We start from the raw sequence: 115,343 nt of genomic DNA on the forward strand, positions 1-115,343 counted from the left end.
CCGGCCTGCTGGGCTTCTTCCTGCTGGAAAAGATCTCGCTGCTGCGCCATTCGCACCATCACGAGGGCGACGGCCATCATCACCATCACGGGCATGACCGGGAGGAGGCCGGCCGCAGCGGCCTGACCATCCTGGTCGGCGATACCTTCCACAATTTCGCCGACGGCATCGTGATCGCCGCGGCCTTCCTGGCCGACCCGAAGATCGGCATCGTCACCGCGCTGGCGATCGCCGCGCACGAGATCCCGCAGGAAGTCGGCGACTTCATCGTGCTGCTCAATGCCGGATTCTCGAAGGCGCGCGCGTTCGCCTTCAATCTGCTGTCGAGCCTGGCCGCGGTGGCCGGCGGCCTGGTGGGGTACTTCCTGCTCGACGAGATGAGCAGCTGGGTGCCGTATGTGCTGGTGATCGCCGCCAGCAGCTTCCTCTATATCGCGGTCAGCGATCTGATGCCGCAGATGCAGCGCAAGCCGCGCTGGCGCGAATCGATCGTGCAGGTCGTGCTGGTGGCCGCCGGCATCGCGGCGATCGTCTGGGTCACCGACGGCGTCCACGATCACCACGGCCACGGGGGAGGCGGGCCATGGCGGAGCCGGCCATGCGCACGCGCACGCCGACCATTGAGTTGGTCCGGCCGCTCCTCCACACGGGCGGCCGGCTCTTGCCGGTGCGGGCCTAGCGGTCCCCGGTCGCGACCGGCCGCGCCGGATCCGCGCACCACTCGCTCCACGAGCCGGGGTAGAGCGCCGCGCCCGACAGTCCCGCCACTTCCAGCGCCAGCAGATTGTGGCAGGCGGTGACACCGGAGCCGCACTGCATCACCGCGCGCTCGGCCGGGGTCGCCCCCAGCACGCCGCCGAATTCGCCGCGCAGCGCCTCGGCAGGCTTGAAGCGGCCGTCGGGCTGCAGATTGTCCTTGAAGCACCGGTTGACCGCGCCGGGAATATGGCCGCCGACCGGGTCCAGCGTCTCGTTCTCGCCGCGGAAGCGATCGGGCGCGCGGGCATCGACCACCAGCCGCGTCGGCGACTGCAGATTGGCCATCAGCGTATCGGCGTCGACCGTGCCGACCAGCGAGGGGCGGCGCGTCAGGTTGCCGCCCGCCAGGGCCTCGGGCTCCGGCGTGGTGCCGCTCTCCAGCGGCAGGCCGGCGGCGACCCAGGCCTGCTTGCCGCCGTCGAGCACGGCCACCGCCTGATGGCCGATCCAGCGCAGCAGCCACCAGGCCCGCGCGGCGTACATGCCGCCCTGGGCGTCGTAGACCACCACCTGGGTGTCGTCGTTGACGCCGAGCGCGCGCAGGCGCGCCGTCAGTGCATCGGGATCGGGCAGCGGATGGCGGCCGTTGCTGCCGGTCTTCTCGCCCGACAGCTCGTTGTCCAGATGCAGGTAGAAGGCGCCGGGCAGGTGGCTCTGGTGGTAGGCCGCGCGGCCGGCCGCGGGATCGGTCAGGTCGAAGGAGCAATCGATCAGCACGCTGTGCCGGCCCGGATCCTGGCGCAGCGCATGCAGGTCGGCGCAGGGGATCAGCGTGGTCCAAACGGCTTGGGGCATCGTAAAACCTGTCTAGTGGCGACGGATCGTCGAGGAATCCCGATGATCGCCGAAAGTGGCGCCTGCCGCTATCGGGCCGAGGCTGACGCGGGGCGGGTCCCGCTTGCGCGTACGCCATGCCGGCTTCCGCGGCGCGTTCTCCCTCTCGCGCTGGCGGGAGAGGGCCGGGGAGAGGGAGGCGGCGTTCGCCGTCCCGGAACGACCGCGACTTGCCTCTCCCCAACCCTTCTCCCACACGTGGGAGAGGGAATGCCACGATGGGGGCTACACCTCGGGATGCACCTCCGCCTCGGCCGACTTGACCGGCGTCGCCGCCGTCGGCTGGCTGGTGCTCTCGCGGGCGCGGGTCAGCGTGGTGGCGATGCCGCTGGCGATGATCAGGCCCATGCCGAGCCACGACAGCCAGTTCAGCGCGTCGTTCCAGATCATCATGCCCCACAGGCTGGAGAACACGATGCCGGCGTACTGCAGGTTGGCGGTCAGCAGCGTGTTGCCGCGCTTGTAGGCGCGCGTCATCGCGGTCTGGCCCAGCGTGGCCAGGATGCCGATGCCCAGCAGCAGGCCGGCGCCGTGCCAGGTGTGGCTGCTGACGCCCGAGAACATCATCCAGACCACGCCGGCCAGCGTGCCGACCAGCGAGAAATAGAACACGATGCGGCCTTCGGGCTCGCCCAGCTGGCCGAGCTGGCGCACCTCGACATAGGCCAGCGCCGTGAACATGCCCGAGATCAGCCCGACCAGGCCGCCGGTCAGCTGGTCCTTGCCGACCGAAGGCTGCAGCAGGCAGATGACGCCGGCGAACGACATCACGATGGCGCCGATCAGCTTGCGGTCCGCGCCGCCCGCGGTGCCGGCCAGCGCCGCGCCGGCGCCGACGATCAGCGCGATCCAGACCGGCGACATGTAGTTCAGCGTCATCGCCGTGGCCAGCGGCAGCAGGCTGATCGAGGTGAACCACAGCATCAGCGCCGTCACGCCGAACAGGCTGCGCTTGATATGCGTGGTCATATGCGGCGTGCGCACCGAGATGCCGCTGGAGGCGAGGATCGCCCAGATGATCAGCATGCTGATCATGCTGCGGTAGAACACGATCTCGCCGGTGGTGTACATCTCGGAAGCCAGCTTGACGCCCACCCCCATCAACGAGAACGAGAAGGCGGCGAACAGCATCCAGAGCGATTGCATGGCGAGGAAAGGCGAGGACAGCGGGGAAAGTCGGGAACCGCGGCGCGGCGCCAATCGGCGCGGCAGCGTGCCGGGCGGCAAGTGAGGTGACAGCCGCTTGGGCGAGCCGATTGTAGCAGTGCTGATGCAATGCACCAAAGCGCGTGGGCGGTCATCGCCCAACACCGTGCAAAGCAGCAGGTCCGGGCCGCCGCAAAGAAAAACGGACCGCCGTGGCGGTCCGTCTCATGCAGGGCAGGGGGACTGGCGCTCAGGCGGCCGGTCCCATCGCGCGCCGATACCACTCGTGGAAGTGCTGCATGCCGTCTTCCATCGGCGACTGGTACGGGCCGACTTCGTTGTCGCCGCGCTTCATCAGCGCCAGCCGGCCGGCATCCATGCGCTCGGCGATCTCGTCGTCCTCGACGCAGGTCTCCATGTAGGCGGCCCGCTCGGCCTCGACGAACTCGCGCTCGAACAGCACGATTTCCTCGGGGTAGTAGAACTCGACCACGTTGCGGGTCTTGCGCGGGCCCATCGGATGCAGCGTCGAGATGACCAGCACGTTGGGGTACCACTCGACCATCACGTTCGGGTAGTAGGTCAGCCAGATCGCGCCATGCTTGGGCAGCTCGCCGTTGTTGAAGCGCAGCACGGCGTCGTGCCACTTCTGGTAGGTCGCGCTGCCGGGGCGCTTCAGGCCGGCGTGCAGGCCCACGGTCTGCACGCTGTACCACTCGCCGAACTCCCACTTCAGGTCGTCGCAGGACACGAAGCTGCCCAGGCCCGGGTGGAAGGGCACGACGTGGTAGTCCTCGAGATAGACCTCGATGAAGGTCTTCCAGTTGTAGTCGCAGTCGTGGACCTCGACGTGGTCGAGCATGTAGCCGTCGAAGTTCAGGTCCTGCGAGACGCCCAGGCGGGCCAGATCGGTGCGCACGTCGCGCTCGCCCTCGAACAGCAGGCCGTTCCAGTTCTGCAGCGGCGAACGTTTCCAGGTGCAGGCACGGCTGCTGGGCGAAATGCGGCGCGCCGAGCAGCTCGCCCTTCAGATCGTAGGTCCAGCGGTGCAGCGGGCAGACGATATTGGAAGCGTTGCCGCGGCCGTTCAGCATGATGGCCTGGCGATGGCGGCAGACGTTGGACATCAGCTCGATGCCCTCCGGATTGCGCACCAGCATGCGGCCCTCTTCCTCGGCGGCCAGCGTATGGTAGTCGCCGACTTCGGGCACCATCAGCGCGTGGCCGACATAACCGGGGCCCTTCTTGAACAGCAGATCCAGTTCCTGTTGATGCAAGGCCTCGTCGAAGTACGCACGGACGGGCAGCTGCGTATCAGCCGGCGCAAGCTTCAGCGCGGTGCTGAGATTGGACATTATCCCCACTCCCTAATAAACAGGCGAAAGCAGTGAACAACCCAACCATCGAAATTGAAATCGATATGGGAAAGACAGTCAGACCGGGAGCCCGAGGCATGGTGCCGCGGTTTTCGCTGACGAACCGGGGATTGTACCCCACCCCGGGGATAAGGGCCTGATTTTTTTGCCTTTTTGGCGCGACCGCGAACATTGGATAGCCATAATGTGGCGATTTGGGCTCATGACAGCATGCGGGCGAACGGTGTGCCGGCCCGGCCGCGCCGCCCCCCTCCATCGGATCGGGCTTGGCCGAGGCGATTTGCCGTAAAATCGCGGTTTCTGGATCGAATCCCCTTATGCCAAAGACAACCACCGTGCCGGCCGGCGACGGCGACCAGGTCCCCACCAGCGCGCCGCCGGCCTCGTACGAGGCCGCCATGGCCGAGCTCGAAGCGCTGGTCACCAGCATGGAAAGCGGGGCCCTGCCGCTGGAGGAATCGCTGGCGGCCTACCGGCGCGGTGCCGAACTGGTCAAGTATTGCCAGCAGATGCTCGAGCGCATCGAGCAGCAGGTGAAGGTGCTCGAGGGCGACACCCTCAAGCCCCTGGCCGAGCCGGGCAGCCAGGCAGAGACCGAATGACCGCCTTCGCGCAATGGATGCAGGACCGCGCCGCCCGTACCGAAGCGGCGCTGGCGGCCGCGTTGCCGGCGGCGGACCGCCTGCCGGCGCGGCTGCACGAAGCGATGCGCTACGCGGCGATGGGCGGCGGCAAGCGGGTGCGCCCGCTGCTGGTCCATGCGGCGGGCGAGGTCGGCGGCGCCGACCCGCGGGCCTGCGATGCGGCGGCCTGCGCCGTCGAGATGATCCACGCGTATTCCCTGGTGCACGACGACATGCCCTGCATGGACGACGACGACCTGCGCCGTGGCCGTCCGACCGTGCACAAGGCCTATGACGAGGCCACCGCGCTGCTGGTCGGCGATGCGCTGCAGACCCAGGCCTTCATCGTGCTGGCCGAGACCGACGCGCTGGAACCCGCCGCGCGGCTGCGGCTGGTCGGCGAACTGGCGCGCGCCTCCGGCTCGGTCGGCATGGCCGGCGGCCAGGCGATCGACCTGCAGCATGTCGGCCAGGCGATGTCGCTGGACCAGCTCGAAACGATGCACCGGATGAAGACCGGCGCGTTGCTGCGCGCGAGCATCCGCATGGGTGCGCTGTGCGGCAGCGTCGACGAGGCCGGACTGGCGGCGCTGGACCGCTACGCCGCCGCGATCGGTTTGGCGTTCCAGGTGGTAGACGATATTCTGGACGTTACCGCCGATACCGCCACACTGGGCAAGACCGCCGGCAAGGATGCCGAGCAGCACAAGCCCACCTATGTGTCGCTGCTGGGCCTGGATGCGGCCCGCGAACTGGCCGCCCGGCTGCGCGACGACGCGCGCAAGGCGCTGGGCGATTTCGGCGCCCCCGCGGCAAGACTGGCGGACCTGGCCGACCTGATCGTGCTGCGCACGCATTGACTGCGCGCCGCGCGACCGATCGCCGTAAAACGACGAGCCGGACGGGAGAATCCGGCGGCAGGACGGATACCATGACTTACGCATTGCTCAATACCATCGACGACCCCGCGGACCTGCGCAAGCTCGACCGCCGCCAGCTGACCACGCTGGCCGACGAACTGCGCGCCTTCGTGCTGGAGTCGGTCTCGCAGACCGGCGGCCACTTGTCGTCCAATCTCGGCACGGTCGAGCTGACGATCGCGCTGCACTATGTGTTCGACACCCCGGTGGACCGGCTGGTGTGGGACGTCGGCCATCAGAGCTATCCGCACAAGATCCTGACCGGGCGGCGCGAGCGCATGAACACGCTGCGCCAGTGGAACGGCATCTCGGGCTTTCCCCGCCGCAGCGAAAGCGAGTACGACACCTTCGGCACCGCGCACTCGTCGACCTCGATCTCGGCCGCGCTCGGCATGGCGCTGGGCGCCCGCACGCTCGGCGAGCAGCGCGTGTCGATCGCGGTGATCGGCGACGGCGCGATGACCGCCGGCATGGCCTTCGAGGCGATGAACAACGCCGGCGTCTACAAGGACCTGCCGCTGGTGGTGGTGCTCAACGACAACGACATGTCGATCTCGCCGCCGGTCGGCGCGCTGAACCGGCACCTGGCGCGGCTGCTGAGCGGGCAGTTCTATGCCGCGACCAAGAAGGGCATCGAGCGCGTGCTGTCGGTCGCGCCGCCGGTGCTCGAATTCGCCAAGCGCTTCGAGGAACATGCCAAGGGCATGGTGGTGCCGGCCACGCTGTTCGAGGAATTCGGCTTCAACTACATCGGGCCGATCGACGGCCACGATCTCGATTCGCTGGTGCCGACGCTGCAGAACATCCGCCGCCGCGCGCTCGAGGGCGCCGGCCCGCAGTTCCTGCATGTCGTCACCAAGAAGGGCCAGGGCTACAAGCTGGCCGAGGCGGACCCGATCCTGTATCACGGCCCCGGCAAGTTCAATCCGGCCGAGGGCATCCGGCCGGCCGCCAAGCCGGCGCGCAAGACCTATACGCAGGTGTTCGGCGAATGGCTGTGCGACCAGGCCGCGGCCGATCCGCGCCTGATCGGCATCACGCCGGCGATGCGCGAAGGCTCGGGGCTGGTCGAGTTCGAACAGCGTTTCCCGGACCGCTACTACGACGTGGGCATCGCCGAGCAGCATGCGGTGACCTTCGCCGGCGGCATGGCCTGCGAGGGCCTGAAGCCGGTGGTCGCGATCTACTCGACCTTCCTGCAGCGCGGCTACGACCAGCTGATCCACGACGTCGCGCTGCAGAACCTGCCGGTGGTGTTCGCGCTGGACCGCGCCGGCCTGGTCGGCGCCGATGGCGCGACCCACGCGGGCGCCTACGATATCGCCTACCTGCGCTGCATCCCCAACATGATGGTGATGACGCCGGCGGACGAGAACGAATGCCGCCAACTGCTGAGCACCGCCTTCGCGCAGGACTGCCCGACGGCGGTGCGCTATCCGCGCGGCGCCGGTCCCGGCGTGGCGACCGCGGCCACGCTGGAGACGCTGCCGGTCGGCAAGGGCGAGATGCGGCGCAGTTGCGGCGCGCGCGCCGGCCAGCGGGTCGCCCTGCTGGCGTTCGGCTCGATGCTGCATCCCGCGCTGGGCGCGGCAGAGAAGCTCGACGCCGCGGTGGCCAACATGCGCTTCGTCAAGCCGCTCGACGTGGAGCTGGTCAAGACGCTGGCGCGCGAGCACGACTACCTCGTCACGGTGGAAGAGGGCGTGGTGATGGGCGGCGCCGGCAGCGCGGTGCTCGAGGCGCTGGCCGCGGCCGGCATCGAGATCCCGGTGCTGCAGCTTGGCCTGCCGGACCACTTCATCGACCACGGCGATCCCGCCTTCCTGCTGTCGCAATGCGGCCTGGACGCGGGCGGCATCGAACGCTCGGTGCGCGAGCGTTTCGGCCTGGCGACGCCCGCCGCCACGGCTGCCTCCGCTGCGGCAACCAAGGCCGCCTGAGCGGCCGTCCCCACGCACCCGCACCGGCCGCTGTCGGCCCGGTGCGGGCGGCATCACCCGAATTCCCTTAGAATCGCGGGTTTCGTGTTCGCAGCTGCAGGCTGGCGCCGCCGTGTTTTCCGGCGCGCCCGTGGTTTCACACTCGTTGCGCGGCAAGGTGGACTGCGAAGATGCCGCGACCGTAAAGGAAACCGAGGGAAATCCGTCATGAATGACATGAATCCGGCCTTCGTGATGCCCGATGTGCAATCGAGCCTGGACACGCGCCAGATCCCGATCCAGCGCGTGGGTGTGCGCGGCGTGCGCTATCCGCTCACGATGCGTACCGCGCAGGGCGTGCATCCGACCGTCGGCACCTTCAACCTCGACGTGCATCTGCCCGCCGACCAGAAGGGCACGCACATGTCGCGCTTCGTCGCGCTGCTCGAGGACGAGCGCGAGCCGCTGGACCTGGCCTCGTTCCGCGCGCTGCTCGACAAGATGCTGCAGCGGCTCGAAGCGCAGGCCGGCCGTATCGAAGTCAGCTTCCCGTATTTCATCAACAAGATCGCGCCGGTGTCGGGCGTCGCTTCGCTGATGGACTATGAGGTCACGCTGATCGGCGAAGCGCGCGATGGCGTCACCAGGGTGTGGCTGAAGGCGCTGGTGCCGGTCACCAGCCTGTGCCCGTGCTCGAAGAAGATCTCGCAGTACGGCGCGCACAACCAGCGCTCGCACATCACGATGAACGTCGAGCTGGCCGCCGATCTGCCGATCGAGGCGCTGGTGCGGATGGCCGAGGAAGAGGCCTCGTGCGAGCTGTGGGGCCTGCTCAAGCGTCCGGACGAGAAGTACGTGACCGAGCGCGCCTACGAGAACCCGAAGTTCGTCGAGGACCTGGTGCGGGACATCGCGATGCGGCTCAATGCCGACGAGCGCATCGTCGCCTATGTGCTGGAAGCCGAGAACTTCGAGTCGATTCACAACCACAGCGCGTATGCGGTGATCGAGCGCGACAAGCGGGTAAGCCAGCTGGCCGCCTGAGCGAATCGTTGGTCGTCCCCACAAAGAAAAACGCCACCCGACCGGGTGGCGTTTTTTTCGCGATGCGGCGTGCGGTTCAGGCGTGGCTCATGGCGTGGCTCATGGCGTGGCTCATGACGTGGCTCCCGACGTGGCTCCCGACGTGGCTCCGGGCGCGGCTCGGGGGCGGCTCATGGCGCGGCTCATTGCGCCGCCGGCAGCCGCAGATCGGCCAGATCCCAGCGCGGCGTGACGCCGTAGCCGTACTCGCGCTGCGCCAGTTGCGGCGCGGCCTGCAGCCGCATCGCGCCGGCGAAGGCGATCATCGCGCCGTTGTCGGTGCAGAAGGCCAGGTCGGGATAGAACACCTGCGCGCGGCGCCTGGCCGCCAGTTCGTCGAGCCGCTCGCGCAACTGGCGGTTGGCGCCGACGCCGCCGGCGACCACCAGCCGCTTGTGGCCGGTCGTCTTCAGGGCCGCCATCGACTTGGCGGCGAGCACGTCGACGATCGCGTCGACGAAGGCGCGCGCCAGGTTGGCGCGGTCCTGCTCGCAGATATTGCCGAGCTTGCGCGCCTGCGTCAGCACGGCGGTCTTCAGGCCGGCGAACGAGAAATCCAGATTGCCCGAATGCAGCATCGGCCGCGGCAGTTCGTAGGCGCCCGGCAGGCCGAACTCGGCCAGCCGCGACACTTCGGGGCCGCCGGGGTAGCCCAGGCCGAGCAGCTTGGCGGTCTTGTCGAAGGCCTCGCCCGCAGCGTCGTCCAGCGTCTCGCCGAGCAGCGCGTAGTCGCCGATGCCGCGCACTTCCATCAGCTGCGTATGGCCGCCCGATACCAGCAGCGCGACGAAGGGGAAGGCGGGTGGGTTCGGCGTCAGCAGCGGCGACAGCAGATGGCCTTCCAGATGATGGACGCCGAGCATCGGCACATCGAGCGCGAATCCCAGCGCGTTGGCCACCGAGGCGCCGACCAGCAGCGCGCCGGCGAGGCCCGGCCCCTGCGTGAAGGCGATCGCGTCGATATCGCCGCGCTTGCGGCCGGCCTCGTCCAGCACCTGCTGCAGCAGCGGCAGCACGCGGCGGATATGGTCGCGCGAGGCCAGTTCCGGCACCACGCCGCCGTAGTCGCGATGCATCGCGATCTGCGAATGCAGCGCGTGCGCGAGCAGGCCGGCCTCGGTGTCGTAGAGGGCCAGGCCGGTTTCGTCACAGGAGGATTCGATGCCGAGAACGAGCATGGTGTTATGGCGGGAGCCAAGGGGTCCCGGGGGCTGCGGGGCAAAGCCTGTGAGGGTAGCACAGCGAGCCGGCGGCCGCTTTTCGCTACAATCGCCGATTCTCCAGCGGGACAGTCATGCCACAGTCGCACCCAGCAGTGCCCCCCATCGGCGCGCCCATTATCGCGCCAGCCGTCGTCATCGTCCCGGGCCGGACGCTACGACGTCGCCGTGCTCGGCGCCGGGGCGGCCGGCATGATGTGCGCCGCGGTGGCGGGCCAGCAGGGCGCCCGCGTGGTGCTGATCGACCATGCCACGCGGCTCGCCGAGAAGATCCGCATCTCCGGCGGCGGGCGCTGCAATTTCACCAATCTGCACGCCGGTCCGGCCAACTACCTGTCCGACAACCCGCATTTCTGCCGCTCGGCGCTGGCGCGCTATACGCCGCAGGACTTTCTCGCGCTAATGCGGCGCCATCAGATCGACTGGCACGAGAAGCACCGCGGCCAGCTGTTCTGCAACGACAGCGCGGAGCAGGTCATCGAGATGCTGCGCGCCGAGTGCGGCGCGGGGCAGGTGCACTGGCGCACCGGTTGCACGGTCGCCGAAGTGCGGCGCGAAGGCGACGACTTCCTGCTGCTGACGCACGATGGCCCGGTGCGGGCGGGCGCGCTGGTCGTCGCGACCGGCGGGCTGTCGATCCCGAAGATCGGCGCCACCGACTTCGGCTACCGGATCGCTCGCCAGTTCGGCCTGCCGATCGTGGAAACCCGGCCGGCACTGGTGCCGCTGACCTTCGACGGCGCCGCCTGGCAGCCCTTCGCGCCGCTGGCCGGGCTCTCCAAGGAGGTCGATATCGCCACCGGCAAGGGCAAGGAGGCCGGCGCCTTCCGCGAGGATCTGCTGTGGACCCACCGCGGGCTGTCCGGTCCGGCGGTGCTGCAGATTTCCAGCTATTGGCGCCCCGGCACGCCGATCACCATCGACCTGTTCGAGGGCGAGGACGCCGCGGCCTGGCTGCTGGAGGCCAAGAACGGCACCCGCAAGCATCTCGGCAATCTGTTGGCGGCCCGCATGCCGGCGCGGCTGGCCGACGCCTGGTGCCAGGCGGCGGGGCTCGACGCCGCCAGGCTGCCGCACGATCTGCCCGACAAGGCGCTGCGCAAGCTGGGCGAGGCGCTGAACCGCTGGCAGCTGGTGCCGTCCGGCACCGAAGGCTACCGCAAGGCCGAGGTCACGCGCGGCGGCGTGGACACGCGCGCGCTGTCGTCCAGCACGATGATGGCGCGCTCGGTGCCGAACCTGTACTTCATCGGCGAGGTCGTCGACGTCACCGGGTGGCTCGGTGGCTACAATTTCCAGTGGGCCTGGGCGTCCGGCGTCGCGGCCGGCAAGGCGGTGGCCGAGAACGTACGGGCCGTGGCCCAGGCGTCCGGCGATGGGGTCGCGTCTTCGACGTGAATTGCGCACCAGACCCGCCGCGAACTGAGCCGGCCGCCAACTGAACCCGCCGCCAACTGAACCCGCCGAAAAGCAACCCGGCCGCGAAGTAAACTGGCACGCTTGACGAATTTCGTGCTAGACTCCAAGTCTTCGTAAAACCGCTAACTCCTTTTTTGGCACATGACCACGATTCGCCTCAAAGAAAACGAGCCGTTTGAAGTTGCAATGCGTCGTTTCAAGCGCACCATTGAAAAGAACGGTTTGATTACTGAACTGCGGGCGCGCGAGTTTTATGAAAAGCCGACGGCAGAGCGGAAGCGCAAGAAGGCAGCGGCGGTGAAGCGCCACTACAAGCGCATTCGCAGCCAGATGCTGCCGAAGAAGTTGTACTGATCGACCAGTCGATCGGCTGATCGCCTTTCCGCGTCAGCATCCCGACCCGCTGTGGGCCTTGCTCCGGCGGGTTTTTGTGTTGGTGCTGCGCTTCCCTGTCCGCCCTCGCTCGTCGCGGTTCTGTGCTGACGAGTTCACCTGGAAAGATTGCCATGTCCCTCAAGCAACGAATCAGCGATGACATGAAGGCCGCCATGCGGGCGCGCGAGTCCGAGCGGCTCGGCACGATCCGGCTGCTGCTGGCGGCGATCAAGCAGCGCGAGGTCGACGAGCGGACGGAACTGGACGATGCCGCCGTGCTGGCGGTCGTCGAGAAGCTGATCAAGCAGCGCAAGGATTCGATTTCGCAGTTCCAGCAGGCCGGCCGCACCGATCTGGTCGACAAGGAAAGCGCCGAGGTCGAGGTGCTGCAGGTCTGCCATGCCGGCGGCGCTGTCCGAGGGCGAGGTGGCGGCCGAAGTCGCCAAGGCGGTCGCCGAGAGCGGCGCCGCGGGTCCGCAGGACATGGGCAAGGTCATGGCCCTGCTCAAGGGCCGGCTGGCGGGGCGCGCCGATATGAGCGCCGTGTCGGCCCAGGTCAAGGCCGCGTTGACCGGCAAGTAACGCTGACAAGTAACGCCGGCAAATAGCGCCGGCATGTAGTGCGGCAAAAGTCGGGCGCGGCGCCGGTGCGATCGCATGCCGCGGCACAGCATAGTGGCAATATAGTCACAAATTTCTGGCAAGCTGCGATCGACGCACTACAATAATTTCACACTTCGCCGGGTGGAACACCGCCCGGCTTGCATTTCTACAAGGGCTGCCCGACGTTTGCGGCGGCCCCGTCGTCAGGACGGCCAACCGGGTGATTCCGCAATCCTTCATTCAGGACCTGCTGAACCGCGTCGATATCGTCGATGTGGTGGGCAAGTATGTCCAGTTGAAGAAGGGGAGGCGCGAACTTCATGGGGCTGTGCCCCTTCCATAACGAGAAGTCACCATCGTTCACAGTGTCGCCGGCCAAGCAGTTCTACCATTGCTTCGGCTGCGGCGCGCATGGGTCGGCCATCGGCTTCCTGATGGAGTATTCCGGGCAGAGCTATCCCGACGCGGTGCGCGAGCTGGCGCAGTCGGTCGGCCTGAGCGTGCCCGAGGAGCGCGACCGCTTGCCGCCGGCCCAGCGCGCCGAGCAGCAGGCGAAGTCGCTGGCGCTGTCCGAGGCCATGACGCGGGCCAGCGAGTTCTATCGCCGCCAGTTGCGCGGGGCGCCGACGGCGATCCAGTACCTGAAGGGCCGCGGCCTGACGGGCGAGGTCGCCGCGCAGTTCGGCCTGGGCTATGCCCCCGGACGACTGGCAGGGGCTGGAGTCGGTGTTCGGCAGCTATCGCGACGACGCCATTGCCGGCCCGCTGATCGAGGCCGGCCTGCTGATCGAGAGCGAGAAGCGCGACGCCGACGGCAAGCCGCGCCGCTACGACCGCTTCCGCGATCGCATCATGTTCCCGATCCGCAATACCAAGGGGCAGGTGATCGGCTTCGGCGGCCGGGTGATGGGGCAGGGCGAGCCCAAGTACCTGAATTCGCCCGAAACGCCGCTGTTCAGCAAGGGCACCGAGCTGTACGGGCTGTTCGAGGCGCGGCATGCGATCCGGGAAACCGGCTATGTGCTGGTGGTCGAAGGCTATATGGATGTGGTGGCGCTGGCTCAACTGGGTTTCGCCAATGCGGTGGCCACGCTGGGCACCGCCTGCACCCCCGTGCATGTGCAGAAGCTGCTGCGCCAGACCGACGCGGTGGTGTTCTCGTTCGACGGCGATGCCGCCGGGCGCCGCGCCGCGCGCCGTGCGCTGGAGGCGTGCCTGCCCTACGTCGCCGACAACAAGACCATCCGCTTCCTGTTCCTGCCCGCCGAGCACGATCCCGACAGCTATGTCCGCGAGGAAGGCACCGAGGCCTTCGCCGCCCAGGTGCGCGATGCGATGCCGCTGTCGCGCTTCCTGCTGCAATGCGTGACCGAGGAGCAGGACTTGCGGCAGCCGGAAGGCCGTGCGCGTGCGCAGTACGAGGCCAAGCCGCTGCTCAAGGCGATGCCGCCTGGCGGCCTGCGCCTGCAGATTGTGCGGGAGCTCGCGGAGGCCACCGGCACCACCCCGGCCGAGATCGAGGCGGTGTGCGGCCTGGGCAGCGATGCCGCGCGGGTCGGCCGTTTCGCCCAGCCGCGCGCGCGGGCGCGCCGGCAGGCGCCGGCGGGGCTGGAGCAGCGCGTGCTGCAGCTGCTGATGCGCTATCCGGCGCTGTCGGCGCGGCTCGACGACGACGCGCGAGCGTTGCTGCTCGATGCCGATACCGGCGGCTCCGAAGTGCTGGCCCATCTGGTGGCGAGCTGCGACGCCTTGCAGGGCGAGGTCAACTTCGCCGCCTTCAGCGAGCAGTTGGCGCAGTCGCCGTTTGCCGACGTCTATGCCAATGTGCGCGCCGGGGTGCTGCGCGAGGACATCGACGAGGAGCCGGCGACGCTCGAGTTCGACGCGGCGATCGCCAAGCTGCTGGTCGAGCCGCTGCAGCGGGAGTTGGCGCAGTTGCAGTCGGCGATCGAGAACGGCACGGCGGACGAGGCGGGCAAGACGCGCATGCGCTGGCTGATCGCGGAGATCCACCGGCGCAAGCGCCTTGGTTGAAAAACGGAATTCGGCCGCCATACCGGAGACAGGTACGCGGCCAACTGGCAACAAACAGGGCAAAAGTCCTTCGGTTTTGGGCTTAAGCCTTGATTTTTCAGGTGAAAACCTCACCTGCCGGGAAGGCCGGCTAGTAGCGACGTGCTACAATAGCCGGTTTGGATTGCGAAATCTTTCTCTCCAGTTCTGGTGAAAGTGAGCGTGCCAATGGCAAAGGCCAAAGCAACCGAAAAGGTTTCCACTAAGGCTCCCCGAGCGGGGAGCGGCAAAGGCGTCGGTACAAGCGACCGCGGCGGAAAAGCCCGCCACGCGATCTGCGACGCAAGCCAGGTCTGCGCCAGCCAAGTCCGCGCGTCCCGCCAAGGCGGCCGCAACGACGACACCCACCAGAACCCGCGCATCCGAGAAACAGCCCTCGACTTCGGCACGCGAGAGCGGCAAGAACGCCAATGCAAGCGCGAGCGCAAGCGCGCATACGGCAACAGCGGGCGGCAAACGTGCCGCGTCCGAACCTGTTAAAGGCAAGAGTATCCCCGTGGCGAAACAGCAGAACACCGAAGTCGAGAGCAAGCGAACGGCAGCCGCCGGCGCCAAGACCGCCAGCGCCAAGTCCGGCGCGACCGCGGCGGCGTCCAAGGCGCGCGCCGCCACCTCCGCACCCGTAGCATCCCAGCGGCCCGCTGCGGCCGCCGCGCCGGAGCCCAAGAAGCGCGGCCGCAAGCCCAAGGCCGAGATGCTGCAAGACGAAAGCCATACTGACGACGTGAACGACGAGCTTTACGAAGACGACACGCGTGCCGCCGCGCCGGCGGCCGCTCCGAAGACCGAGAAGCAGAAGGCCAAGGACCGCAAGGCCAAGGAAAAGGCGCTGCTCAAGGAGTTCGCCTCGGCCCAGCAGGGCACCGAGGAAGAGCTCGAGGCGCGCCGCCAGAAGCTCAAGGCGCTGATCAAGCTGGGCAAGTCGCGCGGCTACCTGACCTACGCCGAGATCAACGATCACCTGCCGGACGACATGGTCGATTCGGAAACGATCGACACCCTGGTCGCGACGCTGAACGACATCGGCATCGCCGTCTACGAGCAGGCGCCCGACGCCGAGACGCTGCTGCTCAACGACAATGCTCCGTCCGCCACCAGCGAGGAAGAAGCCGAGGAAGAGGCCGAAGCCGCGCTGTCGACGGTCGACTCCGAATTCGGCCGCACCACCGACCCGGTCCGCATGTACATGCGCGAGATGGGTACCGTCGAGCTGCTGACCCGCGAAGGCGAAATCGAGATCGCCAAGCGGATCGAGGCCGGCCTGAAGGACATGGTGATGGCCATCTCGGCCTGCCCGGTCACGATCTCGGAAATCCTGGCGCACGCCGAGCGCGTCGCCAATGACGAGATCAAGATCGACGAGTTCGTCGACGGCCTGATCGATCCGAACGCCGACGAAGCGGTCGAAGAGGTCGGCACCACGCCGGCCACCGCCGCCGCCTCGGACGACGAGGAACTGGAATCGGACGACGAGGAAGCGGACGAGGAAGAGGACGACGACGCCGCCGGCGCCGGTGCCTCGGCACGCCAGCTCGAAGAGCTGAAGGTGGCCGCGCTGGAAAAATTCCGCGTGATCGCCGACCAGTTCGACAAGATGCGCCGCGCCTTCGAGAAGGAGGGCTACAAGTCCAAGCCTTACATCAAGGCGCAGGAAGCCATCCAGAACGAACTGATGGGCATCCGCTTCACCGCCCGCAACGTCGAGCGCCTGTGCGACACGCTGCGCGGCCAGGTCGACGAAGTGCGCAAGCTCGAACGCGCGATCCTGAACATCGTGGTCGACAAGTGCGGCATGCCGCGCGCCGACTTCGTGGCCCGCTTCCCGGGCAACGAGACCAACCTGGACTGGATCCACACGGTCGTCGCCGACAACAAGCCGTACAGCACGATCGTCGAGCGCAACGTGCCGGCCGTGCACGAGCTGCAGCAGAAGCTGATCGACCTGCAGGCGCGCGTGGTGCTGCCCCTGAAGGAGCTCAAGGAAGTCAACCGCAAGATGTCCGAGGGCGAGAAGCGCGCCCGCGAGGCCAAGCGCGAGATGACCGAGGCCAACCTGCGTCTGGTGATCTCGATCGCCAAGAAGTACACCAACCGCGGCCTGCAGTTCCTCGACCTGATCCAGGAAGGCAACATCGGCCTGATGAAGGCGGTGGACAAGTTCGAATATCGCCGCGGCTACAAGTTCTCGACCTACGCGACCTGGTGGATCCGTCAGGCCATCACGCGTTCGATCGCCGATCAGGCGCGCACCATCCGTATCCCGGTGCACATGATCGAAACGATCAACAAGATGAACCGCATCTCGCGCCAGATCCTGCAGGAAACCGGCAACGAGCCGGATCCGGCGACGCTGGCCGAGAAGATGGAGATGCCCGAGGACAAGATCCGCAAGATCATGAAGATCGCCAAGGAGCCGATCTCCATGGAAACGCCGATCGGCGACGACGACGATTCCCATCTGGGCGACTTCATCGAGGACACCAACACGCTGGCGCCCGCCGAGGCCGCGCTGCACGGCTCGATGCGCGACGTGGTCAAGGACGTGCTCGACTCGCTGACGCCGCGCGAAGCCAAGGTGCTGCGCATGCGCTTCGGCATCGAAATGAGCACCGACCACACGCTGGAAGAGGTCGGCAAGCAGTTCGACGTCACCCGTGAACGGATCCGTCAGATCGAGGCCAAGGCGCTGCGCAAGCTGCGCCACCCGAGCCGCTCCGACAAGCTGAAGAGCTTCCTGGAAGGCAGCTGAACGCTTCCGGGCCTCTAGCTCATGCCTGGTTAGAGCAGCGGACTCATAATCCGTTGGTGCCGTGTTCGACTCACGGGAGGCCCACCACTGTAGTAAAAGGGGTTACGTGCGAACGTAACCCCTTTTTGTTGGTGCTCCAGCATCGGCTTCAGCACCGGCTCCAGCACCGGATGAGGACGACCGCCATGCACCTCGACCCCGTCGAATCGTCCGTCGTGGCCGCCATCGGCTACGACTACCGCAAGCGCGTGCTCGGCATCGAGTTCGTCAGCGGCAAGCTCTACCACTATCTCGACGTCCCGGCCAGCGTGTACCGCGATTTCATGGACGCCGACTCCAAGGGCGGATACTTCAACGACTACATCCTCGGCGCCTACGAATACGAGCCCATCCACGAACCATGATGCAGACGCAAGCGATCGACACGAAGCGACCCCCCGAGCGGACCGCTCAGCGAACCCTGAACCGCCGCCTGTTTCTCCTCACCTGGTGTGCCGGCCTTCCCGGCGTGATCACCATGGCATGGCTGGGGGGTGCCGGTGCTGCTGCAGCACCAGAGCCTTCCCGTGCCGACGTGGATCGTCGGCCTGGCCAGCGGCGTGCAGAGCGCGCTGTTGCTCGCGCTGGCGGCCTTCGCCGGGGCGAAGCTCGCCGGCAAGGTCGGGCTGCGGGCGCCCGCCTTGGCCGAGCTCGCGTCCGGCCGGGCGCCGTGGGCTGCGTTGCGCCCGCAGTGCCTGCCGGGCCTGGTCGGCGGCGTGTTTGCCGGCGTGTTGCTGTGGGGTTTGATCGCGACCGCGCCGCAAGCGGCGGCGCCGATTCACGGCGCGACGATGCCGCTGGCCGTGCGGCTGCTGTACGGCGGCGTGACCGAGGAAGTCCTGGTCCGCTGGGGACTGATGAGCCTGCTGGTGTGGGCGCTGTGGCGCGTACTCCGACGCGATGCCCGAGGCGATACCGGCACCCCCGGCGCAGGGCTGGTCTGGATCGCGATCGCGCTCAGCGCCGTGGTGTTCGGGCTCGCGCATCTGCCCGCCGCGGCGGGCTTGGCCGGACCGCTGGCATGGCCGGTGGTGCTGCATCTGACCGCGGCCAACGCCGCCTTCGGCGTGATCGCGGGCTTCCTGTTCTGGCGCTACGGCCTCGAGGCGGCCATCATCGCCCATCTGGTGGCGCACCTGACGCTGGCCGCGATCGTCGGCAGGTGAGCGTCAGGTAAGCGGCCGGTGAGCGGCAGGTGATCGGGAAGTGGGGGGCAGGTAAGCGTCAGGTCAGCGTCCCTCGGTCCACGAGGCCCCATGTTAGACTCGCCGCCGATCCCCGGCCGCATGCGCCGCGGACGTCCAGTTTCCGACCCTTCCCCGACACCCCACCGTGGCCCCGCCGCAGCACGGCTTCATCCTGACCCGCCATTGGCACGACACGCCGGCCGGCACCGAGATCGAAATCTGGTTGGCCACCGATGACGGTCCGCGGCGCCTGCGCCTGCCGCCGCAGCCGTGCGTCGCCTTCATTCCCGAGGAGCAGCAGCCGCGCGCCGATGCCTTGCTGCGCGGCGAGCCCCAGGTCGAGCTCAAGCCGCTGGCGCTGAAGGACTTCCGGCTGCGTGCCGTCACCGGCGTCTATTGCCGCCACTACCGGCAACTGCTGCGCATCGAGAAGACGCTGCGGCAGGCCGGCATCGATGTCTACGAGGCCGATATCCGGCCGCCGGAGCGCTATCTGATGGAGCGCTTCATCACCGCGCCGATCCAGTTCTCCGGGCGGCAGGACGCGGACGGCGCGCTGGTCGACGTGCAGATCCGGCCCGCCGCCAGCTATCGCCCCCAGCTGCGCTGCGTGTCGCTGGATATCGAGACCAGCATGCAGGGCGATCTCTATTCGATCGCGCTGGAGGGTTGCGGCGACCGCACTGTGCTGATGCTCGGTCCACGGACCGGCAGCGATGCCGGCACGCAAGATCCCCCCGTCGATCCCCGCCTCGATCCCGGCGTCGATCCCGGCGTCGATTTCCACCTCGAATACTGCGACAGCCCGGCCGACATGCTGCATCGGCTGATCGCCTGGTTCGACCGGCACGACCCGGACGCGATCATCGGCTGGAACCTGGTGCAGTTCGACCTGCGCGTGCTGCGCCAGCATGCCGAGCAGTTGAAGGTGCCGCTGCGCCTGGGCCGCGGCGGCGCGCCGCTCGAATGGCGGCAGCACGGCACGCGCGAGCACCACTACTTCGCCGCGCTGCCCGGGCGCCTGATCATCGACGGCATCGAGGCGATGCGCTCGGCGACCTGGAGCTTCGCCTCGTTCAGCCTGGAGTTCGTCGCGCGCTCGCTGCTGGGCGAGGGCAAGGACATCGACGATCCGTACGACCGGATGGATGCGATCGACCGCATGTTCGCCACCGACAAGGCGGCGCTGGCGCGCTACAACCTGAAGGACTGCGAGCTGGTCACGCGCATCTTCCAGAAGGCGGAACTGCTGCAGTTCCTGCTGGACCGCGCCACGGTCACGGGCCTGGAGGCCGATCGCAGCGGCGGTTCGGTGGCGGCCTTCACGCATCTGTACCTGCCGCGCATGCATCGGCTCGGCTATGTCGCGCCGAACCTGGGCGACCAGCCGGAGGAGGCCAGCCCCGGCGGCTTCGTGATGGACTCGCGCCCGGGGCTGTACGACTCGGTGCTGGTGCTCGACTACAAGAGCCTGTATCCGTCGATCATCCGCACCTTCCTGATCGATCCGGTCGGGCTGGTGGAGGGCATGCACCGCGCCGATCCGGCGCAGACCGTGCCGGGCTTTCGCGGCGCGCGCTTCTCGCGCGACAGCCACGCGCTGCCGGCCATCGTCGCCGAGATCTGGCAGGGCCGCGACGCCGCCAAGCGCGACGGCAACAAGCCGCTGTCGCAGGCGCTGAAGATCATCATGAATGCGTTCTACGGCGTGCTCGGCTCGACCGGCTGCCGTTTCTTCGATGCCCGGCTGGCCTCGTCGATCACGATGCGCGGCCACGAGATCATGCGCAGGACGCGCGAGCTGGTCGAAGGGCGCGGCTACACGGTGATCTACGGCGATACCGATTCGACTTTCGTGGCCCTCGGCCGCCGCCACGGCGACGAGGACGCGGACCGCATCGGGCGCGAGCTGGTCGCGCACATCAACGACTGGTGGCGCGCGCACCTGCGCGAGGCCTACGGGCTGGCCAGCGCGCTGGAGATCCAGTACGAGACCCACTACCGGCGCTTCCTGATGCCGACCGTGCGCGGCGCCGAGGACGGCAGCAAGAAGCGCTATGCGGGCCTGGTGCGCGGCGCGGACGGCAGCGAGCAGATGGTGTTCAAGGGGCTGGAGGCGGTGCGCACCGACTGGTCGCCGCTGGCGCAGGCGTTCCAGCAGGAGCTGTATCGGCGCGTCTTCCAGGGCGAGCCGTATGCGGACTATGTGCGCGAATACGTCGCCAGGCTGCTGCGCGGCGAGCTCGATGCGCTGCTGGTCTATCGCAAGCGGCTGCGCCGGCAGCTGGACGACTACCAGCGCAATGTGCCGCCGCATGTGCGGGCGGCGCGCGTCGCCGACGACTTCAACAGAGACCGGGGCCGGCCGCTGCAATACCGGCAGGGCGCGTGGATCCAGTACGTGATGACCGTCGCGGGCCCGGAGCCCCTGGAGGTCCGCCGGGCGCCGATCGACTACGACCACTACCTGACCCGGCAGCTGCAGCCGGTCGCCGACGCGATCCTGCCCTTCGTCGGCGACGCCTTCGACAACGTGGTCAGCCGGCAGCTGGGGCTGTTCTAGCTGCCGGCGCGTCGTGGGTCGGCTTCAGTTCGCCGCCACCGGGGCGATCGACTCGTGCGGCGTCGCGGTGCGCTGCGCGGCCTTGTGGACCATCGTGTAGGCGTAGTCGATGCCCATGCCGTAGGCGCCCGAGTGTTCCTGCGCCAGGCCGATCACGGCGTCGTAGGTGCCGCGGCGCGCCCAGTCGCGTTGCCATTCCAGCGCGACCTGCTGCCAGGTCACCGGCACCACGCCGGCCTGGATCATGCGCTGCATCGCGTAGTCGTGCGCTTCCTTGGTGGTGCCGCCCGAGGCGTCGGCCACCATGTAGATCTCGTAGTCGCCTTCGAGCATCGCGCTCAGCGCGAAGGTGGTGTTGCAGACCTCGGTCCACAGGCCGGCCACGACCACCTTCCTGCGGCCGTTGGCCTTCAGCGCGTCGCGCACCTTCTGGTCGTCCCACGAGTTCATCGAGGTGCGTTCGAGCGTCTTCTGGTTCGGGAACACATCGAGCAGCTCGGGATAGGTGTAGCCCGAAAACGATTCGCTCTCGACCGTGGTGATGATGGTCGGAATCTCGAAGATCTTCGCGGCCTTGGCCAGGCCCACCACATTGTTCTTCATCAGCTGGCGGTCCATCGACTGCACGCCGAAGGCCATCTGCGGCTGGTGGTCGATGATGATCAGCTGGCTGTTTTGCGGGGTCAGGACTTCGAGCTTCGGGTTCGACATGGCGGTTCCTTTGGTCAAATTGATTGAATCAATCGCAGCGCGCTGTGTTGCCGTTTGTTTATCGGCGTATTGCTGCGATGGAGTGAACTATACGGACCAATGGAGTCGCCGAATGGGGCTATTTGCGAAACAGTTATTCAATAATTTTGAATTATAGGGGGGTGGCCGTTTTTCAGCCCGCTGCGGCCTCGGCATCGTGTGCCGTGCCGACGCGCAGCGTGGCTCCGGGCCATTTCCCCTCGCGCACCAGCGTGCGGGCCACATCGGTCAGCACCACGCGCGCGGCCAGCGCGGCCGGCGACAGCTCGTCGTCGTTCAGGCTGACCAGCAGGTTCGGCCGGCTCGCGCGTTCGTCCAGCAGCGGCACGCTGGCGAGCTGGTCGCTGTGGGTGCGGGCCAGCGCCGCGCCGGGCTGGATCGTCGCGCCGAGACCGCCTTGCACCGCGTCCATCAGCACCGCCAGTCCATCGACCTCGGCGACGATGCGCGGCTGCGCCTTGGCATCGTGAAAGCAGCTCGTCACCAGCGCGCGCAAGCCATGCGTGCCGCTGGGCAGCACCAGCGGCAGGCCCGCCAGCGACGCCATGGCGACGCCTTCGCCGTCGGGCATGCCGGCGAGCGAGCGCACGCCGATCACGAACAGGCGCTCGTCGAGCAGCGGCTGCACGGTCCAGCGTTGCGCCGGCTCGTCATTGAACAGCATCGCCAGATCGATCTGGCGTGCGTTCAGCATCGAGGCGAGATAGCCCGACAGGCTTTCGACCATGCGCAGCCGCACGTCGGGGTAGCGCTCGGCCATCGCGCGCATGAAGGGCAGGCCGAGCACGCTGGCGGTGGTCGGCGCCAGGCCGACGCTGACATGGCCGGACAGGCGCGCGTGTTTGGCCGCCTCGGCGGCATCGTCGATATGCCGCAGCGCCAGTTGCGCCTGCCGCCAGAAGGCGAGGCCGGCATCGGTGGGGACCACGCCGCTGGAGGTCCGCTGCAGCAGCCGCGTCGACAGCTCGCTCTCGAGGCGGCTGATCTGCTGGCTCAGGGCCGAGGTGACGACGCCGAGTTCGAGCGCCGCCTTGCCCATGCTGCCGTGCTGCACCACGGTGACGAAGTAGCGCAGTTGTCTGAGTTCCATGGCGCCGTCCCTTGCCTGTTCTTGTCGTGTGCGAAGGCTGCATGGTAGCGAAGATGGCTTTGCGCTCCTCCGCTGTGTCGCGCGCCCGGTGTCTGGCTGGTGTGCGTTTTTTCGGCCAGGCACGCGCCGGATGCCGCCTCTCGTGAGCGGCAACGACATCGCGCCCTACGTTCGGGTGATGTGCTTCGGACAAACCTTGAGCAAGATAGCGCCCGTGGGCTCGAATGCATTTCGGCCCCGCTACCACTGATGCCCCGCAGCTCCCCGGCTTGCGGGGCTTTTTTTGCTTGGCGCGCAGGGCGTGCCCGAACGGGCGTGGGGCGCTCAGCGCGAGCGCAGTACCGCCTCGATCGCCGCGGCCGCCTCGCGCAGCGGCGACAGATAGCGCTCGGCCAGCGTGCCGGCACTGCGGCTGCCGAGCACCATGCTGAAGCCCAGTCCAGCCACTACCTTGCCGGTCTGGTCGTGCAGCGGCACCGAGATGCCGGCGAAGCCGTCGACCAGCTCGCTGACCAGCACGCAATGGCCGTCCTCGCGCACCTGCGCCAGCGTGGCGCGCAGCGCCTCGCGCGAATCGACGGTGAACGGCGTCAGCTTGCGCAGCTCGGCGTGCGCGAGGTAGCGCTCCAGCGCCTCGTCATCGAGGCCCGCCAGCAGCACGCGTCCCAGCGAATGCGCGTAGGCCGGCATGCGCCGCCCGATCGCCATGTCCACGCGCAGGATCTGGCGCGGCTCTTCGCGGGCGACCAGCACCACGGCGTCGTCGTCCAGCATGCCGACCGAACAGGTCTCGCCGCAGCGGCTCGCCAGCGCGCGTAGATGCGGCTGGGCCAGCCGCGGCAGGCTCATCGAGGCGAAATACGCGTAGCCGAGCTCCATCACGCGTGGGGTCAGCGAGAACTGCCGGCCGTGCTGCGCCAGATAACCGTTGTGGTGGAGCGTCAACAGCAGCCGGCGCGCCGCCGCCCGCGTGACATCGAGGCGGTCGGCGACGTCCTGCATCGTCAGGCTCTCGACGCCGCTGGCGAACAGCCGCAGCAGCGCCAGCCCCTTGTTCAGGGGAGTCGAGCAGCTCATCCTTTTTCTGCGTCGGGGCCTCGGCTTCGGGCATGGGGAGCGGTCCTGGATCGGGCGTTGAAGTGACGTGGAATATACGTCGGGATGGAATTGCGGCGATTGTAGTGCCGACTTCGGGCTTGCGCGAATCGGCCGGTCGTCCGTATGATACGGCGATCCGCGAACAAATGTTCGCAAAACGCGAACCGCAACATTCCGCCGACAAGCGCGCTCCGATGCCGGGCGCCGACGGCGACAGCGGCGCCCCGCGCGCCGCGGCATCAGGAGACAGCATGAAGGTGATCACCGCAGACCAGGCGGCGGCCCTGGTACAGGACCGATGGACCGTCGCAAGCGCCGGCTTCGTCGGCGCCGGCCATGCCGAGGCGGTGACGGAGGCGCTGGAGCGGCGCTTCCTGCAGAGCGGCCTGCCGCGCGACCTGACGCTGGTCTATTCGGCCGGGCAGGGCGACCGCGGCGCACGCGGCGTCAATCATTTCGGCAATGCCGGCATGACCGCGTCGATCGTCGGCGGCCACTGGCGCTCGGCGACGCGGCTGGCGGACCTGGCGATGGCCGAGCAGTGCGAGGGCTACAACCTGCCGCAGGGCGTGCTGACCCACCTGTACCGCGCGATCGCCGGCGGCAAGCCCGGCGTGATGACGAAGATCGGCCTGCACACCTTCGTCGATCCGCGCAGCGAGCGCGACCCGCGCTACCACGGCGGCGCCGTCAACCGGCGCGCCCGCGAGGCGATCGCCGAGGGCCGCGCCAACTGGGTCGAGGCCGTGTCCTTCCGCGGCGACGACTATCTGTTCTATCCGAGCTTCCCGATCCATTGCGCGCTGATCCGCTGCACCGCGGCCGATCCGCGCGGCAACCTGAGCACGCATCGCGAAGCCTTCCACCACGAGCTGCTGGCGATGGCGCAGGCCGCGCACAACTCGGGCGGCATCGTGATCGCGCAGGTCGAGCAGCTGGTCGACCATCACGACAACCTGCAGGCCATCCATGTGCCGGGCATCCTGGTCGACTATGTGGTGGTCAGCCAGGACCCGGCCCATCATCAGATGACCTTCGCCGAGCGCTTCAACGCGGCCTACGTGACGCCGTGGCGCGGCGAGGCGGCGGCGCGGCAAGCGGCGCCTGCCGATGCGGAGGCCAATGCCGGCGTCGTGGCCGATGTTGTGGCCGACGTGATGCCCGATGCCGACCCGGCGCCCGCAACGCTCGACGCCCGCACCATCGCGCAGCGCCGTGCGGTGCTGGAACTGGCCAGGCGCCGGCCGCGCGTGGTCAATCTCGGCGTCGGCATGCCGGCGGCGGTCGGCATGCTGGCCGGACAGGCGGGGCTGGACGGCTTCACGCTGACGGTCGAGGCCGGCCCGATCGGCGGCACGCCGGCCGATGGCCTGAGCTTCGGCGCGTCGGCCTATCCCGAGGCCGTGATCGACCAGCCCGCGCAATTCGATTTCTACGAGGGCGGCGGCATCGACCTGGCGATCCTCGGCCTGGCCGAGCTCGACGGCCACGGCAACGTCAACGTCAGCAAGTTCGGCGAGGGCGCGCAGGCGTTGATCGCCGGCGTCGGCGGCTTCATCAACATCACGCAGAGCGCCAAGGCCGTGGTCTTCATGGGCACGCTGACGGCGGGCGGACTCGAGGTCCGCGCCGAGGGCGGCCAGCTGCAGATCGCGCGCGAGGGCCGCGTGAAGAAGATCGTGCCCGAGGTCTCGCATCTGAGCTTCAACGGGCCGTATGTGGCCTCGCTGGGCGTGCCGGTGCTGTACATCACCGAGCGGGCGGTGTTCGAGATGCGCGCCGATGCGAATGGCGAAGCGCGCCTGACGCTGATCGAGATCGCGCCCGGCGTGGACCTGCAGCGCGACGTGCTGGCGCAGTGCGCGACGCCGATCGCGGTCGCGCCCGATCTGCGCCCGATGGATGCCTGCCTGTTCCGGCCGGGACCGTTCTCTATCGCCACGGCGGACTGAACCGCGCCGCGGTGGGTCAAGGCCGGCCGAGGCGGGCCGACGCCCGCCAACGGCCACCCATCACGACCGGGAGATTTCGCGGGGCGGCCCAATGCCCGCCCCCTTCCTCCACAACAACGACAAGGCCGGACCACCGGCCACGCAGTACACCAAGGAGACCAACCACGCCTTGTTTCGACTGGAAATGACGGGATCGATTTGCGCTCCAGGGGGACCACGGGCTTCCCTGCGAGTCGCCGAGAGTTGCCTGTTTCGCCGGCGCGCCCCATGCGGATTGCGCCGATTTCGGATGACATTTCTCTTGTTGCCATGCAGAACACAAGCCGCCGTACCTTCGCGCGCCGCCTCGGCGCCGCCATGCTGACCGTTTCCCTGCCGCTGTGCGCCACCCAGGCGTTCGCCGACAGCTATCCCTCCAAGCCGATCCGGCTGGTGGTGCCGTTCCCGCCGGGCGGCCCGACCGATACCGCCGCGCGCATCATCGGGCAGAAGCTCAGTGATTCGCTGAAGCAGCCGGTGGTGGTCGACAACCGCCCCGGCGCCTCCGGCACCATCGGCGCCGAGACCGTCGCCAAGAGCGCGCCGGACGGCTACACGCTGCTGGTGCTGGCCACGCCCACGCTGATCGCGCCGCATCTGATCAACCGCAAGGGCTACGACCTGTTCAAGGACTTCGCGCCGATCGGCGCCGCCTACGATCTTCCGATCGTGATGGTGGTCAATCCGAACGCGCTGCCCGACGTGACCACGCTGCAGCAGTACATCGCCAAGGCCAAGGCCAAGCCGGGCGAGATGAACTACACCAGCGCCGGCAACGGCAGCTTCGGCCATCTGTCGACCGAGCTGCTGCAGAACCTGGGCAGCTTCGACGTGCAGCACGTGCCGTACAAGGGCAGCGCGCCGGCGATCTCGGATCTGCTCGCCGGCCAGGTGCCGATGATGTTCTCCGACATGATCGCCGCGCTGCCGCACATCAAGGCCGGCAAGCTGCGTCCGATCGCGGTGGGCTCGGCCAAGCGCGTCAGCTTCACGCCCGAGGTCAAGACCGTGGCCGAGCAGGGCTTCCCGGGCTTCGAGGCGACCGCCTGGGGCGGCCTGCTGGCGCCGGCCGGCACGCCGAAGGACATCATCGCGAAGCTGTCGGCCGAGCTGAAGGCCGCGCTGGCCGATCCGACCGTCCAGCAGAAGATGCTGGGCGCGGGCACGGTGGCGGCCTACATGCCGCCGGAACAGTTGGCCGCACGCATGCGCGCCGACGACAAGAAGTGGGGCAAGGTCATCCAGGACAACGGCATCAAGGGCGACTGATACGCCCGCGCCCGTCATGGGCGCACCGTGGCTTGCCTGTCTTAGCGGGGTAGGGTGAGGGCCGGCGATCGCGAGGTCGCCGGCCCTTGCTTTTTGTGGCGGGCGTCGGTGGCGGGCGTCGATAGCCGCCGGAGATGCCTGCGGTCGATGGCGGCGCTCGATGGCTCCGGTCGATGGCTTCGCTCGATGGCCGCCGGCGATGGCCGCCGGCGATGGCCGCCGGCGATGGCGGCCCGCTCGTGCGCTTACTGCCGTGCAGACGAAGCCGCCAGCGCCTCGCCGCGCGCGAGAAAGCGCCGGTATTCCTCCGGCGGAACGAACAGCCCGCCGGTGGTCCAGACCAGATGCGTGGCGGTGGCCATCGCGTCGGTCAAGCCATGGCGGGCCAGATAGGCCTGCCCGGCCTCGGTGCCCATCAGCATCGCCGGCCCTGCGAAGCCCGCCGCGGCCGATGGCTCGATCTCGATGCCGGCATCGCGCCTGGCCAGATACAGGTCGCGGAACAGCTGTTCGTCCGCCACGGTATAGACTCCCGACAGCAGTTCGCGCATCGCCGCCGCGGCCAGTTCGGAGGCGCGCGGCACCGCCAGGCCGTCGGCCTCGGTGCGATTGCTGAGCCCGTAGTCGTAGACCGAGGGATTGCCGCCCGCGCCGTTGATCTCGGCGCCGATCATCTGCACCAGGAAGCACGGCGACTGCGTCGGCTCGGCGAAGAAGCAATGCGCGTGCGGCCCATAGAGCTGCTTCAGGCCGAACGCGATGCCGGCCGGCGCGCCGCCGACCCCGCAGGGCAGATAGACGAACAACGGACGCTTCGCGTCGGGCGCGATGCCGTGCTCGCGCAATTGCGCGTCGAGCCGCGGCACCGCGGCGCTGTAGCCGAGCAGCAGCGACAGCGAGCGCTCGTCGTCGACGAAATGACAGTAGGGATCCTGCTGCGCCTGCGCGCGTCCGGCGGCCACCGCTTGCTGGTAGTCGCCCGCGTGCTCGATTACCTCGACGCCGCGCGAGCGCAGCCGGTCCTTCTTCCACGCCTTGGCGTCGGCCGACATGTGCACCACCGCGCGAAAGCCCAGCGCGGACGCCATCACGCCGATGCTCAGGCCCAGATTGCCGGTCGAGCCCACCGCGACCTGGTAGCGCGAGAAGACCGCGCGCGCCGCCGGTTCGGCCAGCCGGCGATAGTCGCCGCCGTCGCCACCGTCCGCAGCCTCGGTGACCAGTCCGTGTTGCAGCGCCAGCCGTTCGGCGAATTCGAGCACCTCGTGGATGCCGCCGCGGGCCTTGATCGAGCCGGCCACCGGCAGGCTGTGATCGGCCTTGATCCAGAGCGCGCCGCTGCCAGGCGGCAACTCGATGGCGGGCGCCAGCGCGGCCGCCGGCAGCAGCGGCGATTCGATGGCGCCGGCGCTGTCCGCCAGTTCCGGAAACAGCCGCTGCAGCAGCGGTGCGAAGCGCGCGAAGCGGGCGTGGGCCGCATGGACATCAGCTAGACTAATGTCCTTCGCGCCCGTGCGGACCGCCGCCGGGGTTTGCGGCGCCAGCAGCGGATTGGTCCACAGGCATGGCCGGGCCGCGCCGAGCGCCGCCAGCAGTGCGGCATCGGCGGCCGGAGCCGCAGTGCTTGCCGCTGGGGCGGAGACGGTCTTTTCCTGCGGGGAATTCGGGGCGTTCTGGCTGGAGTCGTTCACTTCGATCGTCGGCGTGGGGGGCGCGGTTGGAGTGCGGTTGAAACGCGGTTGGCGTCGTTCTTCGAGGATCAGCGGGGCCATCGCGGACCCATCCTCAGGCCGGCCCTCAGGCCGGCACCTTCTCCGCATTCTTCGCGCAACCACCGATTCCGGCAAACCATTCCTGCTGTGCCATGCATTAATGACACTAATGACAACGAAGACCACGGCGCTCTCCGCCTCCCTGCTGGCCTGGCTGCGCTGCTTCGAAGCGGCGGCGCGCCACCACAGCTTCACCCGCGCCGCCGGCGAGCTGTGCGTGACGCAGGGCGCGGTCAGCCAGCAGGTCAAGCACCTGGAGCAATGGCTGGGGCGCCCGCTATTCGTGCGCACGCCGCGCGCGCTGGTGCCGACGCCCGAGGGCGAGCGGCTGCGCGTGGTGCTGCGCGATTCGTTCGAGGCGATCGAAGGCGCGCTGGGCCAGTTGCGCCAGCGCGGCGAGACGGGGCCGGTGTCGCTGTCGTGCTCGCCTTCGTTCGCAATGCGCTGGCTGACGCCGCGGCTGGGCAGCTTCTTCCGCGACCATGCCGATATCGGGCTGCGCGTGCAGGGCGAATTCCAGGCACTCGACCGTAGCCGGATGCTGCGCGAGGGCATCGACGCGGCGGTGCGGTTCGATCCCGGGGCGTACCGCGACGTGCACGCGCGGCGCTTCCTCGGCGAATGGCTGCTGCCGGTGGCCAGCCCGGCCTTCGTCGCCGCGCATCCGGAGCTGCGTGCGCCGGGGGACCTGCGCGGCGAACTGCTGCTGCACGACGCCAGTCCCTGGGACGGCGCCGGCGAGTTCGACGAATGGGGCGCGTGGCTGGAGCAGGCCGGCGTCACGGTGCCGGACCTGCCGCAGGGCCAGCGCTTCAACCTGTCGCAACTGGCGATCGGCGCGGCGCTGGCGGGGCAGGGCGTCGCAATGGGGCGGACCGCGCTGGTGCTGGAAGACCTGCAGGCGGGCCGGCTGGTCGACCTGTTCGGCCTGCATCTGCCCAGCCAGGCCGCCTACTACTTCGTCTCCGCGCAGGCGCAGAGCCCGCAGGCGGCGGCCATCGAGGCGTGGCTCGTTGCCGAGGGCGCGGCGTTCGATGCCGAGCGTGACCGATGGCGGAAGGGGGCAGGCGGGGCGCGGACACCGGCCGCGCGCCTGTGCCGGACGCGACAGCCGCGGCGATAAGGCGCAGCGATAAGGCGCAGCGATAAGGCGCGGCGATCAGGTGCGGCGGTGAGGTGCGGCGATCAGGTGCGGCGATCAGGTGCGGCGATCAGGTGCGGCGATCAGGTGCGGCGGTGAGAAATGGCGATAAGGCGCAGCGATAAGACGCGGCGACAAGACGCGGCGTGGCCGCTTCAGCCCGATGCCGACGATGCCCTCGATCGGCCCAGCACCGCATGGACCCGGGCGATAAAGGCTTCCGCCGCGGGCGACAGCGTGTGGCCGGCCAGCGACACGATGCCATAGGCCGTCTTCTGGTCCAGCGTCGGCGCGATCGTCAACGCTTTCGCACGCGTGCCGCGCATGACCGCCTTCGGCAGCAGCCCGACCGTGTCCGACCCCAGCACCAGCGTGCGCACCGCATGCATTTCGTCGCAGTGGATGGTCAGCAGCTCGCGCGCGGGATCGACGCCTTGCGCGGCGAGAAGGCGGCGGAACGAGTCGGACACGCGCTGCGGCACGCGCGGGCCGGCCACCGGGTAACGCGTCAGGTCGGCCAGCGTGACCTTCGCACGGGCGGCCAGCGGATGGCCGCCGCGGACATAGAAGGCCGTCTCCACCGGCGGCAGCCGTTCGATGCGCAGCTGCGCGGTCTGCGCGAGGCTGTGGCTCTCGCCGACGAACAGGTCCAGCCGCTCGGCCTCGAGCCTGCGCACCAGCGACGGCGTATCGGCAATCTCCAGCTCGATCCGCAGCGCCGGATAGGCGGTGGCCAGCGCGGTCAGCACCGGGCTCATCAGGAAGGCCGCGGCGAAGGGACCGAAGCCGACCCGCAGTTCGCCGATCGCAACGTCCTGCAGCAATTCCAGGTCGCGGCGCAGTTCACGGCCCTCGCGCAGCATGCGCCGCGCGCGCTCCAGCACGATCAGGCCGGCCGCGGTCGGCCGCGCCTTGCCATAGGCGCGGTCGACCAGCTGGCTGCCGCAGTCGCTCTCGAGCGCCTGGATGCTGCGCGACAGGGCTGGCTGCGACAGATGCAGCGCCGCCGCGGCGCGCGCGAAGTTGCCCTGTTCCACCAGCGTGACGAAATGCTGCAGTTGCCGCAGGCCCATCGTGACTTTGCGCTCCATGCATGAAGATCTGAAAAATATTGCATTTGACGTTGATTCTCAAGCCGGTAAGCTGGCTGGCGGCAAGCACAAGCCAAAACAAGCCAAAACAAGCCAAAGCAAGCCGAAGCAAGCCACCACAAGACATCAGAAAACGGAATCAACGGAGACAAAGGATGTTCAAACGCGCGCTGCTCGCGCTGGCCCTCGGTGGCCTGGCGCTGACCCAGGCCGCCACGGCGCTGGCCCAGAGCTATCCGACCAGGCCGATCCGCATCGTCGTGCCCTACGCCGCCGGCGGCGGCACCGACGTGGTGGCGCGGGCGCTCGGCGAGCGGCTGTCCAAGCGGCTGGGCCAGCCGGTGATCATCGACAACAAGGCCGGGGCGTCGGGCATCATCGGCACCGACATGGTCGCCAAGGCGGCGCCGGACGGCCATACGTTGCTGATCACGCTGACCCAGTCGGTGCTGACCAACCAGTTTCTCTACGCCAGGCTGCCCTACGATCCGCGCAAGGATCTGACGCTGATCAGCGTGATCGCCGACGCGCCGCTGGTGCTGGCGGTGCCGCCGTCGCTGCCGGTGCGCTCGGTGCGCGAGCTGGCCGACTACGGCCGCGCGCATCCGGGCAAGGTGACCTACGGTTCGTGGGGCGTGGGCTCGTACCCCCATCTGACCGGCGCCTACTTCAGCCGCGACAACGGCGGCGACATGGTCCACGCCCCGTACAAGGGCGAGGCGCCGATGCTGCAGGACCTGCTGGGCGGCCAGCTGCAGTTCGCGGTGGCGAGCGTGCTGTCGGCGCGTCCGCATATCGAGGCGGGCAAGCTGCGCCCGCTCGCGGTCACGGGTACGCAGCGCGTGTCGACGCTGCCGGATGTGCCGACCTTCGCCGAGGCCGGCATGGACGACGGCGTCTACAAGACGCTGGGCTGGATCGGGCTGCTGGCGCCGGCGGGGGACGCCGCCGGCGATCGTCGCGCGGCTCGACGAGGTATTGCGCGCGGAGGTGCGCACTGCCGAGATGCAGGCGCGCTTTGCCGCGCTGGCGCTGCGCCCGATCGCCGGCACGCCCGCCCAGGCCCAGGCGCTGTATGCGCGCGACTGGCCCATCCTGAAGATGCTGGTGGCGGATTCGGGCGCCAGGCTCGACTGAGCGCGGACCGAACGCCCACCCAACGGCCACTGGGCGCCAGCTCAGCGGCGGTTCAGTGCCGGCCCAGCGTCGGCCCAGCGCCGGCCCAGCGCCGGCTCAACCCCCACCGAACGCCGATGCGAACGGCGGCCGCACGGCCGCCAATCTGCCTGCCTGGACCGCCGGTACGCCCGTACCGCCCCCGCCGCGGCGCTAACACAGCGCCGCGCGCCGCACTACCCCGCACCTGCCCGCTGTTGTAGAATCTAAGTCTTTGATTCTGTAGCGCTATTGATTGGCTTGCCCAGATGTTGCCGATCTGGTTGCCGATCTCGACGCGGCAGGGGCCTTGAAATCGGTGCCGGAATGCGGTGCCGACTCCCCAGGCCCCGATCCGCCCTTGCCGCCCAGGCCAAGTGCTGCGCGGCTACCGCCAGTTCCATTGCGTTCGATCGATGCGTGTCCGCTGGCGCCGGGTTCGCCTTCGCCAGACACCCATACCATGACCACCACCACGAACACGAACACCACTGCTGTACCGACCCCCCGCCGACGACATCACCTTCGACAGCTTCGGGCTCGACCCGCGCGTGCTGCGGGCGCTGACCGAGCAGGGCTATACCAAGCCGACGCCGATCCAGGCGCAGGCGATCCCGGTGGTGCTGCTGGGCAAGGACGTGATGGGCGCGGCGCAGACCGGCACCGGCAAGACCGCGGGCTTCGCGCTGCCGATCATCCAGCGCCTGCTGCCGCTGGCCAATTCCAGCGCCTCGCCGGCGCGGCACCCGGTGCGCGCGCTGATGCTGACGCCGACGCGCGAACTGGCCGACCAGGTCTACGACAACGTGGCGCGCTATGCGCGTTTCACCGACCTGCGCAGCACCGTGGTGTTCGGCGGCGTCGACATGAATCCGCAGACCGACGCGCTGCGGCGCGGCGTCGAGATCCTGGTCGCGACCCCGGGCCGCCTGCTCGACCACGTGCAGCAGAAGTCGGTCAACCTGTCGCAGGTGCAGATGCTGGTGCTCGACGAGGCCGACCGCATGCTGGACATGGGCTTCCTGCCGGACCTGCAGCGCATCATCAACCTGCTGCCGGCCAAGCGCCAGACGCTGCTGTTCTCGGCGACCTTCTCGCCCGAGATCAAGAAGCTGGCGGCCAGCTATCTGCACCAGCCGGTGACGATCGAAGTGGCGCGCAGCAATTCGGCCAACGAGAACGTGCGCCAGACCGTGTACCAGGTGCAGGACGGCCAGAAGCAGGAGGCCGTGGTGCATCTGCTGAAGCAGCGCGCCGAGCAGGGGCTGTCTCGCCAGTGCATCGTCTTCGTCAACAGCAAGATCGGCTGCTCGCGCCTGGCGCGCCATCTGGAGCGCGAGGGCATCAATGCCGCCGCGATCCACGGCGACAAGACCCAGACCGAGCGGATGCAGACACTGGAAGGCTTCAAGCAGGGCAACATCGACGCGCTGGTCGCGACCGACGTCGCCGCGCGCGGCCTCGACATCGCCGACATGCCTTGCGTGATCAACTTCGATCTGCCGTTCAACGCCGAGGACTATGTGCACCGGATCGGCCGTACCGGCCGCGCGGGTGCCACCGGCGATGCGCTGTCGATCTTCGTGCCGGGCGACGAACGGCTGCTGGCCGATATCGAGAAGATGCTGAAGCGGCAGATTCCGCGGGCGCAGCTCGAAGGCTTCGATCCGGCGGGCGCGCGCTTCCGCGCTGCCGACGACGACCGCCGCCGCGGGCGCTCGAGCGAACCGCGCCGCCCGCGCGCCGACAGCGAGGACCGTCCGCGCAAGGCCGATCACGGCAACGCGCGCAACGCCTTCCGACCGGCGGACGATCCGTTCTTCTCGCGTCCCTACGAGCCGAGCCCGAGCGCATCGTCGGCGCCTGCGGAGCCGACGCTCGATCCGCGCCAGGTCGGCCTGGCACGCGCCCGGCCGAAGCGCCCGGTCGCCGCGCTGCTCGGCGGCGTGCCGCGCAAGTCCTGATTCCTGCTCGCCTTCCGGGCGCTTCCCGGCGAAGCGTTCCGTCACGACGCGCCGCCTGACGACGGTGCGGTTCCCTAGCTGGCTGCCGGTGTCACCCACCTCGCTGCCCACTGCGCCGTCGCCTCGGCCAGCCAGCCGTCCACATCGCTCCGGCCGCTGCGCAAGTCCAGATGCGCGCCGGCAGCGCGCAGCGCGTCCAGCGGTGCCAGCGCGTCGATCGCCTCGGCGCCGGTCTGCTTGCTCAGTTTCTCCCCGATCTCGTTGACCACCACCGGCACATGCAGATAGGCCGGCGTCGGCAATCCCAGCAGCCGCTGCAGATGGATCTGGCGCGGGGTCGAGTCCAGCAGGTCGGCGCCGCGCACGATATGCGTGATGCCCTGCAGCCCGTCGTCGACCACCACCGCGAGTTGATACGCCCATAGGCCATCGGCCCGGCGCAGCACGAAGTCGCCCAGCTCGGTGGCCAGGTCCTGGCATTGCCGGCCCTGCCAGCGATCGTCGAAGCACAGCAACGCCGCTTCGCCGTCCGGCACGCGCACGCGCCAGGCGCGTGGCAGCTTGCCGTGCAGGCCGTTGCGGCAGGTGCCGGGGTAGGCCAGGGTCTGATGGCGCTCGCGCACGTGGCGCAGCGAGTCGGCGATCTCCTTGCGCGAGCAGCCGCAGGGATAGACCAGCCCGGCCGCCTCGAGCCGGTGCAGCGCGTCGGCGTACAGCGCCTCGCGCCGGCTCTGCCAGACCGGCTCCTCGTCCGGATGCAGGCCCAGGCGGTCGAGCGTCTGCAGGATCTGCCGGTCGGCGTCGCGCACGCAGCGCGGATAGTCGATGTCCTCGATGCGCACCAGCCACTGGCCGCGATGGGCGCGGGCATCGAGCCAGCTTGCCAGCGCGGTGACCAGCGAGCCCAGATGCAGCGGCCCGGTGGGGGGAGGGGGCGAAGCGGCCGCGGTAGGGTGGATCTGACGGCTGGCCATCTCGCGGCCGGCTATCCGGCAACTGACGGTCGGACGGCTGAAGATCGGACGACCGACGGCCGGCGGGCCGGGGTTCTGACGGCCGACGATCCGATGGCTGATCGGTCTGCCCCGGTACTGCTGTCATGTCCGGCTACTCCGGCGCACCCGGTTGTTGCGACAGCAGCGCCTGCGCCAGCCGGGGGTTCTGCAGCTTGTCGGTCCACCATTGCAGCGCCTTGCCGCGATGGCTGGTGCGCCAGGCGATGGTGAAGGTGCCGGGCGCGCGCACCTCGACGGTCTCGCGCACCTGCAGCACGCCGCTCTCGATATGCGGCTGCGCCATCGGCGCCGGCAGCCAGCCGCAGCCCAGGCCGCGGATCTGCGCATCGAGCTTGTCGCGCATGGTCGGCACCACCAGCATGTCCTGCCCGGCCAGCACGCCGTGCGTGCGCGCCGGCAGATTGCGCGAGGTGTCGCCGACCGCGACGATGCGGTGGCGGGCGATCTGCGTGCTGGTCAGCGGGCCGGGCTCGGTGGCGAGCGGATGGTGGGCGGCGACCGCGAACACGAAGGGCATCGCGCCGAGCGAACGGATCTGGAAGCCCTGCGTGCTGGGCGCATCGTAGGCGCCGCCGATCACCAGGTCGGCGCGGTTGCTGACCAGCGCGTCCCAGGAGCCGCCCAGCACCTCCTTGGCGAAGCGCAGCCGCGTGGCGCTGTTCTCCGCGTAGAAGTCCTGGATCACCGGCAGCAGCGCGCGGAAATTGATCAGGTCGTCGACCACGACATTGAGGCTGGCCTCCCAGCCGGTGGCCAGGCGCTTGACCCGGCGCGCCAGGTCGTCGGCCGCGTGCAGCAGGTGGCGGCCCTCGTCGAGCAGGGCGCGGCCGGCCGGGGTCAGTTCGGCGCGGTGGCGGCGCCGGTCGAACAGCAGCACGTCGAGGTCTTCTTCCAGCCGGCGCACCACATAGGTGAGTGCGGACGGCACCTTGCCCATTTCGTGCGCGGCCGCCGCGAAGCTGCCCTTGCGTTCGATGGCGTCGAGAACTTCCAGGGATTCAAGAGAGAGTGGCATATTCAGAAATTCTGAATGAGTGCTTGCAAATGGCCCGCCGCCAATATAGCGCAGCCGTCCTAAACTTCCTAGCATCGTTGCAGAACAGACGGTCCATATGCAAGTCCGGGAGGATGAAGCCGAGGACCACTAGCCAGGAAGGACATCAAAATGATTGAAATTCGCAAGTCCGCAGAACGTGGTTATGCCGACCATGGTTGGCTCCAGTCGTATCACAGCTTCTCGTTCGCCGATTACTTCGATCCGCGCCATGTGCAGTTCGGGCCGCTGCGAGTGATCAACGAAGACCGCGTCGCGCCCGGCATGGGCTTCGGCACGCACGGCCACCGCGACATGGAGATCATCAGCTATGTGCTGTCGGGCGAGCTGGCGCACAAGGACAGCATCGGCAACGGCAGCGTGATCCGCCCCCGGCGACGTGCAGCGGATGAGCGCCGGCACCGGCGTGCGGCACTCCGAGTACAACCACGCGGCGCACGACACCACGCATTTCCTGCAGATCTGGATCGTGCCGGACCGCAACGGCATCGAGCCGGGCTACGAGGAGAAGCATTTCGACGCTGCCGACAAGCGCGGCCGGCTGCGCCTGGTCGGCAGCCGCGACGGGGCCGACGGCTCGGTGCGGATCCATCAGGACGTGCGTCTCTACGCCGGCCTGTTCGATGGCGACGAGGCCGCCACGCTGGCGCTGGCCCCGGGACGGCGCGCCTATGTGCATGTCGCCCGCGGCGCCATCACGGTCAACGGCCAGGCGCTGGAGGCCGGCGATGCCGCGAAGCTCGAAGGCGTCGATGCGGTCAGCCTGGCCCAGGGCGATGGCGCCGAGGTGCTGGTGTTCGACCTGCCGTGACATGCAAGGCGTCGTCCCCGCGAAAGCGGGGACCCGCTGACTCATCCCTGTGCCCTCAGGCCGCCGCACGCCCGCATGTGCGAGGGCGGCGGGATGACGGCAGGCAGATGTAACGCAAAGTCCCGCCCGGCAGGGCAGGCGGAAGCGCTGTGCTATCTTCTCGCTATAGATAAGCGCCCGGACCGGCACATGGTCCGGGACGCCCCGGCAGCTCGCCTCGCCGCCTATTTTCGACCCGAGATGACCTTCGTTTCCGTCCTTCTTGCGCTGATCGCCGAGCAGTTCCGCGCCCTGGGCCGCAACAATCCCATTCACGAAATGGTGCGCGCGCTCGCCGAACGGGCCGAGCGCGCCTTCGACACCGGCCGGCCGCGCGACGCGGCGCTGGCGTGGATGACGGTGGCGCTGCCGCTGACCCTGGCGGCGCTGGTGGTCCATCACTTGCTGGCCACCATCAGCGTGGCGCTGACGCTGGCCTGGAATGTCCTGCTGCTGTACCTGACGCTGGGCTTCCGCCAGTTCAGCCACTACTTCACCGATATCCACGACGCGCTCAACCGCGACGATCCGGCCACCGCCCGCGCGCTGCTGCACGAGTGGACCGGGCTCGATACCGTCGACATGCCGATCAGCGAGATCGTGCGCCATACGCTCGAGGCGGCCATCGTCGCCGTGCACCGGCATGTGTTCGGGGTGTTCTTCTGGTTCCTGCTGCCGATCGGCCCGGCCGGCGTGGTGCTGTACCGCGTCGCCGAATACCTGTCGCGGCAATGGAACCTGCCGTCGTCCGAGCGCAGCCCGGCCTTCGGCCGCTTTGCCGCGCGCGCCTTCCATCTGATGGACTGGATCCCGTCGCGGCTGACCGCGATCGGCTTTGCGATCGTCGGCAACTTCGAGGACGCGGTCTACGCCTGGCGCAACCATGCGCGCAAGTGGCGCGACGAGACCAACGGCATCCTGCTGGCCAGCGGGGGGCGGCGCGCTCGGCGTGCGGCTCGGCACGCCGCTGCCCGAGGACGACACCAGCGTGGTGCTGGCCAGCCCCGGCACCGGCGCCGCCTTCGACTATGCGCCGGGCATGGAGGACGACGGCGTGCCCGAGCCCGCCGCGCCCGAGCTCGGCGCCGATCCCGGCGTGCGGGCGCTGCAGTCCGCGGTCGGGCTGGTCTGGCGCGCGGTGGTGCTGTGGATGCTGCTGCTGGCGATGCTGTCGCTGGCGAGCTGGGTCGGCTGAGGGCCGGCGGCCGGGGCGGTCGCTCATGCCTGGGCCGCGATCCAGGGCTGCGGTTCAGGGCCTCGGTTCAGGACCCAGTTCAGGGCCGGATTCAGTGCGCGGTTCAGAACTCGCGTTCGGTGCCCGGTTCAGGGCCGCGGGCTGCCGCACTGCCAGCAGGCGCCGAACTGCGCCTCGTGCCATTCGCCGCAGCGCGTGCAGCGCCAGCGCGGCCCCGGCGCCGGATTGGCGGCGGCATCGAGCACCGCCCACGCTTCCTCCTCGCGCGCATCGTCGAGCAGCCACACCTGCGGCGCGCTCTCCTGAAACGGAATATCGCCGGTCGCCCCGGCCAGCCAGGTATTGCGCAGTTGCGCGCGAATGCCCGCCGCCAGCAGCAGATTGCGGCAGTGGGCCGCATGCACCAGCGAGGGCGTCGACAGCAGCAGTTTCATCGGCGTCACCGGCAGTGGGGATGCGGGACACCTTAGCACGGGCCCGGCGAGAGGGGGAGAGACCCCTACGGCTTGCTTACCACGGCTTCTGCTGCCGCGACTCGTGCAGCAGCTGCAGATACAGCTGATGCCGCCGCGGCGCGATGCCGCCGGCGTCCACCGAGGCCAGCACCCCGCACCCCGGCTCGTTGATGTGGTGGCAGTTGTAGAACCGGCATTCGGTCAGCCGCGGGCGGAACTCCGGGAAGGCGCGCTCGAGCATGCCTTCGGACAGATGGTGCAGGCCAAACTCCTGGAAGCCGGGCGAATCGATCAGGCTGCCGCCCTGGCCCCAGTCGTCGGGCAGGTGGTAGAGCCGCGTGAACGTCGTGGTGTGCTTGCCCGAATCGAGCTTGGCCGAGATCTCGCGGGTTTGCGCCTCCACGCCAGGAATCAACAGGTTCAGCAGCGACGACTTGCCCATGCCGGACTGGCCGATCAGGATGGTCGCGCGCCCGGCGGTCAGCGGACGCAGCTGCGCCAGCGCGTCGTCGGGATTGCCGTGCACCGACAACTCCACGGTGCGATAGCCGAGCTGGCGGTACAGCGTCAGCCGGCGCCGCGCCTCCTCCAGCCGTTCGGTCAGATCGGTCTTGTTCAGCAGGATCAGCGGCGCGATCTCCAGCGCCTCGGCGGAAACCAGCGCGCGGCCCAGCAGGTCCTCGGAGAAGCTGGGCTCGGTCGCCAGCACGATCGCGACCTGGTCGATATTGGCGGCCAGCAGCTTGGACTTGAACTGGTCGGAGCGATGCAGCAGATTGCGGCGCGGCTCGACCTCGACGATCACGCACTGGTCCGCCGCGGCACGCTCGACGCGCACGCGATCGCCGACCGCGCATTCGCTCTTCTTGCCGCGCGGAAACGCATGCATGCGCGTGCGCTCCCCATCGTCCAGTTCGATCACATAGTGGCGACCGTGCGCGGCGACGATCAGCGCGGATTCGCGCGTCGATCCGGGCGTCGACCCACGCGTCGATGCGGCAGGCACGCCGCGGCCGGCGGCGGCGCCGCCTCGTTGTCGGTCGGGGCGGTTCATGCGTGCGCCAGCAGCCGGTCGATACGCTGCGCCGCGGGCGGGTGCGAGTAGTAGAACGCGCTGTAGAGCGGGTCGGGCGTCAGCGTCGACGCGTTGTCCTTGTACAGCTTGACCAGCGCCGATACCAGATGGCCGGCATCGGCGTGCTCGGCGGCAAACGCGTCGGCCTCGAATTCATGCCGGCGCGAGGTCAGGCTCGACAGCGGTCCGAGCAGGAACGTGAACACCGGCAGCGTCAGGAAGAACAGCACCAGCGCCAGCGCGTGGCTGTCCGACATCAGGTTCGGCAGCACGCCCAGGCCCGTGTAGAACCACGCCTGCGTCGACAGCCAGCCCAGCAGCGCGAGGAAGGCCAGGCTCAGCGCGAACGTCACGACGATGCGCTTGACGATATGGCGCCGCTTGAAGTGGCCGAGCTCGTGCGCGAGCACGGCCTCGATCTCGTCGGCGTTCAGCCGCGACAGCAGCGTGTCGAAGAAGACGATGCGCTTGGCCGCGCCGAAGCCGGTGAAATAGGCGTTGCCGTGCGCGCTGCGGCGCGAGCCGTCCATCACGAACAGGCCCTTGCTGGCGAAGCCGCAGCGGCGCATCAGCGCCTCGATGCGCTGCTTCAGCGTCTCGTCGGTCAACGGCTCGAACTTGTTGAACAGCGGCGCGATCCAGGTCGGGAAGATCACCAGCAGCACCAGGTTGAAGGCCATCCACACCACCCAGGTCCACAGCCACCACCACGGGCCGGTCCGGTCCATCAGCCACAGCACCGCCAGCAGCAGCGGCAGGCCAAGCACCGCGGCCACCACCAGCATCTTGATGGTGTCGAGCAGCCACAGCCGCCATGTCATCCGGTTGAAGCCGAAGCGCTGCTCGATGCCGAACTGCGCGTACAGCGTGAAGGGCAGCTCGGCCAGCCCGCCGATCAGCGCGACGCTGGCGATCAGCGCGACGCCATAGGCGTAGCCGGGGCCGAGCGTGCCGTACCAGAACTGGTTCAGCCAGTGCAGGCCGCCGAGCAGCGTGAAGCCGATCAGCACGGCGGCGCCGGCCAGCACTTCGAGCATCGACAGCCGCGTGCGGGCGATCGTGTAGTCGGCGGCCTTGCGGTGCGCGGCCAGCGAGATGGTATCGGCGAAGCGCGGCGGCACGGTGTCGCGATGCAGGCCGACATGGCGAACCTGGCGCGCGGCCAGCCAGAGTTTGGTGAGCACCATCACCACCAGGGCGACGAGAAAAAGCAGCGTGAACATCGGGTCCTTGCCTTGTGGGGCGGTCTAGTGCCATCGATATGCGAGAATTATATGACTTCGCGCCGGGCCGCCGTCCGTGCTGTCCATCCGGGCCGCTCATCGGTGCAGCCATCGGTGCAGCCATGGGTGCCGACCATCGGTGCCGCCGTCCGGCCGCGATCGTCCGTACCGATTACTCCGATTCTTCCGATCCCTCCCGATTCCCGATCCTCACGCAGTCCGATGACAAGCTCCAGCCCCGCCGCCTCCGTACCCGCTCCCGCCTCCGCCACGCCCGCCGTCAAGTCGGTCAAGAGCGAAAACAATCTAGTGTGGCTCGACATGGAGATGACCGGGCTGTCGCCCGAGAACGACCGCATCATCGAGGTCGCGGTGGTGGTCACCGACTCCGAGCTGCATATCCTGGCCGAGGGCCCGGTGCTGGTGATCCATCAGGACGACGCCGTGCTCGACGCGATGGACAACTGGAACAAGGGCACCCATGGCCGCTCGGGCCTGATCGACAAGGTCAAGGCCTCGACGCTGACCGAGGCCCAGGCCGAGGCCGAGCTGCTCGCCTTCCTCAAGCGCTGGGTACCCGCAGGCAAGTCGCCGATGTGCGGCAATTCGATCTGCCAGGACCGCCGCTTCATGGCGCGCTACATGCCCAAGCTCGAGGCCTTCTTCCACTATCGCAACCTCGACGTGTCGACGCTGAAGGAGCTGTGCAAGCGCTGGGAGCCGGCGATCCACAAGGGCTTCATCAAGCGGCAGCTGCATACGGCGCTGGCCGACATCCTCGAGTCGATCGAGGAGCTGCGCTACTACCGCACGCACTTCATTCGCAGCAGCCAGCAGGCGGAGCAGGGCGCGGCGGACGCGGGCGGCACGGCCGCCTCCACCGGCGGCGCCTGATCCTGCCCTGTTCGTCGTCCCCTGCATGCGGGGGACCCGGCGACCTGCCCCGAGCCGCGGGTCCCCGCCTGCGCGGGGACGGCGGATGATGCCGCCGCCGGTTCATCCCGCTCTCGATCGCCCGCACTCCTTCCACCCACACCCATCCCGCCATGCTTGAGCGCATCGTCTCGATCATCACGCCGGTCATCCTGATCATCCTGGTTGGCTGGCTGTACGGGCGCAAGGCCCATCCCGACATGGCGGGCATCAATCGCGCCACGCTGGACGTGATCGCGCCGCTGCTGGTGGTGTCGGCCTTCGTCAGCAAGGAGTTCGTGCTGGCCGACCAGCTGGCGCTGCTGGCCTGCGCGGTCGGCGTGGTGCTCGGCTCGGGCCTGTTGGCGCTGGGCGCGGCGCGGCTGATGGGCGCGGACCCGCGCACCTTCGTGCCGCCGATGATGTTCAACAACTCCGGGAACATGGGGCTGCCGCTGTCGGTGTTCGCCTTCGGGCCGGCCGGCCTGGCCCCCGCGGTGGCGCTGTTCGCGGCGTCCAACCTGATGCATTTCACGCTCGGGCTGAAGATCGTCAACCGCCATGCCTCGCTGGCGCAGATCTCGCGCAACCCGATGGTGCTGGCGACCATCGCGGGCGTGGGCCTGTCGTTGATGCGGCCGTGGTTTGCGCTGCCCGATCCGGTCTACCAGTCGATCAAGCTGCTGGGTGACGCCACCGTGCCGCTGATGCTGTTCGCGCTGGGCGTGCGGATGAAGGACGTCAATCTGCGCAACTGGGGCATGGGGCTGGCCGGCGCGGTGATCTGCCCGCTGACCGGCATCGCCTGCGCGCTGGCGCTGGCGGCGGTGGTGCCCCTGACCGAGCTGCAGCGCGGACTGCTGTTCGTCTTTGCCGCGCTGCCGCCGGCGGTGCTGAACTTCCTGGTGGCCGATCATTTCCGGCAGGAGCCGGACCAGGTGGCCTCGATCGTGCTGCTGGGCAATATCGCGGCGGTGGTGTTCGTGCCGGTGGGGTTGTATCTGGGACTGCGGTAGAGGGCGTTGGCCTGCAGGCCCTCTGCGCCAACCCCGCTGTCGCAAGCGGGGGAGGAAGGAGCGGGTAGCAAGCGCCCTTGGTGTTCCCCCTCCCACGCGCGACAGAGGCGCGGGGGAGAGGGGCCCGGCGCTCGCTTACCTGGACGGACGGATCGCGTGCTTGGGCCGCCAGGCCTTGACCACGGCCTCGTCGGTCTCGATGTAGGGCCCGCCGATCAGGTCGATGCAGTACGGCACCGCGGCGAAGATGCCTTGCACCAGCGGCTTGCCGTCGTCGCCGCGCAGCCCTTCGAGGGTCTCGCGGATCGCGCGCGGCTGGCCCGGCAGATTGATGATCAGCGCCGCATGGCTCGGCGTCTCGCGGATCACCGCCACCTGGCGCGACAGGATCGCGGTCGGCACGAAATGCAGGCTGACCTGGCGCATCTGTTCGCCGAAGCCCGGCATCTCCTTGGTGGCGACCGCCAGCGTGGCTTCGGGCGTCACGTCGCGGCGCGCCGGGCCGGTGCCGCCGGTGGTCAGCACCAGGTCGCAGCCGGCCACGTCGACCAGCTCGATCAGCGTGCGCGAGATCTGCGTCTGCTCGTCGGGGATCAGCCGTTCGACCCCCTGCCACGGCGAGGTCAGCGTGCGGCCGAACCAGTCGCGCAGCGCGGGGATGCCTTCGTCCTGATAGGTGCCCGCGGAGGCGCGGTCCGAGATCGACACGAAGCCGACCAGCAGCTCGTCGGGATGGCGGCGGGCGATCGGTTGGGTGATCGGCTGGCTGCTCGCTTGGCTGAGGGTTTGGGTGGGGTCGCTCATGCTGGCTCCTGGTCCTGTCCGGGTGAGGGCGCGGCCGCTGCCGCGCCGGGCTGCTCGCGTGCCTCGAGCGCGCTCTTGATGGCCTGGAACAGCTCGCGGAAGTGCCGCGGCGGCTTGGACAGCTGCTGCTCCTTGCGCGCGTTGCGGATCAGGCTGCGCAGTGCCTGCACGTCGACGGCCGGATGCTCGGCGAGGAAGCGCGTCAGCGCCTCGTCGTCCTTGAGCAGCAGCTCGCGCCAGCGCTCGATCAGATGCAGGCGTGCGGTCTCGGCCTTGCTGGTGCCCTTGAAGCCGTCCAGCGCGCGCCGGATCGCGTCGATCTCGTCGTCGTTCAGGCCGCGCATCACCTTGCCGACATACTGCATCTGGCGGCGCTTGCCTTCGTGGCTGGTGATGCGGCGCGCCTCGCGGATCGCGTCCTCGAGCACCTCGGGCATCGGCACGCGCGCCAGCCGGTCCTTGGGCAGCGCCTCGAGCTCGCTGCCCAGGTCCTGCAGCGCATGCATGTCGCGCTTGCGCTGCGATTTGCTCTTGGGCGAGTCGTCGTCGGGCTCGGGGGGCGAAGGCGCCGGGAAAGCCGGCGCCGGGGGAGTGGCGGGGATGTCGCGTCATGGGCGGCATTTTATCTTGCTATGATTCCCGTTTGGGTTTCGTTTGCCTCCCTGGCTTCCGGCCCGACGCCGGAATCGCCCCTCCCACGCCCGACCTACGCCAGACTAACGCATGTCCGATCTCATGACCGACCAGAACGTCCACTTCACCTACACCCAGGCGCAACTGAGCGAAATGGCAGCCGATGTGCTGCGCGTCGCCCGCGAACTGGGCGCCACCGATGCCGCCACCGAGATTTCCGAGGGCAGCGGCCTGTCGGTCTCGGTGCGCAAGGGCGAGGTCGAGACGATCGAGCAGAACCGCGACAAGGTGGTCGGCGTGACCGTGATGATCGGCAAGCGGCGCGGCAATGCCAGCACCTCGGACTTCTCGCCGGCCGCGCTGCGCGCCACCGCCGAGGCCGCCTACAACATCGCGCGCTTTACCGCCGAGGACGACTGCGCGGGGCTGGCCGAAGAGGAACTGCTCGAACGCGATCCGCTCGACCTGGATCTGTTCCACCCGTGGGCCATCGACGCCGAGCAGGCCATCGAGATCGCGCGCCGCGCCGAGGCCGCCGCCTTCGCGGTGTCGCCGCGCATCCGCAACAGCGATGGCGCCAGCGTGTCGGCGCAGCATTCGCAGTTCGTGCTGGCCACCACGCGCGGCTTCGTCGGCGGCTATCCGTATTCGCGCCATTTCGTCTCGTGCGCGCCGATCGCCGGCAGCGGCAGCGGCATGCAGCGCGACGACTGGTATTCGTCCAAGCGCGCGCCCGAAGCGCTGGCCGAGCCCGAAGCGATCGGCCGCTACGCCGCCGAACGCGCGCTGGCGCGGCTGCATGCGCGCAAGCTGTCGACGCGCCGCTGCCCGGTGCTGTTCGAGGCCCCGCTGGCGGCGGGGCTGCTGGGCGCCTTCGTGCAGGCGGTATCGGGCGGTGCGCTCTATCGCAAGTCGACCTTCCTGTACGACACGCTGGGCAAGGCGGTATTCGCGCCGCACATCGACATCCATGAGCGTCCCCACGTCCCGGGCGCGATGGGCAGCGCGCCGTTCGACGAAGAGGGCGTCAAGACGCGCGCGCGCGACGTGGTGCGCGACGGCGTGGTGGAAGGCTATTTCCTGTCGACCTATTCGGCGCGCAAGCTCGGCATGCAGACCACCGGCAATGCCGGCGGCTCGCACAACCTGGCGCTGACCAGCAAGCTGACGCAGCCGGGCGACGATTTTCCGGCGATGCTGCGCAAGCTGGGCACCGGCCTGCTGGTGACGGAGCTGATGGGGCAGGGCGTCAACTACGTGACCGGCGACTATTCGCGCGGCGCGTCGGGCTACTGGGTCGAGAACGGCGTGATCCAGTATCCGGTCGAGGAAATTACGATCGCCGGCAACATGGCGGAGATGTTCCGCCAGATCGTCGCGATCGGCGCCGACACGCTGGTGCGCGGCACCAAGGAGACCGGCTCGATCCTGATCGAGCAGATGACGATCGCGGGGAATTGAGCGGAACGCTCGCTTAAGCGAAGCCGGCGGTGTTCTCCCCTCTCCCGCAGGCGGGAGAGGGCGTACCGTTATCGCCAGTGCGCTCGCTTCAGCGCTGGCCGATTCTGACTGCTGCTTACTCCGGCGCCCGTTCGTACGTCACGAACGCATAGTCGAAGCCGTTCGACTCGGAATGATGCCGCTCGCGTTCGGTGGCGATCCAGCGCTGCGGATCGATCTCGGGGAAGTGGGCGTCGCCCTCGATATCGGCGTCGATCTCGGTGACGATCAGCCGGTCGGCGCTTGGCAGCGCCTCGGCATAGAGCTGCGCGCCGCCGATCAGGAAGACCTGTTCGACGCCGACGCACAGGCGCAGCGCATCCTCGAGCGAGGACGCGGTTTCCGCGCCATCCAGCCGCAGACCGGCATTGCGGCTCACCACGATATTGCGGCGGCCCGGCAGCGGCCGGCCGATCGATTCCCAGGTCTTGCGGCCCATGATCACCGGCGCGCCCATCGTGGTGCGCTTGAAGTGCGCGAGGTCCTCGGGCAGCCGCCACGGCAGCGTGTTGTCGCGGCCGATCACGCCGTTGCGCGCGCGCGCGACGATCAACGTCAGCAGCGTCATACCGCGACCGGGGCCTTGATGGCCGGATGCGATTCGTAGCCGACCAGCGCGAAGTCCTCGTAGCGGTAGTCGAAGATCGAATCGGGCTTGCGCAGGATCTGCAGCTTCGGCAGCGCCATCGGCTCGCGCGCGAGCTGCGTGCGCACCTGCTCCTCGTGGTTGCTGTAGATGTGGCAGTCGCCGCCGGTCCAGACGAAATCGCCGACTTCGAGGCCGGTCTGCTGCGCGATCATGTGCGTCAGCAGCGCATAGCTGGCGATGTTGAACGGCACGCCGAGGAAGATGTCGGCGCTGCGCTGGTACAGCTGGCACGACAGGCGGCCGTCGGCCACGTAGAACTGGAAGAACGCGTGGCAGGGCGGCAGCTTCATGCGCGGGATGTCGCCGACGTTCCAGGCCGACACGATCAGCCGGCGCGAATCCGGATTGCCGCGGATCTGTTCGATCAGCTGGGCGATCTGGTCGATATGCTCGCCGTTGGGCGCGGGCCACGAACGCCATTGGTAGCCGTAGATCGGGCCGAGCTCGCCGTTCTCGTCGGCCCATTCGTCCCAGATCGTGACGCCGTTTTCCTGCAGCCAGCGCACATTGGTCGAGCCCTGCAGAAACCACAGCAGCTCATAGATGATCGACTTCAGATGCAGCTTCTTGGTGGTGACCACCGGGAAGCCTTCGCGCAGGTCGAAGCGCATCTGATAGCCGAACACCGAGCGCGTGCCGGTGCCGGTGCGGTCCGCCTTGACGGTGCCATGCTCGTACACATGGCGCATGAAGTCGAGATACTGTTTCATCGGCGTCGGAAAGGAAAAAGGGCCGCAGCGCGGCGGCATGCGGGCCAGGCCGTCATTCTAGCCGATGCGCCTCGAACGGGCGCCGGCATGAAAAAAGGGGCGGCCCCTGTGGAGCCGCCCCTTGATCCGATCTCGTCATTCCCGCGCGGGCGGGAAGCGAGCGTGCTGCTTACTGGCTTTCGACCGCCGGCGCGCGGCGCTTCTGCACCAGATAGCCGGCGCCAAGCACGCCGCCGATGATCACGGCATACAGCAGCCATGCCAGCGCCGGGTTGGCGGCGAAGAACGGCTTGACCAGCGGTTCGCCCAGGATCATCTTGGCCGCGGTGAAGGCCAGCACGCCGGCGCCCAGGTAGATGATGACCGGGTAGCGCGACATCAGCTTGAGCACCAGGCGCGAGCCCCAGACCACGATCGGGATGCTGATCAGCAGGCCCAGCACCACCAGCAGGAAGCTGCCGTGCGCGGCGCCGGCCACGGCCAGCACGTTGTCGACGCCCATCACGGCGTCGGCGATGATGATGGTCTTCATCGCGCCGGCCAGCGTGGTCGCCGGGGCGCCGTGCTCGTCCTCGCCGTTCTCGTCGGACAGCAGCTTGTAGGCGATCCACACCAGCGCGAGGCCGCCAACCAGCATCAGGCCAGGGATCTTCAGCAGCCAGACCACGCCGATGGTCATGGCCGAACGCACCACGACGGCACCGATGGTGCCCCAGACGATGGCCTTCTTTTGCAGATGCGGCGGCAGGTTACGCGCCGCCAGCGCGATCACGATGGCATTGTCGCCAGCGAGCACCAGGTCGATAACGACGATCGACAGCAGTGCCGTCAGAAACTGCATCGTGAACAGATCGGTAAGCCACTCCATGAACTCTCCTGTTGGATACGTGAAATACGGATTCGCCTGGAGTCATGCAGCCGCGGACGGGAGCCTCTGCAAACCATGAATCCAGGTTGCAAAGGTCTTGCTCGACCGACCGGCGATCTCGCCGGTACGGTCAGCACAACCGGAGGCCGCAATGGGGACGCGGCGCTCGTAATGACGATTGTGCTAAGGGCGGGCTGCCCTGGAGCTACTCCCCTTTGAAGGGGCTTGGCCGTGGTCGGCCTTGCTTGGGCACGGATTATAAACGAGGTCCATGGCGATTGTCGCCTTTGCGGCAAATGGCGTTTACCCTCGCGGCGGGCCATGGCACGGGGCCGCGGCGGCCGTTGCGTGGGGCGTCGGCGGCGGTCAGGCGCGGGCCGCTACGCGGCGTGTCGGAGGCAGGCGGGCAGGCAAAGGGGCTCGATAGCGCCTATTCTTAGCGGATCGGCAGTGGCCGATGCGCCGCCGGACAGCGATGGGGGGCGCGTCCTCTGCCCGCACCGGCCGTTTCCCGCGGCGGTGTGACCGGGGTTCGGGGTTGTGCAGTACCCAGTGACATCCAGCCACATCAACCGACCAGAAGGAAGAACTTTATGCCGGCTGACCCCATCGGTATGCCATCGCGCCACGTCCGCCAGGACAACGGATCCGGATCGCGCGCCACCGCTTCATCGTCCCCGTCTTCATCGTCTTCTTCATCTTCGCCGTCTTCGCCGTCTTCGTCGTCTTCGTCCTCCCCATCGTCCAACGGGTCCGCCGCCGCCTCGTCCCTCGCCAGGGCCCGCTCGCGTTTCGGCGATCCGCTCGCCTTCGTGCAGCAGTACCGCCACGACGACGAGGCCGAGCGCGCCGACCTGATCGACGGCCTGCTGGCGCCGCACGCCAGCGTCCAGCCCAAGCATTTCTACGACGTGCTGGGCTCGCGGCTGTTCGAGGCGATCACCGCCTTGCCCGAGTACTACCCGACCCGCACCGAGGCCGAGATCTTCGCCGCGCATGCCACCGCGATCGGCGCGCGCTGCGGCAGCGGCGGCGTGCTGATCGACCTGGGCGCCGGCAATTGCCAGAAGGCCGCGCGGATGTTCGGCGTGCTGCGCCCCGCCCAGTACGTCGCGCTCGATATCTCGGTCGAATTCCTGCGCGACACGCTGGCCGGGCTGCAACGGCAGCATCCGCAGATCCCGATGATGGGACTGGGTGCGGACCTGTGCGCGCCGCTCGCGCTGCCGGCGCCGATCCGGCAGGGCCGGCGGCTGTTCTTCTACCCGGGCTCCAGCATCGGCAACTTCGCCCCCGATGCCGCGCTGGCGCTGCTGCAGCGGCTGCGCGCGGCGGCGCGCCAGGGCGACGGCGTGCTGATCGGCGTCGACCTGCTCAAGGACGAGGCGCAACTGGTATCGGCCTACGACGATGCGCTGGGCGTGACCGCGGCGTTCAACCGCAACGTGCTGCGCAACGTCAATCGCGCGATCGACGCCAACTTCGCGCTGGCCGACTGGCGCCATGTCGCCAGCTTCGATCGGCAGGGCTCGCGTATCCAGATGCATCTGCAGGCGGTGCGCGACGTCGAGGTGCACTGGACCGGCGGCGGCCGTGCCTTCCATGCCGGCGAGCGCATCCATACCGAGGACTCGCACAAGTACCGCGTCGAGGGCTTCGCCGCGCTGCTCGAGGAAGCGGGCTTTGCCGATCCGGTCTGCTGGACCGACGCGCGGCAATGGTTCGCGGTGTTCCACGCGCGGGTGCCGGCCTGACGGGCCTGACGGGCCTGACGGACCTGAAGGACCTGAAGGACCTGAAGGACCTGAAGGACCTGATGGGCCTGATGGGCCTGATGGGCTTGACGACCTTGATGGGCTTGCCGGACCGGAGGCGCCCGAAGGTCAAGCGAAGCTGCGGCCCAAAGGCGCGCCAGGGGAAGGGAAAAGCCGCGGTGTCATAATGTCCGCTGACATGCCGCCCGCGCTGCGAGCGGTTTTTCCAGCGGCGTTTGACGAGGCGGGCAATCCGATGAGCGGCTTCACCATGCTTCCCGATCTGTATTTCACCGGCGGCCGGCACGACTGGAGCGACGCGCGGCGCCTGCCGCGCGAGGGGCTGGCGCAGGCGCTGGTCGACAGCCGCAACCGCACGCTGGCCTGGCTGTCCGCCTTCGGCGCGGCCCGCCGCGGCTGGATCGTGCCGCGCCAGTACGATGCCGATCCCCCGCTATGGACGCTGGGCCATCTCGCCTGGCATGCCGAATGGTGGTGCCTGCGCGACGTGCAATGGCAGGAGCGCGCCGGCGTGCTGCTGCCGGTGCCGGCCGTGCCGGCGCTGCTCGACGGTGCCGACGAATGGTTCGATCCCGAGCGCATCGGCCCCGATGCGCGCTGGGAAGCCGCCTTGCCCGACGTCGCCGCGCTGAAGCACTACGCGGCCTCGGTGCTCGACGCGGTGCTGCGCCGGATCGCGCTGCTGCCCGACGATGGCGACGACACGCTGTATCCCTTCCGCCGGGCCCTGCAGCACGAGGACGCGCAGATCGAACGTATCGCGGCGCTGCTGCAGGCGCTGGCGATGGCCCCCGACGATCCCGCGCTGACCCGCCCGCCCGTCAGCGTGCCCGACGCCGGCACGCTGCAGTTTCCCGGCGGCCGTTTCACGCAGGGCTGGAGCGAGCCGGACGGCTTCGCGATGCCGGACGAACTGCCCGCGCAGCCGACCTATGTGCCGGCCTTCGAGATCGACGCCGCGCCGGTCACCAACGCGCAATACCTGGAGTTCGTCGACGACGGCGGCTACGAACGGCCCAACTGGTGGTCGCCCGCCGGCCGCCAGTGGCTGATGACGCAGGAGCGTTCGGCGCCGCGCTACTGGGAGCGCCATGCGCAGACGCGCGCCTGGATGGCGCAGCGCTTCGACACGCTGCGCACGCTCAATCCCGACGAGGCGGTGCGCCACGTGACGCTGTACGAGGCACAGGCCTGGTGCGCCTGGGCCGGCCGGCGCCTGCCGGACGAGGCCGAGTGGGAGATGGCCGCGGTGCAGAGCCGCGGCGGCTTCCGCTGGGGCACGGTGCGCGAATGGACCGCGACGCCGTATGAGCCGTATGCCGGCTTCGCCGACGTGCCCTCGCACCCGGGGCCCGGCGACAGCGAGATGCAGGCGCAGTTCGGCCTGTACCAGGCCGTGCGCGGCGCCTGCTTCGTCGGTCCCACGCGGCTGCGCCATGCGCGCGCACGGCTGGCGCTGGCGCCCGAGGAAGACGCGGCCTTCGTGGGGTTTCGTACCTGCGCGCTGTGAGCGCTTTGAGCACGCTGGACGCTCCGGGTGCATAACGCCCGGAAGAACCGGCGACGAAGCGGCGAAGCACCGGCGACGCGCATCGTCCCGCCATGAAAAAGCCCCGCCGAAGCGGGGCTTTTTCGTTGCCGGACTTGCCGTCCCCCTTGCGCGGGAGCGGCATCGCCGTCAGTGGCTCAGTGGCCCAGTGGCTCAGTGGATCACCAGGCGGGTGAACGGGTCCACATAGGCCTGCAGCGTGACGAACAGGCCCACCAGGATCGCCAGCACGACCGAGTGGAAGAACACGTAGCGCAGGATGTCGCCCTCGTGGCCGTACCACTTGGTCGCGGTCGAGGCCACCACGATCGACTGCGCGTCGATCATCTTGCCCATCACGCCGCCCGAGCTGTTGGCCGAGGCCATCAGCACCGGCGACAGGCCGAGCTGCTCCGCGGTGGTCTTCTGCAGCCCGCCGAACAGCACGTTCGAGGCGGTGTCCGAACCGGTCAGCGCGACCCCCAGCCAGCCCAGCATGGTGCCGAACAGCGGGTAGAACACGCCGGTGTGGGCAAAGGCCAGGCCCAGCGTCGCGTCAAGGCCCGAATAGCGGGTCAGGTAGCCGACGCCGAACATCGCGCAGATGGTCAGCAGCGAGTAGCGCACCAGCTTGATGGTGTTCCAGTACTCGCGCAGCAGGCGCGGCACCGAATAGCCCATCAGCAGCCCGCCCACCACGGCGGCGACCAGGATGCCGGTGCCGGCCATCGACAGCACGTTGAAGTTGAACACCGCGGCCTCGGCGACCTGCTGCGGCACCACCGGCGGCACCTTCAGCACGGCCTTGTCCAGGCCCGGGATCGCGTACTTCCACGACCAGATCGCGTCGAACGCCTTCTTGATCTGCGGCACGCCCCAGATGAAGACGAACACGGTCAGGATGACCCAGGGCATCCACGCCTTCGAGGTCGAGATGCCGGCGGCCGCGGCGTTGGCGCGCGCCTCGGCGGCGACCGCTTCGGGATCGTCGACCTTCGATTCGTCGTGGCGGCCCAGGATCTTGGTGGTGGTCCAGATCTTCTTCGGCTTCCAGACCTTCAGGAACAGCGCGAGCGAGCCCATCGACACCAGCGCCGCGATCACGTCCACCAGCCACGGGCCGTGGTAGTTCGACACCAGGAACTGCGGGATCGCGAAGCTGACGCCGGCAACCAGGATGGCGGGCCACACTTCCAGCATGCCGCGGAAGCCGGCAAAGGCCCAGATCAGCCAGAACGGCACCAGCACCGAGAACAGCGGCAGCTGGCGGCCGATCATCGCCGACAGGTCGAGCAGGTCAAGGCCGGTCACCGCCGACAGCGCGATGATCGGCGAGCCCAGCGCGCCGTAGGCGACCGGCGCGGTATTGGCGATCAGCGCCAGGCCAGAGGCGGCCAGCGGCGAGAAGCCCAGGCCGATCAGGATGGCACCGGTCACCGCCACCGGCGTGCCGAAACCGGCCGCGCCCTCGAAGAAGGCGCCGAAGCTGAACGCCACCAGCAGCAGCTGCAGGCGCCTGTCCTCGGTGATGCCGGCGATCGAGCCCTGCAGCACCTTGAACGAGCCGTTCAGCGTGGTCAGCCGGTGCAAGAAGATGATGTTCAGCACGATCCAGCCGATCGGGAACAGGCCGGAAGCGATGCCCAGGCCGGCGGCCTTGCCGGCCATCGCGGCGGGCATGCCGAAGATCGCCGAGGCGACCACGATGCCGACCACCAGCGCCAGGCCGGCGGCCAGGTGGGCCTGCAAATGAAAGAACGCCAGCGCGCCCAACAGCACCGCGACCGGCACGCCCGCGGCGAGCGTGGACAGGGCCATGCTGCCGAGCGGGTCGTAGACTTGACTCCACACGATTGAATCCTCCTCAGTGATGGGCCGGCGAGCCATCCTTCTGCGGGCGATCCTCGCCGGTTTGCCTGCGCACGACAGGGACGCGCAGGGGTGACCCAAGCTTCGCGCACGAGCAAGCGAAGGATTTTAAGGACGGCTATCGGTCACCCGCGATACATCGCGTCACGATGGGCGTGAACCGGATTCAGGAATCAGGGTTTGCCCGGGGCGCGCGTCCGGTGTGCAGCGTACTCCAATTGTTGCGGAACGGAAATGTCTGCTTGCCGGCACGGCGGGCGGAGGAAGGAACAACTGCCGGGGAGGGAACCGCTGAGAAGATGGTGTTCCGGCGGCCGGCCCGGCGCCAGCGCCGGGACCAGCGGAGGTGTTCAAGCCAGCGGCAGCACCAGGATGCCCGACGCGGCCGGCCGCGCGCGCATCTTCGCCAGCCAGCGCTCCAGTTCGGGACGCGGCTCGCGCTGGATCGGCATGCCCATCCAGCGATGCGCGGCGCAGGCCAGCGAGATGTCCGCCATGCTGAAGCGGTCGTCGCAGATGAATTCGCGACCGGTCAGCGCCTTGTCCAGCAGGGCGGCCAGCGGCTCGGCCCGCGCGATCGAGCGGGCGACCGCGTCGGCGTCGCGATGCGCCGCCGGCGTGCGCACGGTCTGCACGAAGGCGTCGACCATGGCCGGCGTGAAGGCGGTGTTCTGCCAGTCCATCCAGCGGTCGGCGGAGGCGCGGGTGCGCACGTCCTCCGGCCACAGCGAGCCTTCGCCATACTGCGCGCACAGGTAGCGCACGATCGCATTCGACTCCCACAGCACGAACGGCTCGCCGCCGATATCGGTGCCGCGGAAGTCCTCGATCACCGGGATCAGCCGGTTCGGATTCAGGCGGACGTAGGCCTCGGTATCCAGGTCGCCGCGCGTGACGCCGATATCGATCCGCTCGTGATCGAGATGCAGTTCGCGCGCGCACCAGACGACCTTCTGGACGTTGATCGAAGAGAGACGGCCCCAGATGCGCAACATATTGGTCTTCCTTGTTCTGGTCGGTGCCGTGGCCAGTCCGCGCCGGATCAGGCGGCCTTCGCGTGGCCTGCCTGCGCCGCGATGGCCTCGGCGAACAGCTTGCCGAGGATCGCCACGCCTTGCTCGATGCGCTCGGGCGGCACCGTGACGAAGGCGAGACGCAGCGTATTCTGCCGCGGATTGGTGGCGAAGAACGGGGCGCCGGGCACATAGGCGACGTTGCGTTTGACCGCCTCCTGCAGGATCGCCATGCTGTCCAGCCCTTCGGGCAGCGACATCCAGATGAACATGCCGCCCTCGGGCTGGTTCCATTTGACGCCGGCCGGCATATGGCGCGCCAGCGCGTCCAGCATGTAGCGGCACTGGTTGCCGTAGAGCTCGCGGATGGTCGGGATATGCGTATCGAGCAGGCCGTCGCGGATCGTCTCGTAGGCGACGCGCTGCGTGAAGCTCGGCGTATGCAGGTCCGAGGCCTGCTTGGCCTGGCACAGCTTGAAATGCAGGTCGGGCGGGGCGATCACGTAGCCCAGCCGCAGGCCGGGCGCGAGCACCTTCGAGAACGAGCCCATGTAGATCACGCCGTCCGGGTTCATCGACAGCAGCGTGGGCAGCTGGTTGCCGGTGTAGCTCAGTTCGCCGTAGGGATCGTCCTCGATCAGCAGCACGTTCAGTTCGCGCGCGCGCTGCACCAGCGCCTGGCGGCGCTCCAGCGGCATGCGGCGGCCGGTCGGGTTCTGGAAGTTCGGCAGCGCGTACAGGAAGCGCGCGCCTGCGGTCAGCTCGGCGGTCAGCGCCTCGGGCTGCAGGCCCTGGTCGTCGCTCGGCAGCGAGACGAACTCGGGCTCGAACAGCGAGAAGGCCTGCAGCGCGCCGAGGTAGCTGGGCGTCTCGACCAGCACCGGGCTGCCCGGATCGATCAGCACCTTGGCCAGCAGGTCCAGCGCCTGCTGCGAGCCGGTGGTGATCAGCACGCGCTCGACATCGACGCCATGGCGGCGCGCGATGAATTCGCGCAGCGGCAGGTAGCCCTCGGTGGCGGTGTACTGCAGCGCGGCGTGCGGATTGTCGGCGAATACACGGGCCACCGCCTGTTCCATCGCGGCGACCGGGAAGGTCGCGGGCGACGGCAAGCCGCCGGCGAACGAAATGACTTCCGGACGCTCGGTGACCTTGAGGATTTCGCGGATGGCCGAGCTGGTCAGTTGTTGCGCCCGGCGGGAGATGGCCCAATGCATGATGGTCTCTTGGTGTGGTTCTCGCGCGGCGGCGCCGCGCGATGTCGGTCAAATCGGTGCGGCGATGCGCGCTGCGCGCACGCCTGAAAAGTTGGGGCTGGCTTTATTGGACCTCGACGATCATCTCGATCTCGACGCAGGCGCCCAGCGGAATCTGCGCGACGCCGAACGCGCTGCGGGCATGCTTGCCCTTGTCGCCGAACACTTCGGCCAGCAGCTCGGAGCAGCCGTTGGTGACCAGGTGCTGCTCGGTGAAGTCCGGCGTCGAATTGACCAGGCTCATCACCTTGACGATGCGCGTCACGCGGTTCAGGTCGCCGACGTGCGCGTGCAGCGTCGCCAGCAGGTCGATCGCGATCGCGCGCGCCGCCGCCTTGCCCTCTTCGGTGCCCAGCTGGTCGCCGAGCTTGCCGACCCACGGCTTGCCGTCCTTGCGGGCGATATGGCCCGACAGGAAGACCGTGTTGCCGGTCTGCGCGGCCATCACGTAGGCGGCGGCGGGGGCGCCGGCGGTCGGCAGTTCGATGCCCAGGCGGGCGAGGGTGTCATAGACGGACATGCAGACTCCTGTTGTGCGAGAGGTCGTGAGGGTTCAGCGGGATCGTGCGGGCGGCAGGCCCGCGGACGCAGCGGACGGGCCCGACGTGGCGGACCCGGGCGCGGCACGCACCGCGGTCCGGCGCCCCAGCGCCACCACCGCGATCACCGCGACGGCGAAACCGATGGTCGGCGCGTCGAGCGGCTCGGCCAGCAGCCAGGCGCCGCCGGCCAGCGTCATGAACGGCTGCAGCAATTGTATCTGGCCGACGCGGGCCACGCCCCCTTTCGCCAGTCCGGCGTACCAGAAGACGAAGCCGATGAACATCGAAAAGAGGGAGACGTAGGCCATGCCGAGCCATGCGTGCGCCGACGCGGCGGCGATCTGCGGCAGGGTCTGCGCGGCCATCCAGGCGACCGTCGGCAGCACCACCGGCAGCGACACGACCAGCGCCCAGCTGATGGTCTCGAGCCCGCCCAGCTCGCGCGACAGCTTGCCGCCCTCGGCATAGCCGAGCGCCCCCAGCACCATCGCGGCGAACAGCAGCCAGTCGGCGTGCTGCAGCGCGCCGGCGCCTTGCCACAGCGCGAAGCCGACCACTAGCGCGCTGCCGGCCAGCGCCGCTGCCCAGAAGGCCACCGACGGCCGCTCGCGGCCGAACCAGGCGGCGAACACCGCGGTGGCCAGCGGCAGCAGCCCGATCACGATCGCGCCGTGGCTGGCCGGCACCTCGCGCATCGCCAGCGACGAGAACAGCGGAAAGCCGATCACCACGCCGAGCGCGGTCACGGCCAGCCGGAACCATTGGCCGCCGCGCGGACGGCGCGCCGCGGACAGCGCGCCGCGCTGCCACAGCAACGCCAGCGCGAGCAGCGTCGCCACCAGCGCGCGGGCCAGCGCGACGAAGGTGGCGTCGAGCTCGGCCACCGCCATGCGCGTGAACGGCAGCGTCTGGCTGAAGATCGCCACGCCGATGAAGCCGAGCAGCATGCCGCCGCTTGGGGCCTCGGCCGGCATGGCCGCGCGCGAGGGACGGGGCGCGGCGGTGTCGCGTTGCGTCATGGCAGGGTCCTGGTGGCGTGCTTGCGGGTGGTCTTGCAGGCGTTCATGCGGGGCTGTTCTGGTGGGGACTGGTCTTCGGTGGCGTTCTTGAGCGACTGTTCTTGTGCGGCTGTGCTTGTGCGGCTGTGCTTGTGCGCTGTTCTTGCGGCGGCTTTTGCGTTCGCTACGGCATCGCCGGCCGCCCGGCGAAGGCGATCCACAGCGCGGTCGCGGCCAGCGCCAGCCCCATCGCGCGATTGAACCAGCGGATGCGCTGGCCCACCTGCAGCCACTGGCGCAGCGACGCGCCCATCGCGCCATAGGCGCCATTGCTGAGAAAGCCGAACACGCCGAACACCGCGCACACCAGCAGGCCCCGCTGCAGCGGAGACTCGGCCCCGGACATGTACGAGGCGGCGATCGCCAGCGCGAGCATCCAGGCCTTGATGTTGGCGTACTGCAGCGCCACCGACTGCCAGACCGACAGCGGCGCCAGCACCTGCCGGTCGCTGAGCGCGGCGCTGCGGCCGATTTTCGCGGCCAGCCACAGCAGGTAGGCGACGCCCGCCAGATGGACGATCGTGGCGAGTACCGGGCTGGCGACGATCAGCGCGCCGACCCCTGCCGCGCACAGCGCCAGGATGCTGGCGAAGCCGAGCGCGACGCCGATGCAGTGCGGCAGCGTCGCGCGCAGGCCGAAGTTGGCGCCGGTTACCGCGGCGATGGTGGTGTTGGGGCCGGGCGTGAACAGGCCGACCGTCATCAGCGACAGCAGCGCGGCAAACTGCGTGACGGACAGGCCGGCGAGCCAGGCGGGCAGGGCCGCATCGATCGGCATCGGACTCATGCCGCGGCGCGCGCCGGGCCGGCGTCGGCAATCGTGGCCTGGCCGGCCGCTTCGGCGAAGTTCACCACCACGCGCCGGTTGGTGCGGCTCTTTTTCTCGATCTTGGTCACCACCACCGGGCCGATCTCGCCGACCGCGGCGACATGGGTGCCGCCGCAGGGCTGGCGGTCGATGCCGGGGATCTCGATGATGCGGATCTGGCTGGTGCCCGCCGGCGGCGCCGCGCCGATGGTGCGCACCAGGTCCGGCTCGGCCGCCAGTTGCTCCGGCGTGATGCGGTCGATGCGCACCGGCGTATCGGCGGCGATCAGCGCATTGAGGCGTTCGGTCAGATCGGCCTTGTCCAGCGTCGATTCGGGCAGGTCGAAGTCGATCCGCGCGGTGTCCGGGTTGATGTTGCAGCCGGTGACCGGCACCGGGATCAGCGAGCCGAGCAGATGCAGGCAGGTGTGCAGGCGCATCAGCCGATGGCGGCGCGCCCAGTCGATCGCCACGGTGACGCGGTCGCCCGGGGCCAGCGCGGGCAGCGCCTGGTCGGGCGCGGGCACGTGCAGGATCGCGCTGCGGTCGGCCGCGTAAAGGGTCTCGGCCAGCGCGATCGTGCTGCCGTCGGCCAGCGTCAGGGCCCCGGTGTCGCCGGCCTGGCCGCCGCTGCGCGCGTAGCAGACCGTTTCGTCGAGCACGATGCCTTCGGGCAGTACCGCCAGCACGGTGGCGCTGCAGCGGTCGAGATAGGCGTCCTCGTCGAAGCGCTTGCGCGTCGGCGGCAACAGGGTGTCGGACATCGGGAGTCTCCTTTGTTCTGCGGGGAAATCGCGGATATCGGCGGATACCGCGGGATATCAGCGGTATCGCGAGTATCGCTGGTATCGGCCTGGGTATCGCTATTGGGTCGGCGGTGCCTCTGGGCCTGTACCGGTGCGGCCGCCTGTCCCGGCACGGCGGTGCCGCCCGGACAGCCTGGCGCCGGCCCTCAGGTGATGCCCGGCAGGCTTTCAACGTGGGTCGATGTTAGACAAGGTTGTCGGTACAGTACCGATACAGTTATTCTGCTGATCCTCAGTACAGTTTTCGGGGGGCCGTCCATGGAAACAGGAAATCATGCCGGAACGCCGCACGGCGACAGCGAGCCAGCGCCGCCGGCGGGGCACGCGTTCGGCGAAGCGAAGGCCGAGGCCGCCGGCCGGCCCGCGCGCGCCGGCAATCGCCGTCCGCTGCGGCTGGTGTTGCCGTCGGCCCCCACGGCATCCGGCGAGCTGTCGGCCGCCGGCAGCCTGCCCGACCCGGTGCCGTCGGCGCAGATGACGCTGGTCGGGCAACTGACCGAATGGGCGCGGATGCGGATCGAGGAGCGGGTGTTCCGCCCCGGCATGCGCATGCCGTCGATCCGGCAACTCGCGCAGGACAAGGGCATCTCGCGCTTTACCGTGGTCGAGGCCTACGACCGGCTGGTCGCGCTGGGCTACCTCGAATCGCGGCGGGGCTCGGGCTTCTTCGTGCGCGAGCGCGGGCCGGGCATCGGTCCGGGCCTGGGCGCGGGCTTGCCCAGTGAGGCCGCGCCGCCGGCGCCGCATGGGTCGCGCAATATCGACGTGCCCTGGCTGCTGCGCAACATGTTCCACCGGGCCGAGCCGCGCAAGGCGCCGGGGCTGGGCTTCCTGCCCAACGACTGGCTCGACGGCGAGCTGATCGGCAGCGCGCTGCGCGGCCTGGCGCGCCAGCCGGGCAGCCATTTCCTCGCCAGCGGCACGCCCGAGGGCTTCCTGCCGCTGCGCCAGCAGCTGCGCACGCGGCTGGCCGAACTGGAGATCGGCGCCGCGCCCGAGCAGATCCTGCTGACCTCGGGCATCACGCAGGCGCTGGACCTGATCGCGCGCCTGTATGTCCGGCCCGGCGATCCGGTGCTGGTCGGCGATCCGGCCTGGTTCGTGATGTTCGCCCGCTTCGCCGCCCAGGGCGCGCAGGTGATCGGCGTGCCGTACACGGCGGAGGGCCCGGACCTCGAAGCGCTGGAGCGCATCGTGCAGGCCCACCGTCCCAGGCTGCTGATCCTCAATTCGGTGTTGCACAACCCGACCGGCACCTCGCTGTCGGCCGCCAAGGCCTTCCAGCTGCTGCGGCTGGCCGAGCAGTACGACTTCCTGGTGGTCGAGGACGACATCTACTGCGACCTGTGCCCGCCCGGCCATCCGGCCACGCGGCTGGCGAGCCTGGACCAGCTCAAGCGCGTGGTCTACCTCGGCAGCTTCTCCAAGACGCTGGCGGCCAATCTGCGGGTCGGCTTCGTCGCGGCCCGTCCCGAACTGGTGCAGAGCCTGACCGACGCCAAGCTGCTGGCGGGGCTCGCCACGCCGGAGATCAACGAGCGCGTGCTGTACAAGGTGCTGACCGAGGGGCACTACCGCAAGCACGTCGAGCGCGTGCGCAACCGGCTCGAGCGGGCGCGCGACGAGACCCGGCACGCGCTGGAGAAGCTTGGTCTGACGCTGTTTCCCGGCCAGCATGCCGGCATGTACCTGTGGGCCGATACCGGGCGCGATACCAATGCGATCGCCACCGCCGGGCACGAGGAGGGCTACCTGTTCGCGCCCGGCAGCCTGTTCTCGCCGTCGCAGCTGCCGTCGGGCTGGATGCGCTTCAACGTCGCCTGCGGCCACGATCCGCAGATGCTGGACTTCCTGGCGCGCCAGCTGGACCGGTTGTAGCCGGGGCCGGGGCCGTGCCGCGTCCCCCTGGCCGTGGCGGGGCCCTACCCTTGGCTTGGGGGGGGCACCGAGCCGCCCCCGGCCGCGCCGCGGCCACCACCGAGCCGCCCCCGCCGTGCCGCGGCCACCACTTGAAAAACCGCCGGGGCGTCCCTATCTGGCCGCCACCGGCGCGGCCATGCCGGCCCTGGCCCAGCGTCATGCCAGGCCCGCCGCGGCGACGCGAATTGCACGATGGCGCTGCCGCCTTGCGCGGCGGCGGCGCCCGGATCCATTCACGAGGAGAACCATGAACGCCACGCACGAGACGATGAGCTTCCAGGCGGAAGTCAAGCAGCTGCTGCATCTGATGATCCACAGCCTGTACAGCAACAAGGAGATCTTCCTGCGCGAGCTGATCTCGAACGCCTCGGATGCCACCGACAAGCTGCGCTTCGAGGCGATCGCCAATCCCGCGCTGCTGGAGAACGACGCCGACCTGGCGATCCGCATCGAGACCGACAGCAAGGCCCGCACCATCACGATCACCGACAACGGCATCGGCATGAGCCGCGACGAGGCGATTCGCAACCTGGGCACGATCGCGCGTTCCGGCACCAAGGAATTCTTCGAGCAGCTGTCGGGCGACCAGCAGAAGGACGCCGCGCTGATCGGCCAGTTCGGCGTCGGTTTCTACTCGGCCTTCATCGTCGCCGACCGCGTCACCGTCGAGACCCGCCGCGCCGGCGTGCCCGCCTCGGAGGCGGTGCGCTGGGAGAGCGGCGGCGACGGCGAGTTCACCGTCGATGCGATCGAGCGCGCCGAGCGCGGCACCGCCATCACGCTGCATCTGCGCGAGGGCGAGGACGACTTCCTGTCGGCGTGGAAGCTCAAGGACATCATCCGCAAGTACTCCGACCATATCTCGCTGCCGATCCGCATGCCCAAGGAGGTCTGGGACGCCGACACCAGCGCGTACAAGCGCACCGACGAGTGGGAGAGCGTCAACCAGGCCAGCGCGCTGTGGACCCGCGCCAAGAGCGACATCACCGACGAGCAGTACGTCGCCTTCTACCAGCACATCGCGCACGACCACGAGAAGCCGTTGGCGTGGACGCACAACCGCGTCGAAGGCCGCAACGAATACACGCAGCTGCTGTACATCCCGGCGCGCGCGCCGTTCGATCTGTGGGACCGCAACCACCGCGGCGGCCTGAAGCTGTACGTCAAGCGCGTCTTCATCATGGACGACGCCGAGCAGCTGCTGCCGAACTACCTGCGCTTCGTCAAGGGCGTGATCGATTCGTCCGACCTGCCGCTGAACGTCTCGCGCGAGCTGCTGCAGGAAAGCCGCGACGTCAAGGCGATCCGCGAGGGCAGCACCAAGCGCGTGCTGTCGATGCTCGAGGCGATGGCCGACAGCGAGGAGCAGGCCGAGCGCGACAAGTACGCGAGCTTCTGGCAGCAGTTCGGCCAGGTGCTCAAGGAAGGCCTGGGCGAGGACACGGCCAACCAGCAGCGGCTGGCCAAGCTGCTGCGCTTTGCCTCCACGCACCAGGACTCGGCCGAGCAGACCGTGTCGTTGACCGACTACGTCGGTCGCATGAAGGAAGGCCAGGACAAGATCTACTACGTGACCGCCGACACGTGGAATGCCGCCAAGGCGAGCCCGCATCTGGAAGTGTTCCGCAAGAAGGGCATCGAGGTCCTGCTGCTGACGGACCGCGTCGACGAATGGATGTTGTCCTTCCTGAACGAGTTCGACGGCAAGGAGCTGGTATCGGTCGCGCGCGGCGGCCTGGACCTGGGCGCGCTGGCCGACGAAGAGGAAAAGGCCGAGCAGCAGAAGGCGGAGGACGAATGGAAGGACGTGCTGACGCGCGCGAAGGAGGTGCTGGCCGACAAGGCCAAGGACGTGCGCGTGACGCTGCGCCTGACCGACTCGGCCTCGTGCCTGGTGTCGGACGAGGGCGAGATCAGCGGCTATCTGCAGCGGCTGCTGAAGCAGGCCGGCCAGAAGGCGCCGCAGACCAAGCCGATCCTGGAACTGAATCCGTCGCATGCGCTGGTCGGCAAGCTGCGCCAGCTCGCAGGGGCCGACGCCCAGGCCGATGGCGATGCCGATGCGTTCGCCGACCGCGTGCACGTGCTGTTCGACCAGGCGCTGCTGGCCGAGGGCGGCATGCTGGAGGATCCGGCGGCCTACGTGCAGCGGATCAACAAGCTGCTGGCCTGATGCCGGCCCGGCGTGGGGCGCCACGGGCGGCGCGACCGGAGGGGGCAGCGGGGGGCATTACCCGGTGCAACGCCCGTTGCAACACCGGAGGTACCGGCGGACCTGCAGCAAGGTCTGCCGCCGGTGATCGACCGCCATACCCGTGTGCTGATCCTCGGCAGCTTCCCGGGCGCCGCCTCGCTGGCGGCGCGCCAGTACTACGCGCATCCGCGCAACCAGTTCTGGCCGCTGCTGGGCGCGCTGCTCGGCGAGCCGCTGCCCGAGCTGCCCTATGCGGAACGGCTGACGCGCGTGCTGGCGCATCGCGTCGGCATCTGGGACGTGCTGGGCGCCTGCGTGCGCCCCGGCAGCCTCGATTCCAATATCCGCCATCCGCAGGCCAACGATTTCGAGCGCCTGCGGCAGCTCGCACCGGCGCTGCGCCGCGTCGGTTTCAACGGCGGCACCTCGGGCCGCTTCGCGCCGCAATTCGCCGCGGCCGGCTACGAGACCGTGGTGCTGCCCTCGTCGAGCCCCGCCCATGCCGCGCGCAGCTTCGAGCAGAAGCTGGAGCTGTGGCGCGCGCTTCTGTCACAATCGCGGCCGTGATTTGACGCGGACCGCCCGTCGGACTCCTTGGACGCCTTGGAACCGGGCAGTCTTTCCGTAGCCTGCCGCATTGCTGACTGATGACCCTGTTGAAACGAAAATCGATCGAAGCCGTGGCTTCCCGCCGCCCCGCGCGAGGCGAACGCGAGCGCGCCGCGCGCCGCCACGATCGCGACACCGCCTCCGATCTCGGTGCGGCGGAGGATCGCCGCGACGAAAAACGGATGACGCCGCGTTTTGCGCCGGTGACCTTCTCCGAATGGAATGGCGTGCGCTATCTGCATTTCGGTACCGAGTGGGTGCAGGGCGCGATGCGGCTGCGCAAGCCCGACGCGATCGAGCTCGAATACGCGCAGCAGATGATGGCCTGGCTGCTGTTCCTGTCGCCGTCGCAGCGCGACTTCCATATCGCGCAGCTTGGGCTGGGCGCGGCCTCGCTGACCAAGTTCTGCCATCGGCATTTCGCCAAGGCTCGCGTGACCGCGGTCGAACTGAACCCGGCGGTGATCGTCGCCGGCCGCAGCATGTTCGGCCTGCGCGATGACGATGCGCGGCTGAGCGTGCGCGAGCAGGACGCCTGGGACTATGTGATGGACCCCGCCAGCACTAGCGCGCACGACGTGCTGCAGGTCGATCTGTACGACGCCACCGCGCGCGGTCCGGTGCTCGACACCACGGCCTTCTACAAGGCCTGCCGGCGCGTGCTAAAGGCCCCCGGCGTGATGACGATCAACCTGTTCGGCGACCACGACAGCTTCCCGAAGAACATCGTGCGGATCTGCGAGGCGTTCGACGACCGCGTGCTGGTGTTCCCCGAGGTGCACGACGGCAACGTGATCGCGCTTGCCTTCAACGGGCCGGCGATCGATATCGACTGGGAGACCCTGGACCAGGCGCGCGCGTGGTGCAGGAAGCGACCGGGCTGCCGGCGCGGCAGTGGGTCAAGGGCTTGCGCCGCGCGAATGCGCGGCAGGAAGAGCGGCTGCGGATTTAAGCCGCGGCCCTCTCCCCCGGCCCCTCTCCCGCGCGCGGGAGAGGGGCGCCTCTCGCCGGATTTCTGCTCAGGGGTTCTCCCTCTCCCGATCAGGGGGGGAGAGGGGCGGGAGAGTCGGGGGAGAGCGAGGTGGTTCCTCCCGCCCGCCGTTATTCCTTGTGGAAGAACTGCGCCAGCGACCATTCGTCGGTGCGGGCTTCGTAGCGTACGCCCTTGCGCATCGCCCACATCGCCAGCTGGCTGTGCGACGGAATGATGGCGTGGTCGGCCAGTGCGAACCTGGCCGCGCTGCGCGCGTTCTCCTCGCGCGCCTTGTCGCCGCTGATCGTGGTCAACGAGGTCTCGATCAGCTTGTCCAGCTGCGGATTGCTGTAGCGCCCCCAGTTCCACGTGCCGTAGCCCGTCTTGGGATCGGGCGTGCCCGTGATCGAGCGCAGCGCGACGTCGGCCGCAGCCGAGCCCCAGCCCAGCATCTGGAAGGAAAAATCGCCCTGGCGCGCGCGCGTGAAGTACGCCGCCACCGGCATCGTCTCGACCTTGGTCTGGATGCCGATGCGCGTCAGCATGCTGGCGGTGGCCTGCGCCACCGCGGCATCGTTCAGATAGCGGTTGTTGGTCGCATGCAGCGTCAGGCCGAAGCCGTTCGGGTAGCCCGCCTGCGCCAGCAACTGCCTGGCGCGCTGCGGATCGTAGGCGTCCGGCTTGGTGCCCGGATGGCCGAAGATCTGCGGCGAGACGATCGACGAGGCCGGCACCGCCAGGCCTTCCATGATGCGCGAGACGATCGCGTCGCGGTTCAGCGCATGGCTGATCGCGGCGCGCACGCGCGCGTCCTTGAACGGGTTCTTGCCGAGCGGCTTGCCGGCGCGGTCGGTCACATAGGGCGGATCGTCGCGCCACTGGTCCATCTGCCAGAAGATCGTGCGCCACGAGACCTGCTGCTCGATGCGAAAGCGCGCGTCCTTCTTCAGCTTGGCCACGTCGGCCGACGGCACGCTCTCGATCACGTCGACATCGCCGGCGAGCAGCGCCGAGGTGCGCGCGCCGCTGTCGGTGATGATGCGGAATACCGCGCGGTCCCACTGGGGCTTCGGGCCCCAGTAGTCCGGATTGCGCTCCATCACGATCTCGCTGCCGCGCGCGAAGCGGACGAACTTGAACGGCCCCGTGCCGATCATCGCCTTGCCGCTGTCGAAGTCGGTCTGGTTCAGCGTGGCCGCGATGCGCTTGGGCATGATCGGCACGCTGTTCAGGTCGTTGGCGAGGTTGGCGTAGTTGCGCACGTTCATGGTCAGCCGCACCGTCAGCGGGTCCGGCGTGTCGATGCGCGCGATCGGCTTGGTGTAGCTGGTGAACGAACCGGGCGCGTTGGTCAGCTTCTCGGGGCGCTGCAGCGACGCCTTGACGTCCTCGCTGGTGAAGGGCGAGCCGTCGTGCCATTTGACGTTGGGACGCAGCTTGATTTCCCAGGTGGTGGGGTCGATCGGCTTCCACGACAGCGCCAGGCCCGGGATATAGCGGGCGTTCTTGTCCATGAACACCAGCGATTCGAAGATATGCAGCGCGATCGCGTTGTTGGGCCCGGCATTGTTCCAGTGCGGGTCCATCGACGTGACGTCGGCCGCCAGGCCGATGCGCAGGTCCTCGGCCTGGGCGGAGCCCGCGGGCAGCAGCGTGAAGGCCGCGCTGGCGCCCAGCGTGGCCAGCAGCGCGGCGCTGGTGCGCAGCCAGCCGCGGCGCGAGGGCAGGGCGGGGGACGTCTGGCGGGACTTGAGAAGGGGGCGTTGGCGGTGCGGCATCGTTCGTTGGCTCCTGGTACGGGCCTGCGCGGCGGAGGGCCTTGCCGGTCCTGGGCATCGACGCATCGGCGCATCGACGGGGCGGCGGCCACGCCGGGCAGGCGGGTTCGCGGATGGCTTCGTGCGCATTGTGCCGATAAATCGCGGCCGGCGTGCGATGCGTGCGTCATATGCTTATGGCCATTGGAGGCGCCGGGGGCGCGTAGGCACGGCGCGCCCGAACCGACGCGCGTCCCACCGAAGCCCCTCCACCGAAGCACCGAAGCACCGAAGCACGTCCACCAACGAGCGCCCGTCGGAGCCCGCCCGGTAGAATCGCGCCCATGTTCGCCAACTCCCGCCCGATCGCATCGGCCCAGACCGATGCCCACCAGCAGCTCGCCACCCGCGTCGCCCGCCATCTCGCCGAACCGTTCCGCAAGCCGATCGGCGAGGTCAGCCGGCGCGCGCTCGACGCGGCGCTCGCCAGCTGGCAGGGCGCCGGCGGCGCGCCGCTGATCCTCGATGCCGGCTGCGGCGTCGGCGAAAGCACGCTGCGGCTGGCGCAGGCCTTTCCGGACCATTTCGTCATCGGCGTGGACCAGTCCGCGAAGCGGGCTGACCGCCGGCAAGGATTGGTGGCAGGGCGCGCTGCCGGAGAACTTCGTCTGGGCGCGCGCCGATCTGGTCGACGTCTGGCGCCTGCTGCAGCGCGACCGCATCGCGGTGGCGCGCCACTACGTGCTGTACCCCAATCCCTGGCCGAAGATCGGGCATCTCGGGCGGCGCTGGCACGGCCATGCGGTGTTTCCCACGCTGGCCGCCTGCGGAGACTATCTGGAGTGCCGCAGCAACTGGCCGGTGTATATCGACGAATTCGCGCAGGCGCTGGCGCTGGTGGGCCGGCCCGCCCGTACCGAACCCTGGCATCCGGAGCAGCCGATGACGCCGTTCGAGCGCAAGTACCAGGCCTCGGGCCATCCGCTGTGGCGCTGCGTCAGCGGGGGGCCGGCGCCGCAATGACGACGGCCCGCGCCCCAATCCCCGCTCCAATCCCCGCTCCAATCACAACGGCCACCGCTCCAATGACAACGGCCCGCTGGGTGGCGGGCCGTTGACGGGTTCCGGGGACGCTTCGCGCGGTTCAGTGGAACAGCGGCTGCTGCGTCGGCGCGTCCTCGGGCAGCTCGGCGTGCACGATCTCGCCGGAGCGGTCGGCGTACAGCGGCGTGCCGCAGTCCTCGCAGTACTCGGGATCGAACAGCGAGGCGTGGCGGAAGATGTCGTCGACGCCGGCGTTGCGCAGTTCCTCGCAGATCTGCTCGAGCGGATTGCCTTGCCCGCTGTCGTCGATCTCGCCCGACTCGCGGCCGTAGACCGGCCAGACGATGCCGTAGATCACGTCCTTCTCGCCGCGCATCGTGAAGGCGACGCGGTATTCCTCGACCTCGTCCTCGCCGAAGGCCGCGGTGACGGCCGCCAGCTGGCCGGCGGTGATATCGAGCGTGCCGCACAGGTAGTTGACCGCCGCGCGCACCGTCAGCGGACGGATGCTCTTGTCCGACTCGCGGCACGACAGGAAGAAGGCGTCGGGCAGCAGCAGTTCGAATTCGCAGCCCGGCAGCAGCAGCGCCAGCGAGGGCTGGACCTGGGTGCGCCATTGCTCCAGGCACACCGAGCGCTCGGCGTGGTGCTCCTTCGATTCCTCCTGCCAGCGGAACAGCGGCTGCTCGTGCTGGGCGACCACCACCGCCAGCAGATAGCGCGGATCGGCCAGGATCGGCGCGGTCTCGGGCAGGTCGCGCAGGTCGACCTTGGGCGCGACGCCGCCCAGCGCGGCCGAGATCAGCTTGTGGGTCAGCGCGAAGGTGTCGCTATGGGTGCGCGGCAGCTGGTCGATGCTGTACAGATACGGCGACAGCGCCATGCGGGCATTCGAGGCCACCACATGGGCCTGCAGATGCACAGCGAGCGTCTGCGCCTGCTCGGGCTTGAGCGCGCCCGACGGAATCGCGTAGCGGGTGTGGGCCAGGATCGGCGCCGCGATCAGCAGCGCGTCGTAGCGCACGCCATCGATCTCGACCGTGGCCGACTCGGCCAGCGTCTCGGCCTGCTCGGCCAGGACGTCGGAGGCGTCGACGTTGTGCTTGAACAGATGCTCGAGCGCGGCGTCCAGCGCCGACTGGCTGCCGTTTTTCAGCAGCCGGCCCAGGCGTTGCGATAGGCGCCGTTCCCAATACGCGTCCTCCATGCGGCTACCCGACGCATCGAGTGCGAGCGCGTCGGCGACGAGACGCTCGGCGTCCGGCGACAGTCGTTGAGAGGCCTTGGGGCGAAAACCTGCCATATGCTGAGTTCATCCGTTTTTCGGTAAAACGGTATTCTACTCGTTGCGTTGACACCGCCCAGCCAACACATGGGCAAACCCTGATGGATGTGCCATGCGCCGCATCGTCGGGGTGTCGGCATCGCCCGCATGGCGTGTGCACCCGCAAGCGATTCGGCAGGGATCTGCCGGACCGGCGCGGTGCTGCCGGGCGACGCATCGGAACGGTGTCCGCCTTGCCACCAGCCCGTCAGGGCTGCCCGGTCACTTCTGGGTCTTGGCCTCGCCCGAGGCCGGGGCGTGCGTCTCGGTGCCGTGTTGCTCGCCACCCATCGAGACGTCGCCGCCTCCCTGCATCAGCAGCATCAGGGCGGCGCCGGCGATGACGATAAAGGCGATCAGGATCTTGGCCATGCTTGTCTCCGAGGTCTCGTTGGCGGCCGCCGGGGAGGGGCCGCGCTGTTCTATCGATGAGACCGAGTGTGGCAGCGCAGGCTTGCGTGGAACTTACATGCGGCCATGAAGCAGCCATGAAGCAGCCATGAAGCAGCCATGAAGCAGCCATGAAGCAGCGATGACGGAGCCATGACAAGGCGATGACCGCGCCATCGCCCCGAGCGGCGAATGCCACCGGGGGCCATGGCGCGGCCTTCATGGCGCGTCGTTTTACGCCACCAGCAACTGCCGCAGCACGAAAGGCAGGATGCCGCCGTGGTTGAAGTAGTCGACCTCGATCGGCGTGTCGATGCGCAGCAGCAGCGGCACGCGCTGGGTCTGGCCGCCATCGCGGTGGATCACCAGCGTGACGTCCTGTTGCGGCCGCAGCTCGCCCTCGATGCCTTCGATGTCGAAGGTCTCGGTGCCGGTCAGGCCCAGCGACTGCGCGCTGTCCTCGCCCTTGAACTGCAGCGGCAGCACGCCCATGCCGACCAGGTTCGAACGGTGGATCCGCTCGAAGCTGCGCGCGATCACCGCCTTGACCCCCCAGCAGCTGCGTGCCCTTGGCGGCCCAGTCGCGCGACGAGCCGGTGCCGTATTCCTCGCCGCCGAACACCACCGTCGGCGTGCCCTCGGCGATGTACCGCATCGCCGCGTCGTAGATCGACAGCTGCTCGCCGGACGGCTGGAACAGCGTGTAGCCGCCCTCGACGCGGGTGCCGTCTTCCCGCGGCGGGATCATCAGGTTCTTGATGCGCACGTTGGCGAAGGTGCCGCGCATCATCACCTCATGGTTGCCGCGGCGCGAGCCGTAGCTGTTGAAGTCGGCCTTCAGCACGCCGTTCTCGAGCAGGTACTTGCCGGCCGGCGAGGTGTCCTTGATCGAGCCCGCGGGCGAGATGTGGTCGGTGGTCACCGAGTCGCCGAAGATGCCGAGCGCGCGGGCGCCGCGGATGCTGCGCGCGCCGCTGTCGGGCTCCATCGTGAAGTTCTCGAAGAAGGGAGGCTGCGCGATATAGGTCGACTTGGGCCAGTCGTAGACCTGGCCCGAGGTGCCCTTGATCTTGCCCCACAGCGTGCTCGGCTTCTTGACCTTCTCGTAGTTGTCCTTGAAGGTCTCCTCGTCCATCGCGAAGCGCATCAGCGCATTGACCTCGTCCGAGGTCGGCCAGATGTCGCCGATATAGATGTCGCGGCCGTTCTTGCCCTTGCCCAGCGGCTCGGTCATCAGGTCGCACAGGATGTTGCCGGCGATCGCGTAGGCCACCACCAGCGGCGGCGAGGCCAGGAAGTTGGCGCGGATGTTCGGATGGATGCGCGCCTCGAAGTTGCGGTTGCCGGACAGCACCGCGGCGGCCACCAGGTCGTTCTGCACGATGGCCTCGTTCAGCGACGGCGTCAGGTCGCCGGCGTTGCCGATGCAGGTGGTGCAGCCGTAGGCGGTGACGCCGAAGCCGAGCTTCTCCAGATACGGCAGCAGGCCCGCGGCCTTCAGGTATTCGGTCACCACGCGGCTGCCGGGAGCGAGCGAGGTCTTGATGTGCGGCGCCACGTGCAGGCCCGCCTGCACCGCCTTCTTGGCCAGCAGGCCGGCGGCCAGCATCACGCTCGGGTTGGAGGTGTTGGTGCACGAGGTGATCGCCGCGATCAGCACGTCGCCGTTGCGCACCGGGATGCCGTCCGAGGTCTTGTAGACGCGCTCCAGGTCCTCCGGGTCCTTGCTGAAGCCGTTCTCGGCGACCGGCTTGCTGAACAGGTCGGCGAAGGTCTGCTTGACGTTGCCGATCTCGATCCGGTCCTGCGGACGCTTCGGGCCCGCCAGCGACGGCGCCACCGTCGACAGGTCCAGCGTCAGCACCTTGGTGTAGTCGATCTCGCCGGCGCGCGGCACGCCGAACAGTTCCTGGGCGCGGAAATACGCCTCGAACGCGGCGATCTCGTCGGGCGTGCGGCCGGTGCCGCGGAAGTATTCGATGGTCTTCTCGTCGACCGGGAAGAAACCCATGGTCGCGCCGTACTCCGGCGACATGTTGCCGATGGTGGCGCGGTCCGGCACCGACAGGCTGGCGGTGCCTTCGCCGAAGAACTCGACGAACTTGCCGACCACCTTCTCGCGGCGCAGCATTTCGGTGATCGTCAGCACCAGGTCGGTGGCGGTGACGCCCTCGCGCAGCCGGCCCTGCAGCTCCACGCCGACCACGTCCGGCGTCAGGAAGTAGACCGGCTGGCCCAGCATGCCGGCCTCGGCCTCGATGCCGCCAACGCCCCAGCCGACCACGCCGATGCCGTTGATCATGGTCGTGTGCGAGTCGGTGCCGACCAGCGTGTCGGGGTAGTAGATGCCGTCCTTGCGGTGCACGCCGCGCGCCAGGTATTCGAGGTTGACCTGGTGCACGATGCCGAAGCCGGGCTGCACCACGCCGAACGTGTCGAACGCCTGCATGCCCCACTTCATGAACTGGTAGCGCTCGTTGTTGCGCTGGAATTCGAGCTGCATGTTCAGGTCCAGCGCCTTCTTCTCGCGGAAGTGGTCGACCTGCACCGAGTGGTCGACGACCAGGTCGACCGGAACCAGCGGCTCGATCTTCTTCGGGTTCTGGCCCATCTTCTCGGCGACGTTGCGCATCGCGGCCAGGTCGGCCAGCAGCGGCACGCCGGTGAAGTCCTGCAGCACCACGCGGGCGACCACGAAGGGAATCTCGTCGACACGCGCGCCGGTCGGGTCCCAGTTGGCCAACTGGCGCACGTGCTCCTCGGTCACCTTCTTGCCGTCGCAGTTGCGCAGCACCGATTCGAGCACCAGGCGGATCGACACCGGCAGGCGCTCGATGGCGACGCCCAGGGCCTTGCCCAGCTGCGGCAGCGAGTAGAACTGTCCCTTCGCGGAAGGGCCGATCTGGAATTCTTTGAGCGTGTCGTTCAAGTTGTGGGGCATTGCCTGACTCCAATCGAAGAGGTGCTATTTGCGGGACTTCGTGCGGACGTTGTGCGAACTGCGCTGCGCATCGACATGACGTGGCGGGCGGCGACTGCGGCGCCGGCGTGACGGCATCAGCATTACTTTATGCGTCACGTTCGGCCCGGGCAACCGGCACGCCACTTCGGCCTCGCGCGTCCTATACCAGTAAAAGAGCGGAACAAATCACATCTTGGGATGATGACCCGAAGCGCCGGAGCGGCATCCAACGATGCCGAGGCGACGCTATATGACATACAAATCGACGTACTCGTGCACCGGCATCGCTTCCAGCGCCGCCTGGTCCAGCGACACGTCCAGGATCGCCTGCTGCTGTTTCGGCGGAAAGCGGCGCGCCAGGTTGGTGCGGAATTTCTCGACCAGCAGCGGGATGCCGTCGTCGCGCCGGCGCCGGTGCCCGATCGGGAATTCGACCGCCACCTCGGGCAGCACCGTGCCGTCGGCCAGCTCCACCGTCAGCGCGTTGGCGATCGAGCGCTTGTCCGGATCGTGATAGTCGGCGGTGAAGCCGGCATCCTCGACGCAGACGATCTTTTCCCGCAGCGCGTCGATGCGCGGATCGGCGGCGACGCTGTCCTCGTAATCCTCGGCGGTCAGCCGGCCGAACAGCAGCGGCACCGCCACCATGTACTGGATGCAGTGGTCGCGGTCGGCCGGATTGGCCAGCGGCCCCTTCTTGTCGATGATGCGCAGGCACGCTTCGTGGGTGCGGATGGTCACGCGGCGGATTTCCGCCGCGCTGCGACCCATCCCGTTCAGCAGCCCGTGCAGTGTCATCGCGGCTTCGACCGCGGTCTGCGCGTGGAATTCGGCCGGGAACGAGATCTTGAACAGCACGTTCTCCATCACGTAGCTGCCGTACGGGCGCTGGAAGCGGAACGGCTTGCCGTCGAACAGCACGTCGTAGAAGCCCCAGGTCTTGGCCGTCAGCACCGAGGGATACCCCATCTCGCCGGTCCTGGCGATCAGCGCCAGCCGCACCGCGCGGCTGGTGGCGTCGCCGGCGGCCCAGCTCTTGCGGCTGCCGGTATTCGGCGCATGCCGATAGGTGCGCAGGCTCTGGCCGTCGACCCAGGCCAGCGACAGCGCATTGACGATCTCGTCGCGCGACAGGCCCAGCATCTGCGCGACCACGGCGGTGGAGGCCACCTTGACCAGCACCACGTGGTCCAGCCCCACCTTGTTGAACGAATTCTCCAGCGCGATGCAGCCCTGGATCTCGTGGGCCTTGATCATCGCGGTCAGCACGTCCTTCATCGTCAGCGGCTTCCTGCCGCCCGCCACGCGCTGGCGCGACAGCCAGTCTGCGGTGGCCAGGATGCCGCCCAGGTTGTCGGACGGATGGCCCCATTCGGCCGCCAGCCACGTGTCGTTGAAGTCCAGCCAGCGGATCATCGTGCCGATGTTGAAGGCGGCCTGTACGGGGTCGAGCTGGAATTGGGTGCCGGGGACCCGGGCGCCGTGCGGCACGACGGTGCCGGGGACGATGGGGCCGAGCAGCTTGGTGCAGGCGGGGTAGGACAGCGCCTCGAGGCCGCAGCCGAGCGTGTCGATCAGGCAGTTGCGGGCGGTGTCGTAGGCGAGGGCGCTCTTGACCTGGTACCGGGCCACATAGTCGGCGATGTCGACCAGTACCTGGTCCGGCTCGGGCCGGACGTTCGGATGGAGATTCGGAATGGCTGCGGACACGACACTTCCCCCTCGGTGTGGTGCTGCGTGGCCCCGCGCGGCACGCGGGCGCGGGGGCCGGGTGCCGCGTCTTACTGGCGCGGCGCCGCTTGCTGCTCGGTGGCGCCGGCGGCCGGGGCGGCGGCAGACGGCGCGGCGGGCTGGCCGTCCTGGGCCGGCGTGGCCGGCGCAGCGGACGTCGGCGGCGCGACCAGCAGCGGCGTGGTCACCGGGGCGCGCAGCGCGCCGGACTGGGTCGGCGCGGCGGCGCCGGCCAGCATCGCGGTGGTCTGGCATTCGTCCGCCAGGCGCTGGCCGTGGTTGCGGTTGAACAGCATGGCCTTGCTCGGGATCACCACCAGGTCCAGGCCCGATTGCGGGTCGAAATAGCGGTCGGCGCCGGTCACCGTGGCCTGGCGCGGCAGGCGGTGGTTACGGCCGTCCCAGTGCACGGTGATCACTTCGTCGCGCAGCATGTTGCCGGCGACGTACAGCGACTTGCCCAGTTCGCACTGCCACTTCTCGCCTTCCGGCACCACCGGGGCGGCGGCCGCCGTCTTGGTCGTGCCTTTCTTGCTGCTGGCCTTGGCCTTGGGTTTGGCGGCGCTCTTCTTGGCCGTGCTGGCCTTCTTGGCGGTTTCCTGGGCGATGGCGGCGCTTCCGGCCGACAGCGTGAAGGCGCCGAGGCAGGCGGCGAGCAGGAGGTGTTTCATCGGATACTTCCTCGAGATGATGGGTGGATGCGGAAATTGCAGGTCTGAATCTGAAATCGGATCTGGATCTGCGGATTCTGCGCTGTCGCGCTTATTGGTCTTGGATCCTGAGTCCCGTGTCCTTGGTCCTGGATACGGGTCCCGGATTGGTCTTGGCCTTGCGGCCTGCCGGTCTGCCGGGTTCACGCCAGACGCGGCGCCGCTATTCTCGCCGATTTGCCGAACCGCCGGCGCACCGTCATTGGCGATGCCCGGCGCCGGCCTAGCCGAAAAACAGCTCCGTCACATTCGCCGGCAGCGTGGCGCCGGTCGCATGGGCGCGCTGCAGCAGCGCCCAGTAGTAGCGGTAGCTGGCGCGGTCGTGCAGTTCGCCCTGGTGCCGGATCGGCGCCCAGTTGTTCTCGTGCGCGGCCAGCAGGATCGCGCTGGCCAGGCCGATCTCCTCGTCGCCCGGCTGGAAGGCCCGCACGATCGGCGCGATCTGCGCCGGATGGATGCTCCATTTGCGCAGGAAGCCGAGCTCGGCGCGGGCGCGGCGCGCGTCGTCGCCGGCGCGCTCCGGGTTCTGGATATCGGTGCTGACGTTGTGCGAGGGCACCTTGCCGTGGCGATGGCAGGCCGCCGAGATCTCCAGCATGGCGCGGCGCACCAGCGGATGCTCGAACTGCTGCGGCGAGCGCATCGCCTCGCCCGGGATCGCGCCGTGATGCGCCGACACGAAATCCATCAGGCCGAAGCTCAGGCATTCGACCTGCACCAGCGAGGCGATGCGGAACACCTGCTCGAGCGCGGCGTGGGTCTCGATCAGCACGTGGATCGGGATATGGCGGGCGATGCCGGCTGCGCGCGCGGCCTGGTTGACGCGGTCGGTCACGCGGGCGACCTCGACCACGTCGGTGACCTTGGGCACCGTCACATAGGCCAGCCGCGCGCCGGCGCCCGCGACCAGGATATCGACGTCGTCGCTCCAGCTCGGATGCGCCGGGTCGTGGATGCGCACGCCGACGCGGTTGTACAGGTTCAGCGGGCCGTTGATCAGCTGCGCGCACAGCTGCGCGTGCTCGCGCTCGCTGCCGACCGCGGCGCCGTCCTCGCAATCGAGCGTCAGGTCGAATACCGGGCCGAGCTCCTGCTGCAGCGCCAGCGATTTGCGCATCAGCTTCTCGCTGCCGGCATAGTGGTCGCAGACCGGCAGCTGGACCGGTACGGCTTCGCCCTGGAACAAGACTTCGGATGGATGCACGTCGTCTTCGTCTCTAACGGTGGGAGAGGGATTCGGGAAAATTCGGGAGCGGGTCGGCGTGCCCGGTCGCCATCGGGGCGGAGGGCGGCCATGTCGGCAAACGCCGGAACAACCCGTTTACAGCGAAGGCGGCGCGGCCGGTATCGGACGTACGCCTACGCGGCGACCAACAAAAAACCGGGGGCCCGCTTCGATGCTTCGATGCGGCGCCCCGGTTTCGCATGCGGAAAAAGGGAAGGGTATCAGCCCAGCAGGTGCTGCACGCCGGCGCGTTCCTCTTCCAGTTCCTTCAGCGTGATGTTGATCTTTTCCTGGCTGTAGGCGTCGATCTCCAGGCCCTTGACCAGTTCGTACTTGCCGTTGGCGGTGGTGACCGGGAAGCCGAACATCACGTCCTGCGGAATGCCGTACGAGCCGTCCGACGGGATGCCCATCGTGACCCACTTGCCGTTCGAGCCCAGCACCCAGTCACGCACGTGGTCGATCGCCGCATTGGCGGCCGAGGCGGCCGACGACAGGCCGCGCGCCTCGATGATGGCGGCGCCGCGCTTGCCGACGGTCGGCAGGAACACGTCGTTGTTCCAGGCGTGGTCGTTGATCAGGTCCTTGACGCTCTGGCCGTCGACGGTCGCGTAGCGGTAGTCGGCGTACATGGTCGGGCTGTGGTTGCCCCAGACGAACAGCTTCTCGATCGACGACACCGGCTTGCCGGTCTTGGCGGCGATCTGCGACAGCGCGCGGTTGTGGTCCAGGCGCAGCATCGCGGTGAAGTTTTCCTTCGGCAGGTTCGGTGCCGACTTCATCGCGATATAGGCGTTGGTGTTGGCCGGGTTGCCGACCACCAGCACCTTGACGTTGCGGCTGGCGACTTCGTCCAGCGCCTTGCCCTGCACCGTGAAGATCTGCGCGTTGGCTTCGAGCAGGTCCTTGCGCTCCATGCCCTTGCTGCGCGGACGGGCGCCGACCAGCAGCGCGACGTCAGCGTCCTTGAACGCGACCTTGGGATCGTCGGTGATCACCACGCCGGCCAGCAGCGGGAACGCGCAGTCTTCCAGCTCCATCACGACGCCCTTGACGGCGTTCTGGGCCTGCGGCAGGTCCAGCAGCTGCAGGATGACCGGCTGGTCTTTGCCGAGCATGTCGCCGTTGGCGATGCGGAACAGCAGGGAGTAGCCGATCTGGCCAGCGGCGCCGGTCACTGCGACGCGCATGGGGGGCTTTAGCCATCTGTAAGTCTCCAAACGAAGAAAGGGAAACCGGCCGGTGCGGCACGAGGCGCGGCGCGCGATTGTCGCGCCATTGCGCCGGGGCACACCGGGAGCGAGGTTGTCGCCACGGGCGGCGGCGCACCGTCCGGCGCCGCGCTCGGCAGGGCGGGCGGAGGTGCCGCGGCGGGTCGCGGATGACGACAAGGCGTAAGTCTACTGCGAAGCCGGGGACCGCATCCAGCCGTATTCCGGCCGAGGCGGGCGGCGAACCGCACCACGGCGCACCCGGGGCGCGAAACCGTGGGCGCGCCGCGGGCGCACGACAGGGCGCGAGTGTAGGCGCCGTCGCAGGGGCTGTCAATTCATATGTCTTATATAAGACATAAGACATTTGATGCAGTGCTGGACGCGCTTCGCCGATCTGTGGTGAAATCCGCCTATGTCCACGTTGCCCACGTCCCTCGCCGCCGCCGCCGTGACGGCCGCGCAAGATGGCGCCGCCACGCCCGGCGCCGGGACGTCGGCGTCCACGTCCGCCAGCGCGCCGGGCGCTTCCAGCGCCGCTTCGGGCGCCGCCGCCGGAGCCGTCCCTCCGGCCGTTGCCACCGCCGCTTCCCAGGCCGTTTCCCCCACTTTCAGCCCGCTTTACCAGCAGATCAAGTCGCTGATCCTGCAGAGCCTGCAGTCCGGCGAATGGAAGCCGGGCGAGATGATCCCCAGCGAGATGGAGCTGGCGGCACGCTACAAGGTCAGCCAGGGCACGGTGCGCAAGGCCATCGACGAGCTCGCGGCCGAGAACCTGGTCGCGCGCCGGCAGGGCAAGGGTACCTTCGTGACGACCCATCACGAGGACGTGGTCAAGTTCCGATTCCTGCGGCTGGTCCCCGACGAGGGCGAGCCGCATTACGGCGCCAGCCGGGTGCTCGAATGCAAGCGCCTGCGGGCGCCGGCCGAGATCGCGCGGCTGCTCGACATCCGCACCGGCGACAGCGTGGTGCAGATCCGCCGCGTGCTGTTCTTCTCCGGCGAGGCCACCGTGCTCGACGACATCTGGCTGCTGGGCGCGAACTTCAAGGGCCTGACGGCGGAGAAGCTGACCGAGTGGAAAGGGCCGATGTACGCGCTGTTCGAGGCCGAGTACGGCACGCGCATGGTGCGCGCCACCGAGAAGATCCGGGCGGTCAGCGCCGACGAGACCGCGGCCGCGCTGCTGTCGGTCCAACCGGGTTCGCCGCTGCTGTCGGTGGAGCGGGTCTCGTTCACCTATGGCGACCGTCCCGTCGAAGTGCGGCGCGGGCTGTATGTGACCACGCGGCACTATTACCAGAACGATCTGAGCTGAACGGCGCCGCCGCGCACCCACGCGCGGGACAACGCATGACGCGGGCGATTGTTGCGCGCCACGCGGTCAACGGCGGCCGGCATTGCGCAGGGCGATCGGAATGCGCGGCGAGGGTGGACAAAATGCGCCGCGGCTGCGCGAGTTGGGCTGCGTGTTGGATGCGCGTTGGTGGCGTGATTGCGCGGTGATTGCAGCGTCGTTGCAGCGTGATTGCAGCGTGATATCCGGCGCCGCGAGATCGTCGCGCGATGGCGTTGCGCGCGATTGTCGCGGCCGCCATGTTGGTGTGCGATAGTCGAAAATTATTGGTGCGCCGCGCAACAAAGGCGCTAAAATCACGTGGATTTGCACATTGTGCATTCGGCTCTTTCGTTTTTTTATCGCTAATGGGGTCTCGCATGGCTGAAGCCGTCAAACAAGCCAGGCCGGAGTTCCGGAATATCGGTATCGGGCAACTCGCACGCTACCGGTTGCCCTGGGCCGGCAAGGTGTCCATCCTGCATCGCGTCAGCGGTGCGTTGCTGTTCCTCCTCCTTCCTTTCATCCTCTACCTCTTCGAGCAGAGCGTCACTTCCGAACTGAGCTTCGCAAAGTTCTCGGCCCTTCTGTCCGGTGGCTTCGTCAAGCTGGTTCTGCTGGTTCTGATCTGGGGCTATCTGCATCATTTCTGCGCCGGTATCCGCTTCCTCCTGCTGGACATGCACGTCGGCGTGGACAAGCCGTCGTCGGCCAAGTCGGCCATCGCCGTGCTGATCGTCAGCCTGCTTCTGACCGTCGTGTTCGGTCTGAAGCTGTTCGGCGTGTTTTGAGGAGCATGCAAGGTGGCAAATAACAATATCGGTCCCAAGCGTCTGGTCGTCGGTGCCCACTACGGCATGAAGGAATGGCTGGTCCAACGCGTGACCGCCGTGGTGATGGTGATCTACACCGTCGTGCTGGCGGTGGCGTTCCTGTTGTCGAACGGTGCCTCGTATGAGGGCTGGGCGGGCCTGTTCGCCAATCAATGGATGAAGATCCTGACGTTCGTCACGATCCTGTCGCTGCTCTATCACGCCTGGATCGGCGTGCGCGACATCTGGATGGACTATGTGAAGCCGATGGCGGTTCGCCTCGTGCTGCAAGTTCTTACGATTCTGTGGCTCGTCGGATGCGCGGGCTACGCTGCTCAGATTCTCTGGAGGGTGTAATTCATGGTCGCAGTCAAGACTGGATTGCCGCGTCGGCGCTTTGACGTGGTCATCGTCGGGGCGGGCGGCGCCGGGATGCGCGCATCCCTCCAGCTCGCGGAAGCCGGCCTGAACGTCGCCGTGCTCTCCAAGGTGTTCCCCACGCGCTCGCACACGGTGGCGGCGCAGGGCGGCATCGGTGCCTCGCTCGGCAACATGAGCGAGGACAACTGGCACTATCACTTCTACGACACGGTCAAGGGCTCGGACTGGCTGGGCGACCAGGACGCCATCGAGTTCATGTGCCGTGAAGCGCCGAAGGTGGTCTACGAGCTCGAACACTTCGGCATGCCGTTCGACCGCAACCCCGACGGCACGATCTACCAGCGCCCGTTCGGCGGCCACACCGCCAACTACGGCGAGAAGCCGGTGCAACGTGCCTGCGCCGCGGCCGACCGTACCGGCCACGCGCTGCTGCACACGCTGTACCAGCGCAACGTCCGCGCCAAGACCCACTTCTTCGTCGAATGGATGGCGCTGGACCTGATCCGCGACCAGGACGGCGACGTGCTGGGCGTGACCGCGCTGGAAATGGAAACCGGCGAGGTCTACATCCTCGAAGCGAAGACCACGCTGTTCGCCACCGGCGGCGCGGGCCGCATCTACGCCGCGTCGACCAACGCCTTCATCAACACCGGTGACGGCCTGGGCATGGCGGCGCGCGCCGGCGTGCCGCTGGAAGACATGGAGTTCTGGCAGTTCCACCCGACCGGCGTGGCCGGCGCGGGCGTGCTGATCACCGAAGGCGTGCGCGGCGAAGGCGGCATCCTGCGCAACAAGGACGGCGAACGCTTCATGGAGCGGTACGCGCCGACGCTGAAGGACCTGGCGCCGCGCGACTTCGTCTCGCGCTCGATGGACCAGGAAATCAAGGAAGGCCGCGGCTGCGGTCCGAACGGCGACTACGTGCTGCTCGACCTGACCCACGTCGGCGCCGAGAAGATCATGAAGCGCCTGCCGTCGATCCGCGAGATCGGCCTGAAGTTCGCCAACGTCGACGCGATCAAGGAACCGATCCCGGTCGTGCCCACCATCCACTACCAGATGGGCGGCATTCCGACCAACTACTACGGCCAGGTCGTGGTGCCGAAGAACGGCAACCCCAACGAGGTCGTCAACGGTTTCTACGCGATCGGCGAATGCTCCTGCGTGTCGGTGCACGGCGCCAACCGCCTGGGCACCAACTCGCTGCTGGACCTGGTGGTGTTTGGCCGCGCCGCCGGCAACCACATCATCTCGACCGCGCTCAAGCAGAAGGAGCACAAGCCGCTGCCGGCCGATGCCGCCGACCGCGCGCTGTCGCGCCTGGCCAAGCTGCAGTCGTCCTCGTCGGGCGAGTATGCGCAGGACGTCGCCAACGACATCCGACGCAACATGCAGTCGCACGCCGGCGTGTTCCGCACGCAGAAGCTGATGGACGAAGGCGTGCAGCGCATCCTGGAAGTGGCCGAGCGTTCGGACAACATCCACCTGAAGGACAAGTCGAAGGTGTTCAACACCGCGCTGGTCGAGGCGCTGGAAGTGGCCAACCTGGTCGAAGTGGCCAAGGCCACGATGATCTCGGCCGCGGCCCGCAAGGAATCGCGCGGCGCCCACGCCCACAGCGACTTCCCGACGCGCGACGACGAGAACTGGCTCAAGCACTCGCTGTTCTACAGCGAGGGCAACCGTCTCGACTACAAGCCGGTCAAGATGCAGCCGCTGACGGTCGAAAGCGTTCCGCCCAAGGCCCGCACCTTCTAAGCACCGCGTAGGCGACTACAGACGACTACAGGACCCACAGAAATGAAGCGTATTTTCGAAGTCTACCGCTACGATCCGGACAAGGACGCGGCGCCCCGCATGCAGACCTACGAGGTCGAGCTCGACGGTCACGAGCGCATGCTGCTCGATGCCCTGGTCAAGCTGAAGAAGCTCGACGAGAGCATCTCGTTCCGCCGCTCCTGCCGCGAAGGCGTGTGCGGTTCGGACGCGATGAACATCAACGGCAAGAACGGCCTGGCCTGCCTGACCAACATGCGCGAGCTGCCGGACCGCATCGTGCTGCGTCCGCTGCCGGGCCTGCCCGTCGTGCGCGACCTGATCGTCGACATGACGCAGTTCTTCAAGCAGTACCACTCGATCAAGCCGTTCCTGATCAACGACGAGCCGCCGCCCGAGAAGGAGCGCCTGCAGTCGCCGGAAGAGCGCGACGAGCTCGACGGCCTGTACGAGTGTATTCTGTGCGCGAGCTGCTCGACGTCGTGCCCGTCGTTCTGGTGGAACCCGGACAAGTTCGTCGGCCCGGCCGGCCTGCTGCAGGCCTACCGCTTCATCGCCGACAGCCGCGACCAGGCCACCAACCAGCGTCTGGACGACCTGAACGATCCGTATCGCCTGTTCCGCTGCCACACGATCATGAACTGCGTGGACGTGTGCCCGAAGGGACTGAATCCGACCAAGGCGATCGGCAAGATTCGGGAATTGATGGTTCGCCGCGCGGTCTGAACCTGCTGGACCGGACGACGCCCCACGGCGTCGTCCGTGAAGGCCAAGCCATATGACGGATCACCCCACCACTTTCTCCCATCAGGCCGACCCGCACAAGCGGGCGCGACTGCGCTGGCGCGCGCGCCGCGGCCTGCTGGAGAACGACATCATCGTCGAACGTTTTTTCAACCGTTACGAGGAGAGCCTGTCCGACGAGGACGTGGCATCGCTGAGCGAGCTGCTCGAGCTCAGCGACAACGAGTTGATGGACCTGCTGCTTGCCCGCAAGGAGCTGGACGGTGAGCTCGACACGCCGCCGATGCGCAAGCTGCTAGGCCTGCTGCGCTCGATGTGAGTTTGGTCAACACTATTATTCTTAGCATTTGAAGGAACCGACATGACGCCGTCCGATGTGAAAGCCACGCTATCGTTCTCCGATGGGTCCCCCAGCGTCGAGCTGCCGATCTACAAGGGTACCGTCGGCCCGGACGTGATCGACATCCGCAAGCTGTACGGCCAGACCGGCAAGTTCACCTACGACCCGGGTTTCATGTCGACGGCCTCCTGCAATTCCCGTATCACCTATATCGACGGTGACAAGGGCGAACTGCTGTACCGCGGCTATCCGATCGAGCAACTGGCCGAGAAGTGCGACTTCCTCGAAGTCTGCTACCTGCTGCTCAAGGGCGAGCTGCCCAACGCCAAGCAGAAGGAAGAATTCGTCGGCCGCGTGATGAACCACACGATGGTTCACGAGCAGATGCAGTTCTTCATGCGCGGCTTCCGCCGCGACGCGCACCCGATGGCCGTGCTGACCGGCCTGGTGGGCGGCATGTCCGCGTTCTATCACGACGCGATGGACATCAACGATCCGCACCAGCGCGAAATCTCGGCGATCCGCCTGATCGCCAAGATGCCGACCCTGGTCGCGATGTCCTACAAGTACAACATCGGCCAGCCGTACATCTATCCGCAGAACGACCTGTCGTACACCGGCAACTTCATGCGCATGATGTTCGCCACGCCGTGCGCGCCGTTCCAGGTGAACCCGGTGCTCGAGCGCGCGCTGGACCGCATCTTCATCCTGCACGCCGACCACGAGCAGAACGCCCCGACCTCGACCGTGCGTCTGGCCGGTTCGTCGGGCACCAACCCGTTCGCGGCGATCGCCTCGGGCGTGGCCTGCCTCTGGGGCCCGGCTCACGGCGGCGCCAACGAGGCGGCGCTGAACATGCTGGAAGAGATCGGCAGCGTCGACAACATCAGCGAGTTCATCAAGCAGGTCAAGGACAAGAACTCGGGCGTGCGCCTGATGGGCTTCGGCCACCGTGTCTACAAGAACTACGACCCGCGCGCCAAGCTGATGCGCGAGACCTGCCACGAGGTGCTGAACGAGCTGGGCCTGCACAACGACCCGCTGTTCAAGCTGGCGATGGAGCTCGAGAAGATCGCGCTGGAAGACGAGTACTTCGTCAGCCGCAAGCTGTACCCGAACGTCGACTTCTACTCGGGCATCGTGCAGCGCGCGCTGGGCATCCCGACCTCGATGTTCACCTGCATCTTCGCGCTGGCCCGTACCGTGGGCTGGATCTCGCAGTGGGAAGAGATGATCACCGATCCGGAGTACAAGATCGGCCGTCCGCGCCAGCTGTTCAACGGCGCCGCGACCCGCGACGTGCCGGAGATGGGCAAGCGCTGATTCCCGCTTCCCGTTCCGCGTCGAAGAACGCCCCGTGCTCCGGCACGGGGCTTTTTTTTGGGGCGCGGCTAGCGAGCGCGATTTCTGAACAGGGATTTGTCCCTACTCAACCCTTTCGTCCGGTGCGCCGTAAATCGATGCAGCAATCGTCTGCATCCGGCCCATCACAAGAGAAGGGGTAATCACATGTTTGCCTCGCTGCGCGCGCGCATCGTTGGATTTTCCGTCGCCATCGTCGTCGTCGCGCTGGTCTGCAACGCCTTCGTCAATCACCTCGTTGCCTCCCGCTACAACGACGAAGCCATCCGCAACAACCTGCGCGCGGTGCAGGCCGGCCATGTCGATGCCATCGCCGAATGGGTGTCCGCCCATACGGCCAGCATGGCGGCGATGCACGAGGTCGCGCTGCAGGACGACCCCGGCCCCGTGCTGAAGCTGATCGTCGAGGCCGGCGGGTTTCTGAACACCTTCGTCGGTTACCCCGACAAGCGCCACCATTTCTCCAATCCCGAGAGCGTGAAGCCGGGCTTCGACCCGACCTCGCGGCCGTGGTACAAGCTCGCCGCGGCCGCGGGCAAGCCGGTGGTCACGCCGCCTTACGTCTCGGCCAGTACCGGCAAGATGGTGGTGACATTCGCGGTGCCGATCGTCCGCGACGGGCGCCTGCGCGCGGTGGTGGGCGGCAATGTGCCGATGGACGGCGTGGTCAACAACGTGCGCTCGATCCATCCGACCCCGAGCAGCTTCGGCATCCTGGTGTCGCGCAACGGCCAGATCGTCGCGTACGGCGACGACAAGCTGATGCTCAAGCCCATCGGCGAACTGATTCCGGGCCTGGACGGCGACAAGCTGGCCGCGCAGCTGGGCATCGACACGCCGATGGAGGTGATGGTCGGCGACGAGGCCAAGCTGCTGGGCGTCACCGCCGTTCCGGGCACGGACTGGATGGCGGTGATCGCGCTGGACAAGGCCGAGGCCACCGCCGGCATGCGTTCGGTGCTGGTCGCCTCGGTGATCTCGCTGGTCGTGGTGGCGCTGGCCGCCGCGCTGATCATGGCGGCCGTGACCGCGGTCTCGTTCCGCCGCCTGTCGTCGATCCGCGATGCGATGGCGGCCATCGGCAGCGGCGACGGCGACCTGACGCGCCGGCTGCCGGCGCAGGGCAAGGACGAAGTCGCGCAGATCGCCGGCGCCTTCAACGCCTTCGCCGACAAGCTGGTCGGCGTGATGCGGCAGATCCGCGATGCCAGCGAGGCCGTGCACGGGGCCGCCAACGAGATCGCCGCCGGCAATGCCGACCTGTCGCGCCGCACCGAATCGGCGGCCGCGAGCCTGCAGCAGACCGCCGCGTCGATGGAGCAGATCACGGCCACGGTGGGGCAGTCCGAGGCGTCCGCCCGCGCGGCCGAGCGCTCGTCGGTGCAGGCCAGGCAGGTCGCCAACGAGGGCGGGCAGGCGATCGACGCCGCGGTCCAGACCATGGGCGACGTGCAGCAGGCGGCGGTCAAGGTGTCGGACATCACCGGCGTGATCGACGGCATCGCGTTCCAGACCAATATCCTCGCGCTGAACGCGGCCGTGGAAGCGGCGCGCGCCGGCGAGCAGGGGCGCGGCTTCGCGGTGGTGGCGGGCGAGGTGCGCTCGCTGGCGCAGCGCAGCTCGCAGGCGGCCAGGGGAAATCAAGACGCTGATCGAGTCGACGGTCAGCAGCGTCAACGCGGGCTCCGAGCAGGTGGAGCGCAGCGGCGGCACCATGCGCGAGATCGTCGGCAACGTGAACAGCGTCTCGCAGGTCATCTCCGAAATCCTGCATGCGGCGCAGGAGCAGTCGCGCGGCATCCAGGAGGTCAATGCCGCGGTGGGGCAGCTCGACCAGATGGTCCAGCAGAACGCGGCGCTGGTGGAAGAGTCGACCGCCGCGGCGACGATGCTGCAGGACCAGGCGGGCCGGCTGGCCGGCGTGGTGCGGACGTTCCGGCTGGATTGAGGGCATCGACGGCTTGATGGAGGGGAAGGGGCGAGCGAGCGGGCAGCCCCCCGCCGCCCGCCGCCCGCCGCCTGCCCTGCAAGGCCCCGAAAAGCGGCCCTGAAAAACGGCCTTGCAGAACGCGGCCTTGCAAAACGGGCCTTCAAGAGCGGTGTCGAAACCGGTGCCAAAACCCCGTTTTCGCCATCCGCGAAATCCCCCCTTTCGCCAATCACATTACATCGCCGGCGGCGGCAAACCCTTGTTTCGCCGGGGTTTCCGGCATAATTCCCCCCGAAGTCAAGCAAACGCAGCCACGCAGCCCCGCGCTGCTCACGACGCTGCGAAGACCTCCTCCCCGCAACTTCTATCAGCGGTGCCGGCCCGCCTCGGCGAGGCTGTCGCCGCCCCCCCGCGACATGGCCAAGACGCTCTACGACAAACTCTGGGACGACCATACCGTGCACGTCGAGGAAGACGGCACCACGCTGCTCTATATCGACCGGCACCTGCTGCACGAGGTGACCAGCCCGCAGGCGTTCGAAGGGCTGAAGCTGGCCGAGCGGCCGGTGTGGCGCATCAGCGCGAACCTGGCGGTGTCGGACCACAACGTGCCGACCACCGACCGCAGCCACGGCATCGCCGATCCGATCTCGAAGCTGCAGGTCGACACGCTGGACGCCAACTGCGACGCCTACGGCATCACGCAGTTCAAGATGAACGACCACCGCCAGGGCATCGTGCACGTGATCGGACCGGAGCAGGGCGCGACGCTGCCGGGCATGACGGTGGTCTGCGGCGACTCGCACACCAGCACGCACGGCGCCTTCGGCGCGCTGGCGCACGGCATCGGCACCTCCGAGGTCGAGCACGTGCTGGCCACGCAGACGCTGCTGGGCAAGAAGGCGAAGAACATGCTGGTCAAGGTCGAGGGCAAGCTGCCGCGCGGCTGCACCGCCAAGGACATCGTGCTGGCCATCATCGGCAAGATCGGCACCGCGGGCGGCACCGGCTACACCATCGAGTTCGCCGGCTCGGCGATCCGCGACCTGACCATGGAAGGGCGCATGACGGTCTGCAACATGGCGATCGAAGCGGGCGCGCGCGCCGGCCTGATCGCCGTCGACGACGTCACGCTCGAATATGTCAAGGGCCGTCCCTACGCGCCGCAGGGCGCCGAATGGGAGCAGGCGGTCGCCTATTGGCGCACGCTGCATTCGGACCCGGGCGCGCATTTCGATCGCGTGGTCGAACTGCGTGCCGAGGAAGTGCGGCCGCAGGTCACCTGGGGCACGTCGCCCGAAATGGTGATCAGCATCGAGGACCGCATTCCCGATCCGGACAAGGAAAAGGACCCGACCAGGCGCAACGCGATCGAGCGCGCGCTGCAGTACATGGGCCTGCAGCCGAACGTGCCGATCCAGGACGTGCGCATCGACAAGGTCTTCATCGGCTCGTGCACCAACAGCCGGATCGAGGACATGCGCGCCGCTGCCTGGGTGGTGCAGAAGCTGGGCCGCCGCATCGCCTCGAACGTCAAGCTGGCGATGGTGGTGCCGGGCTCGGGCCTGGTCAAGGAACAGGCCGAGCGCGAAGGGCTGGACAAGGTCTTCAAGGCCGCCGGCTTTGAATGGCGCGAGCCGGGCTGCTCGATGTGCCTGGCGATGAATGCCGACCGGCTCGATCCGGGCGAGCGCTGCGCCTCGACGTCGAACCGCAATTTCGAGGGCCGGCAGGGCGCCGGCGGCCGCACGCATCTGGTCAGCCCCGCGATGGCCGCGGCGGCCGCGATCGAAGGCCATTTTGTCGATATCCGCCAGCTCGGCTGACGCATCGCCGACCCCGGAACCAAGGACGAGACCATGGAAAAGTTCACTGTACACAAGGGCCTGGTGGCGCCGCTCGATCGCGCCAACGTCGATACCGACGCGATCATCCCCAAGCAATTCCTCAAGTCGATCAAGCGCACCGGCTTCGGCCCGAACCTGTTCGACGAATGGCGCTATCTCGATGTCGGCCAGCCCGGCCAGGACAACAGCAAGCGCCCGCTGAACCCGGACTTCGTGTTGAACCAGCCGCGCTACCAGGGCGCGTCGATCCTGCTGGCGCGCGAGAACTTCGGCTGCGGCAGCTCGCGCGAGCATGCGCCGTGGGCGCTGACGCAGTACGGCTTCCGCGCGGTGATCGCGCCCAGCTTCGCCGACATCTTCTTCAACAACTGCTACAAGAACGGCCTGCTGCCGGTGGTGCTGACCGCGGCGCAGGTCGACCAGCTGTTCAACGAGACCAATGCCTTCAACGGCTACCAGCTGACCATCGACCTGGAGCGCCAGGCCGTGATCACGCCGTCGGGCGCCGGCTTCGAGTTCGACATCGCGCCGTTCCGCAAGTACTGCATGCTGAACGGCTTCGACGACATCGGCCTGACGCTGCGCCACGCGGACAAGATCCGCGCCTTCGAGGCCGAGCGCGTGACGAAGATGCCGTGGCTGAACAACCGGCTGGTTGGCTGACGCCGCCGTAGCACCGCGCAGCGCGCGCCGAGCCGCGCGCGCATTGCAACGAACCGAAACGACAACAAGGCAAACACAGCATGAAGATCGCAGTCCTGCCGGGCGACGGCATCGGCCCCGAGATCGTCGAACAGGCCGTCAAGGTCCTGAACGCGCTCGACGAGAAGTTCGAGATGGAAACCGCGCCGGTGGGCGGCGCCGGCTACGAGGCCAAGGGCCACCCGCTGCCGGAGGAGACGCTCAAGCTCGCCCAGCAGGCCGACGCGATCCTGTTCGGCGCGGTGGGCGACTGGAAGTACGACAGCCTGGAGCGCGCGCTGCGCCCCGAGCAGGCCATCCTGGGCCTGCGCAAGCATCTGCAGCTGTTCGCCAACTTCCGTCCGGCGATCTGCTATCCCGAGCTGACCGGCGCCTCGAGCCTGAAGCCGGAGCTGGTGGCCGGCCTGGACATCCTGATCGTGCGCGAGCTGAACGGCGACATCTATTTCGGCCAGCCGCGCGGCGTGCGCACGGCGACCGACGGGCTGTTCCCCGGCGCGCGCGAGGGCTTCGACACGATGCGCTACAGCGAGCCGGAAATCCGCCGCATCGCCCACGTGGCGTTCCAGGCCGCGGCCAAGCGCGGCAAGAAGCTGTGCAGCGTCGACAAGGCCAACGTGCTGGAGACGTTCCAGTTCTGGAAGGACATCGTGATCGAGGTCTCGAAGGAGTATCCGGACGTCGAGCTGTCGCACATGTACGTCGACAACGCCGCGATGCAGCTGATCAAGGCGCCCAAGAGCTTCGACGTGATCGTCACCGGCAACATGTTCGGCGACATCCTGTCGGACGAGGCCGCGATGCTGACGGGCTCGATCGGCATGCTGCCGTCGGCCTCGCTGGACGCCAACAACAAGGGCCTGTACGAGCCCTCGCACGGCTCGGCGCCGGACATCGCCGGCAAGGGCGTCGCCAACCCGCTGGCGACCATCCTGTCGGCCGCGATGATGCTGCGCTATTCGCTGAACAAGGCCGAGCAGGCCGACCGCATCGAGAACGCCGTCAAGGCCGTGCTGGCCCAGGGCTACCGCACCGCGGACATCCTGACGCCGGGCTGCAGGCAGGTCGGCACCCGCGAGATGGGCGAGGCCGTGCTGGCGGCGCTGTAAAGGCTCGCAGGGCGGGGCGCCGAGGCTACCCGTTCCCCCGGCCCCTCTCCCCCGGCCCCTCTCCCGCGAGCGGAGAGGGGAAGAACACCCTCGGCACTGATCCTGTGCTCTCGGTGTGCTCCTTCTCCCGCGTGCGGGAGGGGGGGGCTGGGGAGAGGGCAGCCGCGCCACACCGCAGCCCAACCCCGCAAAATCGTGTAGACTGCGCCGATGCTCCCGAACCCCCGGTCCCTCCCGACTGACATCGCCTCGCCGGCCGCCCTGCGCGCGACGGCGGACGCGGGTGCGCGCATCACCATCACCGCAACGACGATTAAAACCATTATTAAAACCACGATCGCCTAGATCGTTCGTCGTGCCTGCTCGTCTTCCCCGCGCAGCCACGCCGGGCGAGGAAAATGCGGGGAAGTTTCAATCACATCCGAGGTTAGTCATGATTGTAGGTCTCGTCGGTTGGCGAGGAATGGTCGGCAGCGTGCTGATGCAACGCATGCAGGAAGAGCGCGACTTCGACCATATCGAGCCGGTTTTCTTCAGCACGTCCAACGCAGGCGGCAAGGCCCCGGCGATGGCGAAGAACGAAACCACGCTGCAGGACGCCAACGACATCGAGGCGCTCAAGCGCTGCGACGTCGTGCTGACCGCCCAGGGCGGCGACTACACCAACGAGGTCTTCCCCAAGCTGCGCGCCGCGGGCTGGAAGGGCTACTGGATCGACGCCGCCTCGTCGCTGCGGATGAAGGACGACGCGATCATCGTGCTCGATCCGGTCAACCAGGGTGTGATCAAGGACGCGCTGTCCAAGGGCGTCAAGAATTTCATCGGCGGCAACTGCACGGTCAGCTGCATGCTGATGGGCCTGGGCGGGCTGTTCCAGCACGACCTGGTCGAGTGGATGACCTCGATGACCTACCAGGCCGCCTCGGGTGGCGGCGCCCAGCACATGCGCGAGCTGCTGACCCAGTTCGGCACGCTGAACGCCGCGGTCAAGCCGCTGCTGGACGATCCGGCCTCGGCCATCCTCGAGATCGACCGCACCATCCTGGCGACCCAGCACGGCCTGTCCGGCGAGGAAACGAAGCAGTTCGGCGTGCCGCTGGCCGGCAACCTGATTCCGTGGATCGACAAGGACCTGGGCAACGGCGTGTCGCGCGAGGAATGGAAGGGCGGCGCCGAGACCAACAAGATCCTGGGCCGCGGCGACGGCTTCCTCGGTGCGACCGGCGCCACGCCGATCGCGGTCGACGGCCTGTGCGTGCGCATCGGCGCGATGCGCTGCCACTCGCAGGCGCTGACCATCAAGCTGCGCCGCGACGTGCCGCTGGACGAGATCGAAGGCATGCTGGCCGCCCATAACCCGTGGGCCAAGGTCGTGCCGAACACCCGCGAAGCCAGCATGACCGACCTGACGCCGGCCGCCGTGACCGGCACGCTGACGATCCCGGTCGGCCGCCTGCGCAAGATGCAGATGGGCGGCGAGTACCTGTCGGCCTTCACCGTCGGCGACCAGCTGCTGTGGGGCGCCGCCGAGCCGCTGCGCCGCATGCTGCGGATCCTGATCGAGAGCTGATCCCGCCGAGGTGGCGTTGCGGCAAGGCAACATGCAGGCCGCCGCCGCGCCACCCGCTGGCCAACGACGCCGCGCCGATGCGCGGCGTCGTCGTTTCCGGACATTGTTCCGTCGGGGTCCTGGGTCACAATACCGTGCTTTCGCGCGATCGCCCGTCGAACCCCCCACCCCGCATGAGGTCCCCTGTGAGCCACCATCGCCGCCGCCCCACGCCGAACCATCCGCACCGTGCGCGCCGCCCGCGCCGCCACGCGCTGGCGGCCGCCGCCCTCGGCGTGCTGCTGAGCCAGGCGCTGCCGCCGTCGGCCGCTCACGCCGCGGCGCTCGGTTCGCTGCAGGTGCGCTCGGCGCAGGGCCAGCCGCTGCAGGCGGAGATCGAGCTGCGCGATGTCGCGGCCGGAGAGGCCGAGGGCCTGACGGTGGCACTGGCGTCGCCGCAGGCCCTATGCCGCGGCCGGGCTGACCTACCCGGCGGGGGCCGAGGGGCTGCGGATCGAGCTGGCGCGCAATGCCGACGGCCGCCCGGTGGCGCGGCTGCGCTCGGCGCAGCCGGTGGGGGAGAACTTCATCGACCTGCTGCTCGAGCTGCGCGGGCCAGCGGGAACCGTGGGCACAACGGGCACAACTGGCACAACTGGCACAACTGGCACAACTGGCACAACTGGCACAACTGGCACAACTGGCACAACGGGGACAACGGGGACAACGGGGACGGTGACCAGGGCCTACACCGTGCTGCTGGCCGCGCCGCCGGCCGATCCCGCCATCGCGGCGCAGCCCGACGCCGGGGCGGCGCCGCTGGTGCAGGCCGCCACGCCGGAGCCGGCCGGGCCGTCGGCTGCCGCGACCGAGCAGCAACGGCCGGCCGCCACTGCCAACTCGGGTGCGAAGCCGGGCGCGAACGCCGCCGCCGACTCGGTCACGAAGCCGGCCGCCAAGCCCGCCACGAAGTCGCCCGCCATGGCCGGCGGCAGCTACACCGTGCGCCGTGGCGACCATCTGTACGGCATCGCGCGGGAGCTCGCGCAGCAGCGCGTGGTGGCGGACGACGTCTCGCTCGATCAAATGGTGGTGGCGCTGTACCGCGCCAATCGCGACGCCTTCATCGCCGGCAACATGAACCGGCTGAAGGCCGGCGCGGTGCTGTCGCTGCCGTCGGCGCAGCAGGCCGGCACGATCGCCGGGCCCGAGGCGCGCCGCGAGATCGTTGCCCATACCCGCGCCTTCGACGCCTACCGCAATCGCCTGGCCGATGCCGCCGCCGCGATGCAGGTGCAGCCGCAAAGCGGCCAGCAGCAGCGCGGCCAGATCACCGCGCGGGTGCGCGATGCCGCCGTGCCCGAACAGGCCCGCGACGAACTGCGGCTCAGCAAGCCCGAGGCCGGCGCCGTGGCGCCGAAGGGCGAGACCGCGGAAGCACAGGTCGCGCGCGAACGCCAGTTGCGCGAAGCGGAGGAGCGCCTGACGCAGCTGCGCAAGAACGTCGGCGACATGCAGCGCCTGCTGGAGATGAAGAGCGCCGAGCTGGCCAGGCTGGGGCAGGAAGGGCAGGGCGGGGCGCAGGCACAGGGACAGGCAGAGGCACAGGCACAGGCACAGGGGCAAGGGCAAGGGCAAGGGCAAGGGCAAGGGCAGGGCGCCAGCGCATCGGCGGCGCCGGCCACGGTCGCGCCAGGCACGCAGCCCACGGCGGCCGCGCCGGCCACGGTCGCCCAAGGGGCGCAGCCGGCCGCGGCTGCGCCGGCGAGGTCCGCATCGGCGTCGGCGGCTGCGGCCGCCTCAACCCCCGCCGCCTCCCCGCTGCACGCCTCGGCCTCCTGGTTCGACACGCTGCTGCAGAGCCCGTGGACGTTGCCCGGCGGCGGCCTGGCGATCGCGCTGCTGGGCGGCTACGCGCTGTACCGCCGCCAGCGCCGGCCGCTGGCCGGGGAGCCCTGCGCGCCCACCGCGGGCGACGATATCCTCGCCGGCGCGCCGGTCGCGCTGACCGGCCTGAGCCTGCCGCTGGACGCCTTCCCGGCGCCCACCGGCGACCAGCCGATCGCGGCGCCGGCTTCCGCGGCGCAGGCCTTTGCTGGTCCCCCGATCGCGGTCCGCGAGGGCGGCGAGGCTGACGAGGGCATCGAGGACATCGAGGACATCGAGGCAGACGCGGGCAACGAGGGCATCCAGGTCAATGACGGCGACGAGGGCGCCGGCGGCGTATCGCACACCGCCCGCGCCGCCGCGCCCATGCCCCGCCCGCTGGCCTTCGACCTCGGCGGGATCTCGCTCGACCTCGATGCCGGCGGGGATGCCGGCCGCCATGCCGCAGATGCCGCCGACGCCGCCGACGCCGCCGACGCCAACGACCCGGGCGACCGGCCCCGCAAGGGCTCGCCTGATATCATGGCGCCCCCCGACAAGCCCGCCGACACGCCCCCGCGTCCGTAACCTCGCATCCATGACCCGTCTTGCCCTCGGCCTCCACTACGACGGCACCGCCTTCTCCGGCTGGCAGTCCCAGCCGCATCGCAATACCGTGCAGGACGTGCTGGAGGACGCCATCGCCCGCTTCGCCGGCGAGCGGCTCCCGACCACGGTGGCGGGGCGCACCGATGCCGGCGTGCATGCGCTGGGGCAGGTGATCCATCTCGACACCGTGCTGTCGCGCGAGCCGTTCTCGTGGGTGCGCGGCATCAATGCCTTCCTGCCGCCGACGATCGCGCTGCAATGGGCCAAGCCGGTCGACGACGCTTTCCACGCGCGCTTCGCCGCCTTCGAGCGGACCTATTACTACGCGCTCTATACTGGCCCGCACCGCGCGCCGCTGGTGCACGGCCGCGCCGGCTACCTGATGCTGCCGCCGGGCAAGCGGCTCGACGTGGACGCGATGCGCGAGGCCGCCGCCTGCCTGATCGGCGAGCACGATTTTTCGGCCTTCCGCGCCGCCGAATGCCAGGCCAAGTCGCCGGTCAAGACGATGTACGAGATCCGCATCCACGCCGACCGCGACTGGGTGTTCCTGCGTTTTCGCGCCAGCGCCTTCCTGCACCACATGGTTCGCAACCTGATGGGCTGCCTGGTGGCGGTGGGGCGGGGGGCGCTATCCGGCCACGTGGCTGGCCGAGGTGCTAGCCTCGCGCCGGCGCAGCATGGCCGCGCCCACTTTCATGCCGGACGGCCTGTATCTGGCCGGGGTCAGGTATCCTGAGCCCTATGGCATCCCGGCCGCCGATCCGGCCGGCAGCCTGTTTCATGGAGTGTTCGCCGATGCCTTCGCCAACTAGCGCGCCCGGCGCCGCAGCCGCGCCAGCCGCTGCGCCGGCCGAGTTTGTGCCGGTCCGCCCGCGCACCCGCATCAAGATCTGCGGGCTGACGCGCGAGGACGACGTGCGCGCGGCGGTCGACGCCGGCGCCGACGCGATCGGGCTGGTGTTCTATCCCGGCAGTCCCCGCCATGTCGACGTGGCGCGCGCCGCGGCGCTGGCCGAGGCCGCCGGCCCGTTCGTCGCGGTGGTCGGCCTGTTCGTCAATGCCGACGCCGAGGAGATCGCCCACGTGGCCGAGCGCGTGCCGCTGTCGCTGCTGCAGTTCCACGGCGACGAGAGCGCGCAGGACTGCGCGCGCGCCGCCCAGCGCTGCCGGCTGCCGTTCCTGCGCGCCGCGCGTGTGCGCCCGGGCCTCGATTTGGTAGAATTCGGCGATCAATATCGTGACGCCGCGGCCATCCTGCTCGATGCCTTCGTCGAAGGCTATGGCGGCGGCGGCCACGCCTTCGACTGGACCCTGATCCCTCCCGGATGGATTGCGCCTAGCCCCAGCACATCACCATGCAACGGCAATCGAATCGCAAGCGCCGCTCCTCGCATCGTTTTGAGTGGTGGGTTGAACGCGCAAAACGTGGCTGGCGCGATTGAGCGCGTGCGCCCCTACGCCGTCGATGTCAGCAGCGGCGTGGAGGCGGCCAAGGGCGTCAAGGACCCCGCCCGCATCGCCGACTTCGTGCGCGCGGTGCGCGCCGCGGATGCCAACCACGCCGCCTGAGCCTGGCGACCGACCGGCGGCGATGACAGACATCGCGCCGGTCCCGCAAGCCACCCTGTTCCCCTGCCGCGGCCGATCCCTGGAGGACGGCCGCGCCACCCGGAAGCCCCACATGTACAACCTGCCCGATTCCCGCGGCCATTTCGGCCCCTATGGCGGTACCTTCGTCTCCGAGACCCTGACCCATGCGCTGGACGAACTGCGCGAGGCCTATGCCGGCCTGAAAAACGATGCCGCGTTCGACGCCGAATTCCGCCGCGAACTGAAGCACTTCGTCGGCCGTCCGTCGCCGATCTACCATGCGCAGCGCTGGAGCGAGACGCTCGGCGGCGCGCAGATCTTCTTCAAGCGCGAGGACCTGAACCACACCGGCGCGCACAAGATCAACAACGTCATCGGCCAGGCGCTGCTCGCCAGGAAGATGGGCAAGCCGCGCGTGATCGCCGAGACCGGCGCCGGCCAGCACGGCGTGGCCACCGCCACCATTGCCGCGCGCTTCGGCATGGAGTGCGTGGTCTATATGGGCGCGGAGGACATCAAGCGCCAGGCCGCCAACGTCTACCGGATGAAGCTGCTCGGCGCCACCGTGGTGCCGGTCGAGAGCGGTTCGAGGACGCTGAAGGACGCGCTGAACGAGGCGATGCGCGACTGGGTCACCAACGTCGAGAACACCTTCTACATCATCGGCACCGTCGCCGGCCCGCACCCGTATCCCGCGATGGTGCGCGATTTCCAGTGCGTGATCGGCGAGGAGGCCAAGGTGCAGATGCCCGAGCTGACCGGCCGGCAGCCCGATGCGGTGATCGCCTGCATCGGCGGCGGCTCCAACGCGATGGGCATCTTCTATCCGTATATCGACCACCAGGACGTCAGGCTGATCGGCGTCGAGGCGGCCGGCGACGGCATCGACACCGGCCGCCACGCGGCCTCGCTGAGCGCCGGTTCGCCCGGCGTGCTGCACGGCAACCGCACCTATCTGCTGCAGGATCCGAACGGCCAGATCATCGAGACGCATTCGGTGTCGGCGGGGCTGGACTATCCGGGCGTCGGCCCCGAGCACGCGTGGCTCAAGGACAGCGGCCGCGCCGAATACGTCTGCATCACCGACGACGAGGCTCTGCGCGCCTTTCACGATTGCTGCCGCATCGAGGGCATCATCCCGGCGCTCGAATCGAGCCATGCGATTGCCTACGCGTGCAAGCTGGCGCCGACGTTGCCCAAGGACAAGCTGCTGCTGGTCAACCTGTCCGGGCGCGGCGACAAGGACATGCACACGGTCGCCGAACGTGCGGGGGTTGACGCTCTGATGCGCACGCTTCCCGAAGCCGCACCGGGCGCCGCCGCCGCGGATACCACCACGCCGACGGTCGGCGGCGGCGACGCGATCGCGCTGACCGCCGCGCCGGCGCTGCCGGCCCTGCTGTACCAGGAGGACGTGCTCGACGGCGTGCGCCGGCTGGCCGACGGTTCGATCGATCTCGTGGTCGCCGACCCGCCCTACGGGCTCGGCAAGGACTACGGCAACGATTCGGACCGGCTGTCGGGCCAGGCCTATCTGGAATGGTCCGAGCGCTGGATCGACGCGGTGGTGCCCAAGCTGTCGCCGCGCGGCTCGCTGTACCTGTTCTGCACCTGGCAGTACTCGCCCGAGCTGTTCGTGATGCTCAAGCGCCGGCTGACGATGGTCAACGAGATCATCTGGGACCGGCGCGTGCCCAGCATGGGCGGCACCACGCGCAAGTATTCGTCGGTGCACGACAACATCGGCTTCTTCGCCAAGGCGCGCGACTACTACTTCGACCTGGACTCGGTACGCGTGCCGTACGACGCCGAGACCAAGAAGGCGCGCAGCCGGCCACGCTTCGAGGGCAAGAAGTGGCTGGAGGTCGGCTACAACCCGAAGGACCTGTGGAGCGTGCCGCGCATCCATCGGCAGGACCCGGAGCGCGCCGACCATCCGACGCAGAAGCCGCTGCAGATCGTCGAGCGGATGGTGCTGTCCAGCTGTCCGCCCGGCGGGCTGGTGCTCGATCCGTTCACCGGCAGCGGCACCACCGCGGTGGCCTGCGCCCGGCATGGGCGCCGCTTCGTCGGCTTCGAGATCAATCCCGACTATGTCGATGTCGCGCGGGCGCGCGTCGCCTCGGTGATGCCGCTGGCGCGGCCCGATGCCGCCGCGGCGGCGGACGCCGCTGAAGCCGCGGCGGGGGCTGCCTCCCAAGCCGCCGCTGCTGCCTCCGTCGCCGCGATCGCCGCCTCGGCTCCGTCTGGTCCGCCTACCCCGTCTACCCCGGCAGCCGCCAACGACGCCGGTCCGGCGGACGCGCTGCCTCACCTCGCATCCTGACCATGTCCCGCATCCAATCGACTTTCGCGGCGCTGTCCGCACAAGGCAGGAAGGGCCTGATTCCCTTCATCACCGCCGGCGATCCCGAGCCCGGCCTGACGGTCGCGCTGATGCATGCGCTGGTCGAGGGCGGGGCCGATGTGATCGAGCTGGGCGTGCCGTTCTCCGACCCGATGGCCGACGGCCCGGTGATCCAGCGCGCGTCCGAGCGGGCGCTGGCCAACGGCGTCAGCCTGACCCAGGTGCTGGGCTGGGTGCGCGAATTCCGCCAGCGCGACGCCGACACGCCCGTGGTGCTGATGGGCTATGCCAACCCGATCGAGCGGATGGGCGAGCGCGCGTTCGCGCAGGCCGCACGGGAGGCCGGCGTCGACGGCGTGCTGGTAGTCGACTACCCGCCCGAGGAGTGCGAGTCGTTCGCCCAGCTGATGCGCGAGCACGGCATCGATCCGATCTTCCTGCTGGCGCCGACCACCACCGATGCGCGCATCGCGCAGGTCGCCAGGGTCGCCAGCGGCTATCTGTACTACGTGTCGCTCAAGGGCGTGACCGGTTCGGGCGCGCTCGACCTGGACAGCGTCGCGGCGCGCCTGCCGGTGATCAAGCGCCACGCCAACCTGCCGGTCGGCGTCGGCTTCGGCATCCGCGACGCGCAGACGGCGCGGGCGATCGCCGGCGTGGCCGACGCGGTCGTGATCGGCAGCCGGCTGGTGCAATTGCTGGAGGAAGCGCCGCGGGAACAGGCGGTACAATCGCTGCGTTCGTTTATCGCGGAGATCCGCACCGCGTTGGACGCCAAGGCGTGATGTATTAGCCTCATATCGGCGGCCGTCTGCGGATTCCGGCGACATTTCCCCGTCGACCGCCGCCGATTCCTGCTTTCCGCGGCACAGAATCTCGGCCCTTGTGCGGCGCCCGTGGTACATTCGCCGCCTTGGCCGATGGCCGGGCCTGCCCCCTGCGCGCGCGTGCGCCATATCACTTCGCGATGCGCCAGGCCGCGGCCTTATCCGAAAGGAGCGTTTTGATGAGCTGGTTGGATAAACTCCTGCCCCCCAAGATTCAACAGACCGACCCCTCGTCCCGCAAGGGCATCCCCCGAGGGCCTGTGGGTCAAGTGCCCGTCGTGCGAGTCCGTGCTATACCGGACCGACGTCGAGGCCAATCTGCATGTCTGCCCAAAGTGCGACCACCATATGCGCATCCGCGCGCGCGAGCGGCTCGATTCGCTGCTCGACGCCGAGGGCCGCTACGAGATCGGCCAGGAAATCGTGCCGGTCGACGCGCTCAAATTCAAGGACTCGAAGAAGTATCCGGACCGCATCAAGGCGGCGATGGACGAGACCGGCGAGACCGACGCGATGGTGGTGATGGGCGGCGCGATCCATACCATTCCGGTGGTGGTCAGCTGCTTCGAATTCGCCTTCATGGGCGGCTCGATGGGTTCGGTGGTCGGCGAGCGCTTCGCGCGCGGCGCGCAGGCCGCACTCGAGCAGAAGGTGCCGTTCATCTGCATCACCGCCACCGGCGGCGCGCGCATGCAGGAAAGCCTGCTGTCGCTGATGCAGATGGCCAAGACCACCGCGATGCTCAACAAGCTGTCGGCCGCCAAGCTGCCGTTCATCAGCGTGCTGACCGACCCGACCATGGGCGGCGTGTCGGCCAGCTTCGCCTTCCTGGGCGACGTGGTGATCGCCGAGCCCAAGGCGCTGATCGGCTTTGCCGGCCCGCGCGTGATCGAGCAGACCGTGCGCGAGAAGCTGCCGGAAGGCTTCCAGCGTGCCGAGTTCCTGCTGCAGAAGGGCGCCATCGACATGATCGTCGACCGGCGCAAGCTGCGTGCCGAGCTCGCGCAACTGCTGGCGCTGCTGCAGAAGCAGCCGGCCGACGCGGTGGCCTGAGCGGACCCCGATCGCCGAAGGATGGTTTGACGACGCGGACCTGGTCCGCGTTTTTCATTGGATAGTATGGTTCGCCGCAAGGTGTTCGCCCTCTCCACCTCGGCGGGAGAGGGTTGGGGGAGAGGGCGTGGTTTGAGCTGCCCTCTCCCCCAACCCCTGTCCCGCCAGCGGGGGAGGGCAGAAAACCGCATGGGACGCCTGGCGTAACCGGGCGCGAACCGCAGTACATCACAGCAGCATCATGCCTATCTTCTCCTCCCTGCCCGAGTGGCTGGCCCACCTCGAAACCGCGCATCCGGTCGGCATCGACATGGGCCTGACCCGGATCAGCCGGGTCAAGGAAGCGCTCGGCCTGCGCATCGACGCGCTGGTGTTCACCGTGGGCGGCACCAACGGCAAGGGCTCGACCTGCGCGATGCTCGAGCGGATCCTGCTGGAGGCGGGCTACAAGGTCGGCTGCCATACCTCGCCGCATCTGCTGTCGTTCAACGAGCGCGCCCGCATCAACGGCGAGATGGCCACCGACGCCCAGTTGCTGCCGCATTTCGAGGCGGTCGAGCGCGCCCGCACCAGCATCGCCGATCCGGTCAGCCTGACCTATTTCGAGTTCACCACGCTGGCGATCGTCCATGCCTTCGCCGCCGCGCAGCTCGACGCGATCATCCTCGAGGTCGGGCTGGGCGGCCGGCTCGACGCGGTCAATGTGTTCGATCCGGACTGCGCCATCGTCACCAGCGTCGATATCGACCATGCCCAGTACCTGGGCGATACCCGCGAGAAGATCGGCTTCGAGAAGGCCGGCATCTTCCGCCCGCATGTGCCGGCTATTTGCGGCGATCCGATGCCGCCGGCCTCGCTGGTCGAGCATGCCGAGACGATCGGCGCGGACCTGTGGCTGGTCGGGCGCGATTTCCAGCACCAGGCCGCCAAGGGGCAGGAGCGCCTGCAGTGGGACTGGAACGGCCGCGGGCGCAAGCTCAATGGCCTGGGCTATCCGGCGCTGCGCGGCGCCAACCAGCTGCTGAACGCGTCGGCCGCGCTGGCCGCGCTGCAGGCGGTGCGCGACCGGCTGCCGGTCAGCGCGCAGGAAGTGCGCAACGGGCTCGCCTTCGTCGATCTGCCGGGCCGCTTCCAGGTGATGGCGGGCCGCCCGACCGTGATCCTCGACGTCGCCCACAACCCCCCATGCCGCCGCCACGCTGGGCCAGAGCCTGGAGAACATGGGCTTCTTCCGCTACACCTACGCGGTGTTCGGCGCGATGGCCGACAAGGACATCGCCGGCGTGCTGCGCCACCTGAGCGACAAGGTCGATCACTGGTGCCTGTGTGACCTGCCGACGCCGCGCGCCGCCAGCGCCCAGGACCTGCTGGAGCACCTGGAGCAGGGCGGCTTCCGGCCCGGCCCGGACGCCACCGCGGCGTGCTTCGCCAGCCCCGAGGCGGCCTATCGGGACGCCATCGAGCGTGCCACCGAGAATGATAGAATCCTGGTCTTCGGATCGTTCTACACCGTGGCCGGCGTGATGGCTTACCGGGCGACCCAGGCCAACTAGCCTGCGGACCGTTTTTCCGGGCATTTCCGGGACACTGCCGGGCACGCGCCGCGGTCGAGCGACAAACTCAAGGGGCGGCCGCGCCTGCCGCCCGCACCGAACCAATCTATGGGCCTGCTTTCGCTGTTTTCCTTCCGCAAGGGCAAAGACGCGGCACCGGAGCGCGCACGGCGCGCCCGCAGCGCCGACGCCGGAGCAGCCGGCGCGCGTGCCGGCAGCCGCGCTGGCAGCCACGACGCGCGCCGGAGTGCCGGTGCCGACGACTATGCGGATGACATGCTGGACCCGGAATTCCCCCAGAAGCAACGCGCGCGGCGCCGCCTGATCGGCGCGCTGGTGATGACGGTGGCGGCGGTGATCGTGCTGCCGATCGTCTTCGAGACCGAGCCGCGTCCCGCCGCCGACCAGATCGCGGTGCGCCTGAGCGGCGGCCAGGGCGAGGCGCAGGCCAAGCCCGAACCGCGCAAGGCCGCGCCGCTGGCCCCGCAGCAGCAATCGCGCCTCGATGCGCAGGCGCTCGATGCCGGCGAGGAACTGGTCAGCGCACCGGCCGCCCGCTCGGCCGACAAGGCGCCGGAGAAGCCGGCCGAGCGCACCGAAGCGGCACGCCAGGCCGAGGCGAAACCCGATCCCAAGACGGAAGCGAAGCCCGAATCCAAAGCCGACAAGGCCGAAGCCAAGTCGTCCGGCAGCGGCAAATACGTGATCCTCGTCGGCGCCTTCTCGACCGAGGACAAGGCCAAGCAGTGGCTCGGCAAGTTGAAGGCGAACAAGGTGCCCGCCTATATCGAACGCAAGGCGCTGGCCGACGGCGAACGCATCCTGCTGCGCGCCGGCCCGTTCTCGGACCGCGATGCCGCCGATGCCGCCGAGAAGCGGGTCCGCGCGACCGGGCTGACCGCCCGCGTGGTCGAGCTCTGAACGGCGGCGGACAGCGGTGCTCGCGGGAATGCAGCTGACGTTCTTCGACTACGCGGTCGTGTTCGTGCTGATCGCCTCGGGGCTGGTCGGCGCGCTGCGCGGCCTGATGCGCGAACTGCTGTCGCTGGTGGGCTGGATCGCGGCGTTCTTCGTGGCCTACAACTATGTCGGCGTCGCGGCGCAATGGATGCCCGAGTCGCTGCCCGGCGGAGCGCTCGCGCGCAGCGCCGCGGGATTCGCGGTATTGTTCTTCGGCACCGTGATTGCCGCGGCGCTGGTCGGCGCGGTGATCGGCCAGTTGCTGGAAACCACCGGCCTGAAGCCGGCGGATCGCGGGCTCGGACTGGTGTTCGGGGTGGCGCGCGGCGCGCTGGTGGTGATGCTGCTGGTCACGTTGGCCGGCTTCACCAAGATGCCCGACGAACCTTTCTGGCGCGACGCGGTGTCGCGCCCCTATGTCATCGCCGCGATGGAGTCGCTGCGGCCCTGGTTGCCGCCGGAAATCGCCAAATACGTCAGAACCTGAGGCCGGGCGCGCGCCCGGCATGAACTTTCGCGCCTGGTCTGCCGTCGGCAGCGCGCAGGGCGCGCCGAATCTAAGCCTTTCCTGGGAGCTTGGCATGTGCGGTATCGTCGGTGTGGTGTCTGCCACGCCCGTCAATCAGTTGATTTATGACAGCCTGCTGCTGTTGCAGCATCGCGGTCAGGATGCCGCTGGCATCGCGACCGCCAACGGCAGCACCTTCCACATGCACAAGGCCAACGGCCTGGTGCGCGACGTGTTCCGCACGCGCAATATGCGCGGCCTGCCGGGCGCGGCTGGCATCGGTCAGGTGCGCTACCCGACCGCGGGCTCGGCCTCCAGCGAGGAAGAGGCCCAGCCGTTCTACGTCAATGCGCCGTACGGCATCATCCTGGCGCATAACGGCAACCTGACGAACTGGCAGCAGCTTCGCGAGGAGATGTTCCGGCGCGATCGCCGCCACATCAATACGCATTCGGATACCGAGGTGCTGCTGAACGTGCTGGCCGACGAGCTGCAGCGCGCCAGCAACGGCACCTCGCTCGATCCCGAGATCATCTTCGCCGCGGTGGCGGGCATGCATCGCCGCGTGCGCGGCTCGTACGCGATCGCCGCGCAGATCGCCGGCTACGGCATGCTGGCCGTGCGCGATCCGTTCGGCATCCGCCCGCTGTGCCTGGGCAGCATCGACACGCCGACCGGCAAGGAATGGATGGTCGCGTCGGAGTCGGTGGCGCTCGAAGGCATCGGCTACAAGCTCGAGCGCGACGTGGCGCCGGGCGAGGCGATCTTCATCGATCTGGACGGCAAGCTGTACACGAAGCAGTGCGCCGACAATCCGCTGCTCAACTCCTGCATCTTCGAATACGTCTATCTGGCGCGGCCGGATTCGTGCATCGACGGCGTGCCGGTCTACGACGCGCGCCTGCGCATGGGCGACTACCTGGCCGAGAAGATCCGCAGCGAAGTCAGCTCGGGCGATATCGACGTGGTGATGCCGATCCCCGATTCGAGCCGCCCTGCGGCGATGCAGGTCGCCAACAAGCTGGGCCTGAACTATCGCGAAGGCTTCTTCAAGAACCGCTATGTCGGCCGCACCTTCATCATGCCGGGCCAGGCGGTGCGCAAGAAGTCGGTGCGCCAGAAGCTCAACGCGATGGGCGTGGAGTTCAAGGGCAAGAACGTGCTGATCGTCGACGACTCGATCGTGCGCGGCACCACCTCGTTCGAGATCGTGCAGATGGCGCGCGATGCCGGCGCCAACAAGGTGATCTTCGCGTCCGCGGCGCCGCCGGTGAAGTTCCCCAACGTCTACGGCATCGACATGCCGACCCGCAGCGAGCTGGTCGCGCATGGCCGCAGCCATGACGAGATCTGCCGCATGATCGGCGCGGACCAGCTGGTCTACCAGGACGTCGAGGCGATGAAGCAGGCGGTGCGCGACATCAATCCGGCGCTGAAGGACTTCGAGGCCTCGTGCTTCGACGGCAAGTACATCACCGGCGATATCGACGAGGCCTATCTGGACCGCCTCGAGACCGCGCGCAGCGAAGCCGACCGCGAAGGCGGCGGCGATACCGAGCGTTCGCAGCTGCATCTGCAGCGCTCGGGCGGCAACGAGTAAGGCCCGCCGGTTTCTCCCCATCCCAACCCTCTCCCGCGCGCGGGGGAGGGGAGCCATTCCATCGCTACTCACGATTGCCCCGACCATGAACGACCCGCTCGACCTCGACTCCCTCGGCATTGATACGCTCGGCGTGCGCGCCGGCACGCTGCGCAGCGAGTTCATGGAGCATTCGGAGGCGATGTACCTGACGTCGAGCTTCTGCTTCGGCAGCGCGGCCGAGGCCGCCGAGCGCTTCGCCAACTCGGAAGAGGGCTACACCTACTCGCGCTTCACCAATCCGACCGTCAGCATGTTCCAGCAGCGGCTGGCCGCGCTGGAAGGCGCCGAGGCCTGCATGGCGACCGCCTCGGGCATGAGCGCGATCCTGTCGGTGGTGCTGTCGTCGATGCAGGCCGGCGACCACCTGGTCAGCTCGCGCGCGATCTTCGGCTCGACGATGACGCTGTTCTCGAACATCTTCGCCAAGTTCGGCGTCGAGACCACCTTCGTCGACGGCACCGACCTGGCCGGCTGGCGCGCCGCGGTCAAGCCGAACACCAAACTGTTCTTCCTCGAGACGCCGTCGAACCCGCTGACAGAGGTGGCGGACATCGCCGCGGTGGCCGATATCGCGCACGACGCCGGCGCGCTGCTGGTGGTCGACAACTGCTTCTGCTCGCCGGCGCTGCAGCAGCCGCTGCGCTTCGGCGCCGACCTCGTGGTGCATTCGGCGACCAAGCATATCGACGGCCAGGGCCGCGTGCTCGGCGGCGCGGTGCTCGGCAAGCACGACTTCATCATGGGCAAGGTGTTTCCCTTCGTGCGGACCGCCGGCCCGACGCTGTCGGCGTTCAACGCCTGGGTGATGCTCAAGGGCATGGAGACGCTGGCGATCCGCATGGAGCGCCATTCGGCCAGCGCGCTGGCGCTGGCCCAGTTCCTCGAATCGCATCCGGCGGTGGCGCGGGTCTATCACCCCGCGCTGAAGTCGCATCCGCAGCACGACATCGCGATGCGCCAGCAGAGCGGCGGCGGGGCCATCGTGTCGTTCGAACTGAAGGGCGCGACGCCGGAACAGCAGCGCGCCAACGCCTGGCGCGTGATCGACAGCACGCGCCTATGCTCGATCACCGGCAACCTGGGCGATACGCGCACCACGGTGACGCATCCGTACACCACCACGCACGCACGCGTCAGCCCCGAGGCCAAGGCCGCGGCCGGCATCGGCGAGGGCCTGATCCGCATGGCGGTGGGGCTGGAGTCGGTCGAGGATCTGAAGGCGGATCTGCTGCGGGGGCTGGGCGACTGAGGTTGAGCCGCTTGATCCGCTCGACTTGCTCGCCTCGCTCGTCGAGGTAGAAAAAGCCGGCCCCAGGGCCGGCTTTTTCCATGGCGTGTCCCCCAGCACGCGGGGCGCCGTACCTACCGTAGCATCCGCCTGCGCAGCAGCATCAGCGCCACCACCAGCGCCACCGCTGCATACGCCGCCAGCACGGCCAGATGCAGCCATACCTGGTCCACCGGGCGATCCAGCATCAGCGGCCGGATCAGCGCCACCGCGTGCGCCAGCGGCAGCGCCTGCGTGGCGGCCTGCACGCCGGGCGGCAGCTGTTCGAGCGGGAAGAACACGCCCGACAGCAGCAGCATCGGCGTCATCACCAGCGTCTGGTAGAACATGAAGAAGTCGTAGCTGGGCGCGAGCGCGGTGACGATCATCGCCAGGCTGGCGAAGGCGATGCCCGCCAAGGCAATCACCGGCAGCGCCAGCAGCGCGTTGGGCATCTGCGCATAGCCCAGCGCGCTGGCCACCAGCATGATCGCCACGCCGGACAGCACCGCCTTGCTGGCGGCCCACAGCACCTCGCCGAGCACCACGTCGCCCAGCGTCAGCGGCGCATGCATGATGGCCTCCCAGGTGCGCTGCACATGCATGCGCGAGAAGGCCGAATACATCGACTCGAAGCTGGCCGACATCATCACGCTGGAGGCGGTGGTGCCGGCCGCGAGGAAGGCGATGTACGAGACGCCGTCGACGCGGCCCACCAGCAGGCCCAGCCCCAGCCCCAGGCCGAACAGGTAGATCATCGGATCGGCCAGGTTGCCGATCATCGACGGGATCGCCAGCTTGCGCCAGACGCGGTAGTTGCGATACCAGACCATGGTCCAGTTGCGCAGGTTCAGCGGCCACAGCGGCTGCGGATAGCGCTGCGCGGCCACGGTCGCGCCGCCGGAGGACGCCGCCGCGGTGGCCAGCTTGCCCTCGTTGCCCGGGGCCGGGTCTCGTTCGCTCATGGTTTCCTCGATGGTTCGGTGCGTGGCGGTGGGCTGCGGATGGGTTGCGGGGTCGTTGAGGGCTCGGTGCGGGTGAGCGTCAAGCTGGCTGCGGGCAGGCCGGTCAGGCCTTCAATCCCGCATCTCGCGGCCGGTCAGCTTCAGGAACACATCCTCCAGATTGGCCGGGCGATGCAGGTAGCGGATGCCGCCATTGCCGTGCAGCGCCGCCAGCAGCGGCTCGGGCTCGCGCACGTAGCAGAACAGCGTCTCGCCGCTCTTCTCGGTGCGCTCGGCCAGCGGCGCCAACCGCTCGCGCAGCGCGTCCAGTTCCTCGCCATAGACCTCGACCACGTCGCAGCCGATCTGCCGGTCGATCAGCTCGTGCGGCTTGCCTTCGGCGATCTTGCGGCCACCGTCGATCACGCACAGATAGTTGCACAGCCGCTCGGCCTCCTCCATGAAATGCGTGGTCAGCAGAATGGTCTTGCCGGCGGCCAGCAGCGACTTGAGCCGGTCCCAGATCAGATGGCGCGCCTGCGGGTCCAGCCCGGTGGTCGGCTCGTCCATCACCAGCAGGTCGGGGTCGTTGATCAGCGCCCGCGCTACCGTCAGGCGCCGGCGCATGCCGCCGGACAGGTCCCGCACATGCGCGTCGGCGCGGTTTTCCAGGCGGGCGAACTCGAGCAGCATCGGCACGCGCCGTTCGATCTCGGCGGTGGACAGGCCGAAATAGCGGCCGAAGATGCGCAGATTCTCGACCACGGTGAAGTCCGGGTCGAGATTGTCGAACTGCGGCACCACGCCGACGCGCATGCGGGCCTGCGGCGCGCGGGCGGGAACCGGTTCGCCGCACAGCGTCAGCTCGCCCGAGGCCGGCGTGGTCAGCCCCAGCAGCAGACGCAGCGTGGTGGTCTTGCCGGCGCCATTGGGGCCCAGCAGGCCGAAGCACTGGCCGCGCTGCACCTGCAGGCTCAGATCGTCGACGACGACGGTGTTGCCGTATTGCTTGCGCACGTGGCGCAATTCGAGAATGGCAGTCAACGCAGCGTTCCGGTGAAGCGCGCCTGGCGCAATCCCGCCATTATGCCGATCCGCTTGCGATCGGTCCTTGGCGCGCCGCAGCAGGGCGTCGGTCGATCCGGCCGGGGGCCAGGCCCACCAGGCCCGCTATGCCGGTTATGCCGGTATGCCGGCCAGGCCCGTCAGGCCGCGCGTCGTGTCCGCAGGCGGCGCATCAGCACACGCACCAGCCCGTGCAGCAGCCACCCCAGCGCGAGGCCCAGCGCGTCGGCCAATATGTCGATGGCATCGGCGGAGCGATAGGGCGTCATCGACTGCAGCCACTCGATCAGTCCACCATAGACCAGCAAGCCGATCGGCACGGCCCATGGCCGCGCCGGATAGGCGCGCCATCCGAGCACGCCGAGCGTGGCGAAGGCCAGCAGGTGGTTGCTCTTGTCCCAGCCGGTGGTCGGCATCGGCGTCGCGGGCGGCATCAGCGCCAGCGTCAGCACGGCGCACAGGCATAGCCAGAAGGCGAGACGCCACTGCGACGGGCCGATTGTCAGGCTGGGTGACGGACGAGAAGGCCGACGCGAAGACGGACGGGAAGACGGGCCGGAAGGCATGCGGAAACGGTTCCTGGGGCGAGACAACAGGAACGTACTGTAGCAGCCGGGGCAGGGGGGCCGATATCGGCTGTGGGGATGGGGGGGCGCAGCAGGTGTCGTCGGCCAGATGGCTGGACGAGAGGGCGCTCCCCGGGGGAGTGCGCGTTCTCCCCGGGCGGTGGGAGAACGGGACAGCAACGGGGGTCACGCGGCGGGCGATGGGCCGCGCCCGCGGGACTCCCGGCAGTCGAAGACGATCAGTACATCTTCTTCGGCAGCATCTGCATGCGCAGACGCTTGCGCAGGCGCGACTCGGCGGCCTTCTTCTTGCGCTTGCGCTCGGTGGTCGGCTTCTCGTAGGCCGTGCGGCTCTTCAGTTCGACGATCAGGCCATTTTGCAGAATGGCCCGGCGGAATCGCCGCATGGCGACGTCAACCGGTTCGCCCGGCTTCAAAACGATCTTGGTCAAAGCTTGTCCTTCGGGGTGCCGCTGCTGCGGCGGGGTGGAACGGTGAGCCTCGGCAGCCTCGAGCCTGTGCTCGCTGCCGATACCCGCGGAGCTGGGTGTTGGCAAAACCCCGCAAGCATGGCGGGGCAGTGGACCGGAAGGGTGGGCGTGCGAGTCGCGACAGGGTCGGTCACGCAGGATGCCAGCGCACCAGTGAAAAGGCCCGCCATCTCGGATGGCGGGCCTTTTATTCTTTGGCTCCCCGACCTGGGCTCGAACCAGGGACCTGCGGATTAACAGTCCGTCGCTCTACCGACTGAGCTATCGGGGAACAGCTGAGAAAAGGATTATAGCCAGTTTCTCGTTACTTCGTCAACAACGTTTCGACATTTTGTTGTCGTTGCGTCATCCGCCAAACGCCGTGCCGAAGTGTCCGGCTTGCCTGCGCATTCGGTGGGTCGGAAGCCCTGGGGCCGATCCGGTGCCGCGAATGTGCGTTGGCGAGGGGCGCATTATAGACGGCGCGCAAACAGAATGCCAAGAAGATTTTGCGTGAGGCAATGAAAAACCGCCCGAAGGCGGTTTTTCCAAGACCCTGCGATGCGATGCCTGGCGTTGGCCGCGCGTCGCTGCGTCGAGCGTCGCTCAGTCGAACACCGGCGATTCGACGCCGAGGATCTTGTGCAGCTTCGGCGAGGTCGTCGTGTACTGCATGTGGATCTTCTTCTCGGGGAAGATGTACGGCGCGGCGCCGAAGGCGGCCAGCGCGGCCTCGTGGAAGCCCGACAGGATCAGCTTTTTCTTGCCCGGATAGGTGTTGATGTCGCCGACCGCGAAGATGCCCGGAATGTTGGTCTCGAACTTCTCGGTATCGACCTTGATCTGCTTGCGTTCCAGGTCCAGGCCCCATTCGGCGATCGGGCCGAGCTTGGGCGACAGGCCGAAGAACACCAGCAGGTCGTCCAGCGGCATGCGGCGCGTCACGCCGTCGCCGCCGGTGACCTTGATCTCGGTCAGCACGCCGTCCTTTTCCTCGTAGCCGCTGATCTGGCCCACCATGAACTGCATCTCCATCTGCTCGCACAGTTCCTTCATCTTGGCGACCGAGGCCGGCGCGGCGCGGAAGCCGTCGCGGCGGTGGATCAGCACGACCGACTCGGCCTTGCCGACCAGGTCCAGCGTCCAGTCCAGCGCCGAGTCGCCGCCGCCGACGATCACCAGGTTGCGGCCGTGGAAGCGGCTCGGATCCTTGACGCGGTAGAACAGCTGCTTGCCGTCGAACTTGTCCAGGCCCTCGACCTTCAGCGTGCGCGGCTGGAACGAACCGACGCCGGCGGCGATGAAGATGGTCTTGGTCAGGAAACGGGTGCCGAGCGAGGTCTCGACGAAGAAGCGGCCGTCCTCCTGGCGCTCGACCACCGAGACTTCCTGGCCGAGATGGAAGGTCGGCTCGAACGGCTCGATCTGCTTGAGCAGGTTGTCGGTCAGCTCCTGGCCGGTGCAGATCGGCACCGCCGGGATGTCATAGATCGGCTTGTCCGGATACAGCTCGACGCATTGGCCGCCGACGACCTTCAGCGAGTCGATCACGTGCGCCTTGATCTCGAGCAGGCCGAGTTCGAAGACCTGGAACAGGCCGACCGGACCGGCGCCGACGATCAGCGCGTCGATTTCGAGGGGCTGGCCACCGCCAGCGTTGCCGCCGACCTGATTGGTGGTGTCCGCGACGGGGTTGGGGATGCTCAAGTCCATATGCGTCCTGATACGTTTGGGGGCACGGGGTGCCCGGCATTGCGGGAAAGCGCGTGGGGACGGCCTTCTCTTTGTCGCTATCGGGTGGGGGGTGGCTGGCGCGTCGGCTCAGCGTTCCAGGTATTGCAGCTTGCCGGTGGCGTCCTTCCATTCCTCGGCCTCGGGCAGCGGGGCCTTGGTCTTGGTGATCGAAGGCCAGTTGCGGGCCAGTTCGGCGTTCAGTTCGATGAACTGCTGCTGGTCGCCCGGCACGTCTTCCTCGGCATAGATCGCGTTGACCGGGCACTCAGCGACGCACACCGCGCAGTCGATGCACTCGTCCGGATCGATCGCGAGGAAGTTGGGGCCCTCGCGGAAACAATCAACCGGACACACGTCAACGCAGTCGGTATAGCGGCAACGGATGCAGGATTCGGTGACAACGTGAGTCATTTCGGTTCCAGGAAAACGGATCGGCTTCGATGGGAGACTGTTTTTGGCCGCTTGTGCCGGTACATGTGCCCGTGCTTGTGCCCATGTTTGTTCCCGTACAGCGCACGCACGCGCGGGACGAGCGTCGACCGCGGCCTTTCAAAGATCGGTATTGTAGCCGACCCGTTCGTGCCGCACAGCGGCCCTATATAGCCGAATCAGATAGTTTTCTTATTTCTTTATGCGGCTCTGTTCGGCATTGGCGCGCGGTGGTTTCGTCGTGGGTCCGTCGTGCGGGTTCGTCGTGGGAACGCCCACGATCGCGCATTGGCCCCATGCGCGACGAGGTCGCCCGATGGGTTAGCATGTGGGCCTGATTCGGCACACTTGTGCGGGTTACGCCATGATCATCCAATCTCTGCTCGACACCGACCTCTACAAATTCACGATGATGCAGGTCGTGCTGCATCATTTTCCGGCGGCCCAGGTCGAGTACCGCTTCAAATGCCGCAATGCCGGCGTGGATTTGACGCCGTACGCGGACGAGATCCGCGCGCAGATCGAACTGCTGTGCCAGTTGCGCTTCACCGAGGACGAACTGGAATATCTGCGCGGCTTCCGCTTCATCAAGAGCGATTTCGTCGATTTCCTCGGCCTGTTCCAGCTCAACGCCAAATACGTGTCGGTGAACCCGTCGCCGACGCATCCGGGCGAGATCGACATCACGATCCGCGGCCCGTGGCTGCATACCATCCTGTTCGAAGTCCCGCTGCTGGCGATCGTCAACGAGGTGTACTTCCGCCATACCCAGCCGCAGCCCGACTGGGAGGAGGGCCGGCGCCGGCTGGTCGACAAGCTGGCGCTGCTGCGCATGCCCGGCCGCGACGACTGCGTGATCGCCGACTACGGCACGCGCCGGCGCTTCTCGCGCGACTGGCAGGAGGAGGTGCTGTCGTCGATGCAGCAGCTGCTCGGGCCGCAGCTGGCCGGCACCAGCAACGTGCATTTCGCCCGCAAGCACAACCTGACGCCGCTCGGCACCATGGCCCACGAATACCTGCAGGCCTGCCAGTCGCTCGGGCCGCGGCTGCGCGATTCGCAGGTGTTCGCGCTGGAGACCTGGGCGCGCGAATATCGCGGCGACCTGGGCATCGCGCTGTCCGACACCTACGGCTTCGATGCCTTCCTGAACGACTTCGATCTGTACTTCTGCAAGCTGTTCGATGGCGTGCGGCACGACTCGGGCGATCCGGTGGCCTGGGGGGAGCGGATGCTGGAGCACTACAGCAGGAACCGCGTCGATCCGCGCAGCAAGACGCTGATCTTCAGCGACAACCTCAATATCCCGCGCGTGATCGAGCTGTACGAACGCTTCGGCGGCCGTTGCCGGCTGGCGTTCGGCGTCGGCACCAATCTGACCAACGACCTGGGCTACACGCCGCTGCAGATCGTCATCAAGATGGTCCGCTGCAACGGGCAACCGGTCGCCAAGCTGTCGGACACGCCGGAGAAGACCATGTGCGACGACCCGGCCTACCTCGGCTATCTGCGCCAGGTGTTCGGCGTCGAGCCGGCCTGATCCGGCGCAGCGTTCCGCAACCGCTTTCCGCAACCGCCATCCGGCCGCAGCTTCCGGCCGCTGTGTCCGGCTGCTGTTTCCGGCTGCTGCTTCCGGCGGCCGCCTCCCGCTGCGTTCCGGCGAAAGCCACGGGCAGGGGGACTTATAATGCCCGCTGCCCCGGCCTCCCGACACCGATCGTCCGCACCATGAATACCGATTCCGCTCGCGACCGCATCTTCGCCCGTATCCGTGCCGCCCAGGGTCGGCCGGCGCAACCGACCCGAGGCGAGCGCGAGGCGGTGGCCGACTATCTGGCGCGCCACCCGCAGGGGCCGCGCCCCGGCGTGGCCGGCGATCTGGTCGAAGCGTTCAGCGTGCAGGCGCGCAAGATGGCCTCGACGGTCGAGCGCGTCGCCACGCTGGCCGACGTGCCGGCGGCGGTGGCGCACTATCTGAGCGGCCTGGCGCTGGCCCCGCGCGCGATCGCCTGGCCCGCGCTCGCCGCGCTCGACTGGCAGGCGCAGGGCATCGCGGTCGAAGCGCGGCCGCCGCTGCGCGATCCCGAAGCCGACCGCGAGCACGGCGACCTGGTTGGCATCACCGGCTGCTTCTGCGCGATCGCCGAGACCGGTTCGCTGATGCTGCTGTCGGGCCCGGAAACCTTCGCCTCCGGCGCGCTGTTGCCCGAAACCCATATCGCCGTGGTGCCGGCGGGTCGCATCGTCGCCGATCTCGAGGAAGCCTTCGCGCTGGTGCGCGCCGAACGCGGCGAGCTGCCGCGCGCGACCAATATCATCAGCGGCCCGTCCCGTACCGGCGATATCGAGCAGACCATCGTGCTCGGCGCGCACGGGCCGTATCGCGTGCACGTGGTGCTGGTCGAACAGGCCTGAGGGCGCGTTGATGTGCAGGTGCGTGCCGGAACGGTTTTCGAGCGTGCCGCAGCGTGGTTGAGCGTGGTCGAGCGTGGTTGAGCCGGCCTGAATATCGCTGCGGCACGGCACGCGACGCCCATCCTGCTCTCCCGCGCCGCATCCCGTCGCGCCGGCCCCGATACGACGACGGGCATCCCGCATTCGAACCCACTTCCAACAAACAGCAATAACAGGAGACCGAACACGATGCAGTCCGCCCTCGCGCCGCGTATTCCCAACGCGCCCCGGCTGGCGCTGCCGGCCATGCTGGCGATGTTCCCCGCGCTGGCCGGCGCCGCCGAACTGGACGGCGCAGCGCTGGGGCCGCTGTGGGCCTTGCCCTTCGCCGGCATCCTGCTGTCGATCGCGCTGTTTCCGCTGCTGGCGCCGCGCTTCTGGCATCACCACTTCGGCAAGGTCGCGGCCGCCTGGGGCCTGCTGTTCCTGGTGCCGTTCGCGCTCGCATTCGGCATGCATGCCGCCACGGCCAACGTCGTGCATGCGCTGGTGGCCGAGTACATTCCGTTCATCGTGCTGATCGGCGCGCTGTATATCGTCGCGGGCGGCATCTGCGTGCAGGGCAACCTGCATGGCACGCCGAAGCTGAACACCGGCATCCTCGCGCTCGGCACCTGCCTGGCCAGCGTGATGGGCACCACCGGCGCGGCGATGCTGCTGATCCGCCCGCTGCTGCGCGCCAACGACAACCGCCGCCATGTCGCGCACGTGGTGGTCTTCTTCATCTTCCTGGTCGCCAATGCCGGCGGTTCGCTGACGCCGCTGGGCGATCCGCCGCTGTTCCTCGGCTTCCTGAAGGGCGTCGAGTTCTTCTGGACCACGCGCCATATCTTTCCGCAGACGCTGTTCCTGTGCATCGCGTTGCTGGTGATCTTCTATTTCGTCGATCGCCACTACTTCCTCAACCGCGAGGAGGAGCTGCCGCCGCGGCTGGATCCGACGCCGGATTCGCGCGGCATCCGCATCGACGGCAAGGCCAATTTCGCGCTGCTGCTGGCGATCATGGCGCTGGTGCTGATGAGCGGCCTGTGGCAATCGGAGATCGCGTTCGACGTGATGGGCACCGTCGTGCCGTTGCAGGCGCTGGTGCGCGACGTGGCGCTGGTGGTGGTGGCGCTGGTGTCGCTGGCGATCACGCCGCACAGTGCGCGCGCCGGCAACGAGTTCAACTGGGATCCGATCCTGGAAGTGGGCAAGCTATTCGCCGGCATCTTCCTGACCATCATCCCGGTGATCGCGATGCTGAAGGCGGGCACCGACGGTGCCTTCGCCGGCGTGATCCGCGCGGTCAGCGACAGCAACGGCCAGCCGATCGACAGCATGTACTTCTGGGCCACCGGCCTGCTGTCGTCCTTCCTCGACAATGCGCCGACCTACCTGGTGTTCTTCAATACCGCCGGCGGCGACGCGGCCACGCTGATGACGCGCGACGCCACCACGTTGGCCGCGATATCGGCCGGCGCGGTATTCATGGGCGCCAACACCTATATCGGCAACGCGCCGAACCTGATGGTCAAGGCGATCGCCGAGGACCGCGGCGTGCGCATGCCGAGCTTCTTCGGTTATATGCTGTGGTCCTGCGGCATCCTGGTGCCGCTGTTCGGGGTGATGACCCTGCTGTTCTTCCGCGTCTGAGGTTCACGATGGCTTCGCAATCCCAATCTTCGTCGCCGCGCCCCGCCGTGCTGGTCACGCGGGCGATCTTCCCCGATGTGATCGAACGCCTCGCGCAGTATTTCGAGGTGGACCACAACCAGCCAGACGTGCCGCTCGACGCGGCCGCGCTGAAGGCGCGCCTGGCCGGCAAGGCCGGCGTGCTGGCCAACGCCGCCGACCGCATCGACGCCGGGCTGATCGGCGCGCTGCCCGAACTGCGCGCGGTCTGCAACATGGCGGTGGGCTACAACAACCTGGACCTGCCGGCGCTGACGGCGGCCGGCATCGTCGCCACCAACACGCCGGACGTGCTGACCGAGACCACCGCCGATTTCGGCTGGGCGCTGCTGATGGCCACCGCGCGGCGCGTCACCGAGTCGGAGCACTTCCTGCGCGCCGGCAAATGGGAGCGCTGGTCCTACGACATGTTCCTCGGCATGGACCTGCACGGCAGCAAGCTGGGCATCCTCGGCATGGGCCGCATCGGCCAGGCGCTGGCAAGGCGCGCCGCCGGTTTCGGCATGACGGTGCTGTACCACAACCGCAGCCAGCTGCCGGCCGAGATCGAGCAGGGTCTCGGCGCGCGCTATGTCGGCAAGGCCGAACTGCTGCGCGAGTCCGACCATCTGATCCTGGTGCTGCCGTACAGCGAGCAGAGCCACCATGCGATCGGCGCGGCCGAACTGGCGCAGATGAAGCCGACCGCGACGCTGATCAACCTGGCGCGCGGCGGCATCGTCGACGACGCGGCGCTGGCCGAGGCGCTGCGCGAGCGGCGCCTCTTCGCCGCGGGGCTGGACGTGTTCGAGGGCGAGCCCAAGGTCCATCCCGCGCTGCTGCAGGTGCCCAACGTCGTGCTGACCCCGCATATCGCCAGCGCTTCCGAAAAGACGCGGCGCGCGATGGCCAATCTGGCCGCCGACAATCTGATCGCCGCGCTCGGCGCCGGGCCAGATGCCGGCCGGCCGCCCTGTGTGCTGAACCCCGAAGTGCTGGCGCGACGCTAGCGCGCCGCTGTGGTGGCCACCGCGCGGTGGC

General features: G+C 68.4%; 84 protein-coding genes, 2 tRNA genes and 16 pseudogenes (1 of these 102 only partly in view). 60 read left to right on the top strand and 42 right to left on the bottom strand.

The window, feature by feature from the left end; all coding sequences use genetic code 11:
* A pseudogene (locus OJJOAM_RS13945) lies at positions 1 to 572 on the top strand (ZIP family metal transporter); its annotated part reaches 289 nt to the left of the window's first position; the annotation flags it as partial.
* A gap of 103 nt (positions 573 to 675) precedes the next feature.
* On the opposite strand, the gene OJJOAM_RS13950 reads toward OJJOAM_RS13945, so the two are convergent.
* From OJJOAM_RS13950 to OJJOAM_RS13960, 3 genes and pseudogenes are all read right to left on the bottom strand, one after another.
* A complete protein-coding gene (locus tag OJJOAM_RS13950) occupies positions 676 to 1,554 on the bottom strand; it encodes a sulfurtransferase (RefSeq protein ID WP_422648293.1) in 879 nt (292 codons plus the stop codon).
* Positions 1,555 to 1,818: 264 nt separating this feature from the next.
* A complete protein-coding gene (locus OJJOAM_RS13955) occupies positions 1,819 to 2,739 on the bottom strand; it encodes a DMT family transporter (protein WP_149316941.1) in 921 nt (306 codons plus the stop codon).
* Between the two features lie 250 nt (positions 2,740 to 2,989).
* A pseudogene (locus OJJOAM_RS13960) lies at positions 2,990 to 4,094 on the bottom strand (aromatic ring-hydroxylating oxygenase subunit alpha).
* A 338-nt stretch (positions 4,095 to 4,432) separates the two neighbouring features.
* Here OJJOAM_RS13960 and OJJOAM_RS13965 point away from each other — a divergent pair.
* The 4 genes from OJJOAM_RS13965 to folE2 all read left to right on the top strand — a co-directional run bounded on the left by OJJOAM_RS13965 (position 4,433) and on the right by folE2 (position 8,621).
* On the top strand, positions 4,433 to 4,717 hold the full coding sequence (locus OJJOAM_RS13965) for an exodeoxyribonuclease VII small subunit (protein WP_422648294.1): 285 nt from the start codon (positions 4,433 to 4,435) through the stop codon (positions 4,715 to 4,717).
* Positions 4,714 to 5,598, top strand: coding sequence for a polyprenyl synthetase family protein (locus OJJOAM_RS13970; protein ID WP_422648295.1), 885 nt, complete (start codon positions 4,714 to 4,716; stop codon positions 5,596 to 5,598). Before OJJOAM_RS13965 ends, OJJOAM_RS13970 begins: the two co-directional genes overlap by 4 nt.
* A 71-nt stretch (positions 5,599 to 5,669) precedes the next feature.
* Positions 5,670 to 7,598, top strand: a complete 1,929-nt coding sequence (gene dxs, locus OJJOAM_RS13975) for a 1-deoxy-D-xylulose-5-phosphate synthase (protein ID WP_422648296.1) — start codon at positions 5,670 to 5,672, stop codon at positions 7,596 to 7,598.
* 207 nt (positions 7,599 to 7,805) lie between these two features.
* Positions 7,806 to 8,621, top strand: coding sequence for a GTP cyclohydrolase FolE2 (folE2, locus tag OJJOAM_RS13980; protein ID WP_422648297.1), 816 nt, complete (start codon positions 7,806 to 7,808; stop codon positions 8,619 to 8,621).
* Positions 8,622 to 8,803: 182 nt separating this feature from the next.
* Here folE2 and tsaD read toward each other — a convergent pair whose 3' ends face one another.
* Positions 8,804 to 9,838: a tRNA (adenosine(37)-N6)-threonylcarbamoyltransferase complex transferase subunit TsaD gene (gene tsaD, locus OJJOAM_RS13985; RefSeq protein ID WP_422648298.1), complete on the bottom strand. Its 1,035-nt coding sequence runs from the start codon at positions 9,836 to 9,838 to the stop codon at positions 8,804 to 8,806.
* A 234-nt stretch (positions 9,839 to 10,072) separates the two neighbouring features.
* Between tsaD and OJJOAM_RS13990 the strand changes: the two genes are divergently transcribed.
* From OJJOAM_RS13990 to OJJOAM_RS14030, 9 genes and pseudogenes are all read left to right on the top strand, one after another.
* Entirely contained in the window at positions 10,073 to 11,278 is a 1,206-nt protein-coding gene (locus OJJOAM_RS13990) for an NAD(P)/FAD-dependent oxidoreductase (RefSeq protein WP_422649599.1), read from the top strand.
* A gap of 162 nt (positions 11,279 to 11,440) precedes the next feature.
* Positions 11,441 to 11,653, top strand: a complete 213-nt coding sequence (gene rpsU, locus OJJOAM_RS13995) for a 30S ribosomal protein S21 (protein WP_006576196.1) — start codon at positions 11,441 to 11,443, stop codon at positions 11,651 to 11,653.
* A 152-nt stretch (positions 11,654 to 11,805) separates the two neighbouring features.
* A pseudogene (locus OJJOAM_RS14000) lies at positions 11,806 to 12,256 on the top strand (GatB/YqeY domain-containing protein).
* A gap of 241 nt (positions 12,257 to 12,497) precedes the next feature.
* A pseudogene (dnaG, locus tag OJJOAM_RS14005) lies at positions 12,498 to 14,311 on the top strand (DNA primase).
* Between the two features lie 535 nt (positions 14,312 to 14,846).
* Complete coding sequence (gene rpoD / locus OJJOAM_RS14010; protein WP_422648299.1) at positions 14,847 to 17,099, top strand: RNA polymerase sigma factor RpoD; 2,253 nt, start codon at positions 14,847 to 14,849, stop codon at positions 17,097 to 17,099.
* A gap of 8 nt (positions 17,100 to 17,107) precedes the next feature.
* Positions 17,108 to 17,186: transfer RNA gene (locus OJJOAM_RS14015), tRNA-Ile, on the top strand.
* Positions 17,187 to 17,284: 98 nt separating this feature from the next.
* The gene (locus OJJOAM_RS14020; protein WP_422648300.1) at positions 17,285 to 17,503 is read left to right on the top strand and encodes a KTSC domain-containing protein; all 219 of its coding nucleotides are present in this window, start codon (positions 17,285 to 17,287) and stop codon (positions 17,501 to 17,503) included.
* 162 nt (positions 17,504 to 17,665) lie between these two features.
* Positions 17,666 to 18,304 carry a type II CAAX prenyl endopeptidase Rce1 family protein gene (locus OJJOAM_RS14025; protein WP_422648301.1) on the top strand — a complete coding sequence of 213 codons (639 nt, stop codon included), beginning with the start codon at positions 17,666 to 17,668 and terminating at the stop codon, positions 18,302 to 18,304.
* 166 nt (positions 18,305 to 18,470) lie between these two features.
* Entirely contained in the window at positions 18,471 to 20,888 is a 2,418-nt protein-coding gene (locus OJJOAM_RS14030; protein WP_422648302.1) for a DNA polymerase II, read from the top strand.
* A 24-nt stretch (positions 20,889 to 20,912) separates the two neighbouring features.
* Here OJJOAM_RS14030 and OJJOAM_RS14035 read toward each other — a convergent pair whose 3' ends face one another.
* The 3 genes from OJJOAM_RS14035 to OJJOAM_RS14045 form a co-directional block, all read right to left on the bottom strand.
* The gene (locus OJJOAM_RS14035) at positions 20,913 to 21,599 is read right to left on the bottom strand and encodes a hydrolase (RefSeq protein ID WP_422648303.1); all 687 of its coding nucleotides are present in this window, start codon (positions 21,597 to 21,599) and stop codon (positions 20,913 to 20,915) included.
* 172 nt (positions 21,600 to 21,771) lie between these two features.
* Complete coding sequence (locus tag OJJOAM_RS14040) at positions 21,772 to 22,728, bottom strand: LysR family transcriptional regulator (RefSeq protein WP_422648304.1); 957 nt, start codon at positions 22,726 to 22,728, stop codon at positions 21,772 to 21,774.
* A gap of 324 nt (positions 22,729 to 23,052) precedes the next feature.
* Positions 23,053 to 23,805 (bottom strand): IclR family transcriptional regulator domain-containing protein, encoded by a 753-nt coding sequence (locus OJJOAM_RS14045; protein WP_422648305.1) that lies wholly within the window; start codon positions 23,803 to 23,805, stop codon positions 23,053 to 23,055.
* Positions 23,806 to 24,077: 272 nt separating this feature from the next.
* Here OJJOAM_RS14045 and OJJOAM_RS14050 point away from each other — a divergent pair, with 272 nt between their 5' ends.
* Positions 24,078 to 25,778 carry an acyl CoA:acetate/3-ketoacid CoA transferase gene (locus OJJOAM_RS14050; protein ID WP_422648306.1) on the top strand — a complete coding sequence of 567 codons (1,701 nt, stop codon included), beginning with the start codon at positions 24,078 to 24,080 and terminating at the stop codon, positions 25,776 to 25,778.
* A 309-nt stretch (positions 25,779 to 26,087) separates the two neighbouring features.
* A complete protein-coding gene (locus tag OJJOAM_RS14055; RefSeq protein WP_422648307.1) occupies positions 26,088 to 27,086 on the top strand; it encodes a Bug family tripartite tricarboxylate transporter substrate binding protein in 999 nt (332 codons plus the stop codon).
* Positions 27,087 to 27,331: 245 nt separating this feature from the next.
* Here the strand turns inward: OJJOAM_RS14055 and OJJOAM_RS14060 are convergent, their stop codons facing one another.
* Positions 27,332 to 28,858 (bottom strand): D-serine ammonia-lyase, encoded by a 1,527-nt coding sequence (locus tag OJJOAM_RS14060; protein WP_422648308.1) that lies wholly within the window; start codon positions 28,856 to 28,858, stop codon positions 27,332 to 27,334.
* 100 nt (positions 28,859 to 28,958) lie between these two features.
* Between OJJOAM_RS14060 and OJJOAM_RS14065 the strand changes: the two genes are divergently transcribed.
* Entirely contained in the window at positions 28,959 to 29,981 is a 1,023-nt protein-coding gene (locus OJJOAM_RS14065) for a LysR substrate-binding domain-containing protein (protein WP_422648309.1), read from the top strand.
* A 173-nt stretch (positions 29,982 to 30,154) separates the two neighbouring features.
* Here OJJOAM_RS14065 and OJJOAM_RS14070 read toward each other — a convergent pair whose 3' ends face one another.
* Complete coding sequence (locus OJJOAM_RS14070) at positions 30,155 to 31,090, bottom strand: LysR family transcriptional regulator (protein WP_422648310.1); 936 nt, start codon at positions 31,088 to 31,090, stop codon at positions 30,155 to 30,157.
* A gap of 155 nt (positions 31,091 to 31,245) precedes the next feature.
* Between OJJOAM_RS14070 and OJJOAM_RS14075 the strand changes: the two are divergent.
* Both OJJOAM_RS14075 and OJJOAM_RS14080 read left to right on the top strand, forming a co-directional pair.
* Positions 31,246 to 32,227: pseudogene (locus OJJOAM_RS14075) on the top strand (Bug family tripartite tricarboxylate transporter substrate binding protein).
* A 569-nt stretch (positions 32,228 to 32,796) separates the two neighbouring features.
* A complete protein-coding gene (locus OJJOAM_RS14080; protein ID WP_422648311.1) occupies positions 32,797 to 34,209 on the top strand; it encodes a DEAD/DEAH box helicase in 1,413 nt (470 codons plus the stop codon).
* 74 nt (positions 34,210 to 34,283) lie between these two features.
* Here OJJOAM_RS14080 and gluQRS read toward each other — a convergent pair.
* A pseudogene (gluQRS, locus tag OJJOAM_RS14085) lies at positions 34,284 to 35,205 on the bottom strand (tRNA glutamyl-Q(34) synthetase GluQRS).
* Between the two features lie 111 nt (positions 35,206 to 35,316).
* Complete coding sequence (locus OJJOAM_RS14090) at positions 35,317 to 36,240, bottom strand: LysR family transcriptional regulator (RefSeq protein ID WP_422648312.1); 924 nt, start codon at positions 36,238 to 36,240, stop codon at positions 35,317 to 35,319.
* A 150-nt stretch (positions 36,241 to 36,390) separates the two neighbouring features.
* On the opposite strand from OJJOAM_RS14090, the pseudogene OJJOAM_RS14095 reads away from it, so the two are divergent.
* A pseudogene (locus OJJOAM_RS14095) lies at positions 36,391 to 37,090 on the top strand (pirin family protein).
* 240 nt (positions 37,091 to 37,330) lie between these two features.
* Positions 37,331 to 38,324 (top strand): annotated as a pseudogene (locus OJJOAM_RS14100) (CobD/CbiB family protein).
* A gap of 128 nt (positions 38,325 to 38,452) precedes the next feature.
* On the opposite strand, the gene OJJOAM_RS14105 reads toward OJJOAM_RS14100, so the two are convergent.
* The 3 genes from OJJOAM_RS14105 to OJJOAM_RS14115 form a co-directional block, all read right to left on the bottom strand.
* On the bottom strand, positions 38,453 to 38,758 hold the full coding sequence (locus tag OJJOAM_RS14105; protein WP_149316964.1) for a putative signal transducing protein: 306 nt from the start codon (positions 38,756 to 38,758) through the stop codon (positions 38,453 to 38,455).
* Between the two features lie 76 nt (positions 38,759 to 38,834).
* Positions 38,835 to 39,833, bottom strand: coding sequence for a ribosome small subunit-dependent GTPase A (rsgA, locus tag OJJOAM_RS14110; RefSeq protein ID WP_422648313.1), 999 nt, complete (start codon positions 39,831 to 39,833; stop codon positions 38,835 to 38,837).
* A complete protein-coding gene (locus OJJOAM_RS14115) occupies positions 39,830 to 41,077 on the bottom strand; it encodes a M48 family metallopeptidase (protein ID WP_422648314.1) in 1,248 nt (415 codons plus the stop codon). The genes rsgA and OJJOAM_RS14115 overlap by 4 nt, the downstream gene beginning before the upstream one ends.
* Positions 41,078 to 41,299: 222 nt before the next feature.
* Here OJJOAM_RS14115 and orn point away from each other — a divergent pair, with 222 nt between their 5' ends.
* Positions 41,300 to 41,971, top strand: coding sequence for an oligoribonuclease (gene orn / locus OJJOAM_RS14120; RefSeq protein ID WP_422648315.1), 672 nt, complete (start codon positions 41,300 to 41,302; stop codon positions 41,969 to 41,971).
* A gap of 152 nt (positions 41,972 to 42,123) precedes the next feature.
* A complete protein-coding gene (locus tag OJJOAM_RS14125) occupies positions 42,124 to 43,005 on the top strand; it encodes an AEC family transporter (RefSeq protein ID WP_422648316.1) in 882 nt (293 codons plus the stop codon).
* A 135-nt stretch (positions 43,006 to 43,140) separates the two neighbouring features.
* On the opposite strand, the gene mog is transcribed toward OJJOAM_RS14125, so the two are convergent.
* The gene (gene mog, locus OJJOAM_RS14130; protein ID WP_422648317.1) at positions 43,141 to 43,809 is read right to left on the bottom strand and encodes a molybdopterin adenylyltransferase; all 669 of its coding nucleotides are present in this window, start codon (positions 43,807 to 43,809) and stop codon (positions 43,141 to 43,143) included.
* On the bottom strand, positions 43,806 to 44,315 hold the full coding sequence (yjgA, locus tag OJJOAM_RS14135; protein WP_422648318.1) for a ribosome biogenesis factor YjgA: 510 nt from the start codon (positions 44,313 to 44,315) through the stop codon (positions 43,806 to 43,808). The genes mog and yjgA overlap by 4 nt, the downstream gene beginning before the upstream one ends.
* A 217-nt stretch (positions 44,316 to 44,532) precedes the next feature.
* On the opposite strand from yjgA, the gene pmbA reads away from it, so the two are divergent.
* The gene (gene pmbA / locus OJJOAM_RS14140) at positions 44,533 to 45,903 is read left to right on the top strand and encodes a metalloprotease PmbA (RefSeq protein WP_226107489.1); all 1,371 of its coding nucleotides are present in this window, start codon (positions 44,533 to 44,535) and stop codon (positions 45,901 to 45,903) included.
* Between the two features lie 115 nt (positions 45,904 to 46,018).
* On the opposite strand, the gene OJJOAM_RS14145 is transcribed toward pmbA, so the two are convergent.
* From OJJOAM_RS14145 to OJJOAM_RS14160, 4 genes are all read right to left on the bottom strand, one after another.
* Entirely contained in the window at positions 46,019 to 46,510 is a 492-nt protein-coding gene (locus OJJOAM_RS14145) for a dihydrofolate reductase (protein ID WP_422648319.1), read from the bottom strand.
* Positions 46,507 to 47,301, bottom strand: a complete 795-nt coding sequence (locus tag OJJOAM_RS14150) for a thymidylate synthase (protein WP_226107491.1) — start codon at positions 47,299 to 47,301, stop codon at positions 46,507 to 46,509. The genes OJJOAM_RS14145 and OJJOAM_RS14150 overlap by 4 nt, the downstream gene beginning before the upstream one ends.
* Before the next feature lie 169 nt (positions 47,302 to 47,470).
* A complete protein-coding gene (locus tag OJJOAM_RS14155) occupies positions 47,471 to 48,169 on the bottom strand; it encodes a TerC family protein (RefSeq protein WP_149316973.1) in 699 nt (232 codons plus the stop codon).
* A 568-nt stretch (positions 48,170 to 48,737) separates the two neighbouring features.
* The gene (locus tag OJJOAM_RS14160) at positions 48,738 to 48,917 is read right to left on the bottom strand and encodes a hypothetical protein (protein ID WP_422648320.1); all 180 of its coding nucleotides are present in this window, start codon (positions 48,915 to 48,917) and stop codon (positions 48,738 to 48,740) included.
* A 64-nt stretch (positions 48,918 to 48,981) separates the two neighbouring features.
* Here OJJOAM_RS14160 and egtD point away from each other — a divergent pair, with 64 nt between their 5' ends.
* The 3 genes from egtD to OJJOAM_RS14175 all read left to right on the top strand — a co-directional run bounded on the left by egtD (position 48,982) and on the right by OJJOAM_RS14175 (position 51,454).
* Positions 48,982 to 49,923, top strand: coding sequence for an L-histidine N(alpha)-methyltransferase (gene egtD, locus OJJOAM_RS14165; RefSeq protein ID WP_422648321.1), 942 nt, complete (start codon positions 48,982 to 48,984; stop codon positions 49,921 to 49,923).
* A complete protein-coding gene (locus OJJOAM_RS14170; protein ID WP_422648322.1) occupies positions 49,887 to 50,111 on the top strand; it encodes a hypothetical protein in 225 nt (74 codons plus the stop codon). Before egtD ends, OJJOAM_RS14170 begins: the two co-directional genes overlap by 37 nt.
* Before the next feature lie 68 nt (positions 50,112 to 50,179).
* Entirely contained in the window at positions 50,180 to 51,454 is a 1,275-nt protein-coding gene (locus OJJOAM_RS14175) for an SUMF1/EgtB/PvdO family nonheme iron enzyme (protein WP_422648323.1), read from the top strand.
* A gap of 192 nt (positions 51,455 to 51,646) precedes the next feature.
* Here the strand turns inward: OJJOAM_RS14175 and OJJOAM_RS14180 are convergent, their stop codons facing one another.
* The 7 genes from OJJOAM_RS14180 to OJJOAM_RS14210 form a co-directional block, all read right to left on the bottom strand.
* Positions 51,647 to 53,323 carry an L-lactate permease gene (locus OJJOAM_RS14180; RefSeq protein WP_422648324.1) on the bottom strand — a complete coding sequence of 559 codons (1,677 nt, stop codon included), beginning with the start codon at positions 53,321 to 53,323 and terminating at the stop codon, positions 51,647 to 51,649.
* Between the two features lie 368 nt (positions 53,324 to 53,691).
* The gene (locus OJJOAM_RS14185) at positions 53,692 to 54,336 is read right to left on the bottom strand and encodes a glutathione S-transferase family protein (RefSeq protein ID WP_422648325.1); all 645 of its coding nucleotides are present in this window, start codon (positions 54,334 to 54,336) and stop codon (positions 53,692 to 53,694) included.
* A 47-nt stretch (positions 54,337 to 54,383) separates the two neighbouring features.
* On the bottom strand, positions 54,384 to 55,571 hold the full coding sequence (locus OJJOAM_RS14190) for a PLP-dependent aminotransferase family protein (RefSeq protein ID WP_422648326.1): 1,188 nt from the start codon (positions 55,569 to 55,571) through the stop codon (positions 54,384 to 54,386).
* 103 nt (positions 55,572 to 55,674) lie between these two features.
* Positions 55,675 to 56,130, bottom strand: a complete 456-nt coding sequence (locus tag OJJOAM_RS14195) for a RidA family protein (protein ID WP_149316979.1) — start codon at positions 56,128 to 56,130, stop codon at positions 55,675 to 55,677.
* 33 nt (positions 56,131 to 56,163) lie between these two features.
* On the bottom strand, positions 56,164 to 57,126 hold the full coding sequence (locus tag OJJOAM_RS14200) for a DMT family transporter (protein ID WP_422649600.1): 963 nt from the start codon (positions 57,124 to 57,126) through the stop codon (positions 56,164 to 56,166).
* Between the two features lie 208 nt (positions 57,127 to 57,334).
* Positions 57,335 to 57,988 carry a LysE family translocator gene (locus tag OJJOAM_RS14205; protein ID WP_187829123.1) on the bottom strand — a complete coding sequence of 218 codons (654 nt, stop codon included), beginning with the start codon at positions 57,986 to 57,988 and terminating at the stop codon, positions 57,335 to 57,337.
* A 5-nt stretch (positions 57,989 to 57,993) separates the two neighbouring features.
* Entirely contained in the window at positions 57,994 to 58,767 is a 774-nt protein-coding gene (locus OJJOAM_RS14210) for an alanyl-tRNA editing protein (RefSeq protein WP_422649601.1), read from the bottom strand.
* A gap of 315 nt (positions 58,768 to 59,082) precedes the next feature.
* On the opposite strand from OJJOAM_RS14210, the gene OJJOAM_RS14215 reads away from it, so the two are divergent.
* The 4 genes and pseudogenes from OJJOAM_RS14215 (at position 59,083) to OJJOAM_RS14230 (ending at position 64,499) form a co-directional block, all read left to right on the top strand.
* Entirely contained in the window at positions 59,083 to 60,702 is a 1,620-nt protein-coding gene (locus OJJOAM_RS14215; RefSeq protein ID WP_422648327.1) for a PLP-dependent aminotransferase family protein, read from the top strand.
* Between the two features lie 289 nt (positions 60,703 to 60,991).
* Positions 60,992 to 62,917: a molecular chaperone HtpG gene (htpG, locus tag OJJOAM_RS14220; RefSeq protein ID WP_422648328.1), complete on the top strand. Its 1,926-nt coding sequence runs from the start codon at positions 60,992 to 60,994 to the stop codon at positions 62,915 to 62,917.
* Positions 62,918 to 63,040: 123 nt separating this feature from the next.
* On the top strand, positions 63,041 to 63,505 hold the full coding sequence (locus OJJOAM_RS14225; protein WP_422648329.1) for a DNA-deoxyinosine glycosylase: 465 nt from the start codon (positions 63,041 to 63,043) through the stop codon (positions 63,503 to 63,505).
* A gap of 80 nt (positions 63,506 to 63,585) precedes the next feature.
* A pseudogene (locus OJJOAM_RS14230) lies at positions 63,586 to 64,499 on the top strand (spermidine synthase).
* A gap of 149 nt (positions 64,500 to 64,648) precedes the next feature.
* Here OJJOAM_RS14230 and OJJOAM_RS14235 read toward each other — a convergent pair.
* The gene (locus tag OJJOAM_RS14235; RefSeq protein WP_422648330.1) at positions 64,649 to 66,298 is read right to left on the bottom strand and encodes an ABC transporter substrate-binding protein; all 1,650 of its coding nucleotides are present in this window, start codon (positions 66,296 to 66,298) and stop codon (positions 64,649 to 64,651) included.
* Between the two features lie 323 nt (positions 66,299 to 66,621).
* Between OJJOAM_RS14235 and trmB the strand changes: the two are divergent.
* Positions 66,622 to 67,300 (top strand): annotated as a pseudogene (gene trmB / locus OJJOAM_RS14240) (tRNA (guanine(46)-N(7))-methyltransferase TrmB).
* A 121-nt stretch (positions 67,301 to 67,421) separates the two neighbouring features.
* Here trmB and OJJOAM_RS14245 read toward each other — a convergent pair.
* From OJJOAM_RS14245 to OJJOAM_RS14270, 6 genes and pseudogenes are all read right to left on the bottom strand, one after another.
* Complete coding sequence (locus OJJOAM_RS14245; RefSeq protein WP_422648331.1) at positions 67,422 to 68,624, bottom strand: DUF2863 family protein; 1,203 nt, start codon at positions 68,622 to 68,624, stop codon at positions 67,422 to 67,424.
* Between the two features lie 645 nt (positions 68,625 to 69,269).
* Positions 69,270 to 71,976, bottom strand: a pseudogene (gene acnA, locus OJJOAM_RS14250) (aconitate hydratase AcnA).
* A gap of 267 nt (positions 71,977 to 72,243) precedes the next feature.
* Positions 72,244 to 73,695, bottom strand: coding sequence for a bifunctional 2-methylcitrate dehydratase/aconitate hydratase (locus OJJOAM_RS14255; RefSeq protein ID WP_422649602.1), 1,452 nt, complete (start codon positions 73,693 to 73,695; stop codon positions 72,244 to 72,246).
* Positions 73,696 to 73,778: 83 nt separating this feature from the next.
* Positions 73,779 to 74,399 carry a hypothetical protein gene (locus OJJOAM_RS14260; RefSeq protein ID WP_422648332.1) on the bottom strand — a complete coding sequence of 207 codons (621 nt, stop codon included), beginning with the start codon at positions 74,397 to 74,399 and terminating at the stop codon, positions 73,779 to 73,781.
* A gap of 262 nt (positions 74,400 to 74,661) precedes the next feature.
* Positions 74,662 to 75,642 carry an HpcH/HpaI aldolase/citrate lyase family protein gene (locus OJJOAM_RS14265; RefSeq protein ID WP_422648333.1) on the bottom strand — a complete coding sequence of 327 codons (981 nt, stop codon included), beginning with the start codon at positions 75,640 to 75,642 and terminating at the stop codon, positions 74,662 to 74,664.
* Positions 75,643 to 75,884: 242 nt separating this feature from the next.
* Entirely contained in the window at positions 75,885 to 76,853 is a 969-nt protein-coding gene (locus OJJOAM_RS14270; RefSeq protein ID WP_422648334.1) for a malate dehydrogenase, read from the bottom strand.
* 436 nt (positions 76,854 to 77,289) lie between these two features.
* On the opposite strand from OJJOAM_RS14270, the gene OJJOAM_RS14275 reads away from it, so the two are divergent.
* Positions 77,290 to 78,192, top strand: a complete 903-nt coding sequence (locus OJJOAM_RS14275) for a GntR family transcriptional regulator (RefSeq protein WP_422648335.1) — start codon at positions 77,290 to 77,292, stop codon at positions 78,190 to 78,192.
* 66 nt (positions 78,193 to 78,258) lie between these two features.
* Here OJJOAM_RS14275 and OJJOAM_RS14280 read toward each other — a convergent pair whose 3' ends face one another.
* On the bottom strand, positions 78,259 to 78,552 hold the full coding sequence (locus tag OJJOAM_RS14280; RefSeq protein ID WP_422648336.1) for a hypothetical protein: 294 nt from the start codon (positions 78,550 to 78,552) through the stop codon (positions 78,259 to 78,261).
* A gap of 38 nt (positions 78,553 to 78,590) precedes the next feature.
* Between OJJOAM_RS14280 and sdhC the strand changes: the two genes are divergently transcribed.
* The 23 genes and pseudogenes from sdhC (at position 78,591) to OJJOAM_RS14395 (ending at position 104,969) form a co-directional block, all read left to right on the top strand.
* Positions 78,591 to 79,001, top strand: coding sequence for a succinate dehydrogenase, cytochrome b556 subunit (gene sdhC / locus OJJOAM_RS14285; RefSeq protein WP_174107535.1), 411 nt, complete (start codon positions 78,591 to 78,593; stop codon positions 78,999 to 79,001).
* A 66-nt stretch (positions 79,002 to 79,067) separates the two neighbouring features.
* Positions 79,068 to 79,379, top strand: a complete 312-nt coding sequence (gene sdhD, locus OJJOAM_RS14290) for a succinate dehydrogenase, hydrophobic membrane anchor protein (RefSeq protein WP_052511249.1) — start codon at positions 79,068 to 79,070, stop codon at positions 79,377 to 79,379.
* Between the two features lie 3 nt (positions 79,380 to 79,382).
* Positions 79,383 to 81,161, top strand: a complete 1,779-nt coding sequence (gene sdhA / locus OJJOAM_RS14295; protein WP_149316990.1) for a succinate dehydrogenase flavoprotein subunit — start codon at positions 79,383 to 79,385, stop codon at positions 81,159 to 81,161.
* Between the two features lie 42 nt (positions 81,162 to 81,203).
* Positions 81,204 to 81,905 carry a succinate dehydrogenase iron-sulfur subunit gene (locus OJJOAM_RS14300; protein WP_149316991.1) on the top strand — a complete coding sequence of 234 codons (702 nt, stop codon included), beginning with the start codon at positions 81,204 to 81,206 and terminating at the stop codon, positions 81,903 to 81,905.
* A gap of 52 nt (positions 81,906 to 81,957) precedes the next feature.
* Positions 81,958 to 82,242 (top strand): succinate dehydrogenase assembly factor 2, encoded by a 285-nt coding sequence (locus OJJOAM_RS14305; protein WP_422648337.1) that lies wholly within the window; start codon positions 81,958 to 81,960, stop codon positions 82,240 to 82,242.
* A 42-nt stretch (positions 82,243 to 82,284) separates the two neighbouring features.
* The gene (gltA, locus tag OJJOAM_RS14310; RefSeq protein WP_422648338.1) at positions 82,285 to 83,586 is read left to right on the top strand and encodes a citrate synthase; all 1,302 of its coding nucleotides are present in this window, start codon (positions 82,285 to 82,287) and stop codon (positions 83,584 to 83,586) included.
* Positions 83,587 to 83,772: 186 nt separating this feature from the next.
* Positions 83,773 to 85,573: pseudogene (locus OJJOAM_RS14315) on the top strand (methyl-accepting chemotaxis protein).
* Positions 85,574 to 85,971: 398 nt separating this feature from the next.
* Entirely contained in the window at positions 85,972 to 87,381 is a 1,410-nt protein-coding gene (leuC, locus tag OJJOAM_RS14320) for a 3-isopropylmalate dehydratase large subunit (protein ID WP_422648339.1), read from the top strand.
* 33 nt (positions 87,382 to 87,414) lie between these two features.
* The gene (gene leuD / locus OJJOAM_RS14325) at positions 87,415 to 88,065 is read left to right on the top strand and encodes a 3-isopropylmalate dehydratase small subunit (RefSeq protein WP_149316995.1); all 651 of its coding nucleotides are present in this window, start codon (positions 87,415 to 87,417) and stop codon (positions 88,063 to 88,065) included.
* Between the two features lie 80 nt (positions 88,066 to 88,145).
* Entirely contained in the window at positions 88,146 to 89,213 is a 1,068-nt protein-coding gene (gene leuB, locus OJJOAM_RS14330; protein ID WP_422648340.1) for a 3-isopropylmalate dehydrogenase, read from the top strand.
* A 433-nt stretch (positions 89,214 to 89,646) separates the two neighbouring features.
* Positions 89,647 to 90,783 (top strand): aspartate-semialdehyde dehydrogenase, encoded by a 1,137-nt coding sequence (gene asd / locus OJJOAM_RS14335; protein ID WP_150082706.1) that lies wholly within the window; start codon positions 89,647 to 89,649, stop codon positions 90,781 to 90,783.
* Between the two features lie 714 nt (positions 90,784 to 91,497).
* Positions 91,498 to 93,216, top strand: a complete 1,719-nt coding sequence (locus tag OJJOAM_RS14340; RefSeq protein ID WP_422648341.1) for a FimV/HubP family polar landmark protein — start codon at positions 91,498 to 91,500, stop codon at positions 93,214 to 93,216.
* Between the two features lie 10 nt (positions 93,217 to 93,226).
* Positions 93,227 to 94,052: pseudogene (gene truA, locus OJJOAM_RS14345) on the top strand (tRNA pseudouridine(38-40) synthase TruA).
* Positions 94,036 to 94,809, top strand: a complete 774-nt coding sequence (locus OJJOAM_RS14350; RefSeq protein ID WP_422648342.1) for a phosphoribosylanthranilate isomerase — start codon at positions 94,036 to 94,038, stop codon at positions 94,807 to 94,809. Before truA ends, OJJOAM_RS14350 begins: the two are co-directional and overlap by 17 nt.
* A 112-nt stretch (positions 94,810 to 94,921) precedes the next feature.
* Positions 94,922 to 96,106, top strand: a pseudogene (trpB, locus tag OJJOAM_RS14355) (tryptophan synthase subunit beta); the annotation flags it as partial.
* 9 nt (positions 96,107 to 96,115) lie between these two features.
* Complete coding sequence (locus OJJOAM_RS14360; RefSeq protein ID WP_422649603.1) at positions 96,116 to 97,156, top strand: DNA-methyltransferase; 1,041 nt, start codon at positions 96,116 to 96,118, stop codon at positions 97,154 to 97,156.
* Between the two features lie 2 nt (positions 97,157 to 97,158).
* Positions 97,159 to 97,962, top strand: coding sequence for a tryptophan synthase subunit alpha (gene trpA / locus OJJOAM_RS14365; RefSeq protein ID WP_422648343.1), 804 nt, complete (start codon positions 97,159 to 97,161; stop codon positions 97,960 to 97,962).
* 221 nt (positions 97,963 to 98,183) lie between these two features.
* Positions 98,184 to 99,057: pseudogene (gene accD / locus OJJOAM_RS14370) on the top strand (acetyl-CoA carboxylase, carboxyltransferase subunit beta).
* Positions 99,058 to 99,298: 241 nt separating this feature from the next.
* Positions 99,299 to 100,610, top strand: a pseudogene (gene folC, locus OJJOAM_RS14375) (bifunctional tetrahydrofolate synthase/dihydrofolate synthase).
* A 108-nt stretch (positions 100,611 to 100,718) separates the two neighbouring features.
* The gene (locus OJJOAM_RS14380) at positions 100,719 to 101,531 is read left to right on the top strand and encodes an SPOR domain-containing protein (protein WP_422648344.1); all 813 of its coding nucleotides are present in this window, start codon (positions 100,719 to 100,721) and stop codon (positions 101,529 to 101,531) included.
* Between the two features lie 28 nt (positions 101,532 to 101,559).
* The gene (locus OJJOAM_RS14385; protein ID WP_422648345.1) at positions 101,560 to 102,057 is read left to right on the top strand and encodes a CvpA family protein; all 498 of its coding nucleotides are present in this window, start codon (positions 101,560 to 101,562) and stop codon (positions 102,055 to 102,057) included.
* Positions 102,058 to 102,151: 94 nt separating this feature from the next.
* Positions 102,152 to 103,678 (top strand): amidophosphoribosyltransferase, encoded by a 1,527-nt coding sequence (gene purF, locus OJJOAM_RS14390; protein WP_422648346.1) that lies wholly within the window; start codon positions 102,152 to 102,154, stop codon positions 103,676 to 103,678.
* Positions 103,679 to 103,763: 85 nt separating this feature from the next.
* Complete coding sequence (locus tag OJJOAM_RS14395; RefSeq protein WP_149317009.1) at positions 103,764 to 104,969, top strand: O-succinylhomoserine sulfhydrylase; 1,206 nt, start codon at positions 103,764 to 103,766, stop codon at positions 104,967 to 104,969.
* Positions 104,970 to 105,082: 113 nt separating this feature from the next.
* Here OJJOAM_RS14395 and OJJOAM_RS14400 read toward each other — a convergent pair whose 3' ends face one another.
* The 7 genes from OJJOAM_RS14400 to fdxA form a co-directional block, all read right to left on the bottom strand.
* Complete coding sequence (locus tag OJJOAM_RS14400) at positions 105,083 to 105,952, bottom strand: ABC transporter permease (RefSeq protein ID WP_422648347.1); 870 nt, start codon at positions 105,950 to 105,952, stop codon at positions 105,083 to 105,085.
* Positions 105,953 to 106,063: 111 nt separating this feature from the next.
* Positions 106,064 to 106,975, bottom strand: coding sequence for a nodulation factor ABC transporter ATP-binding protein NodI (gene nodI / locus OJJOAM_RS14405; protein ID WP_422648348.1), 912 nt, complete (start codon positions 106,973 to 106,975; stop codon positions 106,064 to 106,066).
* Between the two features lie 161 nt (positions 106,976 to 107,136).
* Positions 107,137 to 107,448 carry a VanZ family protein gene (locus tag OJJOAM_RS14410; protein ID WP_422648349.1) on the bottom strand — a complete coding sequence of 104 codons (312 nt, stop codon included), beginning with the start codon at positions 107,446 to 107,448 and terminating at the stop codon, positions 107,137 to 107,139.
* 353 nt (positions 107,449 to 107,801) lie between these two features.
* On the bottom strand, positions 107,802 to 108,014 hold the full coding sequence (gene rpsU / locus OJJOAM_RS14415; protein WP_006578041.1) for a 30S ribosomal protein S21: 213 nt from the start codon (positions 108,012 to 108,014) through the stop codon (positions 107,802 to 107,804).
* A 234-nt stretch (positions 108,015 to 108,248) separates the two neighbouring features.
* Positions 108,249 to 108,324: transfer RNA gene (locus OJJOAM_RS14420), tRNA-Asn, on the bottom strand.
* Positions 108,325 to 108,638: 314 nt separating this feature from the next.
* Positions 108,639 to 109,745, bottom strand: coding sequence for an NAD(P)/FAD-dependent oxidoreductase (locus OJJOAM_RS14425; RefSeq protein ID WP_149317012.1), 1,107 nt, complete (start codon positions 109,743 to 109,745; stop codon positions 108,639 to 108,641).
* Between the two features lie 108 nt (positions 109,746 to 109,853).
* Positions 109,854 to 110,177 carry a ferredoxin FdxA gene (gene fdxA / locus OJJOAM_RS14430; protein WP_422648350.1) on the bottom strand — a complete coding sequence of 108 codons (324 nt, stop codon included), beginning with the start codon at positions 110,175 to 110,177 and terminating at the stop codon, positions 109,854 to 109,856.
* 382 nt (positions 110,178 to 110,559) lie between these two features.
* On the opposite strand from fdxA, the gene pncB reads away from it, so the two are divergent.
* From pncB to OJJOAM_RS14450, 4 genes are all read left to right on the top strand, one after another.
* Positions 110,560 to 111,735, top strand: a complete 1,176-nt coding sequence (gene pncB / locus OJJOAM_RS14435; RefSeq protein ID WP_149317013.1) for a nicotinate phosphoribosyltransferase — start codon at positions 110,560 to 110,562, stop codon at positions 111,733 to 111,735.
* Positions 111,736 to 111,923: 188 nt separating this feature from the next.
* Positions 111,924 to 112,610 (top strand): LutC/YkgG family protein, encoded by a 687-nt coding sequence (locus tag OJJOAM_RS14440; RefSeq protein WP_422648351.1) that lies wholly within the window; start codon positions 111,924 to 111,926, stop codon positions 112,608 to 112,610.
* Positions 112,611 to 112,838: 228 nt separating this feature from the next.
* Positions 112,839 to 114,284 (top strand): sodium:proton antiporter, encoded by a 1,446-nt coding sequence (locus tag OJJOAM_RS14445; protein WP_422648352.1) that lies wholly within the window; start codon positions 112,839 to 112,841, stop codon positions 114,282 to 114,284.
* 8 nt (positions 114,285 to 114,292) lie between these two features.
* Positions 114,293 to 115,312: a 2-hydroxyacid dehydrogenase gene (locus OJJOAM_RS14450; protein WP_422648353.1), complete on the top strand. Its 1,020-nt coding sequence runs from the start codon at positions 114,293 to 114,295 to the stop codon at positions 115,310 to 115,312.
* The last annotated feature ends 31 nt before the right edge of the window (positions 115,313 to 115,343 follow it).

Source organism: Cupriavidus sp. H18C1, from assembly GCF_049311595.1.
GTDB lineage: Bacteria > Pseudomonadota > Gammaproteobacteria > Burkholderiales > Burkholderiaceae > Cupriavidus > Cupriavidus cauae.

What these genes read in the sequence shown, in the direction of transcription:
- OJJOAM_RS13950 (WP_422648293.1), bottom strand. Translation starts at nt 1,554, where the DNA reads ATGCCCCAAGCCGTTTGGACCACGCTGATCCCCTGCGCCGACCTGCAT.
- OJJOAM_RS14305 (WP_422648337.1), top strand. Translation starts at nt 81,958, where the DNA reads ATGACGGATCACCCCACCACTTTCTCCCATCAGGCCGACCCGCACAAG.
- OJJOAM_RS14200 (WP_422649600.1), bottom strand. Translation starts at nt 57,126, where the DNA reads ATGCCGGCCGAGGCCCCAAGCGGCGGCATGCTGCTCGGCTTCATCGGC.
- OJJOAM_RS14385 (WP_422648345.1), top strand. Translation starts at nt 101,560, where the DNA reads ATGCAGCTGACGTTCTTCGACTACGCGGTCGTGTTCGTGCTGATCGCC.
- OJJOAM_RS14195 (WP_149316979.1), bottom strand. Translation starts at nt 56,130, where the DNA reads ATGTCCGTCTATGACACCCTCGCCCGCCTGGGCATCGAACTGCCGACC.
- OJJOAM_RS14350 (WP_422648342.1), top strand. Translation starts at nt 94,036, where the DNA reads ATGCCTTCGCCAACTAGCGCGCCCGGCGCCGCAGCCGCGCCAGCCGCT.
- OJJOAM_RS14070 (WP_422648310.1), bottom strand. Translation starts at nt 31,090, where the DNA reads ATGGAGCGCAAAGTCACGATGGGCCTGCGGCAACTGCAGCATTTCGTC.
- OJJOAM_RS14185 (WP_422648325.1), bottom strand. Translation starts at nt 54,336, where the DNA reads ATGTTGCGCATCTGGGGCCGTCTCTCTTCGATCAACGTCCAGAAGGTC.
- OJJOAM_RS14105 (WP_149316964.1), bottom strand. Translation starts at nt 38,758, where the DNA reads ATGAAACTGCTGCTGTCGACGCCCTCGCTGGTGCATGCGGCCCACTGC.
- OJJOAM_RS14450 (WP_422648353.1), top strand. Translation starts at nt 114,293, where the DNA reads ATGGCTTCGCAATCCCAATCTTCGTCGCCGCGCCCCGCCGTGCTGGTC.
- OJJOAM_RS14425 (WP_149317012.1), bottom strand. Translation starts at nt 109,745, where the DNA reads ATGGACTTGAGCATCCCCAACCCCGTCGCGGACACCACCAATCAGGTC.
- OJJOAM_RS14245 (WP_422648331.1), bottom strand. Translation starts at nt 68,624, where the DNA reads ATGGCAGGTTTTCGCCCCAAGGCCTCTCAACGACTGTCGCCGGACGCC.
- trpA (WP_422648343.1), top strand. Translation starts at nt 97,159, where the DNA reads ATGTCCCGCATCCAATCGACTTTCGCGGCGCTGTCCGCACAAGGCAGG.
- OJJOAM_RS14190 (WP_422648326.1), bottom strand. Translation starts at nt 55,571, where the DNA reads ATGCATTGGGCCATCTCCCGCCGGGCGCAACAACTGACCAGCTCGGCC.
- OJJOAM_RS14035 (WP_422648303.1), bottom strand. Translation starts at nt 21,599, where the DNA reads ATGTCGAACCCGAAGCTCGAAGTCCTGACCCCGCAAAACAGCCAGCTG.
- OJJOAM_RS13990 (WP_422649599.1), top strand. Translation starts at nt 10,073, where the DNA reads ATGATGTGCGCCGCGGTGGCGGGCCAGCAGGGCGCCCGCGTGGTGCTG.
- sdhD (WP_052511249.1), top strand. Translation starts at nt 79,068, where the DNA reads ATGAAGGAATGGCTGGTCCAACGCGTGACCGCCGTGGTGATGGTGATC.
- fdxA (WP_422648350.1), bottom strand. Translation starts at nt 110,177, where the DNA reads ATGACTCACGTTGTCACCGAATCCTGCATCCGTTGCCGCTATACCGAC.
- OJJOAM_RS14235 (WP_422648330.1), bottom strand. Translation starts at nt 66,298, where the DNA reads ATGCCGCACCGCCAACGCCCCCTTCTCAAGTCCCGCCAGACGTCCCCC.
- mog (WP_422648317.1), bottom strand. Translation starts at nt 43,809, where the DNA reads ATGAGCGACCCCACCCAAACCCTCAGCCAAGCGAGCAGCCAGCCGATC.
- htpG (WP_422648328.1), top strand. Translation starts at nt 60,992, where the DNA reads ATGAACGCCACGCACGAGACGATGAGCTTCCAGGCGGAAGTCAAGCAG.
- OJJOAM_RS14065 (WP_422648309.1), top strand. Translation starts at nt 28,959, where the DNA reads ATGACACTAATGACAACGAAGACCACGGCGCTCTCCGCCTCCCTGCTG.
- OJJOAM_RS14270 (WP_422648334.1), bottom strand. Translation starts at nt 76,853, where the DNA reads ATGCGCGTCGCAGTGACCGGCGCCGCTGGCCAGATCGGCTACTCCCTG.
- rsgA (WP_422648313.1), bottom strand. Translation starts at nt 39,833, where the DNA reads ATGAACCGCCCCGACCGACAACGAGGCGGCGCCGCCGCCGGCCGCGGC.
- OJJOAM_RS14280 (WP_422648336.1), bottom strand. Translation starts at nt 78,552, where the DNA reads ATGCACAATGTGCAAATCCACGTGATTTTAGCGCCTTTGTTGCGCGGC.
- leuD (WP_149316995.1), top strand. Translation starts at nt 87,415, where the DNA reads ATGGAAAAGTTCACTGTACACAAGGGCCTGGTGGCGCCGCTCGATCGC.
- OJJOAM_RS14380 (WP_422648344.1), top strand. Translation starts at nt 100,719, where the DNA reads ATGGGCCTGCTTTCGCTGTTTTCCTTCCGCAAGGGCAAAGACGCGGCA.
- pncB (WP_149317013.1), top strand. Translation starts at nt 110,560, where the DNA reads ATGATCATCCAATCTCTGCTCGACACCGACCTCTACAAATTCACGATG.
- OJJOAM_RS14175 (WP_422648323.1), top strand. Translation starts at nt 50,180, where the DNA reads ATGAGCGGCTTCACCATGCTTCCCGATCTGTATTTCACCGGCGGCCGG.
- sdhA (WP_149316990.1), top strand. Translation starts at nt 79,383, where the DNA reads ATGGTCGCAGTCAAGACTGGATTGCCGCGTCGGCGCTTTGACGTGGTC.
- folE2 (WP_422648297.1), top strand. Translation starts at nt 7,806, where the DNA reads ATGAATGACATGAATCCGGCCTTCGTGATGCCCGATGTGCAATCGAGC.
- OJJOAM_RS14090 (WP_422648312.1), bottom strand. Translation starts at nt 36,240, where the DNA reads ATGCCACTCTCTCTTGAATCCCTGGAAGTTCTCGACGCCATCGAACGC.
- yjgA (WP_422648318.1), bottom strand. Translation starts at nt 44,315, where the DNA reads ATGCATGCGCTGCAGGACCTGGGCAGCGAGCTCGAGGCGCTGCCCAAG.
- OJJOAM_RS13955 (WP_149316941.1), bottom strand. Translation starts at nt 2,739, where the DNA reads ATGCAATCGCTCTGGATGCTGTTCGCCGCCTTCTCGTTCTCGTTGATG.
- OJJOAM_RS14275 (WP_422648335.1), top strand. Translation starts at nt 77,290, where the DNA reads ATGTCCACGTTGCCCACGTCCCTCGCCGCCGCCGCCGTGACGGCCGCG.
- leuC (WP_422648339.1), top strand. Translation starts at nt 85,972, where the DNA reads ATGGCCAAGACGCTCTACGACAAACTCTGGGACGACCATACCGTGCAC.
- OJJOAM_RS14020 (WP_422648300.1), top strand. Translation starts at nt 17,285, where the DNA reads ATGCACCTCGACCCCGTCGAATCGTCCGTCGTGGCCGCCATCGGCTAC.
- sdhC (WP_174107535.1), top strand. Translation starts at nt 78,591, where the DNA reads ATGGCTGAAGCCGTCAAACAAGCCAGGCCGGAGTTCCGGAATATCGGT.
- OJJOAM_RS14300 (WP_149316991.1), top strand. Translation starts at nt 81,204, where the DNA reads ATGAAGCGTATTTTCGAAGTCTACCGCTACGATCCGGACAAGGACGCG.
- asd (WP_150082706.1), top strand. Translation starts at nt 89,647, where the DNA reads ATGATTGTAGGTCTCGTCGGTTGGCGAGGAATGGTCGGCAGCGTGCTG.
- OJJOAM_RS14395 (WP_149317009.1), top strand. Translation starts at nt 103,764, where the DNA reads ATGAACGACCCGCTCGACCTCGACTCCCTCGGCATTGATACGCTCGGC.
- tsaD (WP_422648298.1), bottom strand. Translation starts at nt 9,838, where the DNA reads ATGCTCGTTCTCGGCATCGAATCCTCCTGTGACGAAACCGGCCTGGCC.
- OJJOAM_RS14045 (WP_422648305.1), bottom strand. Translation starts at nt 23,805, where the DNA reads ATGAGCTGCTCGACTCCCCTGAACAAGGGGCTGGCGCTGCTGCGGCTG.
- OJJOAM_RS14125 (WP_422648316.1), top strand. Translation starts at nt 42,124, where the DNA reads ATGCTTGAGCGCATCGTCTCGATCATCACGCCGGTCATCCTGATCATC.
- OJJOAM_RS14060 (WP_422648308.1), bottom strand. Translation starts at nt 28,858, where the DNA reads ATGGCCCCGCTGATCCTCGAAGAACGACGCCAACCGCGTTTCAACCGC.
- OJJOAM_RS14145 (WP_422648319.1), bottom strand. Translation starts at nt 46,510, where the DNA reads ATGACGCTGCTGACGTTGATCGTCGCGCGCGCGCGCAACGGCGTGATC.
- OJJOAM_RS14170 (WP_422648322.1), top strand. Translation starts at nt 49,887, where the DNA reads ATGGTTCGCGGTGTTCCACGCGCGGGTGCCGGCCTGACGGGCCTGACG.
- purF (WP_422648346.1), top strand. Translation starts at nt 102,152, where the DNA reads ATGTGCGGTATCGTCGGTGTGGTGTCTGCCACGCCCGTCAATCAGTTG.
- orn (WP_422648315.1), top strand. Translation starts at nt 41,300, where the DNA reads ATGACAAGCTCCAGCCCCGCCGCCTCCGTACCCGCTCCCGCCTCCGCC.
- OJJOAM_RS14260 (WP_422648332.1), bottom strand. Translation starts at nt 74,399, where the DNA reads ATGAAACACCTCCTGCTCGCCGCCTGCCTCGGCGCCTTCACGCTGTCG.
- OJJOAM_RS13965 (WP_422648294.1), top strand. Translation starts at nt 4,433, where the DNA reads ATGCCAAAGACAACCACCGTGCCGGCCGGCGACGGCGACCAGGTCCCC.
- OJJOAM_RS14445 (WP_422648352.1), top strand. Translation starts at nt 112,839, where the DNA reads ATGCAGTCCGCCCTCGCGCCGCGTATTCCCAACGCGCCCCGGCTGGCG.
- OJJOAM_RS14215 (WP_422648327.1), top strand. Translation starts at nt 59,083, where the DNA reads ATGGAAACAGGAAATCATGCCGGAACGCCGCACGGCGACAGCGAGCCA.
- pmbA (WP_226107489.1), top strand. Translation starts at nt 44,533, where the DNA reads ATGTCCGATCTCATGACCGACCAGAACGTCCACTTCACCTACACCCAG.
- OJJOAM_RS14360 (WP_422649603.1), top strand. Translation starts at nt 96,116, where the DNA reads ATGCGCACGCTTCCCGAAGCCGCACCGGGCGCCGCCGCCGCGGATACC.
- OJJOAM_RS14055 (WP_422648307.1), top strand. Translation starts at nt 26,088, where the DNA reads ATGCAGAACACAAGCCGCCGTACCTTCGCGCGCCGCCTCGGCGCCGCC.
- OJJOAM_RS14205 (WP_187829123.1), bottom strand. Translation starts at nt 57,988, where the DNA reads ATGCCGATCGATGCGGCCCTGCCCGCCTGGCTCGCCGGCCTGTCCGTC.
- leuB (WP_422648340.1), top strand. Translation starts at nt 88,146, where the DNA reads ATGAAGATCGCAGTCCTGCCGGGCGACGGCATCGGCCCCGAGATCGTC.
- rpsU (WP_006576196.1), top strand. Translation starts at nt 11,441, where the DNA reads ATGACCACGATTCGCCTCAAAGAAAACGAGCCGTTTGAAGTTGCAATG.
- OJJOAM_RS14440 (WP_422648351.1), top strand. Translation starts at nt 111,924, where the DNA reads ATGAATACCGATTCCGCTCGCGACCGCATCTTCGCCCGTATCCGTGCC.
- OJJOAM_RS14155 (WP_149316973.1), bottom strand. Translation starts at nt 48,169, where the DNA reads ATGGAGTGGCTTACCGATCTGTTCACGATGCAGTTTCTGACGGCACTG.
- OJJOAM_RS14400 (WP_422648347.1), bottom strand. Translation starts at nt 105,952, where the DNA reads ATGAGCGAACGAGACCCGGCCCCGGGCAACGAGGGCAAGCTGGCCACC.
- OJJOAM_RS14150 (WP_226107491.1), bottom strand. Translation starts at nt 47,301, where the DNA reads ATGAAACAGTATCTCGACTTCATGCGCCATGTGTACGAGCATGGCACC.
- OJJOAM_RS14050 (WP_422648306.1), top strand. Translation starts at nt 24,078, where the DNA reads ATGAAGGTGATCACCGCAGACCAGGCGGCGGCCCTGGTACAGGACCGA.
- gltA (WP_422648338.1), top strand. Translation starts at nt 82,285, where the DNA reads ATGACGCCGTCCGATGTGAAAGCCACGCTATCGTTCTCCGATGGGTCC.
- dxs (WP_422648296.1), top strand. Translation starts at nt 5,670, where the DNA reads ATGACTTACGCATTGCTCAATACCATCGACGACCCCGCGGACCTGCGC.
- OJJOAM_RS13970 (WP_422648295.1), top strand. Translation starts at nt 4,714, where the DNA reads ATGACCGCCTTCGCGCAATGGATGCAGGACCGCGCCGCCCGTACCGAA.
- OJJOAM_RS14040 (WP_422648304.1), bottom strand. Translation starts at nt 22,728, where the DNA reads ATGGAACTCAGACAACTGCGCTACTTCGTCACCGTGGTGCAGCACGGC.
- OJJOAM_RS14115 (WP_422648314.1), bottom strand. Translation starts at nt 41,077, where the DNA reads ATGTTCACGCTGCTTTTTCTCGTCGCCCTGGTGGTGATGGTGCTCACC.